General features: G+C 69.0%; 99 protein-coding genes and 1 pseudogene (1 of these 100 running past the window's edge). 42 read left to right on the top strand and 58 right to left on the bottom strand.

What is annotated here, in order from left to right:
* From infB to EGM46_RS03285, 4 genes are all read right to left on the bottom strand, one after another.
* Positions 1-992: the 5' portion of a translation initiation factor IF-2 gene (gene infB, locus EGM46_RS03300; RefSeq protein ID WP_125098745.1), read on the bottom strand. The gene continues 1,741 nt to the left of window position 1, outside the view; the window shows 992 of its 2,733 coding nt (coding positions 1-992); its start codon is at positions 990-992; the stop codon falls past the left edge of the window.
* 74 nt (positions 993-1,066) lie between these two features.
* Complete coding sequence (locus EGM46_RS03295; protein WP_125098744.1) at positions 1,067-1,324, bottom strand: YlxR family protein; 258 nt, start codon at positions 1,322-1,324, stop codon at positions 1,067-1,069.
* Between the two features lie 186 nt (positions 1,325-1,510).
* Complete coding sequence (nusA, locus tag EGM46_RS03290; protein WP_125098743.1) at positions 1,511-2,506, bottom strand: transcription termination factor NusA; 996 nt, start codon at positions 2,504-2,506, stop codon at positions 1,511-1,513.
* A gap of 158 nt (positions 2,507-2,664) precedes the next feature.
* Positions 2,665-4,431 (bottom strand): proline--tRNA ligase, encoded by a 1,767-nt coding sequence (locus EGM46_RS03285; protein WP_125098742.1) that lies wholly within the window; start codon positions 4,429-4,431, stop codon positions 2,665-2,667.
* Positions 4,432-4,495: 64 nt separating this feature from the next.
* Between EGM46_RS03285 and EGM46_RS03280 the strand changes: the two genes are divergently transcribed.
* Positions 4,496-6,058 (top strand): phospholipid carrier-dependent glycosyltransferase, encoded by a 1,563-nt coding sequence (locus EGM46_RS03280; RefSeq protein ID WP_241156151.1) that lies wholly within the window; start codon positions 4,496-4,498, stop codon positions 6,056-6,058.
* Positions 6,059-6,105: 47 nt separating this feature from the next.
* On the opposite strand, the gene EGM46_RS03275 is transcribed toward EGM46_RS03280, so the two are convergent.
* Positions 6,106-6,831, bottom strand: coding sequence for a response regulator (locus tag EGM46_RS03275; protein WP_125098741.1), 726 nt, complete (start codon positions 6,829-6,831; stop codon positions 6,106-6,108).
* Complete coding sequence (locus EGM46_RS03270) at positions 6,828-8,228, bottom strand: ATP-binding protein (RefSeq protein ID WP_125098740.1); 1,401 nt, start codon at positions 8,226-8,228, stop codon at positions 6,828-6,830. The genes EGM46_RS03275 and EGM46_RS03270 overlap by 4 nt, the downstream gene beginning before the upstream one ends.
* 113 nt (positions 8,229-8,341) lie before the next feature.
* Between EGM46_RS03270 and EGM46_RS03265 the strand changes: the two genes are divergently transcribed.
* On the top strand, positions 8,342-10,123 hold the full coding sequence (locus EGM46_RS03265; RefSeq protein ID WP_125098739.1) for a PspC domain-containing protein: 1,782 nt from the start codon (positions 8,342-8,344) through the stop codon (positions 10,121-10,123).
* Entirely contained in the window at positions 10,120-10,518 is a 399-nt protein-coding gene (locus EGM46_RS03260; RefSeq protein ID WP_125098738.1) for a hypothetical protein, read from the top strand. Before EGM46_RS03265 ends, EGM46_RS03260 begins: the two co-directional genes overlap by 4 nt.
* 243 nt (positions 10,519-10,761) lie before the next feature.
* On the opposite strand, the gene EGM46_RS03255 is transcribed toward EGM46_RS03260, so the two are convergent.
* Positions 10,762-12,273 (bottom strand): sensor histidine kinase, encoded by a 1,512-nt coding sequence (locus EGM46_RS03255; protein WP_125098737.1) that lies wholly within the window; start codon positions 12,271-12,273, stop codon positions 10,762-10,764.
* A gap of 204 nt (positions 12,274-12,477) precedes the next feature.
* On the opposite strand from EGM46_RS03255, the gene EGM46_RS03250 reads away from it, so the two are divergent.
* Positions 12,478-12,924: an Rv3235 family protein gene (locus EGM46_RS03250; protein WP_125098736.1), complete on the top strand. Its 447-nt coding sequence runs from the start codon at positions 12,478-12,480 to the stop codon at positions 12,922-12,924.
* 175 nt (positions 12,925-13,099) lie between these two features.
* Here EGM46_RS03250 and rlmB read toward each other — a convergent pair whose 3' ends face one another.
* The 3 genes from rlmB to phoU form a co-directional block, all read right to left on the bottom strand.
* Entirely contained in the window at positions 13,100-14,107 is a 1,008-nt protein-coding gene (rlmB, locus tag EGM46_RS03245) for a 23S rRNA (guanosine(2251)-2'-O)-methyltransferase RlmB (protein ID WP_125098735.1), read from the bottom strand.
* Positions 14,104-15,531 (bottom strand): cysteine--tRNA ligase, encoded by a 1,428-nt coding sequence (gene cysS / locus EGM46_RS03240; RefSeq protein ID WP_125098734.1) that lies wholly within the window; start codon positions 15,529-15,531, stop codon positions 14,104-14,106. The genes rlmB and cysS overlap by 4 nt, the downstream gene beginning before the upstream one ends.
* A gap of 64 nt (positions 15,532-15,595) precedes the next feature.
* Positions 15,596-16,237 (bottom strand): phosphate signaling complex protein PhoU, encoded by a 642-nt coding sequence (gene phoU / locus EGM46_RS03235; RefSeq protein ID WP_125098733.1) that lies wholly within the window; start codon positions 16,235-16,237, stop codon positions 15,596-15,598.
* A gap of 135 nt (positions 16,238-16,372) precedes the next feature.
* On the opposite strand from phoU, the gene EGM46_RS03230 reads away from it, so the two are divergent.
* The 5 genes from EGM46_RS03230 to EGM46_RS03210 all read left to right on the top strand — a co-directional run bounded on the left by EGM46_RS03230 (position 16,373) and on the right by EGM46_RS03210 (position 23,890).
* Positions 16,373-17,647: a sensor histidine kinase gene (locus EGM46_RS03230; protein ID WP_125098732.1), complete on the top strand. Its 1,275-nt coding sequence runs from the start codon at positions 16,373-16,375 to the stop codon at positions 17,645-17,647.
* Positions 17,647-18,339 (top strand): response regulator transcription factor, encoded by a 693-nt coding sequence (locus EGM46_RS03225; RefSeq protein WP_125098731.1) that lies wholly within the window; start codon positions 17,647-17,649, stop codon positions 18,337-18,339. The genes EGM46_RS03230 and EGM46_RS03225 overlap by 1 nt, the downstream gene beginning before the upstream one ends.
* A gap of 124 nt (positions 18,340-18,463) precedes the next feature.
* Entirely contained in the window at positions 18,464-20,629 is a 2,166-nt protein-coding gene (locus EGM46_RS03220) for an adenylate/guanylate cyclase domain-containing protein (protein ID WP_125098730.1), read from the top strand.
* 1 nt (position 20,630) lies between these two features.
* Positions 20,631-22,046 carry a mechanosensitive ion channel domain-containing protein gene (locus EGM46_RS03215; RefSeq protein ID WP_125098729.1) on the top strand — a complete coding sequence of 472 codons (1,416 nt, stop codon included), beginning with the start codon at positions 20,631-20,633 and terminating at the stop codon, positions 22,044-22,046.
* Positions 22,047-22,135: 89 nt separating this feature from the next.
* Positions 22,136-23,890, top strand: coding sequence for a bifunctional 3'-5' exonuclease/DNA polymerase (locus EGM46_RS03210; protein WP_164512798.1), 1,755 nt, complete (start codon positions 22,136-22,138; stop codon positions 23,888-23,890).
* A gap of 73 nt (positions 23,891-23,963) precedes the next feature.
* On the opposite strand, the gene EGM46_RS03205 is transcribed toward EGM46_RS03210, so the two are convergent.
* Positions 23,964-24,500, bottom strand: a complete 537-nt coding sequence (locus tag EGM46_RS03205; protein ID WP_125098728.1) for a DNA modification methylase — start codon at positions 24,498-24,500, stop codon at positions 23,964-23,966.
* 169 nt (positions 24,501-24,669) lie between these two features.
* Here EGM46_RS03205 and EGM46_RS03200 point away from each other — a divergent pair, with 169 nt between their 5' ends.
* Positions 24,670-25,155: a CarD family transcriptional regulator gene (locus EGM46_RS03200; RefSeq protein WP_025134787.1), complete on the top strand. Its 486-nt coding sequence runs from the start codon at positions 24,670-24,672 to the stop codon at positions 25,153-25,155.
* A 76-nt stretch (positions 25,156-25,231) separates the two neighbouring features.
* Positions 25,232-26,469: pseudogene (ispD, locus tag EGM46_RS15175) on the top strand (2-C-methyl-D-erythritol 4-phosphate cytidylyltransferase).
* 202 nt (positions 26,470-26,671) lie between these two features.
* Here the strand turns inward: ispD and purM are convergent.
* The gene (gene purM / locus EGM46_RS03180) at positions 26,672-27,781 is read right to left on the bottom strand and encodes a phosphoribosylformylglycinamidine cyclo-ligase (RefSeq protein ID WP_125098725.1); all 1,110 of its coding nucleotides are present in this window, start codon (positions 27,779-27,781) and stop codon (positions 26,672-26,674) included.
* A 100-nt stretch (positions 27,782-27,881) separates the two neighbouring features.
* Here purM and purF point away from each other — a divergent pair, with 100 nt between their 5' ends.
* Positions 27,882-29,342 carry an amidophosphoribosyltransferase gene (gene purF, locus EGM46_RS03175; protein ID WP_125098724.1) on the top strand — a complete coding sequence of 487 codons (1,461 nt, stop codon included), beginning with the start codon at positions 27,882-27,884 and terminating at the stop codon, positions 29,340-29,342.
* A 92-nt stretch (positions 29,343-29,434) separates the two neighbouring features.
* Here purF and EGM46_RS03170 read toward each other — a convergent pair whose 3' ends face one another.
* From EGM46_RS03170 to EGM46_RS03155, 4 genes are read right to left on the bottom strand one after another with little or no spacing between them, the layout of a single operon-like run.
* Entirely contained in the window at positions 29,435-29,671 is a 237-nt protein-coding gene (locus tag EGM46_RS03170; protein ID WP_431194063.1) for a twin-arginine translocase TatA/TatE family subunit, read from the bottom strand.
* Positions 29,672-29,712: 41 nt separating this feature from the next.
* Complete coding sequence (gene tatA / locus EGM46_RS03165) at positions 29,713-29,919, bottom strand: twin-arginine translocase TatA/TatE family subunit (RefSeq protein ID WP_125098722.1); 207 nt, start codon at positions 29,917-29,919, stop codon at positions 29,713-29,715.
* Between the two features lie 31 nt (positions 29,920-29,950).
* Entirely contained in the window at positions 29,951-30,376 is a 426-nt protein-coding gene (locus EGM46_RS03160; RefSeq protein WP_125098721.1) for a hypothetical protein, read from the bottom strand.
* 35 nt (positions 30,377-30,411) lie between these two features.
* Complete coding sequence (locus EGM46_RS03155) at positions 30,412-30,777, bottom strand: sterol carrier family protein (RefSeq protein ID WP_125098720.1); 366 nt, start codon at positions 30,775-30,777, stop codon at positions 30,412-30,414.
* Positions 30,778-30,846: 69 nt separating this feature from the next.
* Between EGM46_RS03155 and purD the strand changes: the two genes are divergently transcribed.
* Positions 30,847-32,100, top strand: coding sequence for a phosphoribosylamine--glycine ligase (purD, locus tag EGM46_RS03150; RefSeq protein WP_125098719.1), 1,254 nt, complete (start codon positions 30,847-30,849; stop codon positions 32,098-32,100).
* Positions 32,101-32,132: 32 nt separating this feature from the next.
* On the opposite strand, the gene EGM46_RS03145 is transcribed toward purD, so the two are convergent.
* Positions 32,133-32,360 carry a hypothetical protein gene (locus EGM46_RS03145; protein ID WP_125098718.1) on the bottom strand — a complete coding sequence of 76 codons (228 nt, stop codon included), beginning with the start codon at positions 32,358-32,360 and terminating at the stop codon, positions 32,133-32,135.
* A 43-nt stretch (positions 32,361-32,403) separates the two neighbouring features.
* Positions 32,404-33,285: an SRPBCC family protein gene (locus tag EGM46_RS03140; RefSeq protein WP_125098717.1), complete on the bottom strand. Its 882-nt coding sequence runs from the start codon at positions 33,283-33,285 to the stop codon at positions 32,404-32,406.
* Between the two features lie 203 nt (positions 33,286-33,488).
* Between EGM46_RS03140 and EGM46_RS03135 the strand changes: the two genes are divergently transcribed.
* The 3 genes from EGM46_RS03135 (at position 33,489) to purQ (ending at position 35,468) form a co-directional block, all read left to right on the top strand.
* The gene (locus tag EGM46_RS03135) at positions 33,489-34,379 is read left to right on the top strand and encodes a phosphoribosylaminoimidazolesuccinocarboxamide synthase (protein ID WP_241156150.1); all 891 of its coding nucleotides are present in this window, start codon (positions 33,489-33,491) and stop codon (positions 34,377-34,379) included.
* 115 nt (positions 34,380-34,494) lie between these two features.
* A complete protein-coding gene (purS, locus tag EGM46_RS03130; protein ID WP_125098716.1) occupies positions 34,495-34,764 on the top strand; it encodes a phosphoribosylformylglycinamidine synthase subunit PurS in 270 nt (89 codons plus the stop codon).
* A complete protein-coding gene (gene purQ, locus EGM46_RS03125) occupies positions 34,764-35,468 on the top strand; it encodes a phosphoribosylformylglycinamidine synthase subunit PurQ (protein ID WP_125098715.1) in 705 nt (234 codons plus the stop codon). Before purS ends, purQ begins: the two co-directional genes overlap by 1 nt.
* Positions 35,469-35,556: 88 nt before the next feature.
* On the opposite strand, the gene EGM46_RS03120 is transcribed toward purQ, so the two are convergent.
* The 3 genes from EGM46_RS03120 to EGM46_RS03110 form a co-directional block, all read right to left on the bottom strand.
* Entirely contained in the window at positions 35,557-36,657 is a 1,101-nt protein-coding gene (locus EGM46_RS03120; protein WP_125098714.1) for a GNAT family N-acetyltransferase, read from the bottom strand.
* Between the two features lie 9 nt (positions 36,658-36,666).
* Positions 36,667-43,260 carry a CshA/CshB family fibrillar adhesin-related protein gene (locus EGM46_RS03115; RefSeq protein ID WP_125098713.1) on the bottom strand — a complete coding sequence of 2,198 codons (6,594 nt, stop codon included), beginning with the start codon at positions 43,258-43,260 and terminating at the stop codon, positions 36,667-36,669.
* Between the two features lie 284 nt (positions 43,261-43,544).
* A complete protein-coding gene (locus tag EGM46_RS03110; protein ID WP_125098712.1) occupies positions 43,545-44,507 on the bottom strand; it encodes a hypothetical protein in 963 nt (320 codons plus the stop codon).
* Between the two features lie 166 nt (positions 44,508-44,673).
* Between EGM46_RS03110 and purL the strand changes: the two genes are divergently transcribed.
* Together purL and EGM46_RS03100 are read left to right on the top strand one after the other, a co-directional pair.
* Entirely contained in the window at positions 44,674-46,998 is a 2,325-nt protein-coding gene (purL, locus tag EGM46_RS03105) for a phosphoribosylformylglycinamidine synthase subunit PurL (RefSeq protein ID WP_125098711.1), read from the top strand.
* Between the two features lie 222 nt (positions 46,999-47,220).
* Positions 47,221-48,225, top strand: a complete 1,005-nt coding sequence (locus EGM46_RS03100; RefSeq protein WP_125098710.1) for an endonuclease domain-containing protein — start codon at positions 47,221-47,223, stop codon at positions 48,223-48,225.
* A 59-nt stretch (positions 48,226-48,284) separates the two neighbouring features.
* Here EGM46_RS03100 and EGM46_RS03095 read toward each other — a convergent pair whose 3' ends face one another.
* The 7 genes from EGM46_RS03095 to EGM46_RS03065 form a co-directional block, all read right to left on the bottom strand.
* Positions 48,285-49,109, bottom strand: a complete 825-nt coding sequence (locus tag EGM46_RS03095) for a serine hydrolase domain-containing protein (RefSeq protein WP_125098709.1) — start codon at positions 49,107-49,109, stop codon at positions 48,285-48,287.
* Between the two features lie 69 nt (positions 49,110-49,178).
* Positions 49,179-49,940, bottom strand: a complete 762-nt coding sequence (locus tag EGM46_RS03090) for an iron ABC transporter ATP-binding protein (RefSeq protein WP_125098708.1) — start codon at positions 49,938-49,940, stop codon at positions 49,179-49,181.
* Positions 49,937-50,965 (bottom strand): iron chelate uptake ABC transporter family permease subunit, encoded by a 1,029-nt coding sequence (locus EGM46_RS03085; protein ID WP_241156149.1) that lies wholly within the window; start codon positions 50,963-50,965, stop codon positions 49,937-49,939. The genes EGM46_RS03090 and EGM46_RS03085 overlap by 4 nt, the downstream gene beginning before the upstream one ends.
* Positions 50,958-51,917 (bottom strand): ABC transporter permease, encoded by a 960-nt coding sequence (locus EGM46_RS03080; RefSeq protein ID WP_125098706.1) that lies wholly within the window; start codon positions 51,915-51,917, stop codon positions 50,958-50,960. The genes EGM46_RS03085 and EGM46_RS03080 overlap by 8 nt, the downstream gene beginning before the upstream one ends.
* Before the next feature lie 95 nt (positions 51,918-52,012).
* Complete coding sequence (locus EGM46_RS03075; protein ID WP_125098705.1) at positions 52,013-53,017, bottom strand: siderophore ABC transporter substrate-binding protein; 1,005 nt, start codon at positions 53,015-53,017, stop codon at positions 52,013-52,015.
* Positions 53,018-53,232: 215 nt separating this feature from the next.
* Positions 53,233-53,865 (bottom strand): class II aldolase/adducin family protein, encoded by a 633-nt coding sequence (locus tag EGM46_RS03070; RefSeq protein WP_125098704.1) that lies wholly within the window; start codon positions 53,863-53,865, stop codon positions 53,233-53,235.
* Between the two features lie 149 nt (positions 53,866-54,014).
* Positions 54,015-54,731 carry a GntR family transcriptional regulator gene (locus EGM46_RS03065; protein WP_125098703.1) on the bottom strand — a complete coding sequence of 239 codons (717 nt, stop codon included), beginning with the start codon at positions 54,729-54,731 and terminating at the stop codon, positions 54,015-54,017.
* 178 nt (positions 54,732-54,909) lie between these two features.
* Between EGM46_RS03065 and mtnA the strand changes: the two genes are divergently transcribed.
* The 5 genes from mtnA to mtnK all read left to right on the top strand — a co-directional run bounded on the left by mtnA (position 54,910) and on the right by mtnK (position 61,027).
* Complete coding sequence (gene mtnA / locus EGM46_RS03060) at positions 54,910-55,938, top strand: S-methyl-5-thioribose-1-phosphate isomerase (RefSeq protein WP_125098702.1); 1,029 nt, start codon at positions 54,910-54,912, stop codon at positions 55,936-55,938.
* A 44-nt stretch (positions 55,939-55,982) separates the two neighbouring features.
* Positions 55,983-57,080 (top strand): substrate-binding domain-containing protein, encoded by a 1,098-nt coding sequence (locus tag EGM46_RS03055; protein WP_125098701.1) that lies wholly within the window; start codon positions 55,983-55,985, stop codon positions 57,078-57,080.
* A gap of 61 nt (positions 57,081-57,141) precedes the next feature.
* Positions 57,142-58,668, top strand: a complete 1,527-nt coding sequence (locus EGM46_RS03050; protein ID WP_125098700.1) for a sugar ABC transporter ATP-binding protein — start codon at positions 57,142-57,144, stop codon at positions 58,666-58,668.
* 1 nt (position 58,669) lies between these two features.
* Positions 58,670-59,713 (top strand): ABC transporter permease, encoded by a 1,044-nt coding sequence (locus tag EGM46_RS03045; protein WP_125098699.1) that lies wholly within the window; start codon positions 58,670-58,672, stop codon positions 59,711-59,713.
* A gap of 96 nt (positions 59,714-59,809) precedes the next feature.
* Positions 59,810-61,027: an S-methyl-5-thioribose kinase gene (mtnK, locus tag EGM46_RS03040; protein WP_125098698.1), complete on the top strand. Its 1,218-nt coding sequence runs from the start codon at positions 59,810-59,812 to the stop codon at positions 61,025-61,027.
* Positions 61,028-61,102: 75 nt separating this feature from the next.
* Here mtnK and tmk read toward each other — a convergent pair whose 3' ends face one another.
* The 5 genes from tmk to EGM46_RS14945 form a co-directional block, all read right to left on the bottom strand.
* Positions 61,103-61,738: a dTMP kinase gene (tmk, locus tag EGM46_RS03035; RefSeq protein ID WP_125098697.1), complete on the bottom strand. Its 636-nt coding sequence runs from the start codon at positions 61,736-61,738 to the stop codon at positions 61,103-61,105.
* A complete protein-coding gene (gene topA, locus EGM46_RS03030; RefSeq protein WP_125098696.1) occupies positions 61,735-64,569 on the bottom strand; it encodes a type I DNA topoisomerase in 2,835 nt (944 codons plus the stop codon). The genes tmk and topA overlap by 4 nt, the downstream gene beginning before the upstream one ends.
* Before the next feature lie 178 nt (positions 64,570-64,747).
* Positions 64,748-65,530: a M23 family metallopeptidase gene (locus EGM46_RS03025; RefSeq protein WP_125098695.1), complete on the bottom strand. Its 783-nt coding sequence runs from the start codon at positions 65,528-65,530 to the stop codon at positions 64,748-64,750.
* Positions 65,527-65,901 carry a TadE/TadG family type IV pilus assembly protein gene (locus EGM46_RS03020; protein WP_125098694.1) on the bottom strand — a complete coding sequence of 125 codons (375 nt, stop codon included), beginning with the start codon at positions 65,899-65,901 and terminating at the stop codon, positions 65,527-65,529. The genes EGM46_RS03025 and EGM46_RS03020 overlap by 4 nt, the downstream gene beginning before the upstream one ends.
* The gene (locus tag EGM46_RS14945) at positions 65,879-65,977 is read right to left on the bottom strand and encodes a DUF4244 domain-containing protein (protein WP_241156148.1); all 99 of its coding nucleotides are present in this window, start codon (positions 65,975-65,977) and stop codon (positions 65,879-65,881) included. The genes EGM46_RS03020 and EGM46_RS14945 overlap by 23 nt, the downstream gene beginning before the upstream one ends.
* 49 nt (positions 65,978-66,026) lie before the next feature.
* On the opposite strand from EGM46_RS14945, the gene EGM46_RS03010 reads away from it, so the two are divergent.
* Entirely contained in the window at positions 66,027-67,535 is a 1,509-nt protein-coding gene (locus EGM46_RS03010; protein WP_164512797.1) for a recombinase family protein, read from the top strand.
* Between the two features lie 623 nt (positions 67,536-68,158).
* Here EGM46_RS03010 and EGM46_RS03005 read toward each other — a convergent pair.
* Both EGM46_RS03005 and EGM46_RS03000 read right to left on the bottom strand, forming a co-directional pair.
* Positions 68,159-68,863: a transposase gene (locus EGM46_RS03005; RefSeq protein ID WP_241156155.1), complete on the bottom strand. Its 705-nt coding sequence runs from the start codon at positions 68,861-68,863 to the stop codon at positions 68,159-68,161.
* Between the two features lie 92 nt (positions 68,864-68,955).
* A complete protein-coding gene (locus EGM46_RS03000; RefSeq protein ID WP_125098690.1) occupies positions 68,956-69,201 on the bottom strand; it encodes a hypothetical protein in 246 nt (81 codons plus the stop codon).
* A gap of 189 nt (positions 69,202-69,390) precedes the next feature.
* Here EGM46_RS03000 and EGM46_RS02995 point away from each other — a divergent pair, with 189 nt between their 5' ends.
* From EGM46_RS02995 to EGM46_RS14835, 4 genes are read left to right on the top strand one after another with little or no spacing between them, the layout of a single operon-like run.
* A complete protein-coding gene (locus EGM46_RS02995; RefSeq protein WP_125098689.1) occupies positions 69,391-69,939 on the top strand; it encodes an antirestriction protein ArdA in 549 nt (182 codons plus the stop codon).
* A gap of 16 nt (positions 69,940-69,955) precedes the next feature.
* Positions 69,956-70,867, top strand: a complete 912-nt coding sequence (locus tag EGM46_RS02990; protein ID WP_125098688.1) for a hypothetical protein — start codon at positions 69,956-69,958, stop codon at positions 70,865-70,867.
* Positions 70,868-70,922: 55 nt separating this feature from the next.
* On the top strand, positions 70,923-71,240 hold the full coding sequence (locus EGM46_RS02985; RefSeq protein WP_125098687.1) for a hypothetical protein: 318 nt from the start codon (positions 70,923-70,925) through the stop codon (positions 71,238-71,240).
* The gene (locus tag EGM46_RS14835) at positions 71,237-71,602 is read left to right on the top strand and encodes a hypothetical protein (RefSeq protein WP_206427482.1); all 366 of its coding nucleotides are present in this window, start codon (positions 71,237-71,239) and stop codon (positions 71,600-71,602) included. Before EGM46_RS02985 ends, EGM46_RS14835 begins: the two co-directional genes overlap by 4 nt.
* Positions 71,603-71,772: 170 nt before the next feature.
* Here EGM46_RS14835 and EGM46_RS02975 read toward each other — a convergent pair whose 3' ends face one another.
* The 4 genes from EGM46_RS02975 to EGM46_RS02960 all read right to left on the bottom strand — a co-directional run bounded on the left by EGM46_RS02975 (position 71,773) and on the right by EGM46_RS02960 (position 73,645).
* Positions 71,773-71,979 carry a hypothetical protein gene (locus EGM46_RS02975; protein WP_125098686.1) on the bottom strand — a complete coding sequence of 69 codons (207 nt, stop codon included), beginning with the start codon at positions 71,977-71,979 and terminating at the stop codon, positions 71,773-71,775.
* 147 nt (positions 71,980-72,126) lie between these two features.
* Positions 72,127-72,543, bottom strand: coding sequence for a DUF6508 domain-containing protein (locus EGM46_RS02970; RefSeq protein WP_125098685.1), 417 nt, complete (start codon positions 72,541-72,543; stop codon positions 72,127-72,129).
* On the bottom strand, positions 72,540-73,076 hold the full coding sequence (locus EGM46_RS02965) for a DUF1643 domain-containing protein (protein ID WP_125098684.1): 537 nt from the start codon (positions 73,074-73,076) through the stop codon (positions 72,540-72,542). Before EGM46_RS02965 ends, EGM46_RS02970 begins: the two co-directional genes overlap by 4 nt.
* Entirely contained in the window at positions 73,073-73,645 is a 573-nt protein-coding gene (locus EGM46_RS02960) for a recombinase family protein (protein ID WP_125098683.1), read from the bottom strand. The genes EGM46_RS02965 and EGM46_RS02960 overlap by 4 nt, the downstream gene beginning before the upstream one ends.
* 200 nt (positions 73,646-73,845) lie before the next feature.
* Between EGM46_RS02960 and EGM46_RS02955 the strand changes: the two genes are divergently transcribed.
* The 4 genes from EGM46_RS02955 to EGM46_RS02940 are packed head-to-tail and all read left to right on the top strand — an operon-like array spanning position 73,846 to position 76,062.
* A complete protein-coding gene (locus EGM46_RS02955; RefSeq protein ID WP_125098682.1) occupies positions 73,846-74,727 on the top strand; it encodes a DNA-processing protein DprA in 882 nt (293 codons plus the stop codon).
* Positions 74,724-75,134 (top strand): hypothetical protein, encoded by a 411-nt coding sequence (locus EGM46_RS02950; protein ID WP_125098681.1) that lies wholly within the window; start codon positions 74,724-74,726, stop codon positions 75,132-75,134. Before EGM46_RS02955 ends, EGM46_RS02950 begins: the two co-directional genes overlap by 4 nt.
* The gene (locus tag EGM46_RS02945; protein ID WP_125098680.1) at positions 75,131-75,727 is read left to right on the top strand and encodes a DUF4192 family protein; all 597 of its coding nucleotides are present in this window, start codon (positions 75,131-75,133) and stop codon (positions 75,725-75,727) included. The genes EGM46_RS02950 and EGM46_RS02945 overlap by 4 nt, the downstream gene beginning before the upstream one ends.
* A complete protein-coding gene (locus EGM46_RS02940) occupies positions 75,724-76,062 on the top strand; it encodes a hypothetical protein (protein ID WP_125098679.1) in 339 nt (112 codons plus the stop codon). The genes EGM46_RS02945 and EGM46_RS02940 overlap by 4 nt, the downstream gene beginning before the upstream one ends.
* 78 nt (positions 76,063-76,140) lie before the next feature.
* Here the strand turns inward: EGM46_RS02940 and EGM46_RS02935 are convergent, their stop codons facing one another.
* Both EGM46_RS02935 and EGM46_RS02930 read right to left on the bottom strand, forming a co-directional pair.
* Positions 76,141-76,767 carry a hypothetical protein gene (locus EGM46_RS02935; RefSeq protein ID WP_125098678.1) on the bottom strand — a complete coding sequence of 209 codons (627 nt, stop codon included), beginning with the start codon at positions 76,765-76,767 and terminating at the stop codon, positions 76,141-76,143.
* 11 nt (positions 76,768-76,778) lie between these two features.
* The gene (locus tag EGM46_RS02930; protein ID WP_125098677.1) at positions 76,779-77,921 is read right to left on the bottom strand and encodes a hypothetical protein; all 1,143 of its coding nucleotides are present in this window, start codon (positions 77,919-77,921) and stop codon (positions 76,779-76,781) included.
* A 186-nt stretch (positions 77,922-78,107) separates the two neighbouring features.
* On the opposite strand from EGM46_RS02930, the gene EGM46_RS02925 reads away from it, so the two are divergent.
* The 4 genes from EGM46_RS02925 to EGM46_RS02910 are packed head-to-tail and all read left to right on the top strand — an operon-like array spanning position 78,108 to position 84,567.
* Positions 78,108-80,066, top strand: a complete 1,959-nt coding sequence (locus EGM46_RS02925) for a type I restriction-modification system subunit M (protein WP_125098676.1) — start codon at positions 78,108-78,110, stop codon at positions 80,064-80,066.
* Positions 80,059-81,210, top strand: a complete 1,152-nt coding sequence (locus EGM46_RS14830) for a hypothetical protein (protein ID WP_206427481.1) — start codon at positions 80,059-80,061, stop codon at positions 81,208-81,210. Before EGM46_RS02925 ends, EGM46_RS14830 begins: the two co-directional genes overlap by 8 nt.
* Positions 81,210-84,359 (top strand): type I restriction endonuclease subunit R, encoded by a 3,150-nt coding sequence (locus tag EGM46_RS02915; protein ID WP_125098675.1) that lies wholly within the window; start codon positions 81,210-81,212, stop codon positions 84,357-84,359. The genes EGM46_RS14830 and EGM46_RS02915 overlap by 1 nt, the downstream gene beginning before the upstream one ends.
* Positions 84,352-84,567, top strand: a complete 216-nt coding sequence (locus EGM46_RS02910) for a helix-turn-helix transcriptional regulator (protein ID WP_125098674.1) — start codon at positions 84,352-84,354, stop codon at positions 84,565-84,567. Before EGM46_RS02915 ends, EGM46_RS02910 begins: the two co-directional genes overlap by 8 nt.
* Positions 84,568-84,666: 99 nt before the next feature.
* Here the strand turns inward: EGM46_RS02910 and EGM46_RS02905 are convergent, their stop codons facing one another.
* A complete protein-coding gene (locus tag EGM46_RS02905) occupies positions 84,667-84,993 on the bottom strand; it encodes a hypothetical protein (RefSeq protein WP_125098673.1) in 327 nt (108 codons plus the stop codon).
* A 636-nt stretch (positions 84,994-85,629) separates the two neighbouring features.
* Positions 85,630-85,917 (bottom strand): helix-turn-helix domain-containing protein, encoded by a 288-nt coding sequence (locus EGM46_RS02900; RefSeq protein WP_125098672.1) that lies wholly within the window; start codon positions 85,915-85,917, stop codon positions 85,630-85,632.
* A 157-nt stretch (positions 85,918-86,074) separates the two neighbouring features.
* On the opposite strand from EGM46_RS02900, the gene EGM46_RS02895 reads away from it, so the two are divergent.
* The 3 genes from EGM46_RS02895 to EGM46_RS14670 all read left to right on the top strand — a co-directional run bounded on the left by EGM46_RS02895 (position 86,075) and on the right by EGM46_RS14670 (position 89,014).
* Positions 86,075-86,812, top strand: coding sequence for a hypothetical protein (locus tag EGM46_RS02895; RefSeq protein WP_125098671.1), 738 nt, complete (start codon positions 86,075-86,077; stop codon positions 86,810-86,812).
* Between the two features lie 62 nt (positions 86,813-86,874).
* A complete protein-coding gene (locus EGM46_RS02890; RefSeq protein ID WP_125098670.1) occupies positions 86,875-87,804 on the top strand; it encodes a hypothetical protein in 930 nt (309 codons plus the stop codon).
* A 28-nt stretch (positions 87,805-87,832) separates the two neighbouring features.
* Positions 87,833-89,014, top strand: coding sequence for a hypothetical protein (locus EGM46_RS14670; RefSeq protein ID WP_164512796.1), 1,182 nt, complete (start codon positions 87,833-87,835; stop codon positions 89,012-89,014).
* A gap of 104 nt (positions 89,015-89,118) precedes the next feature.
* Here EGM46_RS14670 and EGM46_RS02885 read toward each other — a convergent pair whose 3' ends face one another.
* The 8 genes from EGM46_RS02885 to EGM46_RS02850 all read right to left on the bottom strand — a co-directional run bounded on the left by EGM46_RS02885 (position 89,119) and on the right by EGM46_RS02850 (position 101,143).
* Entirely contained in the window at positions 89,119-91,023 is a 1,905-nt protein-coding gene (locus EGM46_RS02885) for a relaxase/mobilization nuclease domain-containing protein (protein ID WP_164512795.1), read from the bottom strand.
* Between the two features lie 179 nt (positions 91,024-91,202).
* On the bottom strand, positions 91,203-91,865 hold the full coding sequence (gene mobC, locus EGM46_RS02880) for a plasmid mobilization relaxosome protein MobC (RefSeq protein WP_125098668.1): 663 nt from the start codon (positions 91,863-91,865) through the stop codon (positions 91,203-91,205).
* Positions 91,866-94,098: 2,233 nt separating this feature from the next.
* Positions 94,099-94,797, bottom strand: a complete 699-nt coding sequence (locus EGM46_RS02875; protein WP_125098667.1) for a hypothetical protein — start codon at positions 94,795-94,797, stop codon at positions 94,099-94,101.
* Positions 94,794-95,297: a hypothetical protein gene (locus tag EGM46_RS02870; protein WP_125098666.1), complete on the bottom strand. Its 504-nt coding sequence runs from the start codon at positions 95,295-95,297 to the stop codon at positions 94,794-94,796. Before EGM46_RS02870 ends, EGM46_RS02875 begins: the two co-directional genes overlap by 4 nt.
* 2 nt (positions 95,298-95,299) lie before the next feature.
* Positions 95,300-97,759 (bottom strand): DNA primase family protein, encoded by a 2,460-nt coding sequence (locus tag EGM46_RS02865; protein ID WP_125098665.1) that lies wholly within the window; start codon positions 97,757-97,759, stop codon positions 95,300-95,302.
* On the bottom strand, positions 97,752-98,099 hold the full coding sequence (locus EGM46_RS02860) for a helix-turn-helix domain-containing protein (RefSeq protein WP_125098664.1): 348 nt from the start codon (positions 98,097-98,099) through the stop codon (positions 97,752-97,754). The genes EGM46_RS02865 and EGM46_RS02860 overlap by 8 nt, the downstream gene beginning before the upstream one ends.
* A gap of 922 nt (positions 98,100-99,021) precedes the next feature.
* A complete protein-coding gene (locus tag EGM46_RS02855; protein WP_125098663.1) occupies positions 99,022-100,017 on the bottom strand; it encodes a type II secretion system F family protein in 996 nt (331 codons plus the stop codon).
* A complete protein-coding gene (locus EGM46_RS02850; RefSeq protein WP_241156147.1) occupies positions 99,986-101,143 on the bottom strand; it encodes a CpaF family protein in 1,158 nt (385 codons plus the stop codon). The genes EGM46_RS02855 and EGM46_RS02850 overlap by 32 nt, the downstream gene beginning before the upstream one ends.
* Positions 101,144-101,336: 193 nt before the next feature.
* On the opposite strand from EGM46_RS02850, the gene acs reads away from it, so the two are divergent.
* The gene (gene acs, locus EGM46_RS02845; RefSeq protein WP_125098662.1) at positions 101,337-103,328 is read left to right on the top strand and encodes an acetate--CoA ligase; all 1,992 of its coding nucleotides are present in this window, start codon (positions 101,337-101,339) and stop codon (positions 103,326-103,328) included.
* A 170-nt stretch (positions 103,329-103,498) separates the two neighbouring features.
* On the opposite strand, the gene EGM46_RS02840 is transcribed toward acs, so the two are convergent.
* Together EGM46_RS02840 and EGM46_RS02835 are read right to left on the bottom strand one after the other, a co-directional pair.
* Positions 103,499-103,975: a RidA family protein gene (locus EGM46_RS02840; RefSeq protein ID WP_125098661.1), complete on the bottom strand. Its 477-nt coding sequence runs from the start codon at positions 103,973-103,975 to the stop codon at positions 103,499-103,501.
* A gap of 4 nt (positions 103,976-103,979) precedes the next feature.
* Positions 103,980-104,222: a DUF4177 domain-containing protein gene (locus EGM46_RS02835; RefSeq protein WP_241156146.1), complete on the bottom strand. Its 243-nt coding sequence runs from the start codon at positions 104,220-104,222 to the stop codon at positions 103,980-103,982.
* Positions 104,223-104,265: 43 nt separating this feature from the next.
* On the opposite strand from EGM46_RS02835, the gene EGM46_RS02830 reads away from it, so the two are divergent.
* Positions 104,266-106,890, top strand: coding sequence for a transglycosylase domain-containing protein (locus tag EGM46_RS02830; RefSeq protein WP_241156145.1), 2,625 nt, complete (start codon positions 104,266-104,268; stop codon positions 106,888-106,890).
* Positions 106,891-106,895: 5 nt separating this feature from the next.
* Entirely contained in the window at positions 106,896-107,816 is a 921-nt protein-coding gene (locus EGM46_RS02825) for a metallophosphoesterase (RefSeq protein ID WP_125098660.1), read from the top strand.
* A 211-nt stretch (positions 107,817-108,027) separates the two neighbouring features.
* Here the strand turns inward: EGM46_RS02825 and EGM46_RS02820 are convergent, their stop codons facing one another.
* The 5 genes from EGM46_RS02820 to EGM46_RS02800 all read right to left on the bottom strand — a co-directional run.
* Complete coding sequence (locus EGM46_RS02820) at positions 108,028-109,089, bottom strand: aspartate-semialdehyde dehydrogenase (protein ID WP_125098659.1); 1,062 nt, start codon at positions 109,087-109,089, stop codon at positions 108,028-108,030.
* A 33-nt stretch (positions 109,090-109,122) separates the two neighbouring features.
* Positions 109,123-110,400 (bottom strand): aspartate kinase, encoded by a 1,278-nt coding sequence (locus tag EGM46_RS02815; protein WP_125098658.1) that lies wholly within the window; start codon positions 110,398-110,400, stop codon positions 109,123-109,125.
* Positions 110,401-110,609: 209 nt separating this feature from the next.
* Complete coding sequence (gene recR, locus EGM46_RS02810; protein WP_125098657.1) at positions 110,610-111,206, bottom strand: recombination mediator RecR; 597 nt, start codon at positions 111,204-111,206, stop codon at positions 110,610-110,612.
* A gap of 76 nt (positions 111,207-111,282) precedes the next feature.
* Complete coding sequence (locus EGM46_RS02805) at positions 111,283-114,198, bottom strand: DNA polymerase III subunit gamma and tau (RefSeq protein WP_431194062.1); 2,916 nt, start codon at positions 114,196-114,198, stop codon at positions 111,283-111,285.
* Positions 114,199-114,212: 14 nt separating this feature from the next.
* Positions 114,213-115,343, bottom strand: a 1,131-nt coding sequence (locus EGM46_RS02800; protein ID WP_164512794.1) for an acetate/propionate family kinase, incomplete at its 5' end; no start/stop codon positions are given.

The following is a 115,343-nucleotide window of genomic DNA, read 5'->3' as shown; positions in this document are numbered from 1 at the left end:
GTGTTGATCTTGTCGGCGAAGTCCGACAGCGATGCGCCACGGCGCAGACGGATCGCGGTCGACCCGTCGCCGCGGGGAACGCTCACGCCGCCGAGCGACGGCGCCTCGCGCATCTCGAATTCTGCCCGCTTCGCCCGCTTCGACTTGCGTGCCTTGCTCTTGGAGCCACCGCGGCCGAACGCACCAGCGGTGCCAGCGCCACGACCGCCGCGACCGCGGCCGGCGAAGCCGCCGCCGGGACGGGGACCGCCGAAGCCGGTCCCCGGTGCGCCTGCACCACCGGCGCCGCCACCGCCACCCGGGCGGTTGAAGCCGCCGCCACCGGGACGACCGCCGCCGGGGCGACCGGCGCCACCGGGACGACCTGCGCCAGCACCACCGGGTGCGGGGCGCGGCGAGGGACGCGGGATGTTGCCCGGGTTCGGGCGGCCAGCTCCGCCACCGGGGCGAGGCATGCCCTGGTTCGAGCTGAACGGGTTGTTGCCGGGGCGCGGCGGGCGCGGAATGCCCATGCCCTGGCTCGAGGCGAACGGGTTGTTGCCGGGGCGCGGGCCACCGGGCTTCGGAGCGCCGGGCTTGCCAGCGCCCGGGGTCGCCGCAGCGGGCTTCGCACCGGGCTTCGCCGCAGCGGGCTTCGGAGCGGCGGGCTTCTCAGCCGCAGGCTTCTCCGCGGCGGGCTGCTCGGCCGCCGGCTTCGCAGCCTCGGCGGGAGCAGCCGGCTCGGCCTCCTTGCGCGCGGCAGGCTTCGGGCCGGGCCGGGGGCCGGGCTTCTGCGCCGCGGGGCTCTTGGGTGCGGCGGGTGCCGCGGACTCGGCGGGCGTGCCGCCAACGCCATCGGCCGCAAGCGCAGCCTTGACCTTGCGTGCGACCGGGGGCGCGACGCTCGACGAGGACGCCTTGACGAACTCGCCCATTTCCTTCAGCTTGGCCAGAACGACCTTGCTATCAACACCGATCTCCGCAGCGATCTCGTGTACGCGTGGGTTTGCCACTTTTCTCCTGTCTGGGTTCACGCCAGACAGGCGAGAACCAAAATTACTGGACGGGTCTCATCGTGAGCCGCTCATTAGTTGTCCATGAGTGTTTTCAGCCTGTTCTCTAAGGGGCCGGCATCGGGCTTCCCCGATGCTCGCAGCGCGCGGGGAAAAGCCCCGCGCTTCACAGCTTGATCCAGACACTGCACCGTGGGGTGTACCCAGGCGCCCCGCCCGGGGAGTACCGCGCGATCGTCGACGCACAGTCGACCATCGTGCACCACGACCCGAAGCAGTTCCGTGCGTGGTGCGCGTTTCCGACACGCCACACAGGTCCGAACCGCATCCATCTTACCAGCTTCCCGCCTGTTCCTCGCGCTGACGGCGTGCCGTCAGCCGCGGGCAGGCTTTCCCCTCAAGGGTACTGAGTTCCCGTTGATTCCATACCCGCAGGCGGAAACCTCCCCCGCGGGTGTGGGGGCCGCGCGGAGCGCGCGGTGCCGGGGCGTCCCGGCACCGCGCGCACGCACGACGAACTAGTCGTTCATGATCGAGTCGGGCTGGATGTCGATCTTCGCGCCGGTGAGCTTCGCCGCGAGCCGCGCGTTCTGCCCCTCCTTGCCGATGGCGAGCGACAGCTGGAAGTCAGGCACCAGCGCGCGCACCTGCTTGAGCGACTCGTTGAGCATGAACACGTCGGTCACCTTCGCGGGCGACAGCGCGTTCGCGACGAACTTCGGCAGCTCGGGCGAGTAGTCGACGATGTCGATCTTCTCCTCACCGAGCTCGCTCATAACGGCGCGCACGCGGCCGCCCATCTCACCGATGCACGTGCCCTTCGCGTTGATGCCGGCCTGCTTCGCCCGCACGGCGACCTTCGAGCGGTGCCCAGCCTCGCGCGCGAGCGACACGATCTCGACGAGCCCCTCGGCGAGCTCGGGCACCTCCCGCTCGAACAGCTTGCGCACGAGCCCCGGGTGCGTGCGCGACACGACCACCTGCGGGCCCTTCGTGCCCTTCGACACGCTCGTCACGTACACGCGGATGCGCATGCCGTGCGGGTACTTCTCCCCTGGCACCTGCTCCTCGGGGGGCAGGATCGCCTCGAGCTCGCCGAGGTCGACGTGCACCATGCGCGGGTTGGGGCCCTGCTGCACGACGCCCGAAACGACCTGGCCCTCGCGGTCCTTGAACGTGCCGAGGACGGCGTCGTCGCTCAGGTCGCGCAGGCGCTGGTTGATGACCTGCTTCGCGGCGCTCGACGCGACGCGACCGAACTCGTCGGTGGTGATGTACGCCTCACCGATCTGCGCGCCGGCCTCGTCGAGCTCGGGCACGAGCACCGAGATCTCGCCGCTCTTGCGGTCCAGCGTCACGCGCACATCAGACTCGCGCGGCACCGGGAGGTTCTGGTTCTCCGCGTGACGCAGGTACGCGGACTGGATGGCCTGCTCAATAATCTCGACAAGCTCGTCGAACGGAATCTCCTTCTCGCGTTCGATCTGTCGCAGCGTTACCAGCTCGATCTTCACCGTGGCCTCCTTGTATTGAACTGTCTATTCAGATGTCGCCACGGGGCAGCCCGTGGCGGAAGAGACCAGAGTACTCCAGCGCAATGACAACTGCCACCTGCCGGCAACGCTGGTGCGTCGCCGACAGGTGGCAGTTCGCCCGCTCGCGGGGTGCTGGGCTACGCGGAGAAGAGCGCAGGGATCTCGGCGATCGCGATCTTCTCCTTGGTGCCGTCGGCGCGGTTCCACACCTCGGCGAAGCCCTCGGCGGCGTCGCGACCGACGACCACGACGCGGGGCACGCCGAGCAGCTCGGCGTCGCCGAACTTGACGCCCGGCGAGACCTTCGGGCGGTCGTCGAAGAGCACGTCGGCCCCGGCGGACTCGAGGTCCGCCGCGAGCGTCTCCGCGATCTCGAAGACGGCGGCGTCGCGGCCGGTGGCCACGAGGTGCACGTCGAACGGCGCGATCGCCTCGGGCCAGATCAGCCCGCGATCGTCGTGGTGCAGCTCGGCGAGGATGGCCATGATGCGGGTCACGCCGATGCCGTACGACCCCATGGTCACGGTGACGAGCTTGCCGTTCTCGTCGAGCACCTTGAGCCCGAGCGCCTCGGCGTACTTGCGGCCGAGCTGGAACACGTGACCGATCTCCATGCCGCGCGCGGTCTCGATCGGGCCGGATCCATCCGGCGCGGGATCGCCGTCGCGCACCGACGCGATGTCGGCGACACCGTCGGCGCTGAAGTCGCGGCCGGCGACGAGGTGCGCGATGTGCTTTTCGGACTCGTTCGCCCCGGTGATCCACTCGGTTCCAGCGACCACGCGGGGATCGAGCAGGTAGCGCACGCCGGTGGTGCCCTCGGTGCCGAGCACGGCCTGGCCGCCGAGCACGGGCCCGATGTAGCCGCGGACGAGGCCGGGGTGCTTCTCGAAGTCTGCGGCCGTGGCCGGCTCGACGTCGGCGCCGCCGAACACGACCTCGGCGCGCTTCATGTCGGCGTCGCGGTCGCCCGGCATGCCGACGACCACGAGCTCGCGCTCGCCCCCGATCGGCGTGATGGCGAGCACCACGTTCTTCAGGGTGTCTGCGGCCTCCCACTGGCGGCCATCGGCGCGCGGGATCACCGCGTTCGCGTGCGCGACGAGCGTCTCGATGGTGGGCGTGTTCGGGGAATCGAATACGGCGGCTGCCGGCGCGTTCGTGAAGTCGATCGCCGCGGGCACTGGCGTCTCGTACGCCTCGACGTTGGCGGCGTAACCACCGGCCGAGCGCACGAACGTGTCCTCACCGATCGGCGTCGGCAGCAGGAACTCCTCGCTGCGCGAGCCGCCCATCGCGCCGGCGTCGGCCGACACGATGACGTACTCGAGGCCGAGCCGCGTGAAGATGCGCTCGTACGCGTCGCGCTGCTTCTGGTAGCTCTCGGCGAGCCCCTCGTCGGTCACGTCGAAGGAGTAGGCGTCCTTCATCGTGAACTCGCGCCCGCGGAGGAGGCCGGCGCGCGGCCGCGCCTCGTCGCGGTACTTGTCCTGGATCTGGAAGAGCTGCAGCGGCAGGTCCTTGTAGGAGGACACGATGTCCTTCACCATGAGCGTGAAGGCTTCCTCGTGCGTGGGCGCGAGCAAGTGGTCTGCGCCGTGGCGATCCTGCAGGCGGAACATCGTCTCGCCGTACTCGTCCCAGCGGCCGGTCGCCTCGTACGGGTCGCGGGGCAGCAGCGCGGGGAAGTGCACCTCGTGCGCGCCAGCTGCGGCCATCTCCTCGCGGATGATCTGCTCAAGCTTGCCCTTCACGCGCAGCCCGAGCGGCAGCCAGCCGAAGACGCCTGGCGACTGGCGCCGGATGTAGCCCGCCCGCACCAGCAGCTTGTGGCTGGCGACCTCGGCGTCCGCGGGGTCCTCGCGGAGAGTCTTCAGAAAGTAGTTGCTGAGCCGTGTGATCACCCCACCATCGTAGCCCTCTCACCGCGGTCCATCACCCGCGCCGACGAGCGCCTAGGCTGGGGCCATGCGCGCATGGGTGAGATGGCTGGCTCCGATCGCGGTGCTCGCACTCGCGGCGCTGCTCCGGTTCTGGGCGCTCGGCCGCCCGGGCACGCTCGTGTTCGACGAGCTCTACTACGTGCGCGACGCGATCAGCCAGCTCGCCAACGGCTTCCCGACGGTGTGGCCGGACGACGACCCGTCGATGGCCGGGGAGCGCGCGACCGCGTTCACCAGCGACCCGTCGAACGCGGTGCACCCGCCGCTCGGGAAGTGGCTGATCGGGATCGGGATCCTGGTCTTCGGCCCCGAGAGTGGCTGGGGCTGGCGCAGCGCGGCGGCGCTCGCCGGGGTGGCGACCGTCGGCATCGTGATGCGCCTGGGCTGGCTCATGTCGCGGAGCCTCGTCATCGCGTGCCTCGCCGGGCTGCTCCTCGCGATCGACGGCGTGCACGTGGTGCTCAGCCGGGTCGGGCTGCTCGACGGCTTCCTCGCGTGCTTCGTCGCGCTCGGCGCGCTGTTCGTGTGGCGCGATCAGCTCGCGCACGCCGCGCGCCTCGGCGGGGGCGGCGGGGGCGGCGGGGGCGGCGAGGGCAGCGCGGCCCGGATCCCGATCTGGTGGTGGCGGCCGTGGCTCATCGCGGCGGCGGTGGCGTTTGGCGCGGCAGCGGCCGTGAAGTGGTCTGGCCTGTACCCGCTCGCGTGCTTCCTCGTGTTCATCACCGTGCGCGACCTGCTCGCCAGGCTGCGGCTGCGCGAGCCTGGCGCGCTCTGGCGCGCGACGGCGCAGGCCGGCGCAACGGCGCTGATCGCGCTCCCCACTGCGGCCCTCACCTACCTGGCGAGCTGGACGGGCTGGATCGTGACCGCAGGCGGGTACACGCGCGCGCCCGGCGTGCCGTGGCCGGTGTCGCTCCTCACCTACCACCGCGAGATGCTCGCCTGGCACAGCACGCTGAGCGCGCCGCACCCGTACCAGGCGCACCCGCTGAGCTGGCCGCTCGCGCTGCGCCCCACGGGCATGTACGAGCAGCACTGGACGGAGGGCTGCCCGTTCACCGAGTGCGTCGCGGCGGTGTCGCCGCTGCCGAACGCGCTCGTGACGCTCGGCGGGGTTATCGCGCTCGGCGCGCTCGCGTGGTGGGCGGTGCGCGCGCTCTGGCGCGGCCGACAGCTCGGGGCGGTGCCGAGCGCCGCGCCGCAGCCCGCGCTCCCCCTCCCCTTCGCCGTCGCCGCTGGCTTCGTGCTCGTCGGCTACCTCTCGGGGTGGCTGCCCTGGGTCGCAACGGTGAGCCGCTCGGCGGTGTTCCAGTTCTACGCGGTGGTGCTCACCCCGTTCTCAGCGCTCGCGCTCGCGCTCTGCATCGGCGTGCTGTGCCGGATCGGCCCCGGCTTCGCCCCCGGCGCGGGATCCGGGCTGGCGCTTCGCCCGCTCGCCCCCGAGGCGCTGCTCGGGCGCCGCCTCGCCGCCTGCGTGTTCCTCGCGGTCGCGGTCGCGGTGGCACTGTTCTTCTTCCCGATCTGGTCTGGCCAGCCGGTGGCCGAGTGGTTCTGGCGCGCGCACATCTGGCTGCCCGGCTGGAACTAGCGCGGGATCCCGGCTGTGCGGGATCGCGGCCGCGCCGCGCGGGGTCGCTAGAGCAGGCGCCTGGCGAGCGCCCACGCGGTGAGCTCGTGCCGGTTGGAGAGCTGCAGCTTCCGCAGCACTTTCGACACGTGCGTCTCGACGGTCTTCACCGACAGGAACAGCTCTGCGGCGACCTCCTTGTACGCGTACCCGCGCGCGATCATCCGCATCACTTCCTGCTCGCGCGCGGTGAGCCGGTCGAGCTCGTCGTCGGCCGCTGCGGTCTCCCCGCCGCCTGCGCCGAACGCGTCGAGCACGAAGCCGGCGAGCCGCGGGGAGAACACCGCGTCGCCGCCCTGCACGCGCACGGCCGCGGCGGTGACCTCCGCGCCGGAGGCGGTCTTCGTGAGGTACCCGCGCGCGCCAGCGCGGATCACGCTCACGACGTCGTCGGCGGCGTCCGAGACGCTCAGCGCGAGCACGCGCGTCTCCGCCGCGGCGGGCAGCAAGGCGATGCGGCGCAGCACCTCGGCCCCGCCGCCGCCAGCGCCGCCGGGGAGGTGCACGTCGAGCAGCACCACATCGGGCGCGGTGTCCGCGATCACGGTGACCGCCTCATCAACGGTGGCGGCCTCAGCGACCACCTCGAGCTCGGGCCCGAGCTCGGCGCGCAGTCCCGTGCGAAAGATCTGGTGGTCGTCGACGATCACCACGCGGATCGGCGTGCGCGGTTCCGCCGCGGACTCCGCCCCTGATCCCGAACCTGATCCTGTGTCTGCCGCTGACGCGCTCATCGGGGCTCCTCCTGTGCTGTGGTCTGCTGCGCCGCTCCAGTGTCGCCGCTCGCGGCGCGCGGCATCGCGAGGCGCACCGAGGTGCCACCGCCCGGCCCCGGCACGATCCGCGCCGTGCCGCCAGCGCGCTCCATCCGGCCGAGGATCGACTCGCGCACGCCCATCCGGTCGGCCGGCAGCTCACTCGGGTCGAGCCCTGGCCCGCGGTCGGTGACGTCGATCGACACGCGCTCGCCGTTCGACTCGAGGTACACGGTGACGTCCCCGCCCGCGTGCCGTGCGGCGTTCAGCATGGCCTCCCGCGCGGCCGCGATGATCGCCTCCGGCGCGACGCCGGCTGCCCCCACCTCGACCACCTCGAAGCGCACCGCGTGGTGATCCTCCAGCGCGACCGCGTGCGCGCGCAACTCCTCCGCAGCGGCCTCGCGCTCGCGCGGCGGCGCGCCATCGGCCGTGCGGAACAGCCACTCGCGCAGCTCCCGCTCTTGCCCGCGCGCGAGCCGTGCAACCTCGCTGCCCGGGGCGGAGCGCTGCTGGATCAACGCGAGCGTCTGCAGCACGGAGTCGTGGAGGTGCGCGGCGATGTCGGAGCGCTCGGCCTCGCGTGCGCGCGCCGCGCGCTCGGCGATGAGCTCGCGGTTGACGCGCAGCAACCACGGCGCGATCGCGAGCGCGACGCCGGCGAGCACCGCGAACGCCGCGGTGATGACCGTCCACGCGTTCGGCTCGCGCGACGTGATGAAGAACATGAGCACCCCGGCGGCGACGAGCGCGACCGCCCCGAGCACGCGCGGCACCTGGTTGCGGTCGGGCCGATCCCGATCGGCGATCTGCCACCAGGTGAGGCCAACGCCGACGAGCACCGCCATCGTGGGGAGGAGCACCTCGAGGTTGACCTGCACGCCCAGCCGCACGAGCACGAACCCGATCCCGGCAACGAGCAGGCAGCCCCCGAGCAGCAGCTCGGCGATCGGCCACCGGCGCTCGCGCGCGGCCGGCTGGGATGGTGTGGCCGGCTGGGTGTCCGCTGGCTGCGGCGCGGCCGGCTGGGCCTGCGGTGCGAATGGCGTGGTTGGCGTGGTTGCCGGAACGGACGCTGCCGGCGCCGGCCGCGACGTGGAGCCGCGATCCGGCACCGCGGTGTCTGCGGCGAGCGCCTGCGCGCCCGGCTTCGTGAGCGCGCGACGGAGCGGCACGACGGGCTCACTCTCCCCCGCCTTCGGCACCGTCGCCCACAGCCACGCGTAGAGCAGCGCGCCAGCGCCGCCCATCACCGTGAGCGCCACCATCGTCACCCGCACGGCGGTCACCGGCACCCCGAGGTGCGCGGCGAGGCCGGCGCAGACTCCCGCGAGGAAGCGGTCATCGTTCGCGCGAACGAGGGGTGGGCGTGTCATGCTCCCATCCAAGCAGCATCCGGGCCGCCCGTGCGCGTGTGCCGGGGTTCTTCAGGGTCCGATCAGGGTGAACCCCCATAGCGACGCTCACAGGGTTCGCCCAGACTGGAAGCATGAACGATATCCCCTCCTCCGACTCCCCCGGCGGCCAGCCCACGGGCCAGCCGACCGGGCAGCCCACCGGGCCCCAGCCCGGCCAGCCGGCCGACCGCCCATTCGGCAGCGGCTTCTTCGCGTGGATCCGCGGACTCGGCATCGTGCGCGGCAACGAGCGCTGGTTCGCCGGCGTTGCCGGCGGCATCGCGGCACGCGCCGGGATCGACCCGCTCATCGTGCGAGGCCTCCTCGTGGTGCTCGCCATCCTCGGCGGCCCCGGCATCCTGCTCTACCTCCTCGGCTGGCTCCTCCTCCCCGATGTCACGGGACGCATCCACGTGGAGGACATGTTCCGGGGGCGAGCGTCGGCCGGGATCGTCACCGCGGCGGTAGTCATCGCCGCGCTCGTGGTGATTCCGGCGCTGTTCTCCTTCCTCTCCCCGACCGCAGCGCCGTTCAGCGTGTGGGGCTGGGGCGTGTGGAACGCGATGGGCATCCCCGAGTGGCTGCGTGCCACCATCGCCTGGCTGTTCTGGATCGCCATCATCGTTGGCGGCGTGCTCTGGCTCCGCGCCGTGATGCTGAAGCGCGGCAGGGCCGCGGCGGATCGCGGTGCCGGATCGCCGCAGGCGGACGGCGCCTCGGCGGCGGGCGCGGCGTCGGCGGGTGCGGCGGGTGCGGCGCCCGGCGCTTCGGGCGCTTCGGGCGCTCCCGGATCCCCAGCTGATTTTTCCGCGCAGACCCGCGCCTTCGCCGACCGCACCGAGGCCTACGCCCAGCGCGCCTCGGAGCAGGCGAGCGACTGGAGCCAGCGCGCCTCGGAGCAGGCAAGCGACTGGAGCAAGCGCGCCACCGAGCAGGCGACGCGGTGGAGCGACGAGGTCGGCAAGCAGGCCGACGAGTGGAGCGCGCGCTACGCCGAGCACCACGATGCGCACCGCATGGGCGCGGCACAGTCCGTCCTGACGCTCGCGCTCGCGCTGCTCGCGGGCGGCGGTGCCGCGGCGTGGGCGCTCGCTGGCTACTCGGTCGCGCCCACCACCGCATTCATCGTCGGGCTCACGGTCGCCGTCGCGGTGCTCGCGCTGTCGCTCATCGTCGCCGGGATCCGCGGCCGCCAGACCGGTTGGGTCGGCTTCCTCGCGACGTGCGGCGTCATCGCGCTGCTCGTCACCGTGGTGCTCCCCTGGGGCACGCGGTTCCAGCCCTTCGGCACCATGCACATCTCCGGCGCCGAGGCGCCCGCCACCGTGCTCCTCGCCGGCACCAGCGAGGTCGACCTCACCGTGCTCGACGACCGGACCCCCACCGGCGAATCGCTCGAGGTGTGGCAGCTCGCTGGCAACGTCGAGGTCGAGCTGCCGCGATACGCGCCAGCCGTGGTGGAGGTGCGCGTGCTCGCGGGGGCCATCATCGAGGACAGCGACGAGCCGCGCAACGCCGGCGGACCGCTGCTCTCGCGCACGATCACCGCGAACATGCCGACGGCGGGGAGCGCGGGCTTCGAGCGCGCGGCCGCCGAGGCTGCGCACGTCACCGTGACCCTCCTCGCCGGGCGCGTCGAGGTCTCGGGGATCCGGTCCGTCGCCGAGGACAGCGGCGCCGAGGAGCGGCTGCGGATCGAGGAGCAGCAGCGCGAGGCCGGCGCGACGATCGCGCGCGTTGAATCAGAGCTCGAACGCATCGAGTGGGAGTTGACGGAGCCCGGGCTGAGCGCCCGCGACACCGCGCGGCTCGAAGCCGCACGCGACGAGCTGCAGGACCAGCTCAGTGAGCTGAAGACGGAGGTCACCCGATGAACGAGCGCGAGCACACCCCGAACGGGGCGCCCGAGCAGCCGCCCATGTACGTGCCGGAGCGGGCGGCGGCGCCGGCTGTGGAGGCGGAGGTGGAGGCGGCGGCGCAGGCGCCCGAACAGCCGGCCGCGGCGACCTCAGTGCCAACGACCCCGTTCCCGCCGACGCCGCCGGTGCCGCAGGCACCACAGCGACCGGCGTCTCGGCGGCCAGCTCCGCGCACGAGCCCCATTGTGTGGGGCGCGCTCATCCTCGCGTTCTGCGGCTACATCGCGCAGCGCCTGCTGGGCACGGGCGGGATCGATCTGGCGACCTGGGTGGCCACGATCACGATCGGGCTGGGTGTGCTGCTGCTCGGTGTGGGTGCGGCGGTCCTGCTCCGCAACCGGCGGCGCTAGTGCCCCGCGCGGGCGCCCGTGCCCGCTCCGGCGCCCCGGCAACTTGCAGCGAGTCTGATCCGGTTCCGGACACGGAATCGGATCAGACCCGCACTAAGTATGGGTTTGGGGCAGGCCCGGCGACGGCACCGGATCACACCCGCCCCGGGACCGGATCGCACCCACACTAAGTGTGGGTTTGGGGCAGTTCCGGCGACGGGATCGGATCAGACTCACACTTAGTGCGGGTTTGGGGCAGTACCGCTAGGAGCGGACGCGCGGGATCTCGCGGGTCTGCGTGAAGATCCAGTGCAGCGGCACCTCGATCGACACCTTCGTGCCGCCGCCAGCGTCGGGCGCCCACACGATGCTGCCGCCGAGCTCCCCCTCCACCAGGGTGCGCACGATCTGGGTGCCGAGGCCATCACCGACGGTGCCACCGGGGAGCCCGGTGCCCGTGTCGACGACCTCGACCGACAGCCGCTCCTCGGTGCGGTCAGCGCGCACGAATACCGAGCCCTCGCGCCCGGCAAGGCCGTGCTCCACCGCGTTCGTGACGATCTCGGTGAGCGCCAGCGCGAGCGGCGTCGCGTACTCGGAGGGGAGCTCGCCGAACTCGCCCTCCTTGTGGGGGTGCACGGTCGTTCCGTGCAGGCTCGCCACCTCGGCCGCGAGGCCGACCACGCGCTCGAACACCTGATCAAAGTCCACGATCTGCGACAGCCCCGTGGACAGGGTGTCGTGCACGACGGCGATCGCTGCGACGCGGCGCATCGCCTGGCCGAGCACCTCCTTCGCTTCCTCGCTGCGGGCGCGACGCGCCTGCACGCGAAGCAGCGAGGCGACGGTCTGCAGGTTGTTCTTCACGCGGTGGTGAATCTCGCGAATCGTCGCGTCCTTCGTGATGAGCTCCTGCGCCTGCTGACGCAGCTCGGTCACGTCGCGGGTGAGCACGATGCCACCCACACGCTTCCCCTCGCGCACAACCGGGATCGAGCGGAGCGTCACGGTGCGACCGCGCGCGTCGATCTCCACGCGCTTCGCGATCTTTCCCTGCGCGATGAGCGGCAGCGACTCGTTCGTGTCGAACTGCCCCTTCACAATCTCGGCGAGCACCTCGGCGAAGTTCTCGCCCTCGATCTCGTCGCGGTAGCCGAGCGTCGTGAACGTGGTCTGCGTGTTCGGGCTCGCGAACGTCGCCTCACCGTCGAGGTTGATGCGCACCAGGCCGTCGGAAGCCCTCGGGGATCCCTGCTCGCCACCGCGGGTGTTGCCCGGCGCGGGGAAGAGCCCCTCCTGGATCATGTCGAGCAGGTCACCAGCGACCTCGCGGTAGGCCGCGCTGATGCGCGAGGCCGGCTGCGTGTCGGCGACGCTCGTGTGCACCGTGATCACGGCAAACGGGCCGTGCACCACGCCCTTCGCGTCGGTGCGGCTCACTGAATATGCCGTGAGACGCATGGGATTTTCCTCGTACCAGGCGGGTGAGGTCGACGCCGCACGCTCCCCGGTCTCGATCGCCTGGTCGACGAGCCCGCGCCAGTCCGGGCGCAGGAAATCACCGATGACGTCCCGGTAGAACAGCGTGACCGAACCAGCTGGCCGGCTGTGCGCGACGGCGAGGTAGTCCCCGTCGGTCGTCGGCACCCAGAGCACGACATCGCTGAGTGCGAGGTCCGCGAGGAGCTGCAGATCCAGTGTGAGCAGCTCAAGCCAGTCGGTCTCCTCCTCGCTGATGGAGGAGTACTTCGTCGCAAGGTTCCGGAGTGTGGCCACGTCACCAGAGTAGAGCACCTGAGGCGGTTCGAGCGGGGCCACGCGTGCGTGCGGCGCAAACGCCCTGTGCGCGGACACCGTTGACGCACGATAGCACCGACTTTCTAGTGTGGGCTGACGACACGACCGCACTCCCGGCCACACGGGCGACGCCGGGGGAACACCGCGCAGGGCACACATCACGGGAGTCGTGAAAGGACTTCGATGCTGTCCGCCTCAGGCGCTGCCCAGGATCCAGCCACGCCGCTTCCCCCGGCCGACACCGCGCACATCGCCGCCGCGCCCTCGCTGCAGCTCGTGCCAACGGCGGAGCCGCCGCCGCTCTCCCCCGCCGCGGTGCAGCGCATCGCGCTCAGCGCGTTCGAGGTACTCGAGGGCAGCCGCGCCATCGCGCAGCTCGCCGGCGCGGTCTCCCTTGAGGTGGCGCGGCAGCTCCGATTCCTCCGTGCGCTGCGCACGGAGCGTCGCACACTCCACCGCGACGCGCGGCGAATCGTCGCCTCACCGGGCCCACCGCACCTGAGCTCCCCGCGCGAGGGCGTGGTCGATGCCGCGGTCGTGCTGCACACCCCGGGGCGGGCGTACGCGGTCGCGCTGCGGTTCGAGCTGCGCTCGCAGCACTGGCGCGCGACGCATCTCACGGTGCTGTGAGGTGCGCGCCGCTCGGAGCCGGCACGTGGGGCGCGGGCCCCGCACACACAGCGATTCGGCGTATCCCAGCCCGGATACGACAGATGGGCTTGGATACGCCGAATCGCTTGGGATGGCGGACGCGGGCGGGCGGGCACCAGCGGACGCAAACGCCCCCGCAGCCCGCCAGCGCGCCCTACGCCTCCGCGCCGCCGCGCAGGCGCGACACCTCGTAGAGCGCAACGCTCGCCGCGATGCCGGCGTTCAGCGACTCGGTGACCGCGTGGATCGGGATCGACACGATCGCGTCGCACGTCTCGGTGACGAGGCGCGAGAGCCCCTTGCCCTCCGAGCCGATCACGATCACCATCGGGCGATCCGCGAGCTCCAGCCCGGGCAGCATGACGTCGCCGTCGCCGTCGAGGCCCACCACGAAGATGCCCTGCTTCTTGTATTCCTTGAGCGTCTGTGTGAGGTTCGACGCCATCGCGACCGGGATCCGAGCCGCGGCGCCCGCCGACGTCTTCCACGCCGCCGAGTTGAGGCCGGCGGAGCGGCGCTGCGGCACGATGACGCCCTGGCCGCCGAACGCACCTACGGAGCGGATGATCGCGCCCAGGTTGCGGGGATCGGTCACGCCGTCGAGCGCGACGATCAGCGGCGTCTCATCGCGGTCGATGATCTCGTCGAGCATCTCCATCGGGTGCGCGTAGGCCATCGGCGGCACCTTCAGCACGACGCCCTGGTGCACGGTGTCGCGCTCGGTCATGCGGTCCATCTCGGGGCGCATCACCTCGAGCACGGGCACGTTGCGGTTGGTGGCGAGGCGCAGGATCTCGCGCATGCGGTCGTCCATCTCGACGCGCGCGGCGATGTACAGGGTGGAGGCCGGGATCTTCGCGCGCAGCGCCTCGAGTACGGCGTTGCGGCCGGTCACGAGCTCCGACTCGTCCTTCTTGCGTGGCGCACCGGATCCGCGCCCGCGGTCGGTCGACTGGCCGGTGCGCGCGGCGTGGCGCTCCTTCGCCGCGACGAAGCGCTCGCGCGACTTCTTCGCCTTGTACGCCGAGTGGTACTCACGGTCCTCAGCCTTCGGCGTTGGGCCGCGCCCCTCGAGGGCCTGGCGGCCCTGTCCTCCGGAGCCGACGGCCTTGCCGAGCCCCTTCTTCCGGACGGCGCCGGTGCGGCTCTTCTTGTTACTCATGTCAGGCTCCAGCGGGTTCCAGTTGGGGTGTCTTCAAGTGCGATGCCCGCGTGCTGCAGGGTGTCGCGGATGGCGTCGCTCGCGGCGAAATCGCGTGCGGCGCGCGCGTCGGCGCGCTGCGCGATGAACGCGGCAACGAGGGTGTCGAGGGCGGCGTCGGCGTTCGATCCGGATCCGCCAGCTGCCGCACGCCAACTCGGGTCGCGCGGGTTGATGCCGAGCACATCGAGCATGGCGATCGCGTCGGCGAGCCGCGCGCCGGACGCGTCGGTGTCGCCGGCGTCGAGGGCGGTGTTCCCGGCGCGGACCGCGCCGTGGAGCACCGCGAGCGCCTGCGGCACCGCGAAGTCGTCGAGCATCGCCGCCGTGAACTCGGCGGGCAGCTCGGCGGCAGCGGCGGCGTGCAGCCCGGCGGCCTCCGCGCGCTCGAGGAAGCCCTCGATGCGCGAGAACGCCGCTTCCGCCTCGGCGAGCGAGCTCTCCGAGTAGTCGAGCACGGAGCGGTAGTGCGCGGCGCCGAGGTAGTAGCGCAGCACGATCGGCCGGGCCTGGGCGAGCAGATCCGCGGCGAACAGCGAGTTGCCGAGCGACTTCGACATCTTCTGGCCGCCCGTGTTCACGAGGCCGTTGTGCACCCAGTAGCGGGCGAAGCCGTGGCCGGCGGCCGTCGACTGGGCGAGCTCGTTCTCGTGGTGCGGGAAGCGGAGGTCGAGGCCGCCGCCGTGGATGTCGAATTCCTCGCCGAGGTAGCGCTGCGCCATGGCGGAGCACTCGATGTGCCAGCCGGGGCGGCCGCGGCCCCACGGCGACGGCCAGGATGCCGACTCGGGCTCCGTGTCCTTCGAGGCCTTCCAGAGGGCGAAGTCGCGGGGATCCCGCTTGCCGACCGGTTCCGAATCGGCGGCGTCCTCCATCTGGTCGCGGCGCTGCCGCGTGAGCGCGCCGTACTCGGGCCAGCTCGCGGTGTCGAAGTACACGCTCGCGGAGCCGTCGGCGGCGGGGTAGGCGTGCCCGCGTTCGATGAGCCGCTCGATGAGCGCGATCATCTCGGCGATGTTGGCGGTGGCGCGCGGCTCGTAGGTGGGGGCCTGCACCCCGAGCGCGTCATACGCCGCGGTGAACTCGCGCTCAATGCGGTACGCGAGCGCGAACCAGCTCTCGCTGCCACCGGCCTCCTGGCCGATGCGCGCGTTGTCGAGCACCTTGTCGTCGATGTCGGTGACGTTGCGAATCAGCGTGACGTCGTTGCCGGTTGCCGCAAACCAGCGGCGCATCTGGTCGTACACGAGCGCGCTCCGCAGGTGCCCGATGTGGGGCGAGGACTGCACCGTCGGACCACAGACGTAGAGGCCGACCCGTCCCGGTTCGCGGGGCTCGAAGTCGACGACCGCCTGCGCGCGGGAGTCATAGATGCGTTGCTTCACCCCTCAATCCTAACGTCCGCGGCCCGCTCCCCCGAGTGGGAGAAGCGGGCCGCGGAGCAGGCGCTCAGTCGAGCGAGCCGCTGAGGAAGAACTGCATCTGCTTCGCGACGCTCACCGCGTGGTCGCCGAAGCGCTCGTGGTAGCGGCTCGCGAGCGTCGCGTCGACCACACCGGTCGGGTTGTTCGCCAGCTTGTCGCTCAGCACCTTCTCGAACACCTTGGCGTGCAGCTCGTCCAGATCGTCGTCGAGGTCGCGCACCTCGTCGATCACGCGCGGATCCTGCGTGCGGAGCAGCTCCACGAGCTTGGCGGCCATCTCGACATCCAGTGCCGCCATGCGCACGAACGTCTTCGTGAGCCCCTTCGGTACGGCGCTCTCCGGGTAGCGGTAGCGCGCCAGCTGGGCGATGTGCTGCGCGAGATCCGCCATCCGCTCGAGCGACGCGCTCATGCGGAGCGCGCCGACGACGAGGCGCAGATCCGAGGCGACCGGCTGCTGCCTGGCCAGAATGTCGATCGCAAGCTGGTCCAGCTCGGCCGCGCGCTCCTCAATCTCGTCAACGCTGTCGATCACCTGCTCGGCAACCGCAACATCGGAGTTGCCGAACGCGCTCGTCGCGTTCTCGATCGCTTCCTCGACGAGCTCGGCAATCTTCACGAGCCGATCTTGCACCTCGCGCAGTTCCTGCTGAAACACTTCACGCATGCGGTTTCCTCTCTCTTTCGCGCCTCCGGGCACCCTCACCAGTGTGCGGCGCGACCGTGAACCGAGCCGCACGAGGAGGTGAACAACAGCTGAACTCTGCCGGTTCGCCCGACCCTCACCCGTACGATGAGAGACATGGACCCGGCTGTGCTCGTGCTCACCTCAACCGCACTCGGCGTGCTGGTCGGTGTTGGTACCACGCTAGCAATAGTGATGGCCCGCCGCGCGGGAGTGAAGCGCGCCGACGCGGTGCGGCCAGAACTCCCCGAGGTGGCCACCTCAATCCTCGACGAGATCGACACGTTCGCGGTGATTCTCGACTCCTCTCTCGCGCCCGTGTACGCGAACCCCACGGCGCGCGAGGAGCGGCACATCGGCGACGCCGAGCTCGCCGATCCGGAGTTTCTGAGCCGCGTGCGCCGGGTCATGTCGACCGGGATCCCGGACACCCACGAGCCAGACCCCAGCAACCCCGCAGACACCGTGCGGATGCACATCGTTCGCTTCCAGCGCCGCTTCGTGCTCATCCTCGCGGAGGACCAGGGCGAAGAACAGCGCGTGAACGCGATGCGCCGCGACTTCATCGCGAACGTGAGCCACGAGCTCAAGACCCCGATCGCCGCGATCGGGCTGCTCGCGGAGGCCACCCAGCAGGCGGCCGACGAGCCCGAGCTCGTGCGCGATTTCTCGAAGAGCCTCGTCAAGGAGTCGCGCCGCCTCGGCGAGCTCTCGCGCGACATCATCCAACTCTCCGAGGCGCAGTCGGCGCTCCGCCCTGAGGATCGCGAGCCGGTTTCGCTGCGGGATCTCGTGCGTGCCGAGGTGGACTCACACCGTTCGTTCGCCGGGCAGCACGGGGTCGAGCTCGTCGTCACCGATGAGTCGTCGGCCGCTGACGCGTCGATCATGGGACGCCCCACCTCGCTCGCCTCCGCGGTCGCGAATCTCCTCTCGAACGCGATCCGGCACTCCCCAGAGGGTGGCCGCGTCGGCGTCGGCATGAGTTCGGACAAGCAGAGCTTCACCGTCACCGTCACCGACCAGGGCGAGGGCATCGCCGCCGAGCACCTACCGCGCATCTTCGAGCGGTTCTACCGGGTCGACGGCGCGCGCACCCGTGGCGACGGCGGCACGGGCCTCGGCCTGAGCATTGCGCGGCACACGATGCGGGCGCACGGCGGCGACATCGACGTGTGGTCGCAGCCGGGCGTCGGCTCGAGCTTTACCCTCACGTTCCCCGTGCACGACGCGGCGGCACCGGAGAAGGGGGCGAAGCGCATGAAGAAGGCGAAGCGCGCCGCTCGCGCCGCGGCACGCGCAGCCGCCCCAGCTCCCGCCGCAGCCGCCGCGGCTGCCGCTACCGAACCGTCTTCCGCACCGAACTCAGCCTCCCAGAAGGGATCCCGATAGTGGCCCAGCACATCCTGCTCGTCGAGGACGAGGAATCGATCTCACGCCCACTCGCGTTTCTGCTCGAGCGGGAGGGCTACCGCGTCACCGTCGTGAACGACGGCACCACGGCCCTCACCGAGTTCGGCACCGCGCAGCCGGACCTCGTGCTCCTCGATCTGATGCTGCCGAGCCTGCCAGGCACCGAGGTGTGCCGCGCGATTCGGCTCACCTCGCAGGTGCCGATCATCATGCTGACCGCGAAGGACAGCGAGATCGACATCGTCGTCGGGCTTGAGCTCGGCGCCGACGACTACATCACGAAGCCGTACTCGACGCGCGAGCTCCTCGCCCGCGTGCGCGCGGCGCTCCGCCGCACCGGAACGCAGGAGGAGGAGCGGGAGAGCGTTGACGCGTTCGTCCTCGATGAGCACGGCATCCGGCTCGACTCCGAGCGCCACTCGGTGACCGTCCGCGGTGAGGAGATCGCGATGCCGCTTCGCGAGTTCGAGCTGCTCGAGATGCTGATGCGACACTCCGGCCGGGTGCTCACCCGCGGCCAGCTGATCGACCGCGTGTGGGGCAGCAACTACTACGGCGACACGAAGACCCTCGACGTGCACGTGAAGCGAATTCGCGCGCGGATCGAGGAGGAGGCCTCGCAGCCGAAGCTCATCTCCACGGTGCGCGGCGTCGGCTACCGCTTCGGATAGCCGGGATCCCGCCCTGCGTGCTCGCCGGGGTCATGGGTCAAATGACCGATGCGGAGCTCCGCCCAGCGCCCATAAGCTGTGGTGCGGGTGAGCAGTCGAGGCTCACCGTTTTCTTGGGGGATGCATGAGCGACGCGGGTGCCGTCAGTACGAACACCGAGACCACCGGAAGGAGACCGCGCCGCAGACTGGGCGGGCTGAGCATTCAATCGAAACTGCTCGTCATGCTGCTGGGCGTGAGCCTGATCTCCTCCATCGTCGTTGGGGCGATCGGCTTCGTGAACGGCAGGCAATCGCTGCACAGCGCGGCGGTCGACCAGCTCACCACGATCCGTTCGATGCGCGCCACCGAGATCGAGAATGCCGTGCGGGCGTTCCGGCTCGACGCGTCACTGCAGTCGCGCAACCTCAGCGCGCAGACGCTGTCGCGCGAGATGAACGCCGCCTTCGACGACCTCGCGAGCTCCGTCACGATCGACGAGGCCGCCGACGAGCGGCTCGCCGCGTACTACGCCGACGCGTTCATTCCGCAGCTGGAGGCGCGCGCCGACCAGTCGTACGGCGACAGCGCGTTCATCCCCGAATCGACCGCTGGCAAGTATCTGCAGCTGCAGTACACGGTGAAGAACACCGACTTCGACGCCGACTACGACACGCTGCTGCGCACCAACGACACCGGCGACGGCACCCGGTACTCCGCGACGGCGGAGCGCTACGGCGACTACTTCACGCGCCTCATCGATCAGGCGGGGTATGAGGACGCGCTGCTGCTCAACCTCGACGGTGACGTGGTGTTCTCCGCGTTCAAGGGGACGGAGCTCGGCACCAACATCAACACCGGCCCGTACCGTGAGTCGGCGCTCACCGATGAGTATCAGGCCGCCATCGCGACGAACAGCGTCAACACGGTCATGATGACCGACTTCGAACGCTGGATCCCATCGCTCAACGTTCCGGCGCTGTGGGTCGTGTCCCCCGTCGGCAACGACAGCGGGATCACCGGCGCGATCGCATTCCAGGTGTCGATCGACCGCATCAACGATGTGATGACCGGCGATGAGCTCTGGGCCGAGCAGGGGCTCGGGAAGACCGGCGAGGTGTATCTCGTCGGCCGCGACGGGCTGATGCGCAGCAACTCGCGCCGGCTGATCGAGGATCCGGACACCTACGCGCAGCGCGCGATCAACGGCGGCAACTCGCCGGAGACCGCCCAGCGCATCGTCGATGTCGGCGGCACCACCATGCTGCAGCGGGTGAACACGCAGGCCGTCGAGTCCTCGAAGGCCGGGGAATCGGGCGCGATCGTCGGCCGCGACTACATCGGTGGCGAGAGCATCACCGCGTACGCGCCGCTCGAGATCGAGGACGTGGACTGGATGATCGTCGCGCGCATCGACACCGACGAAGCGTTCGCGCCGGTGTCGACGTTCACGCGCAACGTGCTGCTCTCGCTCCTGGGCATCATGGTCGCCGTCTCGCTGCTGTCGCTGGTCCTCGCGCAGGTGTTCACCCGGCCGATCCGTCGCCTCGTCGACGCGACGCACCGCATCGCCGAGGGCGACCTCGACGTGCGCGTCCCCGAGCACTCACGCGACGAGTTCGGCGGGCTGGGCAGCGCGTTCAACGACATGGCGTCGAGCCTGCGCCTCAAGCAGGACCTCCTCGAGGAGCAGCGCGTCGAGAACGAGAAGCTGCTCCACACGCTCATGCCCGAGAGCGTTGCGGCGCGCTACAAGCAGGGCGACGAGACGATCTCGGAGGCGCACGAGAAGGTCTCCGTGGTGTTCGCCGAGCTCGTCGGCTTCGACGAGTACGCGCGCGGCCTCAGCCCCGAGGAGGAGGTCAGCCAGCTGAACGCGCTGATGCGAGGGTTCGACGAGGCAGCTGAGAAGGCGGGAGTCGAGAAGGTGCGCACGCTCCGCGGCGGCTACCTCGTCTCCTCCGGCCTCGTGGTCCCACGCGTGGACAACGTGCGCCGCAGCGTCGAGTTCGCCCGCTCGCTGCTCACCGTCGTCGAGCGGTTCAACGCGCAGAACCGGTCGAGCATCTCGGTGCGCGCCGGTGTCGACACGGGAACGGTGACGAGCGGTCTCGTCGCGCGCACCTCGCTCGCCTACGACCTCTGGGGCGACGCGGTGAGCCTCGCGTACCGCGTGCGCTCGGTCACGGGGGATCCCGGTGTCTACGTCAGCCAGACGGTGTACGAGCGCACGCAGGAGATCTTCGAGTTCACGGAGGCCGGCACCGTCGAGTCGCACGGCAAGACCGAGACCGTCTGGAAGGTCGCCTAGCATGGCCGAGCTCTTCAGCCAGGCCTGGACCTGGTGGGTCATCGCGCTCGCTGTGATCGTGCCGGTGGTGCTCGTCGGCCTCACCGAGCTCATCACGGCGCTGTCGCGCCGAAATCACCCGCTCGCTGGGCCGATGCGGTTGCTGCGCAACTGGGTGATCCCCGCGGGCGCGGTGTTCGCGCTGCTCGGCTTCGCGATGCGATCCCCAGCGGATCTCGTCTGGGTGAGGATCGCCGCGACGGTCTTCGGGTTCCTCGTGATCCTGCTGGTGCTCTCCTCGTTCAACGCTGCGCTCTTCGCCAACGCGAGGCAGGGGTCCTGGCGCGAGCGCATCCCGTCGATCTTCATTGAGATCGGTCGGCTCGCGCTCGTGGTGGTGGGCCTCGCGATCCTCTTCTCCTGGGTGTGGAAGGCGGATGTTGGCGGGCTCTTCGCCGCGCTCGGCGTCACCTCCATCGTGATCGGCCTCGCGCTCCAGAACGCGGTCGGCGGGGTCATCTCGGGCCTGCTGCTCTTGTTCGAGCAGCCGTTCAAGATCGGCGACTGGCTCGACACCGGCAGCGTGCGCGGGCGCGTCGTCGAGGTGAACTGGCGCGCGGTGCACATTGATACCGGATCCGGGATCCAGATCGTGCCGAACTCCACGCTGTCCGGCGCGTCGTTCACGAACCTCAGCGAGCCCGACGGGCCGTACGCGGCAACGACCGCGGTGAAGTTCACCACCGACGATCCGCCGCACGAGGTGATCGCGCTGCTCCGCGACGTGGCGAACGGGCTCCCCCAGCGGCGGCAGGACGAGCCGGTCGCCGTCGAGTACGGCGGCAACGGCGCGTTCGAGGTCACGATCCCCGTCGACGGGCCTGCGGACGCGCAGCGCGCGCAAACGCTGTACCTGTCCTGGCTCTGGTACGCGGCACGCCGGCGCGGCTTCGCCCTCGACGGCGATTCGACCGATCCGATCGCCGAGCCAGAGCGGCTCGAGGCGGCCGTCGAGGCGGTCGCCCCAACGCTGCACCTCCGCGAGGAGGGCCGCGCGCTGCTCCTCGCCACCGCGCGTCTCGTGCGCTACGGCGTCGGCGAGGTGGTGCTCCCCACCGGGGCCATCCCCGATGCCGTGTACATCGTGATCTCGGGGCGCGCCTCGATCGCGCTCGAAGCGGAGGGTGGCCGGCTCGAGTTCACCGCAGCGACGGCGGGGGACCTGCTCGGCCTCACCGCGCTCACGCGCGAGCCCTCGCAGTCCGTCGCGGTGGCCGGCGAGATCCTCACCCTGCTCAGGATCCCGATCGCGACGCTCGACGAGCTGATCGCGAATCGGCCGCGGCTCGCGACGGAGATTGGCGAGTCGCTCGAACTCAAGCGCAAGCTCGCGGCAGAGGCGGCCGCGACGCTGCGGCTCTCCGCCGGGAGGGCATAGTCGGCGTCCCGGTGCCGGCGGGGAGCCGCCGGCACCGGGACCGCGGAGCGCCGGGCGCTCGTGTCGGTGGCTGCCGATAGCCTGATCGCGTGACCACGCAGCCAGTTCCTCCCGTGCCCCAGCGCGCGGCGACGGCGTGGGTGCTCGGCGAGTCCGCAGCAGCGGAGATCACCGCGCTCCCGCTCGATGGCGCGGGTGAGCAGGTAGAGCTCAGCCAGGCAGAGCTCCCCGGTTTCGTCGCCGAGCGCGAGGCCGCAGGCACGGTTCGCTGGGTGTGGAGTGACACGGCGCACTGGTACCCGCGGCTCCTCGCGGCGGGCGTGCGCGTTGCGCGCTGCCACGACCTCCGGCTCTGCCACGCGATCCTGGCGAGATCGGAGCGCGTCCCTGATCCCGCACCGCTGCGCGCGGCGACCGCGTGGGACGTGCCGTTCGTGCCGCCGGAGGCGCCTGCCACCGATCCGGCGGTGCCCACCCTGTTCGATCTCGCCGCGACACCGCCGCCCTCCGCGACCGCGGTGCCGCACGACTGGGAGGCCGCGCGGGCCGAGTGGCTTCGGCAGCGTGATGCCAGCGCGGCGGACGGTGGCCTGCGCATGCTGCTCGCCGCCGAGTCGGCCGGCGCCCTCATCGCGGCCGAGATGAGCGACGCCGGCCTCCCCTGGGACACCTTGGAGCACGAGCGCATCCTCGAAGCGCAGCTGGGCCCGCGGCCACCGCTCCACGTGAAACCGGCGCGCATGCTCGAACTCGCCGAAGCGGTGCGCCTGGCGCTCGGCGACCCGAGCGCCAGCCTCGATTCCCCGCCGAAGCTCGTCCGCGCGCTCCGCCGAGCCGGCATCGACGTCGCATCCACCTCGCAGTGGGAGCTGATGGAGCACGAGCACCCGGCGATCGCGCCGCTGTTGCACTACAAGAAGCTCGCGCGCCTCCTCTCGGCAAACGGCTGGGCGTGGCTCGACGAGTGGGTGCGCGACGGGAGGTACCGGCCGGTGTACGTGCCAGGCGGCGTGCCGACCGGGCGCTGGGCGTCGAGCGGCGGCGGTGCCCTCCAGATCCCCAGGCAGCTCCGCCCCGCGCTCCGCGCCGATCCCGGCTGGCGACTCATCACCGCCGACGTGTCGCAGCTGGAGCCGCGCGTCCTCGCGGCGCACGCCGGGGATCACGCGCTTGCCGCTGCCGCGCGCGGCACCGACCTCTACACCGGCGTGGTGCAGTCCGGCGCCGTTGCTACGCGCGAGGAGGCGAAGTTCGCCATGCTCGGCGCCATGTACGGGGCGACCACCGGCGAGTCCGGCAGGCTCGCGCCGCGCCTTCGCCGCAGCTACCCCACCGCGATGGCCCTCGTCGACCAGGCCGCGGCCACCGGGGAGCGCGGCGGCAGCGTGAGCACGCGCCTCGGGCGCACCTCCCCGCGGCCGGAACCCGAGTGGTTCGACACGCAGGCGCGCGCGAGCCTGCCTGGCGCCACCGGCGCGGACGAGGCGCACGCGCGGCGCTCGGCCCACGAGTTCGGCCGCTTCACCCGCAACTTCGTGGTGCAGGGCACCGCGGCCGAGTGGGCGCTCACCTGGCTCGCGAGCCTCCGCGGTCGCCTGGCCGAGCTGCCCGAGATCACGGACGCCCCGCAGGCGCCGGCATCGGGGCCGCTCTTCGCACGCCGCGCGCACCTGGTGTTCTTCCTCCACGACGAGGTCATCGTGCATGCCCCGCACGAGCAGGCCGAGCGCGCGGCCGGTGCGGTGCGTGCGGCCGCCGACGATGCGGCGCGCCTCCTCTTCCCCGGCGCCCCCATCGACTTCCCACTCGACCTCGCCATCGTCACCCGCGCTTCCGCGAAGTAGCGGCAGTGCGCGGGGGAACGCACGAACGCCCCCGAGGATCACTCCTCGGGGGCGTTCGGCGCGGGCGCTGCGGCTAGTTGCCTGCGGCCTCCGCGTCGTCCTCGGTGGCCACGGCCTCCTGCGCGAAGTCTGCGGGGAGCACGTAGTCGCGGTACTCAGCGAGCGTGCCGTCGAGCACGGGCACCTGGTGCTCAACCTCGGCGGAGCCAGCCTGCTGGAAGTACGCGTCGACCGTCTGGCCGGGGGTCACCCCGGGGAGCGTCACGAGCACCGGGGCTTCCTCGCCCGCCGGGTTGCCGAAGAGCGTGTTGCCGGTCGGCACGGTGAACTCGGCGCGCGCCTGCTGCGTGCCCTCGTTCATGAACGTCACCGCGAGCTCCTGCTCAGCGCCCGTGAGGTTCACGGCACCGAAGACCACGTTGAAGTTCTCGCCGCTCTCGTCAGCGATCAGCATGATGTTGCGCACATCGACACCCTCGACGTTGACGTCGACGCCGTCGCTCGGAGCGTAGGGCTTGAGCGTTCCCTGCGGGGCGATCAGGCTGCATCCGGTCGCGCCCAGGGCGAGGGCCGCCGCGATCGCAATAGACGAGGCAATCCGAATCTTCAAGGTGGTCCTCCGAGCCGTGGGCGAATCTGTGCGTGTGCTCCACTGTACCGGCGCACACAGTCAACTCTCATCATACCCGCCCCCGCGCTGGGGCTGCAGCTTAGGCAAGCCTAACCCCGGAGGTGTGAGGTGTGGTATCCTAGTGGTTGGACTGTAAAGGAGCCACTCGATGCAATTTGAGGTCGGAGAGACCGTCGTCTACCCCCACCACGGCGCAGCCAAGATCATCGAGGTGAAGAAGCGCAAGCTGGGCGGCGAGGAAAAGCTTTTCCTGAAGCTGCAGGTCAACCAGGGCGATCTCACCATTGAGGTTCCCGCCGAGAACTGCGATCTCGTCGGCGTTCGCGACGTGATCGACAAGGAAGGCCTGGAGCGCGTGTTTGAGGTGCTTCGCGCCCCCTTCACCGAGGAGCCGACGAACTGGTCCCGCCGCTACAAGGCCAACCTTGAGAAGCTCGCATCCGGTGACGTGATCAAGGTGTCCGAGGTCGTGCGCGACCTGTGGCGTCGAGATCAGGAGGTTCGCTCGCTCTCCGCGGGAGAGAAGCGCATGCTCGCGAAGGCGCGGCAGATCCTCGTGTCGGAGCTCGCACTCGCGGAGAAGACTGATGAGGAAAAGGCTGGCGCCGTCCTCGATGAGGTGCTCGCTTCCTGAGCATCGGCAACGCCGGAACACAACGCCCCGCACTCGCTGCGGGGCGTTGTGTTTTCGCCACGGGTACGCTGGGACTATGAGCGCGCATCACTCTGACTCTGCGACACACCGACTCCCCACGCTCGGGGTGATCCTGGTGGGTGCCGGCGCCGGCCGCCGGCTCGGCGCCGAGATCCCGAAAGCGTTTGTGGAGCTGCGCGGGCGCACCCTGATCGAGTTCGGCATCAGCGTCGTCACCTCGCTCCCGCACGCGGGACACCTCGTGCTCGTGATCCCCGAGGCGCGCGCACCGCAAACGCTCGAACTCGTTGACACGATCCTGCCGCGCGACTCCGAGTGGAGCGTCTCCGTGGTGGCCGGCGGCCGCGAGCGCCACGAGTCCGTGCGCTTCGGCCTGGAGGCCCTGCCGAGCAGCGTTGAGACGGTGCTCGTGCACGACGCCGCGCGCCCCTTCGCGAGCGCCGAACTGTTCGAGCGCGTCGCCGCCGAGGTTGCGCGCACCGGCGACTCCGTGGTGCCAGCGCTGCCCGTCGCCGACACGCTCAAGCGCGTCGGCAGCGACGGGGTGGTACACGACACCGTCGACCGCGCGCCCCTGGTCGCTGTGCAGACCCCGCAGGGGTTCCCCCGCGAGCTGCTCGCTGCCGCGCACTCGGCCCGCCCGGACGGCGCGGGCGACGCGCTGCCCACCGACGACGCCGAAGTCGTACAGCGCTTCGGCGGGCAGGTGCGCACGGTCCCCGGCGAGCTGCGCGCGCACAAGCTCACCACCCAGGAAGACCTCCCGATCCTCGACTACTTCCTCACCGCGAACGCGCTCGGCCTCGGGGCGGACGCATGATCCGGGTCGGCAACGGCTTCGATGTGCACGCCTACGACAGCTCAGCGCCGCTCTGGCTGGCCGGTCTGGAGTGGCCGGGCGAGCCGGGGCTGTCCGGGCACAGCGACGGCGACGCGGTGTGCCACGCGGTGGTCGACGCACTGCTGTCGGCCGCCGGCCTCGGGGACATCGGCGGCCTGGTCGGCGTCGACGAGCCGGGAACCGAGGGCGCCGCGAGCACCGGCTTCGTGCGGCTCGCGCTCGAGCGGCTCGCGGCGTCCGGCTTCGCGCCGGTGAACGTGAGTGTGCAGATCGTCGGCAACCGGCCGCGGTTCGCCGCGCGCCGGGAGGAGGCGCAGCGCGTCATGAGCGAGCTGGTCGGCGCCCCGGTGTCGCTGTCGGCGACCACCACCGATCGGCTGGGCTTCACGGGCCGCGGCGAGGGCCTCGCGGCGATTGCGACGGCGCTGATCGAGCGGCGCGAGCGCCCCTGAGCCCCGTTCTCGCCCAGCCTCCAGCCATTTAGTGCGAGTTTGATCCGGTTCAGGCGCACCGTACCGGATCAGACTCGAAGCAATCCGGTGAAGCGGAGGGCCGGGCGGCAGGAAGGGGCGGAGCGACCGGAGGCGGAGCGACCGGAGGCGGAGCTCCCGGGACCGGAGCACCCGGAACCGGAGCCCCCGGAGCCCCCGGGCCCTACGCCGCGTAGCCGCCGACGAGGCGCACCGCGCCGCCGTCGACGCCCTTCGCGCCCTGCTCGAAGCCGGCGAAGTCGCGCGCAGCGCTCGAGACGGTGCCGGCCACCCAGGTGTCGAGCCCCTCGGCGGTGAGCGCGGCGGCCACCTGCGGCGCCTGATCAGCCGCCACCACCGCGAACATCCCGACGCCGAGGTTCCAGGCGCCCTCGAGCGACTCGAGCGAGTGCCCGCCGAGCTCGGCGAGGTGGCGGAACACGGGAAGCGGGGACCACGTGGCGCGATCCACCTCGACCCAGGTGCCCTGTGGCAGCACGCGCGCGAGGTTCGCCGCGATGCCGCCACCCGTGACGTGGCTCAGCATGTGGATCGCCCCGTCGAGCGCGGGATCCTCCAGCACGCGCAGCAGCGGCCCGGTGTAGAGCGCGGTGGGCGTGAGGAGCGCCTCGCCGTAGCTCGCGCCGAGCTCCGCGCTGTGGTCGTGGTACCCGATCCCGCGCTCCGCGAGGATGTGGCGCACGAGCGAGAAGCCGTTCGAGTGCAGGCCGGAGGCCGCCATCGCGAGCACCACGTCGCCGTCCTGCACGCGCGAGGGCTGCAGCATCTTGTCGGCCTCAACCACGCCGGTTGCCGCGCCGGCGACGTCGTAGTCGTCCGGGCCGAGCAGGCCGGGGTGCTCGGCGGTCTCGCCACCGACGAGCGCGGTGCCCGTCGCAGAGCAGGCCTCGGCGATGCCGCGCACGATGTCGGCGATGCGCTCGGGAACGAGCTTGCCGCACGCGATGTAGTCGGTCATGAACAGGGGCTTCGCGCCAACGACGACGATGTCGTCGACGACCATCGCGACGAGGTCCTGGCCGATGGTGTCGTGCTTGTCCATCGCCTGCGCGATCGCGACCTTCGTGCCGACACCGTCGGTCGACGAGGCGAGCAGCGGCCGCGTGTACCCGGTGAGGGCGCTCGCGTCGAACATGCCGGCGAAGCCGCCGACGCCTCCGAGCACCTCGGGGCCGTGCGTGCGGGTCACCGCAGACTTCATCAGTTCGACGGCAAGGTCACCCGCCGCGGTATCCACTCCGGACTGGGCATAGATCGACGCGTTTTCGCTCACAGCAGTGAGTCTACCGTGCCTGCAGCGCCGCCCAGGGTGTGGGAGACTAGTCGGGCGCCGGTCTGGCGCACCACCCAGTTCTCAGGGAGCACCACAACGCATGTGCGGCATCGTCGGTATCGTCTCGTCCGAACCCGTCAACCAGCAGATCTACGACAGCCTGACCCTGCTGCAGCACCGCGGCCAGGACTCGACCGGGATCGCGACGCTTGAGGGCGACTTCTTCCACATGGTGAAGGCGAAGGGGCAGGTGCGTGAGGCGTACCGCACCCGCGACATGCGCCGCCTCGCCGGCACGGTGGGCCTCGGCCACGTGCGCTACGCCACCCGCGGCAACGCGGCCCGCGAGGAGGAGGCGCAGCCGTTCTACGTCGGCGCCCCCTACGGCATCATCCTCGTGCACAACGGCAACCTGACGAACACGCGTGAGCTCACCGCCGAGCTCTACAACGTGGATCGCCGCCACCTGAACACGCACTCGGACACCGAGCTGCTCCTCAACGTGCTGGCCAACGAGCTGCAGGCCGGCATCTCCGGCCTCTCCCTCGACGAGGATCAGATTTTCGACGCGGTCTCGCGCGTCCACGAGCGCGTCGAGGGCTCCTACGCCACGATCGCGCTGATCGCCGGCTACGGCCTGCTCGCCTTCCGCGATCCGTTCGGGATCCGCCCGCTGGTGCTCGGCAAGCGCACGGGCGCGACGGGCCGTGACGAGTGGGTCGTCGCCTCGGAGTCGCTCGTGCTCGAGTCGGGCGGCTACGAGATCGTGCGCGACGTCGCACCCGGCGAAGCGATCCTGATCACCCCCGACGGGGCGATGACCTCGCGGCAGTGCGCGCGCAACCCGCGCCTCGTGCCGTGCGCGTTCGAGTACATCTACCTCGCCCGCCCCGACTCGGTGCTGAGCGGGATCTCCGTGTACGACGCCCGCCTGCGTCTCGGCGAGACCCTCGCGGAGCAGGTGGCCCGCGAGATCCCCACCGGCGACATCGACGTCGTGATGCCGATCCCCGATTCGGGCCGACCGAGCGCGATGCAGATGGCGCAGCAGCTGAACATCCCCTACCGCGAGGGCTTCTTCAAGAACCACTACGTCGGCCGCACGTTCATCATGCCCGGTCAGGCGGTGCGCAAGCGGAGCGTGCGCCAGAAGCTGAACGCCATGAGCGTCGAGTTCGCCGGCAAGAACGTGCTCCTCGTCGACGACTCGATCGTGCGCGGCACCACCTCGAAGGAGATCGTGGAGATGGCGCGCGCTGCCGGGGCGCGGAGCGTCACGTTCGCGTCGGCGGCTCCCCCGGTGCTGTTCCCGCACGTCTACGGCATCAACATGCCCACCCGCACCGAGCTCATCGCGCACGACCGCACGAACGAGCAGATCAACGCGGCGCTCGGCAGCGACGCGCTCGTCTACCAGACGGTCGAGGGCATGAACCGCGGGATCCTCGCCGGGCAGTCAGCCGTCACCGAGCTCGAGGCGAGCTGCTTCACGGGCGAGTACGTTGCCGGCAACATCGACGCCGAGTACCTCGCCTGGGTGGAGGCCACGCAGGAGAGCTGATCCGGCACGGAAAACGCCGCGGGCGCTGATCCTCATCGAGTGGGATCAGCGCCCGCGGCGTTTCTGGTGCGTGCGAGACGCGGGATCGGGATCTAGCTGCCCGGCTTCGGCTCGTCCCCGGGTGCCGCCTCGCCGGCTGGCTTCGCGTCGGGCGCGGGCTCGTCAGCTGCGGCGCTCGGCTTCGCGTCCTCTGCGTCACCGTCGGGCCGCACCTCCTTCTTCAGGATGCGCATCGACTGGCCGAGGCTCTTCGCGAGCCCGGGGAGCTTCGGCGCACCGAACAGGAGCAGCACGATGAAGAGGATGATGATGAGCGTTGGGCCGCCCATGTTGCCGATCATAGAATCCAGGTCCCTTTCGCGGCTGCCGGCTAGGAGGCGTCGGTGCTGCGCGGCGTCTTCGCCGCATCGTCAGGCGTCTCGGCCGCGGCCGCGTCGTCGCTGCGCACTTCCTTCTTCAGGATGCGCATCGACTGTCCGAGGCTCTTCGCGAGCCCGGGAAGCTTCGGCGCACCAAACAAGAGCAGGATGACAAAGAGGATGACCAGCATGTGCCAGCCACTGAGGTTGCCCAGCATGTGAATGCTCCGATCGTTCGTGGTGACGCGATTATCGCACGTCGGACTGAATAGCGACCCCGCTGCCGCGAGAACGTCGCGCGATTGCCCCGAGCACGAGCGACAGCAGGGCGCCAACGCCCAGGCCGATCGCCGCGCCGATCACCGCCATGAACCCGATCGCCTGGCCGAGCGTGTAGTCGGCCTTCTCGGCGATGGGGAACACGAGGACGAGCAGCATCGCGATGAGCGCGCCGAGCGCGGCGGTGCCGACGAGGACGCGGCCGTAGCGCACCGAGCGCTGCAGCGTCACCTCCCGCGAGGCCTCGACCACCGTTGGTTCGGCGATCTCGGGCTCGGCAGCTGCAGCGACCTCGGGCTCGGCGGCCACGGGCGCTTCGGCCTCGGGCGCTTCGGGAGCGACAGGCTGCGCGGGATCTTGCTGCGGCTGCGGGGCCGCGGCGTCGGGAGTACTCATGCGTCCATTCTCTCAGGCTGCGACTGGGGATCGGGTCAACCGGCCACGCGCACGAGCGGCAGCAGCCCGGTGAGGTTCGCGCGGGTGCCAGACACCGCGACGCGCGCCGCCGCGAGCGCGTCCTCCCAGGCCAGCTCCCCCGTTGCGAGCGCAAGCCAGGTCTCCGGGTCGGTCTCGATGACGTTGGGCGGGGTGCCGCGCGTGTGCCGCGGCCCCTCGACGCACTGCACGGCGCCGAACGGCGGCACCCGCACCTCCACCGAGTTCCCCGGGGCGCGCTCGGCGAGCTCCTCCAGCAGGTAGCGCACGGCGGTCGCCTGCACGGTGCGCGGTGCGTCGGCCTCGCGCACGGCGGCGAGCGCCGCGCGACCGTCTGCGTCCGAGATCCTGCGCTTTGCCATGCCAGCCAGCCTAGCGTTTCGGTCGCGGCCCGTCGGCGCTGCCCGCGCGCGGGGACTAGGCTTATCGGCGTGAAGATCCTCGTCTTGGGGCCGGGTGCCCGCGAACACGCCATCGTTCTTGCGCTCCTCGCTGAGGACGCCGACCACGAGGTCGTCTGCGCCCCCGGCAACGCCGGGATCGCGGCGAGCGGCGTGGCCACCCCCGAGCTCGCGTACACGGATCCGGCAGCGGTTGCCGCGTTCGTCGCCGAGCGCGGCTTCGACCTCGTCGTGATCGGGCCGGAGGCCCCGCTCGTCGCCGGTGTGGCGAACCCGCTGCGCGCGGCAGGGGTGCCGGTGTTCGGGCCGGATCAGGACGCCGCGCAGCTTGAGGGGTCGAAGGCCTTCGCCAAGCGCGTGATGGACGCCGCCGAGGTGCCGACCGGGCGCGCGGCGCGGGTCGCCTCGGTGGCCGAGGCCGGCGCGGTGCTCGACGAGTTCGGCGCCCCGTACGTGGTGAAGGCCGATGGCCTCGCGGCAGGCAAGGGCGTGCTCGTCACCGAGGACCGCGACGCCGCGATCGCGCACGTCGAGACCTGGGCACCGCACGGCGATGTGCTCGTCGAGGAGTTCCTCGACGGGCAGGAGGTGTCGCTGTTCTTCTTCGCGGATGGTCACGACGTGCTTCCCCTCAGCCCGGCGCAGGACTACAAGCGCATCTTCGACGGCGACGCCGGCCCGAACACGGGCGGCATGGGCGCCTACTCGCCGCTGCCGTGGGTGGCCGACGACTTCGTCGCCGAGATCACTCGCACGGTGGCGTTGCCGACGGTGCGCCAGCTGGAGGCCGAGGGCACCCCGTTCGTCGGACTGCTCTACTGCGGGCTGATCGTCACCGAGAAGGGGGTGCGCGTGATCGAGTTCAACGCGCGCTTCGGTGACCCCGAGACGCAGGTGGTGCTCGCGCGCCTGGAGTCCCCGCTCAGCCAGTACCTCCTCGCGGCAGCGACCGGGCAGCTCGCCGCGCAGCCCGAGCCGCGGTTCTCGGATGAGCCTGCGGTGATCGTTGTGGTGGCGAGCGAGGGATACCCGGGCGAGGTCGTGACGGGCCGCCCCATCACCGGGCTCGACGCGGCGGCAGCGGTGCCCGGCGTGCACCTGGTGCACGCGGCGACCGCGCGCGACGCGGACGGCGGCTGGGTGGCCACCGGCGGCCGCGTGCTCGGTGTGGTCGCGCGCGGGGAGACGTTTGCCGCGGCGCGCGAGCGCGCGTACGAGTCGGTCGGGCTGATCACGCTAGCTGGCGCTCAGCACCGCACGGATATCGCGGCGCGCGTGGCGTAGCGCCCGGTCGCGCATCTCGCGGAGCCGCGGGGTCAGCTGAGCTGGTCCCGCGGCTCTTCGCGTTCTCGGGCGGCGCGGCCGACGCGGCGCCCCACGCGCCAGGCGGCGATCGCCGTTGCGGCGCAGATGGTGAGGGCCACGCCGATGAGCACCAGGTAGCGGGTCTCGGTGCGCGCGCCGGCGTAGGGCAGGCTGTCTGACCAGTCGAGCATGACGCGCACGAAGACGAACGCGACCCCGAGCCCGACGAGCGCGGTCACGCTCGCCGCGCCGATCGCCCCGCGACGGCTGGCGCGGCTGGTGCTAGCGCGCCGGCCCATCCGGCTGGTCGCCGCGGATCAGCGCGTCGAAGTCGAGCTCGGCGGTCGTTGGCTCGTCCTGGTCCTCGTCGTCGGCGCGCTCGGCCTCGACGTTCGGGGCGTCGGCGGCCTCGACCGCTTCGGTGTCGGCACCCTCGGCGGTCTCGACCGCATCGGTGTCGGTAACCTCGACGGCGTCGGCCTCGGCGGCATCCACTGAACCATCGTGCTCGGCGTCGACGGCGTGCGCCGGCTGCGCGTCGTGCTCCGCGGCCAGCTGCGCTGCGACCTCGGGAGTCAGCGGTTCGACCCGGATGGTGTCGTTCAGCTCAACGTCAGCGTCCGCGTCAGCAGCACCCTCCGCCTCGGGCTCAGCCTCGGGCTCGCTTTCAGCCTCGGGCTCGCCCTCGACCGGCTCAGCGGCCGGCGCGGGGGCAGCGACCCGCCCCTCGGCGACCGCGGTCTCGAGCGCCGTGGTGAGATCACGCAGCAGCACCTGCCAGCCGTCCTGCGAGGCCGCCGCGCGCGCCGCAGCCTCCGGGAGCGCGTCGAAGCCAGTCTCGGTCACGGTGATGCCGGTGTCCTCGCCCTGGGTGCGCAGCGTCACGAGCACCGCGGTCTCGCGCTCGTCGCCGGCCTCGCGCCAGCGGAAGCCAACGGCGTGCCCCTCGACCCACACATCGACGGTGCCGCTCGCGTCGCGGCTCACGGACGTCTCACCGGTGTCCTCCGACCAGCGCTCGGAGATCGCACCACCAACGTGCGGTTCGAGCTGCAACTCAGGCCACCACTCCGCGCGCCGCTCGGGCTCGGACAGGTACGCCCACGCGGCAGTCCGCGCCGCCCGCACGCGGCTTCTCGCCACAACCGGCCCGAGTGGGATCATGGTCTTCCTCCGCGTTCGTCGGTGATGGATTCAGGAGCAACGCTCCCCATCTACACATGACCTTAACCGTCGCCCCCGACATCGCGGTGCACCCGGCGCGAATGTCGCGGAAATACGCGGTTCTCGGGAGCTATTTTGCGTACATTCCCGTTCCCGCAGCCGCGCGCGCGAGCCCCGCGGGCGCGAGATGGAAGAATGGGGGCGTGACCGAACTCCCCACACCCCTGCAGCTGCCCGGTTGGACCCACACCTACTCGGGGAAGGTGCGCGACCTGTACGTCCCCACCGACGGCCCGGGGAACGTGCTGCTCGTCGTCGCGAGCAACCGCGTGAGCGCGTTCGATCACGTGCTCGAGCCCCCGATCCCGGGCAAGGGCGAACTGCTCACCGCGCTGTCGAACTGGTGGTTCGAGCAGATCGATCTCCCGAACCACCTGATCGCGCCCGCGCCGGGCATCCCCGAGGTTCCCGCGGAGGTCGCCGGCCGCGCCATGCTGACCCGCCGCCTCGAGATGTACCCGGTGGAGTGCGTGGTGCGCGGGGCGCTCACGGGCTCCGGCTACGCGGAGTACGTCGCGACGGGTGCGGTGTGCGGCATCGAGCTGCCGGCGGGGATCGCCGACGGCGACCTGCTCGACGCCCCGATCTACACGCCGGCGTACAAGGCGCCGCTCGGCGAGCACGACGAGAACATCACGTTCGAGCGCAGCGTCGAGCTGGTGGGCGAGGACGCGGCGACGGCGCTGCGCGACGCCTCGCTCGCGATCTTCACGCGCGCTCGCGAGCTCGCAGCGGCACGCGGCGTGGTCCTCGCCGACACCAAGTTTGAGTTTGGCCGCGATCCCGAGACCGGGGAGCTCGTGCTCGCCGACGAGGTGCTCACGAGCGACTCGTCGCGCTACTGGGACGCGGCGACGTACGAGGATCCCGCGCTCGCCGCGGGGGATCGCCTCGCCTCCTTCGACAAGCAGATCGTGCGCAACTGGCTCGCCGCGAACTGGGATCGCACGGGCACCCCGCCTGCGCTGCCCGCGGAGATCGTGTCGCAGACCCGCGCACGCTATCAGGAGCTCTTCGACCGCATCACGGGCTAGCCCCGACGCCCGACACTCGACGCGCCGCGCGCCAGGTAGACTGGTGCCAGGGAGTGGCCCGTAGACGCGTGCCGCATCACCCACCGACCGTCGAATCGCGAAACCGGAGTCGCCAGTGCCCACGATTGTTGTTGATGTCATGCCCAAGGCCGAGCTGCTCGATCCGCAGGGCAAGGCCACTACCGGCGCGCTGGATCGCCTGGGCCACGGCAAGTTCGAGAACGTGCGCATCGGCAAGCGCTTCGAGTTCACCGTCGCCGGCGAGGTCACCGCAGAGGTGCTCGCCGAGGTCCGTCAGGTCGCCGACGAGATCCTCTCGAACTCGGTGATCGAGGACGTCGTCGCGATCTCGGTCGACGGCGAGCCGGTCGGCGAGGCCCGGTAATGGCGACCCGTATCGGCGTCGTCACGTTCCCCGGCTCACTCGACGATCGTGACGCGCAGCGCGCGATCCGCATCGCCGGCGCCGAGCCTGTCGCGCTGTGGCACGCTGACCACGATCTGCAGGGCGTCGACGCGATCGTGCTGCCAGGCGGTTTCAGCTACGGCGACTACCTGCGCGCCGGCGCGATCGCCGCGATCGCCCCCATCATGACCGAGGTCGTCGCTGCGGCGAACCGCGGGATGCCCGTGCTCGGCATCTGCAACGGTTTCCAGGTGCTCGTCGAGGCGAAGCTGCTGCCTGGCGGTCTGATCCGCAACGCGCACCAGCAGTTCATCCGCCGCGATCAGCGCCTCGTGGTCGAGAACATCGACACCGCCTGGACGCACCTCTTCGCGCAGAACGAGGAAATCGTGATCCCGCTCAAGAACGGTGACGGAGGCTACATCGCCAACGACGAGACGCTGCGGCGGCTCGAGGGCGAGGGCCTCATCGCGTTCCGCTACGCCGAGGTGAACCCCAACGGCTCGCTGAACAACATCGCCGGCCTCAGCAACGAGCGCGGCAACGTGGTCGGCCTCATGCCGCACCCCGAGCACGCGGTCGAGGCCGGGTTCGGCCCGGATATGCCCGACGCGATGCGATCCGGCACTGATGGGCTGCGCTTCTTCGAGGCCGCGATCCAGGCGCTCACCGCGCGCGTCTAGGCACACGCCCCACACCAAAACTGCCGCCAGTTTGATCCGGATCCAGCATTCATACCGGATCAAACTGGCGGCATTTTGTTGGGGAGGATCAGGCCGCGCGCGGCGTCCGAGTAAGCGAGGCCAGCGCGGGATCGATGCCGTACGCGAGCAGGCGGAAGCTCGTCCCGTCGGCGCGCACGATCTCGTGCTCGCGATCCAGTAGGCGCGCGAAGCCCATCCGGTCGTACATCTCGTAGGCGGCGACCATCTCCGTGCTCGTGTTCAGTACCACCTGGTCGACCGCTCGGACGCGGCCGAGCCGCAGCCCGTGGCGCATCATGAGTGAGCCGATGCCGCGCCCGCGGGCCGCGCCGCTCACGCCGAGCAGCCTGAGATCCATCTCGCCGGGGCGCGCGACGTCGCTGAGCACCTCGCCGGGGCGCGGGGTGGTGATCGTGGCGAGCAGCGTGCCCGTCGCGGTGTCCTCCGCCACCCACACGCGGTGCTCGGCCGCGCGCGCTGCGACGTCGGCGATCTCGGCGAGGTACTCGCCTGGCAGCCCCTCGTAGTCGTCGCGGTACGCTGCGAGCACGAGCTCGCTCACCGCCGCGATCTCCGCGTCACGAATCTCGCGCACGCGCACGTCGGGCCGCTCCTGCAGCGGGTAGCTGAAGCTCAGCGAAGCGCCGTAGTTCGCGCCGTCGAGCTGGTGATCGAGCTCGGGCGTGCGCGCGAAGCCGATGCGCGCGTAGAGCCGCGCCGCGGGGTTCTGCACGCCGGTGTCGAGGCGCACCTCGCGCGCGCCCCAGCGCATGGCCTCCTCGATGCCGGCACGCACGAGCGCCTCGCCAACGCCCGCGCCGCGCGCGCTGGGCGCGACGACCACGAGGCGCAGCTCCACCTCGCCCGCCGCCGCGAGCTTCGCGTAGCGGGTGCCGCCGCGCAGCACGGAGACCGCGCCGATCAGCTCGTCACCGCGCGCGGCGACGAGGATCCGGCCGTCGGCGTCGCGGCCAGCCGTGTCCCGCTCGAGCGCCAGCCACTCGGCGTCGTCCGCGAGCTGCGCGCCGTAGGTGCTCTCCGCGTACGCCGCGTGCACGAGCGCCGCCTCCGCGGGGTACTCCCCCTCCGCGATCCCTCGGATCACGAAGTCGGGGGCCGCGGGGGCGGCGTTCGTGTGGTGTTCGGGCGTCAGCTCTGTCTCAGGCACCCGAGTATTTTACTCCTGCGTGGCGATCGCTCCCCCGCGCCGTGCGCGCCGCGCGAGGGCGAGCGTCACGAGCAGGGCTCCGGCCCCGAGCAGTCCGGCCCCGCCGAGCAGCCACGGCAGCGTGCTCGCCCCGCCGGTCTCCGCGAGCGGCGGCTTCGGGATCGGCTTCGTCGGATCCTCGGGGATCACCGGGTTCGCCGTGCACGGCAGCTGCGCGGGATCGCACACCTCCGGCGTCGGATCGCCTGGCTTCACCACGAAGTTGAGGAGCACGCCCTCGCCGTCGGCCGCGCTGGGCAGCACCTCGACCGTGTAGCTCACGGTGGCGCGCTGCTTCGGCGCGAGCTCGCCCGCGATCCGCAGCACGTCGCCGTCGAGCGTCGCGGTGAGCCCCGCCCCGCTCACGGTGGGGCCGGAGATGAGCGCCGCGTCGTCGAGCACCCCGGCGAGGCGGTCCTCGAAGTCGACCGCGCCCGCCGCGGTGCCGAAGTTCTCGAAGCCGAGCGTGTAGCTCAGCTGCTCGCCGGCGGCCACCGCGGTGCCGCTCTCCGGGTCGACCTGCTTCGTCACCTCGATGTCCGGCTTCGTCTCGACCGGGTGCACCGTGCAGTTGGGGGCTGCCGGCTCGCAGACGAGCGGCGGCTCCTCACCGGCCCCGATCACGACGTTGCCGAGCTGGTGCGGCGTCGTGCCCTCGGCCGCCGGTGCGGCCGGCCGCTCCCGGTCGGGCAGCACGCGCACGGTGTAGCTCACCGTAGCGTGTGTGCCAGCGGCGAGCGAGCCGCGCACGTCGATCCTGGCCTCGCCGTTCGCGCCGCGCGCGAGGACCGCCTTCAGCGTCCCATCGCCGTCGATCGCGACGACCGGCTGCGTGATCAGCTCGGCGTCGTCCACCACATCGTTCAGGATGTCGCGGTGCTGCACGGCCGCGCGGTCCGGGCCCCACGCGTCGAACGACAGCGTGTACGTGACCTCGTCACCCTCGCGCACCTCGGTTCCCGAGGCGGGGTCGGCGGACTTCGAGACGTCGAGGCCGGGCATCACGGCGGGGTGGTCGGTGCAGATCACGTCGTCGTCCGGGAAGCAGCCGGGCAGCTCGAGCGACTCGCCCTCCCCGACGAGGTAGTTCGTCACCCGCGCGCCGTGCGGCAGATCCGCGTGCATCCGCATGGTGTACACGACGGTCGCGGTCTGACGAGCGGCGAGCACGCCGCTCACGTCGATGCGTTCATCGGCGGCGTTGAACACCGCCGCGACGCTCGACCCCGCGTCCTGGTTCACCGTGATCTCGCCCTCGAAGTCGGCGGAGGTGAGCACGTCGTGCAGCCCATCCCAGTAGGCAACGGGGCCGGCTGCCGCGCCGTCGTTCGTGAACGTGAGCGTGTAGGTGATCGCCTCGCCGGCGCGCACCCAGCTCTCGCCGCTCTCGGTGACGGCGGACTTCGCCGGCCGGATCGCTGGCAGCGGGGTCTCCGTGCACTCGGGGTCGCCCGGCTCGCACACCTCGGGCGGCTCGGTGACGCCGGGCGGCAGGAGGAAGTTGGCGGCCTGGCTGTTGCCCTGCGCGGCCGCCTCCTTCACGCGCACCGTGTAGGTGACCTTCGCGGTCGCCCCAGCGGCGAGCGTGCCGCCGATCGTGAACGCCTCGTCGGCGATCTCCGTGACCGTCACCGACGGCGTGTCGGAGGCCGGCTGGCTCACCACGGTCGCGTCGTCGAGCACGTCGCTGAGGTCGTCGGTGCGCGCGACGTCGCCGGTGGCGGCGCCCGTGTTCGTGATCGTCACGGTGTAGCTGAGCGTCGACTCGCCCGCCACGATCGGGTCATCCGACGCGGTGACCTCCTTCACGTAGGAGACCTCGGGCACCGGGTTCGTGGTGCACGCCTCGTCGCCCTCCTCGCAGGTGATCGGCGGCTCGGTCACGCCTGGCGCCAGCAGGAAGTTCGCCAGCACGTTGTCGCCGCGCTCCCCGTCAGGGAGCACCTCGACCCGGTAGCGCACGGTCAGGGTCTCCCCCGCCGGCACGGTGCCGCTGATCTGCAGCGCATCGCCGCTCGGGCCGGTCGCGGTGAGCCCGGCGTCGGCCTCCAGCGAGCCGGCGACGAACGCGGCGTCATCGAGCACGCCGCGCAGATCGTCACGGTGGTCGACGGTGGCCGGCGCGGTGCCGGCCGAATTGTCGAACGTGAGGGTGTATCGCAGGGTGTCCCCCGCCGACACGGTCGTGCCCGACTCGGGGTCGACGCCCTTGCGCACCGTGAGGTTCGGCACCGGGTGCACGGTGCACGGTTCGCCTGGCTCGCACACCTCGGGCTTCTCGTCACCGGCGAACAGGAAGTTCGCGAGCGAGTTGTTGCCGCGCTCGCCGTCATCCTTCACGGTGGCCTCATAGCTGACCGTCAGCCGCTCGCCGGCCGGCACGGTGCCGGTGATGGTGATCAGCCCGGCGCTCGGCCCGGCCGCGGTGAGTCCGGCGTCGGCCTGCAGCGAGTCGGCAACGAACGTCGCGTCGTCGAGCACGTCGCTCAGGTCGTCGGTGTGCTCCACCGCGGCGGGGGCCTTGCCCGCGCGGTTGTCGAAGGTGAGCGTGTAGCGCACGGTATCCCCGGCCGCGACCGGCTGACCGCTCGCCGGGTCGGCGGTCTTCGTCACCTCGAGCGCCGGCACCGGGTTCGTGGTGCAGAGCTCCTCCGGCGTGCAGACCGTCGGGGGCTCGGTGCCCTCCGCGAAGAGGAAGTTGACGAGCTCGTTGTCGCCGCGCTCGCCGTCGGCCAGCACCGTCACGACGTAGCGCACGGTGAGCGTCTGCCCGGCCGGCACCGTGCCGGTGACGGTGATCGTCTGCTCCGGCTCGGAGTACACCGCGGTGAGCCCGGCCGGCACCTCAAGCGATGCCGGATCGAACGCCGCGTCGTCGAGCACGCCGCTGAGGTCGTCAACGTACGAGACCGGCGCTGGCGCGCGCCCGCTCGAGTTATTGAACTCGAGCCCGTAGCGCAGCTCGTCGCCCGGCTCCACCGGCGTGGTCGAGCCGACGTCAACGAGCTTCTGCACCACGAGGTCGGGCAGCGGCGCCGGGTGCTCGGTGCACAGCTCGGACTCCGGCGCGCAGGTGGTCGGCGGCTCCGTTCCCGTCGGGAAGAGGAAGTTGCCGAGCGAGTGATCGCCGCGGTCCGCCTCGGGGAGCACCCGCACCCGGTAGGTCACGGTCGCGCTCGCGCCGGGCGCCAGCGTCCCCGTGATCGCGAGTTCGCCGTCGACGATCGCACCGGTAAGTGCCCCGGCCGGGGCGACCATCGGATCCTGGATCAGCTCGGCGTCATCGAGCACGCCGCTGAGATTGTCGGTGTACGCGACGTCGGCCGGCGCGCTGCCGGTGTTCTCGAACTGCAGCGTGTACGTGAGCTCGTCGTCCTCGAACACCTCCGTACCCGTCTCGGGGTTCGCCTGCTTCGTCACCTGCAGATCGGGCTTCGTGCCCGGGTGCACCGTGCAGGGATCGCCCGGCACGCAGGTCTCCGGCGCCTCGTCGCCGGCGAAGAGGAAGTTCGCGAGCTCCGCGCCGTCGGCGACCGGGTCGTTCACGGTGACCTGGTAGCTCACGGTGGCGGTCTCGCCCGCGGCGACCGCGCCGGTGACGCTGATCTTCCCCGAGCCGTCCGGGCCGGTGGCGGTGACGCCAGCGCTCGCCGTGAGCGAGCCGGCCACGAACGTCGCGTCGTCGAGCACGTCGGACAGGTCGTCGGTGTGATCGAGCGGGGCCGGCGCGGTGCCAGCGGTGTTGTCAAAGCTGAGGGAGTAGCTCACGGTCTGCCCGGCGACGACGGGCTCGCCGCTCGCGGGGTCCGCGGACTTCGCAAGCACCAGATTGGGATCCCCAGCCGGGTGCGTGGTGCAGGGGTCCTCGGGGAGGCACTCGCCCGGCGGGGTCGCCCCCTCCTCCAGCAGGAAGTTGCTCAGCACGTCGTCGCCGCGGTCGGCAGGGTCGTTCACCGTCACGGTGTACGTGACCGTCCTGGTCGCGCCAGCCGGCACGAGGCCGGTGATCGTGAGCTTGCCAGAGGCCGGGCCCGCGACGTCGAGCCCGCCGTCATCGGTCACCTCCCCGAACGTCGCGTCGTCGAGCACGCCGGACAGATCGTCATCGTGCGCCACGGTCGCGGCGGCCGCGCCCGCCGAGTTGTCGAAGGTCAGCGAGTACGTGAGCACATCGCCAGCGGATACGAGCGTGCCGCTCTCCGGGTCGGCGCTCTTCGCAATCTGCAGGTCTGGGAGCTTCACGGGGTGCTCGGTGCAGAGCTCGGACCCTGGCTCCGGATCAGTGGCACAGACCGTCGGCGGTTCCTCGTCGCCTGCCACAACAAAGTTCGTCAGCACCGGGGCCGTCTCGCCCTCTGGCACTACGGGGTCGTCGACGCGCACCACATACTCGACGCGGCCGGCGGCGTTGCCGCGCAGCGTACCCGTGACGCTCAGGGTGCTCGCCGCCTCGTCGAACGTCGCGGCGATCGTGTGCGCCTCCGGGTTGCCGGGGTCGGCCGGGTCCGACGCGCCGACGATCCGCAGCGAGTCCGGGAGGAAGGTGCCGTAGCGCAGCACCTCGGCCAGGTGGTCGACGTGGTCGACGGTGGCCTCGGCGGCGCCCCAGTTCTGGAAGTCGAGTCGGTACGTCACGAGCTGCCCGGGGCTCACGGCCTGGCCGTCGCCCGGCAGGGAGGACTTGCGCACCTGGAGGTCGGAGCCGAGCACCTCGTGCGTGGTGCAGCGCGGGTTCGATTCGAGGCAGGTCTCCGGGATCTCCTCGAGCGGGTCTCCGTTGTCGTCAACGTGGATCAGGAAGTTCTGCAGCACATCGCCGGCGGTCTCGCTCGTCACACGCACGGTGTACGAGACGTTGATGATCTTGCCTGGCGCCATCTCCCCACTGAGGGAGATCCTCGCCGGGCTGCCGGCCGGTTCCGTCGCGGCGACGTCCCCGATGTCGCCGTCGGGAGAGGTGATCGAGATCGAGCCAGGCACGAACTCCGCCTTGTCGAGCACGCCGCCGATGAAATCGTCGTAGACGATCTGGCCGGGCACCTGGCCGGTGTTGTGGAACGTGAGGGTGTAGGTGATCTCAGTGCCGTGCACGACAGGGGCGCCCGAGAGCGGGTCCGACTCCTTCACCGCGGTGATGAGCGGCACCCCGAGCGCGTAGTCCTCCACCTCGCCGGCGGATCCCACGCCCGTCGGCACGAGCACGCCGGTCGGGTTCAGCCCGTCCTCGCTCGCCGCGATCCGCAGCCGGAGGTACACCACCGGCCCGTACGCGCCCTCGGCCGGGCCGAGCTCCGCAAGCTGCGGCCAGCTCAGCGTGGCCGTGCCGCCCGCGCACTCGGCGATCTCCGAGCGCTCGGTGTCCGGGTCGAACGATCCGTCGCGGTTCCAGTCCAGCCAGCCGGCGACGAAGCCGGTGGTGCCGTTCGCCCGGCACGCTACCGTGAGCGGATCGCCGTTGTTGAAGCGGTGGCCCTCCTCCGCGCGTGGCAGCTGATCGAGCGGGATCGCGTCCTCGTCGCTCGGTGAGTCCGTCTCGTCGTCGAGCAGCGCGTCCCAGCTGTGGAGGTGCTCGGTCTCCGCGTCCACGTGTGTGCCGAGCGTCAGCGGGGACTCCCCCGGAACACTGAGCTCGAAAGCATCGGAGAACACATCAGTAGCGCCCGTCCCAGGAATGATCGTGCCCTGCCATTCAGGCTGGAAGATCGCACCAGCCGCCCCGAACGACTCGGGTGCATCACCGAAATCGACACTCATCACCATGCCGAGCGCCACGGCGCTGTGCCCGCCGCCCTGCATGGACACGTGCGCAGCCGTGGCCCCCTCCATGAAGCCAACGGCCATCGGACCGTATCCCTCGCTCGTCCAACCGATGCACTCGTACCCCTGCGGGTCAAAGCGAATTCCGCCCTGCGGAGTTGGATTGGCGAGGGTTGTCTCCGTGCAGTCCGCGTTTCGCGCGCGGTCGATGATCCGCCAATTCACCGGGGTGTTCAGCGGCCGCGGATCGACCTGCAGCCACTCACCTGTCTGGCTGCTGCTCGACTCAGCGTCAGCGACGACGAGCCCCTGCAACGGAATTGGCGTCGTGGTTCCGTCTGCAGTCACGTAGCTCGCCGAGCAGTCGAAGTCGAACGAGGCGGCACCGCCGAACTGCGTGTTCGTGATGCCAGTCACCATCGTGTTGAGGGTGCCGGGGCCGCCCTGGTAGTAGAGGCGTGACAATCCATCACCAGCAAAGGATCCCGAGCGGTACGTGCTGATCTCGCCGGACACACCTGAGATCGTGCAGGTGGATACTATTTTGTCCGCGCCGATCTGACGCTCGTTCGTATACCTCTGTCCATCTGCAATCGGCTGCTCCGCTGCTGGGAATGTGAACCAGTCGATCGAGCTGCGATGCTCACCGGTGCCGCCTTCCGCGAAGTCGGCCTGGGCCGGAGCTTCCCCACTGATCCCCGGAAGCGCGACGATCGCGCCCGCAACGACCGCGATTGCGGCAATGAAAGCACCCGATCTTTGGAACCGGGCCAGCCGATTCGTCCGTGCAATATGTCCGAACGCCATGGTTCGCCCCTTCTCGGGGACACGGCAGCCGCGTCCCCTCACCCCAAAACTCACCCAACCTAGTACCACTCATGCTACGCAGTGAGGAGAGATCCGAGTAGAGCTTTCTCGATTCCCACGCGGAACCTGTGCGGCGCCGCCAGCGGCGCTTCGCACGATCGCCACTGAGCGAGGAGGGTTCGCCGCGCTGGGGGAGAACGGGGTGGGGCTACCGATGCCCGGCGGGCAGAGGAGCGGGCGTCACCGAGCCGAATGGCGACGAAGCGTATCGCTGCGCACTCGCGCTAGTGCGGGGGCAGCGGGGAGCCCGGCACGCTGAAGTCGGGCTGACCGTTCGGCAGCGCAGGAATCGGGCGGCCGTCGGCGAAGGTCGGCCAGGGCAGCAGCGGGCCACTCGCGGCCGGCGCGGGCGCAGCCGGCGCCGCCGGCGCGGGGTGCGCGGCGGGCGTGGCCGGGGCGGCCGGGCTCGCCGGCGCTGGCGGGGCCAGGGCGCCGGCAGGCGGCGCGGCGCGATACGGGACGGCGCTCGCGCCGCGATCCGGCACTGCGGTTCGCAGCTTCGCGCGCGCAGCGTCGCGCTCCGGGGCGCCGTAGAACCAGCGCAGCAGCAGCGTGATCGCGAGGCCGAGCGCCGTGAGGATCAGCGTCGCCACCGCGATCTTCCAGTACAGCTCAGGGATCAGCACGTTGAACGTCTCGATCGCGATCGGAGCGGTGAAGAGAATGCCAGCGAGCACCGCGAGCATGCTCGTGATGAACGCGAAGCGGCCGATCGCCTCCGGCTTGCCATCGCTCATGCCGAGCAGCAGCTGGCAGCAGCCGAGCACGAGGCGGGTGACGCCGATCACGACGATGCTCTTCCAGAGCAGCGACCAGCCGAGCAGGAACGGGTCGTACGGCGTCATCCAGGTGACGATGAGCAGCAGCGCGAGGATGTACGAGTTCGCGATCAACGCCACCGGCGCGTACCACTCAGAACGCAGCTCGCGGCGCGTGTCGAGCGCGGTCAGCCCGACGAACACCGCGAACACGAGGAACGTGGCGAAGACGCGCTCGAACTTGCCCTGGAAATCACCGATAAAGAGCAGCGAGATCGAGGCGATCGTGAGCGCAGCGAGCAGCACGATGCTGATCTTCAGGAAAGTGGACAGCGTGCGCGGCTGGCTCCCACCCCCCTGCGCCTCGGGGGCGGTGCCGACGGGATCGGCGGCCGCGGCGCGGTCGGGGGCAGCGTTCGGGGTACTCATGCACCCAGTTTCGCGGTTCCCGCTGAAAAACACCAGAAACGGGCCCGCCGCGTTTGCCGACTACGGCCCGATCCCGAGGCGCGCCCAAACGCCGTAGACTAGCCGGGTGAGCGCTGGCCGCTCCGATCGTAGCCGTACCGCCCCCGAGCCCACGGAGCACATCAGCGTGACTGAACCCACCGCCCCGATCCACCTCCCGGACACCGTCGCAGACGCGATCGCGACGCCCGACAAAGAGCAGCCATACGACGCGCTCGGCCTGAAGGCCGACGAGTACGCGCAGATCCGCGAGATCCTCGGCCGCCGCCCCACATCGGGTGAGCTGGCGATGTACTCCGTCATGTGGTCGGAGCACTGCTCCTACAAGTCGTCGAAAATCTACCTGCGCCAGTTCGGTAAGAAGGTCAACGACAAGATGAAGGAGCGCCTGCTCGTCGGCATGGGCGAGAACGCCGGTGTCATCGACATCGGCGAAGGCTGGGCCGTCACGTTCAAGGTGGAGAGCCACAACCACCCCTCCTACATCGAGCCCTTCCAGGGCGCGGCGACCGGTGTCGGCGGTATCATCCGCGACATCATCTCCATGGGCGCGCGCCCCGTCGCGGTGATGGATCAGCTCCGCTTCGGTGACATCGACGAGCCGGACACCGCCCGCGTGGTGCACGGCGTGGTCTCCGGCATCAGCTCATACGCGAACTGCCTGGGGCTGCCGAACCTCGGCGGCGAGACCGTGTTCGACAAGGTCTACCAGCAGAACCCGCTCGTCAACGCGCTCGGCGTCGGCGTGCTCCGCCACGAGGACCTGCACCTCGCGAACGCTTCCGGCCTCGGCAACAAGGTCGTGCTCTTCGGCGCGCGCACGGGCGGCGACGGCATCGGCGGCGCGTCGATCCTCGCCTCCGACTCGTTCGACGAGGGCGGCCCGACGAAGCGCCCGGCCGTGCAGGTGGGCGACCCGTTCGCCGAGAAGGTGCTCATCGAGTGCTGCCTCGAGCTGTTCCAGGGCGACCTCGTCGAGGGCATCCAGGACCTCGGCGCAGCCGGCATCTCCTGCGCCACCTCCGAGCTCGCGGCCAACGGCGACGGCGGCATGTTCATCGAGCTCGACAGCGTGCTGCTCCGCGATCCCTCGCTGACGGCCGAGGAGATCCTCATGTCGGAGAGCCAGGAGCGCATGATGGCGATCGTGGCCCCCGAGAAGCTCGACGCGTTCCTCGCGGTCACCCAGAAGTGGGACGTCGAGACGAGCGTGCTCGGCGAGGTCACCGACACCGGCCGCCTCGTCATCAACTGGCGCGGCGAGGAGATCGTCAACGTTGATCCCTCGACGGTCGCCGTCGACGGCCCCGTCTACGAGCGCCCCGTCGCGTACCCGAGCTGGATCGACGCGCTGCAGGCCGACTCGGTGAACGCCGCCGGCCTCGCGCGCGACGGCTCCGCCGAGGTGCTGCGCCAGCAGATGATCGACGTCGCGGCGTCGCCCAACCAGGCATCGGTCGACTGGATCACGAACCAGTACGACAAGTACGTGCTCGGCAACACCGCGCTCTCCTTCCCGGACGGCGCAGGCATGATCCGCGTGGATGAGGAGAGCGGGCTCGGCGTCGCGATCTCCACCGACGCGAACGGCCGCTACTGCCAGCTCGACCCGTTCGCCGGCGCGCAGCTCGCGCTCGCCGAAGCGTACCGCAACGTCGCCACCTCCGGCGCCGTTCCCACCGCGGTGACCGACTGCCTGAACTTCGGCAGCCCCGAGAACCCCGAGGTCATGTGGCAGTTCTCGCAGGCCGTCGAGGGCCTGTCCGACGCGTGCCTGGCGCTCGAGGTGCCCGTCACCGGCGGCAACGTCTCCCTCTACAACCAGACGGGCGACACCCCGATCCACCCGACCCCCGTGGTTGGCGTGCTCGGCATCATCGACGACGTTGCGCGGCGCGTGCCGAGCGGCTGGCAGGATCAGGGCGAGCACCTCTACCTGCTGGGCGTCACCCACGACGAGCTCGACGGTTCTGCCTGGGCCGGCACCGTGCACGATCACCTCGGCGGGCGCCCGCCGGTGGCCGATCTCGACGCCGAGCGCCGCCTCGCCGGGCTGCTGCACGCCGCCTCGCAGAACGGCATCCTCTCGGGCGCCGTCGACCTCTCAGAGGGTGGCCTTGCGCAGGCGCTCACCGACGGCGCGCTGCGCTTCGGCGTGGGTGCCCGCGTGTGGCTCGAGGAGATCATCTCGCGCGACGGCGTCGACGCGACGGCGGCCCTCTTCTCGGAGTCGCAGGGCCGCGTGCTCGTCGCGGTGCCCCACGAGGAGGACGTGAAGTTCCGCGGGCTGTGCGAGGGCCGCGGCTACCCGGTGCTGCGCATCGGCGTGACGGATGGCGCTGGCGAGGATGCTGCGATCGAGGTGCAGGATCGCTTCACGCTGCCGCTCGCCGAGCTGGGCGCCGCGTCGCGTGCGACCCTCCCCGAGCGCTTCGGCCCAGTGGTGGGTTAGGAGTACCCCCCTCCCCTCTAACCTCATTTGAAAAGTGGCAAACCGACCCTTCACGCGCGTGAAGGGTCGGTTTGCCACTTTTGGATTGGGGTGGCGGGGGGGCGAAGGGCGGGGCAGGGGGGTGCGGGGGCTTGGCTCGCGCACAGGGGGCTCGCATTGCTTGTTCTCCACAAAAAGGGGATCTGAGGTTCCGGGGCGGTCGCGCTGGCCGATCCTGGAGGCATGCCCCAACCACCCGCCCCGCTCCCCGAGCCCCTCGAGTCTCGACCGTTCTCCGTGCGCGAGGCACGCGCCGCCGGGATGACCGAGCGCGTGCTGAGCCACCACCGGTTCGTGCGTCCCTTCCACGGGGTCCGCGATGTGGCGTGGCTCGGCACCCCGCAGGGGCGCGCCGCGGGCACGCAGCCCGATGACGCGCTCGCGCGTGCCGCTACGCGGGTGCGCCCACGCATTCGGGAGGGGGAGGCACTCAGTCACACCACAGCGCTCCACCTCTGGGGCTGTCCCATTCGCACGTCACCTGCGATCCACCTCACCGCCCCGCTGCCGCACAGCCGCTCGGTGGCCCACGGAGTGGTGGGACACACCCGCACGACGCCGTTTCCCACGCGCGCGCAGCCGGGCACGGGGGCACCGCTGATCGCGCCGTGGCTCGCGCTCTGCCAGTCCGGCGCCCTGCTGCCGTTTCGGGAGCTCGTGGTGGCAGCCGATCACCTGCTCCGCGATCCCGCGGCGCGCGGCGGTCCACCGCTGGCCTCGCTCGCTCGGCTCCGCCGCGCGGCGCTCACCGAGCGCGTTCGCGGAATCGCGGCAGTCAGGATCGCGCTGCGGGTTGCCAGTGTGGGCGCCGAATCGCGTATGGAGTCTCTGCTTCGGCTCATCCTGGTGCGGCACTCGCTCGATCACCACTTTGTGTTGCAGCAGTCGGTGCACGCTCCGGGTGGCGAATGGATCGGACGGTTTGACCTCGTCTGCGCGGCCCGCAAACTCCTCGTGGAGTACGACGGCGACCAGCACCGCACCAGCCGCACCCAGTACGAACGCGACCTCGAACGGCTTGACGCGGCGCGCGAGGCCGGATTTCACGTCCTCCGGTTTCGCGCGAAGCACGTGCTGTTGGATCCCGTGGGCACCGCCGCCCGGGTCGCGGACGCGCTCGGCGTATCGCCCAGCCCGGTGCGGGGGAAACTCGGCGAGCTCCTTGCAGAGGACGGGGTCACCGGATGAACATGCTCATGCACACTCCCGCTCAGCCGCTGCGCTCCGCGCTGGACGCGAGCGCCGGCCTAGCCCTTGGCGGGAGCGAGTTCGCGGAGTACGGCGTCGGAGAAGACCGGCCACGCGGCCGCCGACCACTCGCCGAAATTCCGGTCGGTGAGCGCCACGCACGCCACCTCGGCGACCGGGTCCACCCACAGGAATGTTCCGGCCTGACCGAAGTGCCCGTAGGTCTCCGGGCTGTTCAGGCTCCCCGTCCAGTGCGGGGTCTTGCCGTTGCGGATCTCGAAGCCCAGCCCCCAGTCGTTGTGCTCCTGGCGGCCGAACCCGGGGAGCACGCCGTCGAGACCGGGGAACACCACGTGCGTGGCGAGCGCGATCGTGTCCGGGTGCAGCAGCTGCGGGTTCTGCAGTTCGGCGGCGAAACGGCTGAGGTCGGCAACCGTGGAGACCCCGCCGGCGGCGGGCGGGCCCTCGAGTCGTGTGTGCGTCATCCCCAGCGGTTCGAGGATGCCCTCGCGAAGGTACTCAGCGAAGGGCATTTCCGCCCGCTCGGCGAATACCTCGGCGAGTACGTTGATGCCGCGGTTCGAGTACACGCGCCGCCGTCCGGGACGTGCGCGAAGGATGTCCTCCGAAAAGTCGTACCCCGAGGCGTGCGCGAGCAGGTGCCGCACGGTCGAGCCCTCCGGACCGGCAGGGTCGTCGAGCTCGAGCACGCCCTCTTCCACGCCGAGCAGCACCGCGGCGGCGCTCAGCAGCTTCGTGACCGAGGCGAGCTTGAACTCGCGATGCTGATCGCCGTGCTGGCCGAGAATACGGCCGTCCTGCGCAATGACGGCCGCCGCGGCGTGCTTCACGGGCCAGGTGTCGATCGTGGTGAGACTCTCCATGCGTCAACGGTACCGGGCCAGCGCCCACCTCGCCGCCACGAGCGCGCCGGCCCGCGGGCTTCGCCCCCGCTACGGCCGGTAATAGACCGCGACCCGGCGTCCCGCGTGCTCGAGCACCTCAACCGGAGTCTCGAAGACGCGCTCCAGCACCTCGGGAGTGATGATCTCCTCGGGCGTCCCCGACGCGACCACGCGGCCGTCCGCGAGCGCGACGATGCGGTCGGCATACGCGGCGGCGAAGTTCACGTCGTGGATCACGAGGATCACCGTCTTGCCCAGCGCGTCGGCCGCGGCGCGCACCTGGCCCATCATGCCGACCGCGTGACGCATGTCGAGGCCGGTCAGCGGCTCGTCGAGCAGCACGTAGTCGGTGTCCTGCGCCAGCACCATGGCCACGAACGCGCGCTGCCGCTGACCGCCAGACAGCTCGTCGATGAAGCGCTCCTCCATCCCGGCGAGGTCGAGGAACGCGATCGCCGCGTGGATCGCGCGGTGGTCCGTCTCGGTGAGCCGCCCGGCGGAGTGCGGGAAGCGGCCGAACGTGACGAGCTGTCGCACCGTCAGTCGCGCCATGAAGTGGTTCTCCTGCTTCAGGATCGACACGACCTGCGCGAGCTCGCGGGACTTCGAGGTGCGCACGTCGAGCCCGCCGACCGTCACGCTCCCACTGTCCGCCTCGAGCAGGCGGCCGATGATCGTCAGCATGGTCGACTTCCCCGCACCGTTCGGGCCGATGAGCGCGGTCACGCCACCGCGTTCGATGGTGAGGTCGATGGGGCCGAGCACGCGGCGACCGGCGTACTCCTTCCCCACGTTCGTGAGCTGGATCAACGCAGCCCCTTTCTGAGCAGAACAATGAGGAACAAGAGCCCGCCGATGAACTCGATGATGACGGTCACCAGACCGCCAGCGGAGAACACGTGCTTCAGGATGAAGGTCGCCCCGATGAGGGTCACGAGGCCGATCCCGATGGCGAGCGGCAGCACCTCGGCGTGCGTGTCATTTCGCGCGAACTGGTAAGCGAGCGTTGCGACGAGGAAGCCGTAGAACGTCATGGGACCCACCATCGTGACGGACACGGAGACGAGCACCGCAACGAGGACGAGGATCGTGACGATCTCTCTGCGGTAGTGCACGCCGAGACTCACCGCGGCATCACGTCCGAGCGCGACAACGTCGTAGGTGCGGCGCTTCGCCCAGACGAAGAGCAGGATCCCGACCGCGATCGTGGCAGCGACGGGGAGGTATTCGACGTTGCCCTTCCCGATGCTGCCAAAGAGGCGCGCGCTCAGCACGTCGAACTCGCTCGGCGTGAGCATCCGCTGCATGAACGTCGACACCGACCCGAAGCCGATCCCCAGCACGACGCCAACGAGGAGCAGGAGGTGCAGGTTTGCGTGTTTTCCTGAGAACAGCCAGCCGTAGAGGGCCGTGGCGAAGAGCACCATGAGCCCGCTCTGGGCGAGGATCTTCGGGATCCCCTCCATGCCGGACGCCGCGGTGCCGAAGACGAACACGAGCGCGGTCTGCGTGAGAACGTAGAGCGCGTCGAAGCCCAGGATCGACGGGGTGAGGATACGGTTCGACGTTGCCGTGTGGAACAGCACCGTGGCGACCGACTGGCACACCGCGACGAGGGCGATCGTGCCCAGGGAGGCGAAGCGCGACTGCACGATCACCCAGAAGCCGGAGCTGCCGACCGGGGCCGGATTGCCGTAGCTGAGTACGGCGACGGCGAGCGCGAGCGCGACTGTGTAGACCAGCACGATCGGGATCGCGCGGCGCCAGCGCGGGGCTGCAGGCTCCGGGGCGTCGGGCAGCACTCCAGCCGCGCTGAGTGTGACGATGCTAGCCACGAGCACGCCCCCTCAGGAGGATGGTGATGAACACGACCGTGCCGATGATGCCGAGCACCATCGAGACGGGCACCTCGAACGGCATGCGAATCACTCGGCCGATGATGTCACAGATGATCACGAGCGCCACACCGCCGAGGCACACCCACGGCAGGTTGCTCCGCACGTTGTCACCGCGAATCGTCGCAACGATGTTCGGGACGACGAGCCCGAGGAACGGGAGGAAGCCAACGACAACGACAGTCACACCAGCGGAAACCGCGACGAGCGCGGTGCCCGCGATCACGATCGCGTCGTAGCTCATGCCGACGTTCGTCGCGACGTCGCGGCCAAGGCCAGCGACAGTGATGCGGTCGGCGAGCAGAAACACCAGCAGAGTGACGACCGCGACGATCCACAGCACCTCGTATCGCCCGCGCACCACACCGGTGAAGCTGCCCATGAACCATGTCCCCACCATCTGCAGCAGGTTGAACTGCACGGCGAGGAAGGTGGTGAGCGCGCCAACGACCGCGCCCAGCATGATGCCGATGAGGGGCACGACGAGCGTCGTGCGGATGACTACGCGCCGCAGGATCAGCATGAAGGCCATCGCGCCGACGAACGCGAACGCGCTCGCGATCGCCATGCGCCCGAGCAGCCCGACGCCCGGGGCGATGATCGCCGTGAGCAGGAGGCCGAGGGAGGCCCACTCCGTGGTGCCGGAGGTGGTCGCGTCGACGAAACGGTTCTGCGTGAGCATCTGCATCACCAGCCCGCTCGCCGCCATTGCGGCACCCGCGAGCACGAGCGCGAGCGTTCGGGGCACGCGCGTGATCCAGATCATCTCCGCGCCCATCTCCCCGTCCGAGAGGTCGTAGACCCCGACGAACACGGAGAGCACGAGGAGCGCGAGGACACCGAGCACGGCGAGGATGAGCGGCCACGGGGAGGAGCGGCGGGCCGGCGTCATCTCCTCCGCGCTCGGCGCAGTGGCAACGCGAGAGCGCCCGCTCAGCCGAGCGGGCGCCCCCTGGCCGCGAGAATCCGCGGCGCGATGGTCGGAGATCATGCCGCCGAGAAGGCGTCCGTGATCTCCTCGAAGAGCGCGGTGTACGCCTGAATGTCTTCGGTGAGGTAGAAGTTCGCGTCGAGGTAGATGATGTTGCCGTCCTGCACCGCGGGAACGTTCTTCAGCGCCTCCGAGTCGGCGATGAGCTCAGCCGCGGGGAGCGAGCCCTCTTCGCGGTCCTCCGGAGCGAAGGCGGCGTCGCGGTCGAGCGCAATGATCCACTGCGGGTTCGACGCAGCGATCGCCTCGACGGAGATGTCGTCGCCCTGGTGGTCGCTCGTTGCGCCCTCCACCTCGAGCGCCGGCTCCAGGCCGAGCGCGTCAAACACGGGGCCGACCGAACGACCGACGCCCGGGGCGATGTAGCCGATCTTGCCACCCGAGGTGTTCACCGCCATCACGGTGTCGGTGCCGTTGTAGGCCTCCTTCGCGTCCGCGATCGCGGCGTCGAGCTGCTCGTTCAGCTCCGTTGCCTCGTCCTCCCGGTCGAAGATCTGGCCGAGAATCTCGCTCTCGCGCTTCAGCTCGCTCACCAGGTCCTCGCCCTCGCGCGGGGCGATATCGATGACCGCGGCGTCCGGATTCTGCTTCGCGATCTCTTCGTAGGAGTCACTGAAGCGGTAGCCCGCGATGATGAGGTCGGGCTGCGCGGCGACGATCGTCTCGAGGTTGGGCTCCCGGTGCGAGCCGATGTCTGCAACCGATTCCTCGAGGTAGTTCGGCCAGACCGTCCCCATGATCCCCTTCGGGGCCGCGGCGAGCTCGATGCCCCAGGCATCGAGCGTGGAGAAGACATGGTTGTCGAGTGCGACGACGGTCTTCGGGTTGACCGGGACCTCGACCTCACCGTGGTTGTCGGTGATGGTCACCGTGCCGGACGCTGCCTGGGCGTCGGCCTCTGCGTCCGCGGCGGGCGCGGCCGTCGAGCATGCGGAGAGGAGCAGCGCGGCGCCGAGCGCGAGGGCAGCGGCCGCCGTGGTGCGGGTGGAACGGAATGACACGTCGAATCCTTCGGTTGAACGGACATGGAAACGCGCTGCGGCGAGGCTTCGCGGCAGCGCGTTCACTGTTCGCGGTGCGGGCGCGCCGCCGAACAAGCTCTCTATTCAGCCTATGCTTACATTCATCAGATGTTCAAGTCTTGACGCAGAAAGCCCCGAAGAACGCGGCGTTTTCGCGTGCTCCGGGGCAGGGTTCTGAGTGCTCGATGCGCGGGCTATGCGTGATGCAGATCGGGCATGTGCTCCGCGGGGAACGTCGTGTCGGTATCCCCCAGCTGCCGCGCGAGCACCGTAGCCTTCGCCGCGTCCTCCAGGTTCAGCGCGCGGCGGTACGTCATCTCGATCGTGTCGCCTACCGCGGTGCAGCCGTGATGACGCATCACCACGCAGTCGTGGCTGGCGAGCTCGGCGGCCGCGGTGTCCGCGAGTTCGTCCGAGCCGTTGGGGTAGAACGGCGTGACGCCGATCGACTTCACGTAGAACGCGTGATCGAGCGTGAGGAGACGAATGTCGATCCCCAGGGAGGCGAGCAGCACCGCGTGCTGCGGATGCAGATGGATCACGACGTTGACGTCGGCGCGCGCCTCGTACGCGCGCTGGTGCAGCTTCCACTCGCTCGACGGCTTCGGATTCCCCGAGACCACGGTGCCGTCCAGGCGCATCACCGTGAAGTCGCCCGGGCGCAGCCGATCGAGCCACGTGCCGGAGCCGGTGATGATGAAGTGCTCATCGTCGAGCCGCGCGGACAGGTTGCCACCGCTCGCGAGCACGAGCCCACGGTTCACCGCGTCCGCACCGATGCTCGAGAGTTCGAGGGCGAGGGCTGACCCCTCCTGGGTATTCAACATGGGGTGTTCCTGATCCCTTCCACAGAGCCGTGCCCGGCGCCGCGACCGCGCGACTCACGCCGCACCGATGCGCCATGGGGCGTCAATATTCTTCCCCCGAGCCCGGCAGTTGTCAAACAACTAGCCCCAAGGTTGCTGCCCCGGGAGCCTCACCCGGCGCGCCGAATGGTGAACGCGTACCGCCCCTCGAGGAAGTACGTGCGCGAGTACAGCAGCGCGCGGGCCGAGCGGTCGAAGTGCACCTGATCGAGCAGCACGTAGAGCGCCGACTTCCCCACCGGGGCATCCCAGCCAATCCGGTCCGACTGCACCGCGTGCACCTCTGCCACCCCGTAGTGCGGGTGCAGGTCCCGCTCCTCGCGAAGGTACGTGAACAGCGACCCCTGCACCGATTCGGGATCCTCCCCCTCGGGGAAGACGCCGATCGGCATCAGATCGTAGGAGTACGCCACCACCTCGCCGTCCGCAAGGATCGTGCGGCGCAGCTCGAGCGCACTCGCGTCCCCGGAGACCTCAAGTTTCTCGGCCTCGTCGGGGAGCAGTGGTCGGATCACCCTGCCGCGGTAGATCATGCCGGGCTCCCGCCCCGTATTGCGGATCGACTCGGTGATTGAGTCGAGCCGCTCCAGCCCCGCGGTCACCGCGGGGCGCTCCGCGACGAACGACCCGACGCCGTGCTGCGTGCGCACGAGCGCGACCGTCTCCAGCTCCCGCAGCGCGGCGCGCACGGTCGGGCGCGAGACGCCAAAGCGGGCCGCCAACTGGGCCTCCGTGGGAAGCCGCTCGCCCTCGACGAACTCCTCAGAGCGAATCGCGGCGCGCAGTCCGTCTGCGACGAGCGCCACCCTCGATCCCGGCTTTGCCATGCACGCCTCCATTGCCCGTGGGCGGTCGCGCCCGGATTGCCAGTCCCCCCAGTCTAGGTCATCGCCACACGCGCATATATGTGACCTCACTTGACAAGTTGTCAGTCAACCAATTACGTTTCTCGCGATAGCCCGCGCGGAGTGCGCAGACAACGCCGTCGAAAGGATCGCCATAGCCATGGTTCGCGCAATCGAGTGGATTGATGCCGCAACTGACTCACACATCCGCCTGATCGATCAGACCCGGCTCCCCTCGGAGGAAGTGTTCCTCGAGGTGACCACGGTCGATCTGCTCATCGACGCCATCCAGCGCCTCGCGGTGCGTGGCGCCCCGGCGCTCGGCGCAGCCGGCGGCTACGGCGTCGCGCTCGCCCTCCTGCAGGCAGAGCGCGAGAACTGGAGCGAGGAGCAGCTCAGCACGGCGATCACCACGATCGCCGAGGCGCGCCCCACCGCGGTGAACCTCGCGTGGGGCGCCAACCGCGTCGCTGCGTTCCGCACCGCCGGCTTCGACCGCTGCCTCGCCGAGGCGAACGCGATCGCCGCGGAGGACGAGGCGGCGAACCGCGAGCTCTCGCGCCTCGGCGCCGACTGGCTGCTCGCACGCGTCGGCGACCGGCCACTGCGCGCCGTGACGCACTGCAACACCGGCGCGCTCGCGACCACGGCGTGGGGCACCGCGTACGGGATCCTGCACGAGCTCCACGAGCGCGGCAAGCTGGAGCTCGTCTACGTTGACGAGACCCGCCCGCTGCTGCAGGGCACGCGGCTCACGAGCTGGGAGCTCCACCAGGACGGGATCCCGCACCTCGTCGAGGTCGACGGCGCCGCGTCGAGCACGATCCTGCGCGGCCTGGTTGACTTCGCCGTGATCGGCGCCGACCGCATCACCGCGAACGGCGACACCGCCAACAAGGTGGGATCGGTCGCCCTCGCCCTCGCCTGCGCGCGCAAGGGCATCCCGTTCGTGGTCGCGGCGCCCTACTCGACCGTCGACGCGGCGACGGCGACGGGCGACGAGATCGAGATCGAGGAGCGCGGCGACGACGAGGTGCTCGCGTTCGGCGGCGTACACGTGGCAACGCCAGGCGTGCGCGCGTTCAACCCGGCCTTCGACGTCACCCCGCACGACATCATCTCCGCCATTGTCACCGAGCGCGGTGTCGTCGAGCCTGCCGCAACGGCGCAGCCGCTCTTCGACGCCTAGCCACACTCATTACCCCGCAGCACCCATTCGAAAGGAACGCAACGATGCGTAAGATCACCACCGCTGCCCTCAGCGCAGCGGCCATCCTCACCCTGGGCCTTGCCGGCTGCACGCAGGGCGCCCCCGCGACGTCCGAGGGCTCCTCGGATTCCGGCAAGGTCGCCGAGGCGACCGGCACGGCGCCCGCGCCCTTCGACGCCGAGGGCGTCAAGATCGCGATCGTGCAGCAGTCCGGTCAGGGCGACTACTTCCAGCAGTACCTGAACGGCACGCGTCAGCAGGCCGACGCTCTCGGCGTTGACTTGTCCGTGTTCGACGCGCAGGGCGACAATGCGACGCAGGCCACCCAGCTCGACCAGGCCATCGCCTCCGGCGTCGACGGCATCATCATCCGCCACGGCCTGCCGGACACGCTCTGCGAGGGCGTCAACCAGGCGCTCGACGCCGGAATCGTTGTTGCGATCTACGACGTCGAGATCCAGCAGTGCGCGCCGGAGGCAGTGCAGACTCAGCAGTCTGACGCGCTGATGGCGTCGCTCGTGCTCGACCAGATGGCGGAAGACATCGGGACGGACGTGGAGGTGGGCTACGTCAACTACGACGGGATCGCACCGCTCGACCGCCGTGACGCGGTGTGGCAGGAGTACCTCACGAAGCAGGGCTGGGATCAGAAGTTCAAGACCGGCAACTTCACCAACTCCACCGCAACGGACTCCGCACCGATGATCACCGCTGCGGTGCAGGCCAACTCCGGCGTGCAGGCGATCTACTCGCCGTACGACGAGTTCGCGAAGGGCACGCTGACCGGGCTCGACCAGGTGCCGGGCACCGAGGACATCCTCGTGTACGGCGCGGACATCTCCACCGCCGACATCGAGCTCATGACCGCCGAGGGCAGCCGCTGGGTGGCCACGGGCGCGACCGATCCGAACGCGATCGGGGCTGCCGTGATGCGCACGCTCGCGCTCAAGATGGCCGGCGAGCTCACGACCGACACGGTCGACTTCCCGCCGATCCTCGTGACGCAGAAGATGCTGCGCGAGAACGACATCAAGAACATGGACGATCTCCGCGCCGCTGAGCCGTCGCTCAACATCTCCGAGGTGTCGAGCGCCGACTGGATCCCGGTCGTCTCCTTCTAATTTCCCCGTGGGCGCCGGGGTCACCCCGGCGCCCACGCCTCCTCAAGGAGTTGTTGTCCCCATGCAATCGACGGAAACCGCACCGGCCGCCGCCCTGCGCCTCGTCGGGTTGACCAAGAACTTCGGCGCGAACCGCGTGCTGAAGGGCGTCGACCTCGAACTCGTTCCCGGCACCGTGACCGCCCTGCTCGGCGCGAACGGCGCGGGCAAATCGACACTCATCAAGATCCTGGCCGGCGTGCACGCGCCCACCGCTGGTGAGCTGCTCCTCGACGGCGCGCCCGTCGACTTCGACACCCCGATGTCCGCCGCGCGCGCCGGCGTGCGCACCGTGCACCAGCGCATCGACGACGCGATCGTGCCCGGGCTGAGCGTCGCCGAGAACCTCCTCTTCGAGGAGATCGCGCTCAAGGAGGTGCCGGCGGTCGCGTCGTTGCGCTCGCTCCTCCCGCGCGCGCGAGAGATCGCCGCGACCCTCGACCTCGACTGGGACGACGCGTTCCTGCGCCAGGACGTGCACGAGCTGGGGATCGCGGATTGCCAGATGCTCCTGCTCGCGCGGGCGCTGTCCACGACGCCGCAGGTGCTGATCCTCGACGAACCGACCTCGACGCTCTCGCAGAACGAGGCCGAGCGTTTGTTCGCCCTCGTCACGAAGCTGCGGGATCGCGGCGTCGCGATCCTCTACGTGTCGCACCGGCTGAGCGAGATCAACGCGCTCGCCGACCGGCTGGCGGTCCTCCGCGACGGCCGGATCGTGAACGCGCAGCAGCTGCCGTTCGACCTGCAGGCGGCCGTGCGCTCCATGCTCGGTGAGGGCGTCCTCGCCGACGCCGCCGAGCTCGAAGCGCTGCACGGCACCGGCACCGCGCTCTCGATTCGCGGGCATCGCGTGTTCCCGGAGAGCGCGCCGATCGACCTGGATATCGCCGCGGGCGAGGTCACCGGCATTATCGGCCTCATCGGGGCGGGCAAGACGGAGCTCGCGGAGACCGTGTTCGGCGCGCGAAAGTCCACGAGCGGGGAGATGTCGCTCGGGGATCGGCCGTTCGCGCCGAAGTCACCGAAGGCCGCCATCTCGCAGGGTGTGTACCTCGTGCCGGAGGACCGGGCCGCGCAGGGCATGCTGCCCGGCTGGTCGGTCATGCGCACGCTCTCCCTGCCGTTCCTCACCGACTTCGTGCGCAGCGGCGTCCTCACGCCGGGGAAGGAACGCACGGCGGGCGCTGCGGCGATCGACCGCTTCTCCGTCGTCACGACCGGGCCTGAGCAGTCGGTCGACGCGCTCTCCGGCGGCAACCAGCAAAAGGTCATGGTTGCGCGGTGGATGCAGCGCGCACCCCGCGTGCTACTGCTCGACGAACCGTTCCGCGGCGTCGACATCGGCGCACGGCGCGTCATCTCGCAGCGCGCACGCGAGCAGGCCGCTGACGGCTCGGCCGTCGTCATGATCTGCAGCGACGTCGACGAGGTCCGCGAAATGGCCGACCGGATCATCGTGATGGTCGAGGGACGCATCACACTCGACGCGCGCGCCGCAGACATCAGCAACGAACAGATCATCCAGAGCATGACGGAGGTGGCCTGAGATGGCCGATACATCAGCAATTCCCGCCCCGGTGCGGATCTCGGGCGCCGACCGCGCGCGCGACATTGTCGTCAAGTACGGCTTCATCGCCGTCACCGTCATCGCGTTCGTCTTCTTCGCGATCACTGAACCGGCGTTCGCCACGACGAACTCCATGTTCTCCATGCTGAAGTTCGCCTCGGTGACCGCGATCCTCGGCCTCGGGGTCATGTTCAGCATGATCGTCGGCGGCCTGGACCTGTCCATCGGCTCCGTCGCCGGCCTGAGCGTGCAGCTCGCCGCCATGACCATGGTGTTCTACAACCTCACCGCGGGCATGGCGATCACGTTCGTGCTCATCGCCGGCGTGCTCGTCGGGCTGCTGAACGCGTTCCTCATCGTCGTCTGCAAGATCCCCGACCTGCTCGCAACGCTGGGCATGATGTTCGTGATCCAGGGCGCAAAGATGATCCCCGTGTCGGGCCAGTCGGTGTCCTCCGGAATGACGATGCCCGACGGTACCGCGGCACCCGGCAAGTTCGATCCGGCGTTCCTCCTGATCGACCGCGGCACGGTCGGCCCCGTGCCGATCCCCGTGATCGTGATGCTCGTGCTCGTCACGGCGTGCTGGTTCATCCTCACGAAGACCTCCTGGGGCCGCATCCTCTACGCGATCGGCGCGAACCCCGAGGCCGCACGCCTCTCCGGCATCCGCGTGGGCTTCCACCGGGGCGCCGCGTACGTGGTGTCCTCCGTCTTCGCGTCCGTCGCCGGCATCATCCTCGTCGCACGCATCGGCCAGGGCGATGTGAACGCCGGCGCGTCGAGCCTGCTCGAGGCCGTCGCAGTCGCGCTGGTCGGCACCTCCGTGCTGGGGCTCAACAAGCCGAACGCCTGGGGTACGCTCCTCGGCGCGGTGCTCGTGGTGATCGTGCTCACCGGCATGACGATGATGGGCTTCGAGTACTACTACCAGGACACCGCGAAGGGCCTGGTCGTGATCATCGCGCTCCTCTTCTCCTTCACCCTGTCACGCAAGAAGGCGCGCTACACTCCGGCGACCTAGCGGGTGCGCACGCGCGCGGGCACCGCTGCCCGGCGCGCGTGCGCACCCTCCCCCGCTCCCGAGCTTGCCCGCCCCGGGCTCCCTGAAAGGCACACCATGTCCAACGAGTACACGTTCCTCGACGCAGACAACATCGCTGCGTACCTGCGTTCGCGCCCCGAGACGCACGACCGCATCGACGCGGATCGCATCGCCTCCGTCCGCGAGATCGGCGACGGCAACCTCAACCTGGTCTTCCACGTCGTCGACGCCGACGAGCGCGGGATCATCCTGAAGCAGGCTCTCCCCTACGTCCGCATGGTGGGCGCCGGCTGGCCGATGACCCCCGAGCGGGCCGCACGCGAAGCCGACTCGCTCGCCACCCATCACGCACTCACCCCCGAGCTCGTCGTCGAGGTGATCGCGTACGACCCCGAGCGATACATCATCGTGCTCGAGGACCTCTCCGATCATGCCGTGTGGCGTGACGCGCTGAACCGTTCGGAACGGCACGAGGACGTGGCGAGGCGCCTGGGCGAGTACGTCGCGGCGCTCGCGGTCGGAACGTCGGTGCTCGGGCAGGATCGCCTCGCCGTCGCGGGACGCATCGCCGAGACGCAGAACCCGGAGCTCTGCACCATCACCGAGGATCTCGTGTTCACCGAGCCCGTGTTCGACACGGGCCGCAACGAGGTGCTCCCCGAGAATGCGGCGGACGCTGCTGCACTGGCCGCCGACCCCGCGTTCGCCGCAGCGATGGCCGAGGCGAAGTGGCGCTTCATGACGCAGGCCGAGGCGCTCATCCACGGCGATCTGCACACGGGATCGGTCATGGTGCGCGGCGCGGACGGCGCGGTCGCGGACTCGGTGAAGGTCTTCGACTCGGAGTTCGCGTTCTACGGGCCCATCGCGTTTGACCTCGGCGCGCTGTTCGCGAACTACGCGTTCGCCGCGGCGCGGGCCACCGCCCTCGGTGAGCACGAGCGCGCCGCGTGGGCGCTCGGCCTCGTCACGGAGACCTGGGATGCGTTCGCCGCGTCGTTCACGGCGCGTGCGGCCGAGTGGCACGAGGTGCGGCTCTTCGGCGCGGCGTTCGCCGCGCGTCGCCTGGACCGCATCCGGCGCGAGGCGCTGCTGTTCGCGTCGGCAAAGATGGCCCGCAGGATCGTTGGCGCGGCGAAGGTGCGCGACATCGAGTCGCTTGAGCCGGCACTGCGCGCCCCGGCCGCGCGCTCCGTGCTCGCCGCGGCACGCGCCGTGGCCGCTGGCTGGGACGAGGCGCACGATGTTTCGGTGTTCACCGACCTCGTTGGCGCGGAGATCCTCGCGAAGTAGCACACACGACGACGGCCCGGGCGAATCTCTCGATTCGTCCGGGCCGTTGCCGGTGGTGCGGGGTGTGGCTGACGCTCAGCTGAGCGAGCTGATCCGCTCAACGATGCGCTCGTGCAGCGTGGTGACCGGCGCGGCGGCGTCGAGCACGAGGAAGCGCTGCGGCTCCGCTTCCGCGAGTGCGAGGAAGCCCGCGCGCACCGCAGCGTGGAAGGCTTCGGCCTCCGCCTCGAGCCGATCGCTCACCCCGCCGCGCGCGCGCCGGCGCTCGGCGGCGACCGCCGTGGGGAGGTCGAGGAGTACGGTGAGGTGCGGCCAGAGCCCGCGCACTGCCCACTCGCTGATCCCGCGCACCTCGTCGACGGTGAGCACGCGACCGGCGCCCTGGTACGCGAGCGAGGAGTCGATGTATCGATCCTGTACCACCACCGCGCCGCGGTCGAGCGCTGGCTGCACCACCGTGGCGATGTGTTGGGCGCGGTCTGCCGCGTAGAGCAGGGCTTCGGCGCGCGGGTCGACGGCGCCGATCTCGTCGCCGCCGTGGAGCAGCAATCGGCGGATCTCAGCGCCAAGCGGGGTGCCGCCGGGTTCGCGCGTGCGCACGACCTCGCGGCCGCGTGCCGTGAACCACTCCGCGAGGAGTTCAGCCTGCGTGCTCTTCCCGGCACCGTCACCCCCTTCGAGGGTGACAAACAGTCCGCGTGGCTCGCTCACTCGCCCGCTGCCGCGGCGGCCTCGGCCGCCTTCTTCGCCGCGTTCGCCTTGCGCGTCTCAGCCGCCTTCTTCGCCGCAGCCGACCGTGCCGGGTCCACGGCCTTCTCGCCGCTCGCCGCCGCCGTCTTCTTCGCGGGGGTCTTCTTCGCTGCGGCCTTCTTGGCCGGCGCCTTCTTGGCTGGCGTCTTCTTCTTTGCCGGGCCCTTGGCGCGCTTGATCGCGAGCAGCTCGATGGCGCGCTCGAAGGTGATGTCCTCGACGCTATCGCCGCGCGGGATCGTCGCATTCGTCTCGCCGTCGGTCACGTACGGGCCGAAGCGGCCGTCGCGGACGCGCACCGGCTTGCCGCTCACAGGATCCGCGTCGAACTCCTTGAGCGCGCTCGAGGCCTTGCGGGCGCCGTACTTCGGCTGAGCGAAGAGTTCCTGCGCGCCGGCGAGGTCGATCGCGAAGATCGCGTCCTCGCTGGGCAGCGAGCGCGTGTCAGTACCCTTCTTGAGGTAGGCGCCATAGCGACCGTTTTGCGCGGTGATCTCTGCGCCGGACTCGGGGTCGGTGCCGACGATGCGCGGCAGGTCAAGCAGCGCGGTGGCGGTCTCAAGGTCGACGGTGGCCGGGTCCATACTCTTGAAGAGGGACGCGGTGCGTGGCTTCTGCCCCTTGGGGAGTTCCTCGCCCTCGTCGGGCAGCTCGGTGACGTACGGGCCGAAGCGGCCGTTCTTCGCGACGATGCGCTTGCCGGTCTCCGGGTGGAGGCCAACAACGCGATCCTCGGCCGGCTCAGCGTCGGCGAGCTCGTGCGCCTTCTCCGGGGTCAGCTCGTCCGGCGCGAGCCCATCCGGGATGTTCACCGTGCGCGCCTTGAGCGCGCCGTCCTCTCCGACCTCGCTCTTCTCGTCGAACACCTCGAGGTAGGGGCCGTACTTGCCGTTGCGCAGCGAGATCTCGTCGTCGATGCGGATCGTGTTGATCGCGCGCGCGTCGATCTCACCGAGGTTGTCGACGACGCCGCGCAGGCCGGGGTGCGTGTCGGTGCCGAAGTAGAACTCGCCGAGCCACCTGCTGCGGTCGGTCTCGCCTGCGGCGATGCGGTCGAGGTCGTTCTCCATCTCCGCGGTGAAGTCGTAGTTCACCAGGGCGCTGAAGTGTTCCTCGAGGAGCCGCACCACGGAGAACGCGATCCAGCTCGGGACGAGCGCCTGCCCCTTCTTCGTGACGTAGCCGCGGTCCATGATCGTGCTGATGATCGCGGCGTACGTCGATGGGCGGCCGATGCCGAGCTCTTCGAGCCGCTTCGTGAGGCTGGCCTCGGTGTAGCGGGGCGGCGGGCTGGTCTCGTGTCCCTTGGCTTCGGGCTCGGTGACGGCGAGCTGCTGGCCGGAGCTGAGCTGCGGCAGCGACACGTTCTGCTCGGTGTCGCCGCGCTTCTCGTCGCGGCCCTCCTCGTAGGCGAGGAGGAAGCCGGGGAACGTGATGACGGTGCCGCTCGCGGTGAACTCCACGGTGGTGGGCGCTGAACGATCCGCCTCGGTGACCTGCACGTCGAGGGTCACGGTGTCGGTGGAGCCCTTTGCGTCGGCCATCTGGCTCGCAACGGTACGCTTCCAGATCAACTCGTACAGCGCGTACTCTCCCTGCGTCAGCTTCCCGCGGAGGTCGCTGGGGCGCTGGAACGCGTCACCCGCAGGGCGGATGGCCTCGTGGGCCTCCTGCGCGCCCTTGGCCTTGCCGGTGTACACGCGCGGCTTCTCCGGCAGCGTCTGCGCGCCGTAGAGCTCGGCCGCCTGCGTGCGCGCCGCCTGGATCGCCTGCTTCGAGAGCGTCGGCGAGTCGGTTCGCATATAGGTGATGTAGCCGTTCTCATACAGCGCCTGCGCGAACGACATCGTCTGGCGCGAGCTGTAGCGCAGCTTCCGCGAGGCTTCCTGCTGCAGCGTCGAGGTGGTGAACGGCGCAGCGGGGCGACGAGTGTGCGGCTTGGTCTCAACCGAGCGAACGCTCGCCGGGGTGTCCGCGGTGATCAGTGCGGCGAGCGCCTCGGCGCGAGCCTGCGCGAGCGGCACTGCGCCAGCCTTGGCGGCCTTCTCGGTGAGCGTGCCGTCGTCGCCGAAGTCGCCGCCGGTGGCGAGGCGCTGCCCGTCGAGGCGCACGAGTCGCGCCGCGAACGCGGTGCTGTCCTGCGCGTCTGCCGCCGGGTGGAACGTTGCGGTGAGGTCCCAGTACTCCGCGGCGCGGAACGCCTGTCGTTCCCGCTCGCGGTCGACGACGAGGCGGGTGGCCGCGGACTGCACGCGGCCGGCGGAGAGCTTCGGCGCGACCTTACGCCAGAGTACAGGCGAGATGTCGTAGCCGTAGAGCCGGTCAAGGATGCGGCGGGTTTCCTGCGCGTCGACGAGCGCGGTGTCGAGGTCGCGCGTGTTCTGCTTGGCCTGCTCGATCGCTTCCTGGGTGATCTCGTGGAACACCATTCGCCGCACGGGAACCTTGGGCTTGAGGACTTCCAGGAGGTGCCAGGCGATTGCCTCACCTTCCCGGTCCTCATCGGTTGCGAGCCAAACTTCGTCGGCTCCCTTCAGCGCCCGCTTGAGCTCGGAGACGGTTTTCTTCTTGTTGTCGTTGACGACGTAGTACGGTGCGAAGTCGTTCTCGACGTCGACGGCGAACTTGCCGAACGGGCCCTTCTTCAGCTCGACGGGGAGCTCGGACGGTTCGGCGAGGTCTCGAACATGGCCAACCGACGCGATGACCTCATAGTCGTCGCCCAGGTAGCCGCCGATCGTTTTTGCCTTGGTCGGCGACTCGACGATCACAAGTTTCTTCGTACCCGCCACGGGGTCTCCTTCATTGCTTCGAGTTCAGGACGGAGGGAACCGTCACTGACACTCAGGGGTCTGCTCCGCAACGATACACAGTGTTGCCGAGGAACTCGGCATCGTTCGAGTCAGTGGTGTCTCCTCTCTATTATGGGCCACGTCCTTTCCGCTCCTCTGGGCGCTGCCGCCGCGACGATCACTCGCCCCCGCCCAGCAGCTCGAACGGATTGATGTCCGGGTACGCGTTGCGCTGCGTCGACGCGATCGTGAAGTGGCTGTGTGGACCGGAGGTGCAGCCGCTCATCCCCGCACGCGCAACCGCTTGACCAGCGCGCACTCGCGACCCGGGAGCGATGCCGAGCTCGGCTGAGGAGCCCGGTGCAACATGGTTGTGTGAGCTGTAGCGCGGCTGACCAGCGTCGTCGTGCCGAATGATCACTGTGACGTTGGGTCCCCGCCACCACTCCGGCTGCGCCCGGCACGCCGCAGGCACCGGCCCGCCATCCGGGCCAGCCGCGACGACCGTGCCGGCGCGTGGCGCGAGCAGTGCGCCGCCGAGCGGCACATCGAGGTCGATCGCGAATCCGTCGTGGAGGCCCTGGGTGACGCCCCGCCCCGCGGCTGGCCAGACCCAAGCGGATGACCCCTCCTCACGCTGCGGCCCGGGCGGCGCAGCACGCGCACGCCCGGTGACCGTGCCGAGCCGCGCGGCCAACTCCACCTCCACGCGCGCTTCGCCGAGTCCCGTCTCGACGTCGCAGCGCACGAGACCACCGCCCTGCGCATGCGCGACGGCCTCGGCGAGCTCGCAGGGTGTCGCCGCGACCCAGCCGCTCGTCGCGTCGGCTGCGGCGAGCGCGGCGGCATCCGCGACGGCTGCGGCACGATGCTGCGCTTCGAGGTGATTTGCAGCAGCAAGCACCGGCAGCCCGAGGCACAGCGCGGCCGCAGCGCACGCGAACGCCGCTGGCGCGCTCACGATGCACCTCCCACGAGGGCCGCGCACGATTCGGCGCGGGCCTCGACCGCGCGCAACAGTCCGCCAACGGGGGCGGATCGGAGGACAACGCAGTGCAGCGGCCCACGCTGTTCTCGTTCCACCGTGACGTCGTCCGACAGCTGTGCTTCGACGCTCCGCGCAAGCCGCATGTCGCCCCGCGCCTCGGTGCGGGCGAGCTCGCTCGCCTGGGACACGAGTGTGATCCGGTGCGCGGCGAGCACCGTGCCGCCGATCACCAGCCCCAGGACGGCAACCACGACGGGGAGGACGATGGCGAACTCGGCGGTGACCGCCCCACGTTCCTCGCGAAGCAGCCGCCCGCTGACTCTACTCAGGAGCTCCGAGTGCATTCTCGACCAGCTCGACGAGCATGCCGCGGATTTCGGCCGATTGCATGATGGCGACGAGGAGCCCAGCGAAGGCCACCGCGGCCGCTGTAGCTCTCCAATGACATATTTGAACTAGGATGGATGCCGTGCGCAAAGAATCTGCTTCTGACCAGCTGAAAGTCGTCGTCTACGCCCGTCAGTCGGTGCACGAGGAGCAGGGCATCAAGCAGCAGGTCGACGACTGCCGGGCGGAGGCGAAGCGCCGGGGCTGGCGGATCGTCCACGTGTACGAGGACGACGCCACCAGCGGCTCGAAGGAGCGCGGACCCGGGACCGGCTGGGCCCGAATGCTGAAGGACTTCGACGACGGCGCCTTCGACGCGGTGCTCGTCAACGACACCGACCGCCTCACCCGGAGCCTCGGCGACATCCTCGAGCTGCGGCCGCCCAAGAGGGACATGCGAGTGCTCACGGTGCGCGGCAGCATCGACACCGACGACCCCACGCACGACTTCTCGCTGAAGTTCCTGGTGCTCTTCGCTGAGCGCGAAGTGAAGCAGAAGGCGCAGCGCACCGAGCGCTACGCCGTCGAGCGACGGAAGCTGGGCCACCCCACGGCAGGCCGCACCCCGCACGGCTACAGGTGGGTCCCTGCGATCCAGCGCGACGAGCGCGGCACCCGGTACAGGGTCGACCACGACGAGGCCGCCGATGTGAAGCGCATCTTCGAGGAGTTCCTCGCCGGCGCCAAGCTCGGCCAGATCGCGCGCGACCTGAACACCGATGGCAGGCGCACCCGCGCAGAGGCCCAGTGGGGCGCGAGCACCGTGCGGCGCGTGCTGATGAACCCCCTCTACGCCGCGCTGCTGCCGCCCTCGCAGGAGACGGGCCGCTTCGACATCTCGAGCATCGACCTCGCGGAATGCGCGCCGGGAGCATGGGAGCCGATCATCGACGAGGCGACCGTCGCTGCCACCAGGGGCAGGCTCGTGGGCGTGAAGCCGACGCACAGCGGCACGGCGCGCAGGTGGCTGCTCAGCGGCCTCGCCGTCTGCGCCGTCCCCGGCTGCCGCAGGCCGGTGCGCGCCGCCAGCGGCGAGACCCACCCCACTCCCCGCGTGGACGGCTCGGGCAGGGCGCCCGCCAAGCGCTACCACGCGTACCGCTGCGTCGACGGGCACTTCATGCGCAACGGGGACATCATCGACGAGTTCGTGAAGGAGGTCTGCATCCTCCGCCTCGAGCAGCCCGATGCGAGCGACCTCCTCGTGGCGAAGGAGCAGGGGCCCGACGTCGGGCTGCTCACGTCGCAGCGCATCGCGCTGGAGAAGCGGGAGGAGAGCATCGGCTCGCTCATCGCGCGGGGCAAGATGAGCGCGACCGCCGCGGAGGCCGCCCTCGACGAGCTCGCCGAGGAGCGTCGCGCGGTCATCGACCGGATCGCGAGCGCGGTCCGCGCGGATCCCCTCGCGGACGTCGTGGCCTCCGGGGATGCCCGGGCGTGGTGGGAGCACGCGACCCTGGCGCGCCGCCGGAGCGTCGTCGACGCGCTGATGACCGTGGCGATCCGGAGGGCGGGCCAGGGCAGGCGCATCACCACGCTGGAGGGAGCGGCGGAGACCGTCGGGATCGAGTGGCGGGAGCCTGCTGCCTGACGCGCGCAGCTCAGGCTCCGCCCTCCGGGCTGCGCTCCGGTGCGCGCGGCCCGCGGCTGCGCCGCGTCCGCGCTCGCAACAGGGCAGGGCCGAATGGGTGCGCACCAGGTGACGTGACGACCTGGAGCGGGCCATTACGGAACGCCTTACAAAACGGCGGCTTTTACCGTAATGCTATAAATCCCTGGTCACGCGACGATTCCAGTGAACGCATTACCATTACAGTTCGTTCCACCTTTTATCTATATACGAGATGAAGTACCCCTACTCTCTTCTTCTTCTAATCTTTTGGAAAAACTGTAATGCCGTAATGTTGTAATGTTCAGAGCTCTGACCTGGGGTTTCTTCCATTACGCAAGAATCAGCGAAACGTAAGGAACGTAATGGGCGTAACGCTCCCACCCAGCACGCCTCCCTCCTAGCCTGCCCTGATGCGAGCCGGACTCGGCCGCAGGCCGATGTCCGAGCGGAGCCCCAGGCGCAGGCCGCAGGCCGGAGCGCTGCCGGGCGGAAGGCGCGGCGAGGGCGGAGCCCGAAGGCGGGCCCGGAAGCGCGGGCCGCAGCGCACCCGGCACCGCGACGCTTATTCGAACATATCTTCTGGGTATCTGCTTGAGTGAAGCTCACCAATTCAGGTTCGGATTATGCTCCGGATCGAGGAGGTCATCGAGCGGGTGTGGGTCTGCGTCCACGGCCTGCTGCAACAGTCGGTAGAACAAGAGCCCGCGGTGATCAGCGGCGCGCCGGTTGAACCGGAACGTGAACTCGTCGAGGTAGTACGGCAGATGATGCGGTGAGATCCCGTAATGCAGTGTTCCGGTGAGCCACCGCTTCAAGAGCGACGCGACCAGATGTACGCCCGGCAAGGTTTTCTCTGGTTCGGATGCGTTATACCCAGTCGCATACTCATGTGTGTAGCCCATGTCGGCCAGGCGACGCATCATGCGCGCCCCGTCAGTATGAATTGTGGCGCCTGCGACAACATTGTTCTGCGCGAAGTTCACGAGACCGAACCCCAGCACGCGTTGCAGTGATTGGGCGCTCATCCCGTTCTTTTGCGATGTGATGAACCAGGCCGCCATAAACCATGTCTGCAGTGGAGAACGTGTGCGATGGAAGATTGTGCCCGCGGTCACCGAGGTGCGCCGCTGACACGACCGGCAGATCCTGAGCCCGTCGCCGGCCACCCAATACTCCGCGCCGCGACACCGCGGGCAGGAAAATCCTTCACTCCGGCGCAGTCGTTCGAGGTATCGCAGACAGGCAGCATCGTCTGGAAACCATTGCTGGAGTTCCTGCATCGTGCGGGGGTAGTCCTCCCCGGTCACGGGATACCGCGGATCGGTCATGGCATGAGGATACTTCACTCAAGCAGATACCCAGAACATATCTTCGAATGGATCGCGAGCGTTCCCGGCCCCTATCGCCGCCCGTCGAAAGGGTCGACGATCGCGTGCAGCCCGTGCTCCGGGCAGACGAACGCCACGCGCGCACCGAGGCCCTCTGCGCCCGCCGCCTCCGGCTCGCAGTCGCCACCGCAGGTACTGCAGGTCCGGTAGTCCTCGTTGCCGCTCCCGTCGCCATATTGGACAGTCACATCGTCGGGGATCTCCGCATCGCCCCAGCTGAACTCGGGCACCGCACTGTGCTCGTCGTCTGCGCTCATGCTGACGACCCTACGCCCAGCGCACTGAGTGCTGTCAAGCCTCGGGAGTGGTTGACGAAAGTCAACTGATTCGGGGCTTATGAATAGGCAGAGTCTGCTGCGCGCTTCTCCTTCCGTAGAGCCTGAGCTCTCCTCGCTGGGCCGCTGGCTGCGCCGCGGCCGGGGCATCCCGCAAAGGAAGGGGTTGTCATGACTGCTGCTGCTATGGAGGACCTGACGCCGCGCGTCTGGATCGGCTGCCTGCACTGCTACAACTGCGGCCGCCTCGTCGGCGAGTGGTTCGACGCCGCGGGTGCCGACGGGATCGGCCTCGCCGAGGTCCACGGCGGCCGCTCGCGCGTCCGCGAAGGCTGCGAGGAGCTCTGGGTGATGGATCACGAAAACATCCCCGTCCGCGGCGAGATGAGCCCTCACGACGCTGCTCGCTGGGCGGAGACGATCGAAGAGGCGGACGAGCACCTCCGCCCTGCCCTGTTCGCGTGGGTGCGCTCAGGCTCTTACTCTGCCCAAGGAAGCAGCGACCTGCCCGTCGTGAGCGACTTCGAGGAGCGCTACTGCGGCCACTACGAGAGCTTCCGCGACTACCTCGAGCAGCTCGCGGACGACACGGCCATGTTCGAGGGCATCCCGGATGTGCTACAGTCCTACTTCGATTGGGACCGCTTCGCAGCCGACGAAGCCCATTCTTACGCAATAGAAGACGCGCCTGATGGCGGCGTCTTCATTTTTGCGTACTGATTTGGAGATCCCGACCATGCACTACGCCGACGACCCCGACTACACAGGCGACTGGTGGAACCACCACGACTATGACTGGCCCAATGATGTCTGGGACGCTGCCCGAGCGGTAGAGCTGGCCCGCGAGGCTGGCAGATTCGCCACACAGGCCGACTACGACGCCGCCTACGCCGGAGCGCTGCAGCTCGCTTCGCCCGACCTGCTGCAGCACCGCCTTATCGAGCAGACCGGCTTGCGCGCCCTCGCCTCGCTCACGATCGACGCTGCGCGCCTCGCGGGGCTCCAGCAGCTCTGCCCGCTGCACGCCGTGCTGAACGCCGGCACTGACCCGTACAGCGATGCAGAAGCGTCCGACGATGCGCCCGCTGCGGCTGCGGCTCCTGTTTCCGGCCTGCTGGTGATGTCCCTCTCGCAGGACAGGGCAGCACAGCCTCGGGTGCGCTGGACAAGCCATCACCCCGTCGTCGTCGCGCTGCTGGCAGGCAGCCTCGACGGCGCACTCACGCTGCCCATGCTGGCCCGCGGCGAGGTGTGCATCGCGCTTACCTCGCGGTCGCTCAAGACCATCGTGGAGAGCAGCATCGACCTGCTCGACGGCCTCGAGCGGAAGTGGCGTTGCCTCAGCTCGGTCACGGGTGCTGGAGATGGTGCCAGCAAGCACACGGTGCACGCCGTGCACGGCCCGTGGTCAACAGACCTCTGGCACAGCTCGGCCATGTGGCAGGAGCCTGCCGCCGGCGAGCTGTTCTGGGATGCCGTCGACGACCCGCGGCGTCGCGGCGTCACCACTAAGGCAGCGCACGCCCTCCACCAGGAGCGCCTCCTCGTGGGCAGAGCCCTGGCCGAGCTCGAGCTTCTGCTCGGCATGAGCGCGGACCCGGACCCTGCTGATCCGAGAACCGACCCCGGCGACTACGAACTCGGCTAACCGGCTGCGCTCGCCCATCCGCCATTCACTAGACCAGCCCGGACCAGGAGGCACAATGACCCGCATCTACGCTCAGTCCCCTGCACTGGCGGCGCGCACTCTCGAGGCGATCCAGCTCGAAGCAATGTCTGCACGCATCGAGGCTGTGGCGGACCTCCAGAGCCTCGCAGAGCTCGTCGCGCGCGCACCGGGCCTGCCCGATGCGCTGCGCGCCCTCGTGCTCGTCCAGCAGCAGGTGCACAGCGTGCGCCGAGCCTGCGTAGCCGAGGCCCGGGCAGTGGGCTACGCAGACCACGAGATCGCGGCCGTGCTGCGTCTCAACCTGAACGACTTCCGATCGAGGTTCCCCGAAGAGAATGAGAGGACGCGATGACCGCAGAGTCCAGCGCACGGAGCCACGCCGAGCAGTTCCGCTGGTGGCTCGGCTGCCCCGAGCTCAGCGACGACGAAGCCCGGATGCAGGACCTCCTCGCGCTCCGCAGCGCCGCCGAGGAGCTGATCCGCGAGCAGCGCGACCTGCTCGGCCACTACGACACCGACGCTGAGCTGTTCGGCGAGCAGCCTGACGGCCCGCTCGTGTTCCCGACGGCCGAGAGCCACAGCCCGCTCGCCGTGCTGCTGCCGGCCACCGAGCAGCAGATCGCCGAAGCGCACGCTGCTGCGGCCTCCGCCGCGCACGGCGACAGCAACGACGAGGAGATCGAGCGGCGCAGGTCTACGTTCTCTCGTACCTGATCAGCTTCAGAGAAACCCCTGGTCAGGCGGTGCTTCCTGGCTGTCCGGGCAGTGCTGGCCGCGCCGGCGCGCCGCCGGGGCTGCGCTGCACTGCCGGGACCGATGATCAGTCTGGACTGTTCCGCACGCCTCGCCGAGAGGCGCAGCGGGAGCGGAGCCCCGCCGCCCGCCTACCGCCGCCCCTCGAAGGGATCGACGACGGAGTGCAAGCCGTGCTCCGGGCAGACGAACGCGATCCGGATGCCGCCGCTTGGCCCGTCCTCGCCAATGCCGGTGCTGAACGGCTCGGGCTCGCAGTCGCGGCCGCATGCGCCGTGCCCGCCGGCGGGCACGGCGACAGGCTGGGCACAGGTGCGGATCCTGGGTGCCTCACTCATGCTCCGAGCCTAGGCGCAGCGGGTTCACGGGTGTCATGACCCAGCGCGAGTGGATCCGGCCGCCGCTCCGGCACGCGGGAGCACCCGTTCGAGGATGCAGCTGCCCGGCAGCGACCGGGGCGCGCCGGTCTAGTCGAGCGCGTCTCCTCAGCCCGCCGGTCGAGCTCGGTCCTCTGTGCCGCCCTCCAGCTCGACGGCCCGCCGGAGCGCCTGGAGCACCCTGCCGTCCTTCACGAAGTCGTCGATGGCGCCGTCGCAGAACCTCTCGCTGCGCTGCACCCAGGTGAGGAACGTGGACAGCTGCTCCCGCGTCATTTCCGGGACGCCCAGGTCCCGCACCTCAGCGACGCGGTCTGTGTAGCCATAATCGGTCCCGACCAGCTCCGATGCACCCCACAACGCCTCCATGAGCCGACGGTCGTAGTTGGGATATGCCATCGTGAAGACCCCTGGCTCGGTCTCCCTCGAAGGCGTCCACTCGACGCTGTAGCCGCTCTCAAGCAGCTCGATGCCGGTGCCGATGCGCTGCAGCGCGTCCATCTGATCTCCTGTCCTGTCCGTCATGCGAGGAACTCCTTCGGGCCGAGCATCGGCAGCGGCCGACCCGGCGGGTGCGGGTGCGCTGGGTTGCCGGTCTTCAGGAGCGCATCGAGCGTGTACGCCCTCACGCCCATGCGGCCGAGCAGCGCCAGAACGTCGGGCAGCGCCCGCCTCAGCGTGGCCGATCCGCCCATGTTGCCCCAGGCGCCGAGCACCTCGGTCACTCCCACCAGCCCGAGCACGTGCTCGATGGCCTCGCAGTTCGCAGCGGACAGCCCGGCGTCGTACGGACTGAGCGCCTTCGGCTTGGGCGAGCGCTCCGGGTACAGGTTCAGCATGAGCCAGCCGGAGTGCTCGCGCGTCGAGACGTCGATGACGTGGTTCACCGTGCGGTCGGACTCCGTCTCGCGTGCGTGCGACGGGTTCATGCCGATCACGACGAGCGGCGGCGACCCAGCAGAGCAGCCGCCGATGCGCCCGAGCGCGAAGCGGTGCCCGGCATCCGCCGGGTCCGGGTCCCAGAAGTCGGGCTCCTGGCCTACGGGGTAAGCGATCATGCTCCCTTTCCTGCCCGCTCCACCGCCCGGTAAACCGTGGAACGGGCCACGCCGAACTCCTTCGCGAGCTCCGCCGACGTGTGCTCGCCGGAACGCCACAGCTCCACGAGGTGCTTCTCCTGCGTCTTCGACAGCTTCGGCTGCTTGCCACGCAGCCTGCCCTTCGCCTTCGCGACAGCCATGCCCTCGCGGGTCCGCATCCTGATGAGGTCAGCCTCGAACTCGGCGATCATCGCGAGCACGTTGAACATGAGCTTGCCCATGGGGTCGTTCGGGTCGTAGGCGCTCGCGCCGATGCTCAGCACCACGCCCTTCTCGGCGAGCTCGTCGGCGATGCCGTGCGCGTCGCGGATGGACCGCGCCAGCCGGTCGAGCTTCGTCACCACGAGCACGTCTCCCGCCCGGACGGCGGCCATCGCCTTCTCCAGTCCTGGCCGCGCGCGGTTCGTGCCGGTGAGCCCGGGGTCGACGTGGATGTGCTTCTCGTCGACGCCGAGCGCCTTCAGCGCGTCGACCTGCGCGGTCAGGTCCTGCTCGACGGTGCTCACCCGCGCGTATCCGATCTTCATGCTTCGATCCTACCGTTTACGGGGCCTTCTCCGGGCATTATTTCGGGCGGCTCTTACGAGACATTCAGCCCCAGACTCCGCTGCGCCCGCCCTCCGCTCCGCGACTGTCCCGCAGGCGGATCGGCTTGCGGGCACCGGTTCCGCTGCGGCTCCGGGCAGACCGCACACCGCCTCCCAGTCACCGAAGAGAGAGGACCACCATGACCAACACGAACACCGCCGATCTCCGCGCCCGCATCGCCTGGAGCCTGGTCGCCGAGCCAGGCAGCGAGCCCGCAGCGCTGTTGATCGAGGAGCACGGAGCCGCAGAGGCGCTGCGCCGCGCAAGGGGCTCCGGCATGCGCTGGCGGCAGCAGTGCAGCGAGCGGCAGATCGACGACGTCCTCGCGCTCGCCAGCAAGCACGGCCTCGAGCCGCTCCTGCCAGGCGACGACCGCTGGCCCGCGGGCCTCGCCGAGCTCGGCCACCGGCAGCCGTGGATGCTCTGGACCAAGGGCGACCAGGGCCTCCTCGGGACCACGACCCTCGCCGTCACCGGAGCGCGCGCCTGCACGGGCTACGGCTCACACGCCACCGCCGAGATCGTCGACGGCGTCTCCGAGCAAGGGATAACAGTGCTCGCAGGCGGAGCCTACGGCATCGACGCGGCAGTGCACCGCAGCGCGCTCAGCAACGGGAGGCCCACCGTCACAGTGCTCGCCGGGGGCCTCGACAGGCCGTACCCCGCGGCCCATGCCCAGCTGCTCGAGCGCATCGCGATGAGCGGCCTGGTCGTCTCCGAGATGCCTCCCGGCACGGCACCGACCAGGTGGCGCTTCCTGATGCGCTCGCGCCTCATGGCCGCGCTCGGCGGCGCCCTGCTCGTGACCGAGGCCGGCGCCCGCTCCGGCAGCCTCGCCGCCGCCGGCGAGGCTGCAGACCTGAGCAAGCCCGTCGGAGCCCTCCCAGGACCCGTCACCAGCGCCGCATCCGCAGGCTGCCACCTGCTGATCCGCGACCACGGAGCCAGGCTCGTCACCAGCGCAGCAGACGCGCTCGCGCTCGTCGCATCCGGCAGCAGAACAGAAGGAGCAGCATCATGACCACGCTCACCCCGTACGACACCGGCGAGCGCCTGGAGCCGCAGCCCTGGTCGCTTGACCACGCAGACCGCTACGGCCTCGTGGACCTCGACGACGACGAGTCGAGCACTGTGTTCACGCTCGTCGGCAAGAAGCGAGACGACGGGAGCCCAAGCCATCTGCTGAGCGTCGAGACGTACAGCGAAGACAGCGTCGTGGAGATCGACGGCAACAGGGTGCTCGTCCTGGACGAGGACGCGCTCGCCGGGCTCAGCGCGCTCGTCGAGCTCGCCCAGCGCGGCCGCGAGGACTTCCAGCACCAGGCGGAGACCACCCGCGACTACAGCGAGGAGGACGTGCGCGCAGCCGACGACGCGTGGAGCCTCGCAGAGCAGACCATCAAGAAGATCCGAGGAGCACGGCCATGACCGCAGTATCTTCCACTCCCACCGTCCTCCGAGCCGCCAGCTCTGCTGACTTCCTCGCGGCTCTGCCGCGCCTCACTGGCATGAGCGCGCCCGAGAGCTGCTTCGTCGTCATGTTCGACGGCAAGCGCACGCAGGGCGCAGCCCGCATCGACCTGCCCGAGCGGCTCGAAGAGCAGCTGGGCACCCCCGGCCCCGAACTCGAAGCGTGGATCCGCCAGGTCGCGGAGCTCGCGATCAGGAGCCTCGGCCCCGTGGTCGTGGTGATCGACACTGCGTCACTGCTCACCGAGCAGCCCGCGGCGAGTCCCCACGGCGTGCTGACGGCGATCCTGAACGACGTGCTCCAGGCCGGCGACGTCCCGGTGCGGGACGCGCTCGTCGTCGGCTCAGACGGCTGGGCATCGTTCATGGACGACAGCAGGGACCAGCCGGAGCTGCACTCGCTCGACGAGATCGGTGCGAGCCCGCTGCATGACCCAGAGCATCGTCCACTCCCGGTCCACGAATGGAGAGCAGAGCACCCCGGCCAGACCGCCGAGGGGGCAGAGGTGATCGAAGCCTTCGCGGCGCAGATGAGAGGAAGGCAGCGGTGAGCTGGAGGACGATCAGGGAGCGCGTCACGCTCTCCTTCAACGAGATCGACCTGACGGGCGAGCTCCAGCACGACCCGACGCAGCATGCCCTCGTGATCGTGTTCGACGATGGGGACAGCGAGATGCTCAGCATCGACCTGACCATCTCGGGGTACGTCGCGTTCCCCGGAGAGGTATTCGTGCGCGACTACAGTGAGCACTCTGGTCTCCCGACTGCGCTCGTCGAGGCGAGCGTCTGCGAGGTAGTCGAGGAGATCGTGCTGCCCCCGCACGGCTCGCGCGTGCAGCGCATGCGCGTCATCGAGTGCCCCGAGCACGTGGAGGACCTCAGGTGATCGCACACGCTGGTCCGCTGTTGATGCGATGAGACCCCGAGAGCGAGCGCTGCTGCGCCGCTCTCGGGGTCTTCGTTCTCAGCTGTTCCGTCGTGCGTCCACAGCAGCGGCGCCTTCCCGTCCGCTGGCGGGCTGCCCCGGCGCATCGACCACGTTGCGGACTCGCCAGAAAGGAATGAAGGTATCGGTGTAGAGCTTGTGCAGCCGCCTGACCGAGAGTAAGAAGTACAGCACTACCAGGGCGCTGAGCGCGACCGTCACCGCAGTCGCGAACCGGGACACCACGAAGCCTTCCGCTGGAAGCACAGCTGACACGCCCGCCAACCAGATCGCGTCCATCCCTGCGAGGAGTCCAGCCGCGAGGAGCGTGAGCGCGCTCTCGTCCATCAGCCGTGCAGACTTTCGCTCCAGAACCTTGTTTGGTTTGGCGGAGAGATTGATCCGCAAGGAGAACACGAGCGCGAACGCGGCGATGAACGTGCCGGCCATGAGGCCAAGAGCACCGACGAGTTCGCCGACGGTCTGCATGGTCCACCCGAGCAGGTACGAGATCAGGAATGCAGCCGGCGCGATGATGACCACGATGATTCGGAGGAGGATCTCCGGCCTGCCCGTGGAGGCGTTCGTCAAGAACTTGAACTGATCGCTCAGTAGCGCGAAGACGTTCAGGCGGGAGAGGGTTCCAAACTTGCGCTTCTTCATCATTGCCGCCCTCCCTACACGTCCGACCTAGTAGCCCAATCATCTTCGAGGTTGATCTGATTGGCTTCCGCGAGGCTGTTCACGACTTCTGCAACCTGCTTGACGAAATTATCGTCGTCAGGTCTGACATCACCTAAATCGTATGTAAATCCAGTAGCCATATCAAGCGGTTTGAGACGCTTGCGGCTCTTCCCGTCGACGACTACCTCAGCAGCGTCCAATTCGACAGTCTCGGCAATTTTTGGCCATAGATACGAGGCAAGACTCGCTGCTTCTTCCGCGGGTTTCGGCTTGTCCTCGTCGGCCTTCGCCTTGTTCTTCTTCGTTGGGAGCCAAGGCATGAGTCTCTCTTTGAGGGTTTCTTCCTCGACCGAACCAGCACCGATGGAAAACGTGATCTTCGCTGGAATCGTGGAGCTCTTGCTCGAGTCCGAGCTCGGCAACGACTGGAAGAGGTTGACCTCGCGGATCCGCCCGTCCTTCATCAGGTTCTCGACCGACTCCTCGTCTGCAAGCGCGCCGAAGGTCCGGATCTTGAAGCCGTGCTCGGTCGCTCCTGCGTGGAGCCTGCTCGGGAGGCGACCGCCTGCATGGGACCTCGAGACCACTTCGACCGCGAGCAGGCCATTCTTGCCTTCAGCAGGCGCGACAACGAGGGCACGATAGTGCCGCGTCGTGGCGAGCCTGGTGAGATCCTTGTCCTCCTGCTCCCCATTGGGATCGACCGCGAGTGAGTGATCCCCCACGATCCCGTAGACGGTGTCGAGGAGCACAGCGCCCTGGAAGCGGACAGCCGACTTGACCCGCACGACGGCCAGCTGCTTCTGGCCTTCGTCCTCGGGCACCCCGGAGTCTGGGTCTTCTGCGACGACATCGTCGGAACCGATGGAGACCGACTCCACGATCCTCTCGTTGTCGGCGGACGCGCTGTCGACTGGAGAGCTGTCTGGTGTGGTCGGAGCTTCATCCGGGCTCGGCGCCGAGCCCTGCTCGTCGGGCTGTTCCGCAGGGGGTGCGAAGTCGTCGATCAGCAGGTCGAGGTAATGCGGAGACTCCTGCCCGGAGTTCAGCTTCCCTGGCTTGCCGAAGTCGAGGGCCGTCCGCCCCTTCCCCTTGAACAGCTGGATCTCCAGCAGCTTGAAACCATAGCTTGGCAACGCTCCGCCTTTCTGACTGAGTGAGCGGGCTTTGCTTTCCAATACTGCCAGAGCCCAGTGGCCTCACCAGGGCAAACACGCTTTGGAGTGCAGCGATTACTGACGAACGAGAGCCTTCCAGCTGGACAAAATGTATCAGTTCTGATACATTCATTAGAGGTGAAATCACGAACCCAAGGAGAGCACGTGGCAGAGGCATCGACCGCATCATCGGTCACTTCACGGATCGTATGGGATACCGCAGACAAGTTCTTGCGCAATGTCGTCGAGCCGCAGGAGTACGGCGACTACATCCTTCCATTCACGGTCCTCCGTCGCCTCGAGTGCCTGCTCGCCGACACGAAGGCCGAGGTCGCCGCCTACGTCGAATCGCTCGGCGAGATGCCGCCGCACCTCATCGACATAGCTGTGAAGCAGAAGTTTGGCCTGACCTTCTACAACGTGTCGCCGCTCGACCTGAAGGCCATAGCCTCGGTCGACGACAACGTCGACAAGTCTGTCGAGAGCTACCTCTCCGGCTTCTCACACAACATCGCCGATATCTGGACCTCGTTCGACATGCCCCGGCTCGTGAAGACCCTCGCCGAGGCCAACCGCCTGCACGCGGTCGTGCGGCACTTCTCCACCCTGCCCCTCGGATCGAACCAGATCAGCAACACCGCGATGGGCGAGATCTTCGAGGACGTCATGTACCGCGCCTTCGACAAGAAGGGCAAGGCGGCGGGCGCCTTCTACACCCCGCGTGATGCGATCAAGCTCATGGTCGACGTGCTCTTCGCCGCCGATGAGGACTCGCTCGCGGGCAGCAGCGCGCTCCGCTCGATCTACGATCCGACCGCTGGCTCCGGCGGTATGCTGCTCGTCGCGCAGCAGGCTCTGCGTGACATGAACCCCGATATCAAGGTCACGCTGTTCGGCCAGGAGCTCATGCCTTCGGCCTACGCGCTCGGCAAGGCCGACCTGTTGATCCAGGGCGGGCGCCCCGATGCGATCCGCAAAGGCAACACCCTCCTCCACGACGAGTACGAAGGCCAGTACTTCGACTACGTGCTATCCAACCCTCCGTTTGGAATGGATTGGTCAGAGGATCAAAAGCTAATCATCGAACAGGCTCAGGAGCCCGGTACTCGCTTTAGCCATGGTCTGCCAAGCAAGTCCGACGGGCAGATGCTGTTCCTCGCGCACTGCGCCTCGAAGCTCAGCCCCGCCGGCAAGAACGGTCACGGCGGACGTGCCGCGGTCGTCTCGAACGCCTCGCCTCTGTTCAACAGCGACAAGGGCCCGAATGCAATCCGTCAGTGGCTCTTCGATGAGGACCTCATCGACGCGATCATCGCGCTGCCGACGCAGATGTTCTACGGCACCAGCATCGCGACCTACGTCTGGATCCTTGACACGAACAAGGACGCTGAGCGCAAGGGCAAGATCCAGCTCATCGATGCCAGCGGTTGCTGGACCCCGATGCGCAAGCCCCTCGGTGACAAGCGGCGCGAGATGACAGAGCTCGACCGCAAACCCGTGCTCGAGGCTTACCGTCTATTCGAAGGCGATGAGAAGACCCCTCCCTCTTCGATTTCACAGGTACTCACACCGCAGGACTTCATGTTCCGCGACGTCCCCGTAGTCAAGCAGGTGCGTCTCGCAACCCGCTGCACTGATGAAGCGATCGCAGCTCTCAGCGAACGCCGCGACTTCACCGACGACCACGCAGAGATCGTGCGAGCTTTGGACGGAACGCCCTGGAACGAGATCCCGAAGGCACTGCCAGCTGCTGCGAAGGCTGCTGGACTGAAGGCGCCGACAGGGCTCGTCGACGCTGTTATGGGTGCGACTGCAATGCTCGACGACTCGGCGCCACTCGCTTTCGATCGTAAAGGCAATGCCGTCGTGGACAACGACTGGAAGATCACTGAGCGAGTGCCGATGAGTGAAAGCCTCGCCGAGCACATGCAGCGCGAGGTGCTGCCGTTTACTCCCGAGGCGCAGTGGGACGAGGCGAAGGCGAAAGCTGGCAATGAGATCCCATTCACACGGATCTTCTACGTTCCCGAAGAGCCTCGCCCTCTCGCCGAGATCGACGCCGATGTCCAGCGCATCATGGGTGACCTCGGCGCAATGTTCCAGGCGGTGAAAGCCGATGACTAAGGTGAGCGAGGTTGGCCTTCAATACCTTGTTCAATTTCGAAACGGCCAAGACTACAAACAAGTCGAAGACGAAACTGGTGATGTGCCAGTTTACGGCTCCGGGGGTCAATTTGGCTGGGCTTCAGCCTCCCTCTATGAGGGCGAGTCGGTGCTCTTTGGCAGAAAAGGGACGATCGACCGACCCCTTTATGTCAACGGTAAACTCTGGACTGTTGACACTATGTTCTACACGGAATTGGGCGACCAAGTAGATGGTCGATGGCTTCATTATTGGGCCACCACAATCCCGTTTGGAGTTTATTCAACCGCGACTGCTCTTCCAAGCATGACGAGTTCGGTTCTAGGTCGTATTAAAGCACCGGTTCTGAGCTTGGAAAGTCAACGCGCAATCGCCGACTACCTCGATCGCGAGACGGGCGAGATCGATGAGATGGTCGCCAAGTTGGACGAGCTAGCTGAGACACTTGAAGCTCGATGGGAGGCGAAATCTGCAGCCTATCTCCTGCCCTTCGGAGTACCTGGTGATCCAACGGCGCTCGAAAGCGTTCTTGCGCTCGGGTACAAACGAGTCTTACCGATGAACGCGCTTGTTCAGCAGCGGAAAGAGAAGAATCATGACGAATCTGCTCAGTACCTTTCACTAATGAAAGGCGTGGGTGTCATTCGGTATGAGGACAAAGGGGATGTCGGTAATAAGAAACCCACTGATCTAACTCGGTGCATCAGGGTTCGAACCGGGGACTACGTCCTTAATAGTATGAATTTCTATATTGGTTCATATGGGATCAGCCCTCTTGACGGTGTTTGCAGTTCGGTTTATCTAATCTGCACCCCCCGCAAATCGGTCATTGAACCCAATTTCCTAAAACATCTCTTTGCAAACACTGAGTTGCGACAGCGAATCCAAGATCTCGGTAATGGAATTTTGGAGCATCGTAAGAGCATCCCCTGGGATAGGTTCGCGGCTGTCAAAGTTCCTCTACCGGAGCTTAACGAGCAGCGGAAGATCATTGCGGTGCTCGATGCTAGCCGCTCCGAATTCGACGCCATGCTAGCGAAGGTCGCTGAGCTGAAATCCCTGCTCATCGAGCGCCGCGCCGCGCTCATCACCGACGTGGTGACCGGACGGAAGGAAGTGGCCTGATGAGTCACGCACAGCTCATGGAACGCGAGTTCGAGGACAACCTCTGCGAGGAGCTCTCAAACCGCGGCTGGACCTACGAGGACGAGGGCAGCACCGCCGCCGCGGGCTGGGACGCTGCACTCGCGATGGTGCCGAAGGACGTGCTGCACTGGCTCCGGACGCAGTACCCTGACGAGTACGAGAAGGCGGTTCCTGCGGACCTGGTGAACGGGCAGCGCACCACCGCCGAGAAGAAGCTCCTCGACCACATCGTGAAGGAGCTCTCGAAGTCCACCACGATGAACAAGTCCACCGGTCACCCGATCGGCGGGCTGCTCGGCGTGCTGCGCAGCGGCTTCACCTATGCGCAGGTCGGACGTCCCGCCGCGAAGTTCGGGCCGCTCATGGCCTTCCCGCCGGCGAACCCCAATCTCACCGAGGTCATCGAGCAGGCCGACGCCGTCAGGCTCCGCGTGCTGCGACAGGTGCGGTTCGACACTGCTACGAACGAGAGCATCGACGTCGTCCTCACGGCCAACGGCATCCCGGTGGTCACGATGGAGCTCAAGACCGACAACACGCAGACGGTACAGCACGCCATCCGCCAGTACCGGAACGACCGCGTACCGGGCAGGACCCGTCCGCTGCTCGCTCCTGGCCGTGCGCTCGTGCACTTCGCCGTGTCGAACGACCTCGTCTACATGGCGTCGAAGCTCGAAGGCGAGGACACCGTGTTCCTGCCCTTCAACCAGGGCGACGACGGGCACGAGGGCAACCCTCCCTCGGACACCGGTTCGAGCACCGACTACCTGTGGCGCGAGATCCTCGCGCGCCCGACGTTCATGCGGATCCTCAAGGACTTCGCACTGTTCGAGCCGGCGAAGAAGACGGGAAAGAAGGGCGATGGCCGCCTGATCTTCCCCCGCTTCCACCAGCTCCGTGCAGTCGAGCGGGTCATCCAGGACGTCGAAGCGAAGGGCCCGGGTGGGCGCTACCTCATCTGGCACTCGGCAGGCTCCGGGAAGACCAAGACGATCGCGTGGCTCAGTCACCGCCTCATCCGCCACATGGACACGAAGTCGCAGTCCACGTTCGACTCTGTCATCGTGGTCACGGACCGGACCGTGCTCGACGAGAACATCCGCGATGACATGAACCTCGTGCAGTCGAGCGCGGGCCTCGTCGTCTCCGTGGGAGAGAAGTCCGGTGCGAAGTCGCCGCAGCTCAAGAAGGCGCTGCTCGAGGGCGATCACATCGTCACCTGCACCCTGCAGACCTTCCCCGAGGTGATGAAGCTCATCGAGGACACCGACGAGCTGCGCGGACGCAACTGGGCCGTGGTCGCCGATGAGGCGCACTCGTCGCAGACGGGCTCCACTGCACGCCAGCTCAAGGAGCTGCTCGCCGACGTCGAAGTCGACGATGCCGACGACGGCAGCGGAGAGATCACTGCCGACGAGCTGCTCGCGGCGAAGGACTCGGCGATCGCGCAGGCGAGCAACATCACCTTCATCGCGCTCACCGCTACCCCGAAGGCCAAGACCCTGCGCCTGTTCGGCACTGAGCAGCCGGACGGCACCTGGCGAGCCTTCGACACGTACACCATGGCCCAGGCCATCGAAGAGGGATTCATCCTCGATGTGCTCGAGAACTACTCGACCTACGACATGTTCGTGCACGTCAGGGACAGGCTCACCGGCGAAGAGGAAGAGACCCTCGTCGAGACGGGCCGCGCAGTGGCGGGCATCGTCAAGTACACCCGCCTGCACCCGACCTCGATCGCCCAGAAGGTCCGCGTCGTCGTGGAGCACTTCCGCCGCAACGTCGCGAGCCTGCTGAACGGCTCGGCGCGCGCGATGGTGGTCACCAGCGGTCGGCAGGAAGCATACCTCTGGTCGCAGAAGATGAACGCCTACATCGAGGAACAGGGGTACGAGGGCCTCGGAACGCTCGTCGCCTTCTCCGGCTCTCTCACCGCCGAGGACGGCAGCACCGTCACGGAAGCGAGCCTGAACGGCCGTGGTGACACGGCGAATGCGTTCCGCGAAGAGGACGAGTACAAGGTGCTCATCGTCGCGAACAAGTTCCAGACCGGCTTCGACGAGCCCCGCCTGATGGCGATGTACGTCGACAAGGTGCTATCGGGCATCGCCACGGTCCAGACCCTCTCGCGGCTGAACCGCAACTATCCCGGCAAGACGGCGCCGATGGTCGTCGACTTCCAGAATGCTCCCGAGCGCATCGAAGAAGACTTCAAGATGTACTACTCGGACGCGCACGTCAGCGGCGAGGTCGACCCCAACGCGCTCTACACGCTCGCTGAACGGCTCGACAACGCCGACATCTACACCCAGGACCAGATGAACGACGTCGCGGACGCCTACATCAACGAGAAGGGCGGCGAGGCCATCGCCCGTGCGCTCGGCCCGATCAAGAACCGCTGGGCAGGCTTCCTGCGCCAAGCCGCGCTGAACAAGGACAAGGCGCGCCGCGAAGAGCTCGAGGCGTTCCGCTCGGACGTCATCAACTACCGGAACGCCTGGCAGTTCCTCAGCCAGATCGTCGACTACCAGGACCCCGACCTGCACCGCCGGGCCATCCTCGCGACGCTGCTCTCTCGGAACCTGCACCTTGACGCGGCGAAGTACGACGACAGCTACCTCGAGAGCGTCGAGCTCGTCGGCGTGCAGCTCGTCCCTTCGTCGATCAATGAGGATCATTCGCTCAGCGAGGGCAGCGATGAGGCGATCGAGCTCCCGACGTTCGACGGCGAGCACAAGGGCTCCGCTCCGGCAGCTCGCGGGCCCCTGGAAGAAGCCATCGACCGCGTGAACGAGATGTTCAGCGCGAAGGGCGCCGACCTGGACAGGGGAAGCATCGCGGGCTTCATCACGACCTACTGGGGCTTCCTCGATTCGAACGCCGAGGCCGTGGCCATGGCCAAGCACAACTCGCCGGAGCAGCTGAAGACTTCCGAGGCCTTCAACTCTGCAGTGGGAATCGCGATGTTCCAGGCCTTCCAAGAGGTCGAGGAGATCCGCCAGCACATCTCCGACCCTGAAGTCCTCAAGAAGCTCGCCGAGATCAGCGCGGATTCGCTGCACGCGCAGCATCACGCAGCGCAGGACGCTGACTCGAGGTCCGAGCCTGAGGAGCGTTCTGATGGCTGAGGATCTCCACAACCTCGTGGTGATCGGCGAGGCTGTCCGCGTTGCGAGAGAAGAACGCGGCCTGACTCAGCTGGAGCTGGCCGCGTCTGCCGAGACATCACGGCTGAGCATCATCCGCATCGAGCAGGGCACCCAGGTCAAGACAGGTACTCTTGCCAAGGTCGTGGATGCCCTCGGTCTCGAGATCGGGCTCCATACCAAGGAGTGACCAGGCGTATTGCATAGCCTCGCGCGCGCGAAAAAAGAACCCCGTTCCCGGAGACGCCGCAGTGCGGCTCTCGGGAACGGGGTTCTAGTGTCTCTGGCTCTACGCGACCACTTCGATCAGCGACCTGCCCTCGAGCGGCCGGCCCTCCTTCAGAAGGAGCGCGGTGAGGTTGAGCTCCGCATCGAGGAACGCGCTGAACGTCGTCTCCATCTCGTCGAGCGCCGCTGCGAACTCCTTCGGCGAGGCCGAGTCCGAGTACTGGAGTCGCGCGGCCCGCTCCGCCGTCGCGTTCGAGATGCGGAGCGCGGCCCTGGCCGCCCGTTTGGCCTGCTTGACCGTCCCGACGGTTTCCTTCGGCAGTCTCGCCAGCTCGATCTTGAGCTCGGCCTGGCTGTTGATCATGTTCTTCGGGTCGATGTTCTGCATGGTTGCTCCTTGGAGATTTCTGGTATGAGTACTTCTCACAAGTGCACTCTCGGCAGCGACAGGAAGTCGCTGCCATCGCTGAGCTCAGCTCTGCCCTCCTCGGATGCGATCCGGCTGGGACAGCCGATCGCCACGAGTCAGGTCGTCGCAGCTTCGCTCCGTAAGGGAGGAGCCGAAGTGCTCCGATCAGGTGCTTCTTGCACCCGCCTTCTCGGACGGGCTGAAAGCCCGGCCACGAGCCTGCCCTAACACGGCTCGCTCGCGCGCCCCGAAGGACTCTCCTAGAATCCCGATGGCGACGCCGGCGACGAGCCTCCACGATGGAGGACGACTAGACATTTAGCTCCGCTCCTGAGAAGGATTGCTTGCATCCTCGGCTCTGAAACTGCCTTCACACCCAAACCGGCTGGCCGTGCAACGGGCAGCTGAGGTGGATCCCGGTAGGGGCCGCCTCCAGCAAGCATGCCCCTCGGATGCGCGCAAGTAGCGGAACGAATGATAATGAGTTCGCGCGAGCGGAGCTAAAGTCTAGTACCTAAAAATGTTAAAAATCCGCAAGAACGCCTCAATTTCCCTGAGAAATGGGCATATCGTTAGGCTTCCGTTACTTGCAAGGCCGCAAGCCCCCATTCGGCACTAGTGGTCGGGCTGCTTCGACTCGCGTGCCGCCGGTGCGTCCGGCCTCGGCTCGATGATGGGAACACTGCTCCGAGCCCGCGCCTCGAGCCTGAACGCGAGGCCCAGCTTCTCGGCCACCCCGTCGATCGAGTCGAGCGACAGGTTGTGCTCACCCCTCTCCAGGCCTGCGGCGTACCGGGGCGACAGACTAAGCCGCCGTGCGAGCTCCTCCTGAGTGATCCGCTCGTCGGCGCGGTACTGACGAAGTGCAGCACCGAACTGCCTCCTGAGCTCTAATTCCCCCACGCATCAAGCGTCGCGCCAGGATGCTATCGTGACCAGGTGATTATAGCGACCCGGATGCTATGGCATCCTGTAGGGTTGGACGCGTCGCGCACTGTTCCGCGCGAGTCTGCGAATGCTGTCCGTCCAGGCGGCGAAGTCCCCACAGGAGCCGATGACCATGACCGATGCTCGAACCCAGCTCGAACAGCGGCTGAACCATCTCTACGACGTCCTCACGCGGTTCGACGGGCTCCAGCAGCACCGCGATGCGGTCTGGGCCAGGCACCAGCACCGCTACGTGCCTCACAAGAAGCGCTGGGGCTTCGGCATGGGCGTGCTGGCGTTCTTCGCGATACTGGCGGTCACGATCTTCATCGCAGCATTGACGAGCGACCTCTGGTTCCTCATGACACCGCCGTTCACCGTCGGCGGCGCCTTCCTGCTCGTCTGGCTCGGCAACAGGAAGATCGTCGCGAAGGAGAACGCCAAGCGCGAGGCCAGGAACCAGCAGATCGCGAACGAGATCGCCGCCGAGGTCGCGCCTGAGATCCAGCAGATCGAGGTGCAACTCGCTCAGACCCGCCAGGAGTACCAGGCGAACTTCAGGGGATGGTTCCCGCAGAAGTACCTCAACTCGGCCGATGTCGGCGCGTGCTGGCACATCGTCCACGACCACCGCGCCTCGACGCTCGAGAGCACGCTGAACGTCTACGAGACCGACCTGCACCGGCAGCGGATGGAGAACATGGCCGCCTCCCAGCTCGCGGAGCAGCAGCGCGCCACGAGGGTCGCGCAGACGAACGGCATCATCAACGCCACGATGCAGGGCTTCACGGCGGAGACCATCCGCGCCGAGGGAGCAGCCACCCGAGCAGCGCTGAACAGGCCCGTGAACGTGAACGTGCGCCACAGGTAGCCGTGCCCGCAACCAGCATTCCCTGACCCGTCCGACACTTGAGAACAGGAGTCCCCTACCCAATGAAGCACATGAGAACCGCCCTCGCTGCCGCCGCAGCGCTCGCCCTCGCAGCCTCGCTGGCCGCCTGTTCCGGCGGCGGAGACGCAGCCGGCCCTGGCGGCACTGGCAGCAACCCCGCACTCGACGAGACCTTCGACTGGTCGCGCGCGAGCCACGGCCCCGCGCAGGCCATCGAGTTCGTCCTCCCCGACGAGCTCGTCGCCATCGCGCCGGAGCTCGAGAACCTCACCGCAGTCCCGGTCAGCGCGACCGCTCGCGAGCTCGACTCGGCGAGCATGTGCGCCGTGGACATCGCGTACGACTTCCCCCAGGGGACAGGAGCCCTCGCGGGCCCCGACGTAGCGGACGACGGGGAGATCGCCAGGATGGCCGCTGAGCAGGCCTACGACGCGCTCCAAGCCGCCTACATCGAAGGCATCGAGATGCCGGAGGGCGAGGACGACCCGGACGAGCTGCGCAGCATCGCCGAAGGCCAGGTGCGGGAGTACCTGAAGACGCAGGGCCCGTCCAGCGACGAGCTCGACCAGGCGGTTGACATGCTGATGGCGGATCAGTACGACCGCGTGTTCGAGGAGCACTTCGCCCCTGAGAAGGCAACGCAGTCCGAGCAGCAGGGCCGCACCGACGGCCAGAACGCGTTCGGCGCCGACGCGAAGCCGATCGAGGAGCTCGACGGCAGCGATCCCGAGCGAGGCGAATACTACTCGCCGAGCCTCGAGACCCTGACGATGGTCTGGGACTGCGCCTCCGACCCGCTCGACGCGAGCTCCTACGAGAGCGCCTGGTTCCACATCCGGACCAGCGACGACGATCGCAACCCCTTCGCCACCGCCTACATGACTTCGACCAAGAACGGCGACATCTACATCTTCGACGCCGAGATCCGAGACTACGAGACCGACACCAACGGCGACTGGATCGCCGACTAGGCGCTGCGCGCCCGGTCCCGCACCCGTCATGGACACCACGACCCCGAAGCGCAGGAAGCGCCTGTCCATCGGCATCGTCGCAGGCGTCGCCGCCCTCGCGCTCGCAGGCGCAGGCACCGCGTACGGCATCAATGCCGCCAACGTACGCGCGTACGACGACGCTGCGGCGCGGCACGCCGAGCTGCTCGACAGCGCAGCGCTCGCCGAGGCGCAGCTTCCGCTCGCCCAGCACGGCTACGTCGCCGCGTGGCGGCTCGCCACCGCCGAGGAGGGCAGCGCAGCCAGCCAGGCAGCGCTCGTCGCTGCAGCTGATGACGGAGTCGTCAGCGCAGACGCCAAGGCAGGCCTCGCGCCCCTCGCCAAGGCCATCGAGGCACTGGCTGCCGATGACGCAGCAGCGCCCACCGTCGACGAGATCGAGGCCAGCGAGGCCGTGCAGGAGCTGCTGGACGACGAGGAGACCGACGCCGCAGCATTCGCCCCGGCGGAGGCCACCAGCCGGTTCCCGTTTTCCGACGAGGGCGCGAGCACCGGCTCCGAGGCCCGCGCCGAGGTCGACGCTGCCATCGGTGCAGCGCAGGAACGGCTCGACGGGCTGACCGCGCAGCTCGAAGGCGTCGAGGCGCGCCACGACGCCTTCGACGCTGTGCTCATCGCATCGGCGCCTCAGCTACTCGAGGCCGCAGAGAGCGCCGTGGAGCTCGCTCCCGCTTGGAAGGCCGACCGCAGCAATGCGGACGCCAAGGCGTTCGACGAGGCGCTGGAAGGGCTCCAGGCGGCAATCAAGGGCGGCGCAGCCGACGCGGAGGCCCCGTTCGCGGCGCCGCACACCACGGAGCCCGACGAGCAGGCCCTGCTCGATGCCCAGGAGCTCCTCGCGGCCCTGTCAGACTACGTCGCGCAGGCCAATGCCCTCCAGCGGGCCCACGCTGATGCGGTCGCTGCAGAGGAAGCGGCGGCAGTCGCGGCTGCCGAGGCCGAGGCAGCTTCAGCGCAGCAGCCCGCATACGGCGGCGGCTGGGGCGACGGATCCGGCTGGAACGGCGGCGGCGGTTACTCCGGTGGCGGCGGAGGCGGGAATGGCTCCGGCGGCGGTGGAGACGGCGGCTTCATCGACTACGGCAGCGGCGGAGGCGGAGGCAGCAGCAATCCGCCTCCACCAGGCACCTGCTACAGGGCCGACTCCTCGGGCCCGGAGATCTGCTACTGACCCCCGGAGGCCAGACCCGCGAGCCCCGTCACGACCCGGTGAAGACCTGTCGTGGCGGGGCTCGCTCCTTCGGGAGCAGCCCAGAGCCGAGAAGGCGAGCCTGCTCAGTCCTCGACCAGCGATCCGCCCTCCTCAACCTTCTCAGCCGCCTCGGTCCTCTCCATCTCGAGCCGCGCACTGGCATCGAGCAGATCCTCGTCCTGGGAGTCGACCTCCTGCGTGGTGTCCTCGTAGACGCCCGCCGCGATCTCCGCCCGGAGCCGCGCTGCAGTCTTCCGCAGCCCCCTGTTCCGACTCTCGAGGTCCTCGCGCTCGCCGGGGCCGAGCACGCCCTGGAGCCGCTCGTGCAGCGCCTTCGCGTCCTCGAACGCACTCCTGCCGAGCTGCTTCTTCGCCTCGCGGAGCTCCATCTGCGCGCGAATCTCGGGGAACATCTGCTCGCCGAATGCCTTGAGGAAGCCCGCGCCGATGCCCTTCGGGACATCGCCGTCGTCGATGCGCCGGCCCTCGCGCAGAGCCTCTAGCGCACGCTCCTCGAACGCCGCGAACGCCGTGATGACCGCCTGCCTCTGCTCGCTCTTCGAGACGGCGTCGCGCAGCCTCGATCGGGCTGTCTGCTGTGCCGAGGCGGCCGGAGCGGCAGCGGAGGGCGCATGGCTCGCGGCAGTGCCGTCAGCGGCACCGGCGTCTGGAGCGGCAGCGGCAGACGCCTGCTCGGAGCGGTTTTTGCGCTCGGCATCCACGAGAGCCTCAGCCTGCGCATTCGCTTCCTCGTCTACGAGGCGCTGCGCCTTGCGCTCGACCTCCTCGCGGGCCTGCTGCTCCGCCTCGGCAGCCGCCGCCGCCCGTGCCTCGCGCTCAGCGGCGCGCTCGTCACGCTCCGCCCGCAGCGCTCTGGCCTCTGCCGCCCACCCCTCGCGCATCGCCTTGTCGCGCGCGGCGCGATCCGCCTCCACTGCGTCCTGCTGCGCCTGGGCCTGCGCACTCAGCGCATCGTTCTCGGCGCAGTGAGCCTCGACCGCGTCGAGCATGTAGTCGGAGCCGAGCGTCGAGGCGCGGCGGCGCGCCCTCGTGCCCTCTGCGACGGGCTGGCCGGCCTCGTCGAGCATCACGTACGCGAGCCCTCGTGTGCCTGGCCTGAGCTCCACGTCGACGCGGTGATCCCGGGCGACCTCGACGAACGTGTCGAAGTCGATGCTGCGGGGGTCGTTCATCGACTTCCGCACGCGCTGCTTCAGCACCGCGACGCTGAACGGCTCGGGCTGGCTGAATGCGATGCCCTGCGCCTCGGCCTGCTCGCGGTCGATGAGCCAGTCCTCGTGCTTCTCGGCGGCTCGCTGCTCGCTGACCTCGCGGCGGTCCTTGGCCCGCAGCTTCGCGCTGCCGCCTGCCCTGACCCGCTCCTGCGCATCGGCCATCATCTCGACGAGATCAGCCCGCTGCTGGAAGCCCTCTCGCTCGAGGATCTCGTTGAACCGCAGCGCCATGCCTGCGAGCTCGTAGGAGCCGTCGGCGAGCTTCTTGCGGTACGAGTGCGTCGTCAGCCCTGAGTCGATGGAGCGCCCCGTCTTCTCGTCCACGCTGTTCACCGCGAGGTGGACGTGCAAGCAGCCCCCGGCGCCGTCGTTCTGCAGCACGAGCATCGCCTGCCGCGTCGGGAAGACTTCCTCGACGGTTGCGCGGGCGATCCTCAGCGCGGTGTCCCACGCCTCAGGGTCGTCCGGATCGAGCTCGTCCTGGCCGAACGAGATGATGCCGTGGTAGGCGTGGACATACTCACCCTGCCACGTCTCGGTGCCGGTCCTCTTCCAGAGGCGCCTGACCGTGCGGTTCTTGCCCCACTTCTTGCGGACGTCGCGGAACTGCTGCTCGACGAACCGCGGCATGATGCCGTTCACGCCCTCGGCGACGACGTACCTGTCGCCGTCCTGCTGGCCCTCCTTGAGGTTCAGCAGGTACGTGTTCAGGGCACGCGAGAAGTACGTCGGGGACCACCTGATGTTGACCACGGTGCCCTCCTTCCTCCGCCAAGGGGAGAAAACTCCCTCGATAACCTCGCTGCTGACCTTTTATGAAATGTTCTGAGCCCGGCGGCTCTGCTCGGAGAAAGGTTAGGAGGGTGGGTTTTCCTAACCATCCGCGCCGCTGAGCCACGATTCCTAGAGCGCGCTGCACTCCTCTGATGCCGTCACGATGCGCTCCTCCCGTCGGCAGCGCCTGCCGCAGCCTGGTCCATGCCGTCCTCGCCGCCGTAGATCGCGAGGAACGCCTTGGTCTCGATCGCCTCCAGGTTGTCCTGCATCGCCGCGACCTGCACGAGCGCCTCCGGCAGGAGCGAGACAGCCGCCTGGGCCTCCGCGTCGAGACTGCCTCCCTGCACTGCGATCCTGTTCAGCGCCTTCGCGATCTGATTGAGGTTCGCGCCCATCCCGACGAGCTGCCTGCGGCACACCGTGAGCTCGTCATTCATCGCGAGGAACGCATCGCGCGCCTCGTCGGTCATCCGCTCGTCGCTGGCTGTCCGACGGTGCACGCCGAGCGCGATGTTCACGGTGCTCGCCGCCTCGCCTTCGTCCAGCTTCAGCAGGAGACGGAGCCCCTCGCTGAAACTGACCTTCGACGCGTCGACGCCCTTCGCCCTCGCGATCTCCGATCGCGCTGCCTCCACCGCCGCTTCCTCGGAAGCCGAGAAGCGGACATTACGCTTCGTGCCGAAGCGCTTCGGGCGGCTGCGCGTGATCCGCTTCCGCTTCGCGGCAAGCTCCTCACGCTCCGCACGCCCAGGGGCTCCGGTGCCGTGCCCGTGCTCGGACGCACTCGGCTGCGCCTCGTCCGATCCGATCGCGTCCACGTCTCCTCCACCCCTTCATCAGGCCCCTACCTGGGCACTGCCGTGGCCTCCCTCTCCAAACCGCGGAACATCGCGATTTGGAGCCTCTGGAGACCCCGTCAGTACCCATTTTAGAGGTAGGGCCCTAATGAGGCAAGTACTTTACGATGTACTACACAAAAGCTCCGCTTTCGGTAGTCCATCGCAAGCTACTTGCCGGGCTGCCGCCCTGGACCCGCTGTCGCCCTCGCCGCTGCCGCGGCTCAGCTCCCGACCCGTGGCTCGCTGCCGCTCACCACGGATCGCACGCCACGGGGCCGGATGCTGGTGCGCATCCGTGCCCCGCGACGTGACGCGACGAGCCTTCGCGGACCGTGGTCCGCTCGACTCGCTGCGTTGAGGCCTCCGTGCTCATCACGCGCGCTGCCCGTGGTGAGCCCCTCGTAGCACTGCGCGCCCGTATCGACGCGATGCGTCGTTGCGGCCTTGCAGCAGTCGCACTCCTCTGAGAGGTAGAACACGACTGCTCCGTGCGAGGGCTCTGCGAGCACTCGCCCCTGAGATGAGCTCCGCGCCTGGTCTCGGTGCCGCAAGCAGCAGGCCAGGACCAGAGCGCTGAGCGTGGTGAAAAGAATGCAGGCGCAGCGCAGTTCCGATGACCCGAGGTTCGCAGCACATGGCCGTCCTCGAGCGGGGAGCCGGAGCGGCAGCGCAGGCGACTGCTGCACCCGGCCGAGCAGCGACCGCAGCGGCAGCGGAGGGAGGTGCTCGGTGCTCCGGTCGACGGGCAGGAGCGGCAGCGCAGCCCGATGGAGGCGCCGCGACCGGCATCGCGGAAACCGCGGAGAGGGTGCGCGGTGCCGCGGAGCCTGTCCGCTTCCTGTCCGTTCTGTGGCGATTCTTGTCCGCTCTCTGCCCGTTCTGTGGCCGCTGCTGTCCGAATCATGGCGCAGCCAGGAAAAGGCCTGTCCGTTATCTGTCCGGTTTGTGGGCGATTTGTGGCCTTTTCTGTCCGATTCTTGTCCCGGCCGAAATGAGCGTGTCCGCTTCGTGGGCGTTCTCTGTCCGAATCGTGGCCATCTCTGTCCGGTTCTTGTCCCGACCCGAAAAGGGCCTGTCCGTTCTGTGTCCGCTTCCTGTCCGAATCGTGGCGTTCTCTGGGCGTTCTCTGTCCGCACTCGGCGGCCAGACCCTCTCGATCAGCCGCCGAATGAGGGTCCGAGGACAGAGAACGGACAGATATGGCCAGAAAACGGACAGGCTACTCGAAGGCGATGTCCGAATCGTGGCGATTCTTGTCCGTTCTCTGTCCCGCATTCCGAGGCGATCTCAGGCCTTTGGAGGCGCCGCGACCGGCACCGCGGAGGCCGCCGAGAGGGTGCCCGGTGCCGCGGAGTTTGGCAGCTCTCTGGCAGATCGTGGCATTTCCTCGGCAGGCTTTGGCAGGATCGTGGCAATCGTCGTCAGAATCGTGGCGCAGTCTGAAGAAGGTCTGGCACTTCTCTGCCACTTCGTGGTCGAATCGTGGCAGATTATGGCATTTTCGTCGCACCTCGGCCCGCAGCCCGAGAAGGGTTTGGCAGTTCTCTGGCAGATCGTGGCATTTCTGAGGCAGAGTCTGGCACTTCTGCGGCATGGCCCGAAAAGGGTTTGGCAGCACTCTGCCGCATCATGGCATTTCTCTGGCAGACCTTGGCAGGATCGTGGCACGCCTTCGCGGCCAGGCCCTCTCGAGCACCCGCCGAATGAGAGTCCGAAGCCACGAAAATGCCAGACTTTGCCAAGAAAGTGACACAGCATCCGCAGGCGATGGTCGAATCGTGGCAGAGTCTGGCATTTCTCCGGCACGCTTTTTGAAGCGATTTCGAGCCCTCAGCGTGGCGATACGGGCGCCGAGCCGGAGCGGCAGCGCAGGCGAGCACGACGACCTGCCGGGCGACGACCGCAGCGGTAGCGGAGGGAGGTGCTCGGTGCTGCGGGACCCGGGCGGGAGCGGCAGCGCACGCCCGTCGCTGCGATGACCTCTGCGGCCCGGAGAGCCTGGAGCGGCAGCGGCAGGCTCGGAGGCGGCCGGAGCGGCAGCGCAGGCTCGGAGGCGGCCGGAGCGGCAGCGGCAGGCCGGTGGTGGGATCGGCGGACGTGACGGGGCGCGGCCCCGCATCAGGGTTTGCTGGAGCGGCTCCCAGCGGGCCTCGGCAGCACGAAGCCCCGGACGCGCTTACGCGTGCCCGGGGCTTCGTGGAACTCCTGCTGCCTACTCGCTCGGTACGAGCCCATTCTCGACAGGAGCAGCGGCGCCCTCACCGGTACTACCAACACGGAACACAGCGCCCTTGTCGCGCTTGGCCGGGTCGATGGGCTTCGTCCAGAAGTGGCCGGCATGTTCAGCACTCTGCTCATGCACGGACATGCGATCGCCTACGCGCTCACCGAGCCAGAGCGAGTCGACGTCCCAGACCCCATCATCGAGCTCACGGATGAGATCTGCGAGCTCGAGCGCAAAGCGATAGCGATAGCCGTCCCGCGTAAGCACGCCACGCCGAATCTGTGCGCGCTCCCACTCATCCGCCGACTGCAGACGCAACTCATTGGGATGCGCAGCTTCCACCTCGCCCCACTTCCTGAAGAGCGAGTACATGAACGCCGGCGGCAGGAGGTCCCAGGCGTAGCGCTCTCGGGTAGCCAGCCAAAAGCGGCGCACAGCACTGTGCGCCATGCCGTGCCGGTCGCGCACTGACGCCAAGAGCTGCCGCTTGGACTCGATAGCATCAACACCGTTCTCGATGTCGCTAACGATCATGCGAACCATCTCGAGAGCGGTTCTCTTCTGCCCTTCGATGCCCATCTCTGGCACCTCCTTCATGTAGTGCGGCCCATCGGCCGCCGTGTCCTTCGCCCTCTCGGGCGCCTGCTCGTGGAGCCGCGACGCGTCTCCTCGGGAAATCTCGTTCATGACTCGGCGCTCCATCGCGCATCGTCATGGGGATCGGGCACGCCGTCGTGTGCCGGTGCTGCGACAGGCGCAGCAGCCCGAGCCTTCGCTGCACGGGCCGCGTCGTCGGCGTCGCGGGCGCTCCGGCGCCTGCGCTCGATCGTCGCGTGGACGAACTCCATGCCCTTCTCGCCGATCTGCTCGCTCATCAGGTGCAGCGCCTCCAGCGCCCACTCGGCGCGCAGCTTCTCGCGAGGATCTCGGTCGACCTGCACGGTCTGCTCGATGCCCGCGCCGTCCTTCTTGACCACGCGGGTCTGCGCGCGGGGCGGCTCGGGCTCGATGCCGAGGATCGCGTAGACCTCCTCCGCCAGTCCGCTGCGGGCCTGCAGGGCCTTGGCAGCACGCTTCTCGGCCAGCAGGGCTTCGCGCTCTTCGCGCTCGATCGCTGCGAGCTCGCGCTTCGCCTTCTCCGCTGCAGCCCTCGCGTTAGCCACACGGGTGCTCACGTTCTTCGCCATGGTCAGCTCCTCTCTGCTGCTGCGTCCGCAGCGTCGTCCGTCGAGTCGACGATGTTGAAGCCCCTGGCAGCCAGAGCTTCGAGGTCGTCGACGCTCGCCTCGCGAACCGGGGCCACGTCCTCCTCGTCGCCAGGAGTGCCGGCGGTACAAGCAGTGCGGGGCACGATCCTCACGAGGCCTCGCGCGGTGGCCGGCGGCACTGGTGAGCAGACCTTGCGCCAATCGTTGCTCCCACGGGCACCGGTGTTCATCCACGCTGTCAAGTCGAGGGTCCGGATCAAGGGCTCGGGATCGTCCATGCGATTGCCGACCCAAACCGGGTCCTTCGGCGCATCCCAGTGGCCGCCGCGCTTCGCCTCTTCCTGGACGATGCCCTTCAGCCTCTTCGAGAACTCGCGGGAGCCGAGATTGGTCTGGCCGTAGTACTCACTGCCCTTGAAAGCGCCGTACAGGAAGCTGTTCGGCAGCACGTCCCACACGAACTTGTCGGCGTATTCCTCCCAGAACTGCCGCACCGTGTCATTGTCGACCTTGACCTCCTCGAGGAGCGTGCGACAGCTCATCGGCACGTCGAACTCGGGCGAGTCGGGCGCTCCGCCGAAGGGCGTGTGCAGCGCGTGCCACACGACGTAGCTCAGCACCTCGGGATCTTTGAGAAAGAGCTGCTTGATCTCCTTGAACTCCTTGCCCTCGAAGTTCTTGGGGAACAGCAACCAGATGAATCGCCGATAGAGCGAATCGGTCTTGTCCCTGGTCTTCGCGATGCCGTTCATGCACTGCACGATCGACCCCTGGAAGCGAACCGTCACGACAGGCTTGTGCTTCCTGTTGATCGCGAGGCGATCGCCCGTGATGGCGTTCTTCAGGCGGCCGAGCTTCGGCAGGTACTCGCCGACGTCGTTCTCGTCGACCAGCACCGCGTTCGCGCGCAGCAGCGGCTCGAGCTTGAAGTCATTGCCATCGCCGCCCCACTCGTCCAACGGTATCGACGTGTATCCGTTCGACCCCTCGCCGATGAGGTTCATCATGAGCTCGAGAAGAGTGCCTTTCCCGCTGTTTCCGCTCTCCGAGTAGAAGAAGACGGCCCGACCGAGCGGCAGCCCAGGACGCAGCACCGCGGCGATGACCTGCCAGATGAAGGCCACCACCTCTTGCGCATCGGGCAGCTCAGGGTGGAAGACGTCCAGCAGCCATTCGTCGAACGTCCATACGGTGCCATCAGACAGCATCCGAACCGGTTCCTCGGGCTTGCTCAGCGGGCAGTTCGTCGAGAGCTTCGACATCAGCACGTCGCGCTCAGGGTCGAAGTCACGCAGAGTCTTCGTCACGGTGTCGAAGACTCCGTTCGCGCACGCCACCGAGCGGCCACGGTCCAGAGTGCGCTCCACGCGGTGCTTGCCGCCTGCCGCATTCCAGACGATGCCGCGCGACTTCCCGGAACCGAGCAGCTTGCTCATGCCCTGCTGGCTCAGGTCAGGAGAGATCTCGTGGGCGAGGTTGGCCAAGGCCGACATGTCCTCGACGTAGATGCCTGCGTCGGCGCCCTCCTCGACGTACACCGCGAGCAGGTCCTCGTCCTCGTCCGCGCTCAGCCCAGCGAGCGCGATGCGCTTGATCCGCGCGAACCTGTACATGAGCTCGACGATCTGGCCGGGCACGAGACGGCCCTTCGGCGGTGCGCCATCGACGTATTCGACGATCATCTTCTTCGTCGTGTCGTCCGGCACGAACATGCGCGTCATGAGCGCTTCCTTGGTGCGCTCGATCAGCTTCGCGCCGGCCAGCGCCTTGCTCTCGTACTCCTCGGGGACGAATCCAGCCAGAAAGCTCGCGGTCGCCCACGCGATGCGCACCTCTGCCGACCAGCTCCCTGGGAGGACAGGCCACTCGGTGCCACCAGGGACGACCTTCGACCCTCGCTGCATGATGAAGCGGCCCTGGTCGAGCATCTTCTGCGTCACCTCGAAGTAGCGCAGCTCGGGCACCGGGCCTCCCTGCGGCTGCAGGGCGAGCTTGCCCTGGCTCGGCGGTGCGCCCGTGTTGTGAGCGTCGACGGCCTTCTTCTTGAGTCGCTTCAACTCCTGCGCCCTATCAGCGGGGCTCGCGAAGCCGAAGTCGCCCTGCTGCCACGTCTGGGCAGCGCGCTGCTCGACATCCGCCTCGATCTCGGCTGCGGTCGCCATGGCGCTGTAGCGCGTGACGGGCTGGTCCGTGAGCACCTTGCGCTCGAAGGCGGGCACTGCGGAGCTCAGCTTCTTCTGCGGAGAGGTGACGGGCTTCTTACCGAAGGCAGTCCCTGATGAGGCTCGCTTCTCGTGTTGCGAATCGTTCTCATTAGCGTTAGGCTGGGAGTAGTTCAAAGCTTCAGCACCGAACTCTGCCGCCCCATTAGCCGTGGGGCGGCTTTCTCTTTCGGGCGGACCGCCCGTCTCGGGTGCACGCTGCGGGGTCGTCTCAGGCATGGGCTGCCTCGTTCCCGCCGAGGATCGAGGCGAGCTGCTCGCGCTGGCGCTCGGTCAGCCGCGGCGCGTTCGCGACGATGCGTGCGATCGCGAAGTTGAGCTCGGTCTCGGGTGCAGGCTTTGCCTCGCTGTGGTGGACGACTGCCGGGCTCGCGAAGGCTTCCAGGTCCTCCAGTCGGATCTTGATCCTCCGGCCGGTGCGGACGGCTGGGAGCCTGCCCGCGGCGATCCAGCTGCGGAGGGTCGAGTACGCGCCGTAGCCGGCCGCTTCCGCTTCGTAGAGGGAGAGGTACTGCGGGGTGTCGAGGTTCGGTCGGGTGGTCCTTGCCGTGGACGACATTTGGGGTCTCCTAGTAGTAGACCCCGTCCCGCTAGGACGAGATCGCTACCAGGCCTATCGGCGCCCAGCCCGACAACCATTGTCTGCGGCGATCTTATGCAGCCGGCTCCGTGGCACCGACCGGGCGGCATCGCTGCCGCCGGCACGCTCTCTCCCGCGCGTGCCCTGAATCGTCATCCGGCTTGGGAGGGAGCTCCGGCCGATTCACCCGGCTTTCGCTGGGCTCATCATCTGACTTGTTCATGAGCCTAGTCGCCATTTTGAATCATGTCAAATCGCAGCGCTTGCTGCCCAGATTTCGAATATGCTTTTAGCGCTCAACAACGGCGAGGAGGACAATCGCATATTCCGCCGTGACCGCCCCGCGCTCTTCGTTCCCGAACCGCCGCACCGTGCGCAGGAGGTGTCCTCCCCTCCTGGCTGGAGCTCCGGCGCTGACTCGCCCCGGGCTGCCAGTCACCGCGCGTCGCTCGACTCGCTCCTGGGCGATGTCCGCAGCGGGCGCGGTGGCCACGCGGTCTGGCTCGTCGGGGAGCACGCGCAGCCCGCTCCGTGCGCCACGAACCGGATGGCTGCCCCGCGCAGGCTGCTGGCGCGCCGCCGCGTACGCCGGGTGTGCGCTCCGTGCGCGCGCGCCAGGGGTGGCGACGCCTCTCGGGGAGACGTGCGCAACGCTGCCACGGTGCGCGGGAGCTTCCCGTTCCGCGCCGCCGGTGGCAGGGGTGGGGACCAGGTGAAGTCTGGGGTTCATGGGTCGTCCTCTCTCTCGCACGGCCCGGCGGGTGCCGGTTCGACAAGCTTGCGGGATGCGGCGCAGCAGGAGTGCTCGAGTGCGCCAGGTGTGGAGAAGTGCCTCGCACTGCGGCGAGCGCGCAAGCTGTGGACGAGAGAGCTCCCTCCCGCGAGCGTCTCCTCGCGCCGGCTACACGCCAGCGAGCATCGCGAGAATCACCGGTGCCACACCGATCGCAATGAACGCAGGGAGCACGCAGAGCCCGAGGGGAAGCAGGATCTGCACCCCAAATCGCTCGGCGCCCCGTTCGAGCTCCGCGGCGGCGCGCTCGCGTGCCGCGCGACCCTCCGTGAGCAGCAATGGTCCGAGCGCCGCTCCGGTGTCTTCGGCGCTCGCGACAACGGTGTCGAGCAGTTCGTCCCGGCAGAACCGATCAAGCGGGATCCACTCCGCTCCGACCTCGTCGACCGCGTCGGCGGTGCGCAGCCGCGCGAGCGCGGGCGCAGTACCTCCTCCGAGTGCGACCCACAGCAGCTCGCACTCGAGCCCGGTCACCGCGTCATCGCGCTCGGCGCGGCGCTGAAGCGCACGGGTCCACATCACGCCGGTGCACATGAGCGCGATCCCCACGATGAGGAGCCCGATGCCCGGCCCGCTCATCAGCACGGCGATCGGGTTGAACCCGAGCAGTGCACCCATTCCACTCGCGAGGGCCGGGAGCGCGAGCACCAGGCGCACGGTGGCGCGCGGCCCGGCGTGCAGCACGGCGCGCCGCTCCGCAATCTTCGCGAGCTCGCGGCAGGCTTCGGCGACGCGCTCCAGCACGGGCGCCAGAGGTGCCCCGCTGCGTTCGCTGAGCAGCCAGGCAGCCGCGAGCACGCGCCACGGGGCGCGCGGCCGAGCAGCGAGTGCCGCGGCGACTCCCGTGCCGTCGTCCACGGCGCGCGCGATGTCTGCGGCTGCGACGGCGACGCCCGCCGCGATCGCTGGGCCGCGAGTACGCGGGCCCAGCACGCTGCCAGACGGATCGCCACGAGTCTTCCGACCCTCCGCCGCGAGCGTGCGCCACAGCGCCGCCGCGGGGACACCCCCGCGCAACAGTGCTGCGGCCCGTGCTCCCAGCGCGGCAACAACACTGGTCTCGACGGCCGGGTCACGCCGCTCGCGCACGGCGCCCCCGTTCACCCCGTGTGTCGAGCCCACGGACCGCAAGCGTGCCGCCCGCGCCGATCGCCAGGCGGGCGACGCCCACGACACGGGGGACTCCCCGATCCCGCGCGAGATGCACCACCAGATCAATCGCCGCGACAACCTGTCGCGCCAGCGCCTCGGCGGACAGCCCGGCGAGTGCCCCGAGCGCTTCGAGCCGTGCGGGGACCTCGGCGATGCTGCTCGCGTGCAGCGTCCCAGCGCCCCCATCGTGCCCGGTGTTGAGTGCGGCGAGGAGCGTGGCGAGCTCGGCACCACGGCACTCACCGAGCACGATTCGATCCGGGCGCATACGCAGTGCCTCTCTGAGCAGCGCCGCGAGCGACACTCTTCCCACTCCCTCCGCGCTCTCCGGCCGGGATTCGAGCGAGACCACGTGAGGGTGCTGAAGCCGCAACTCTGCGAGATCCTCAATCGTGATGATGCGCTCTTCGGGCCCCACCAGATCGAGCAGCGCCGCGAGCAGCGTCGTCTTGCCGCTGCCGGTCGCCCCGGTGAGCAGGATGTTCTGACGCTGCCGCACCGCGTGACGCAAGACCTGATCGGTGGCGCCATCGCAGATTCCGCCGCGCACGAGCTCCGCATACTCGGGCCGAGCGATCCTCGGCACTCGGATGGAGACTGCGGCACCCGCAACCGCGATCGGCGGGATCACCGCGTGCACCCGGATCCCATCGCCGAGCCGCACGTCGGCGGATGGGCGGAGTTCATCCAGTTGGCGCCCGCCCGCTGCAATCAGGGAGATCGCGAGGCGATGCACGGCTGCCGGCGCCGCCTGCCATCCTGGAACGGCGCGCGGCCCGGCCCCCTCGTCCAGCCACAGGGTCCCCACTCCGTCCACCACCTGCACCAGGAGATCCCGGAGCCGTGGTCGGTCGAGGAGCGGGAGCAACCCGCCCAACGCCCGCCGCGCCGAGAGCGCGAGCCGGGCCGTGCGCGGCCCCAACGGCTCCTCCACCCACGGAGCCCGAGAGGAAGCTGCCCCGGCGATCGAGGCGGCCGCGGCCACGGAACGTGCGAGCATCGCGGCCGCAGCGGCCGGCGGACCAGCACGCTGCGGCGGGAATTCTCCGCTGTGCCTGGCGAGAGGAAAGTGGGTCATACTGCCAGTCAACGCTGGAATTGCGCGGTCGCGGCGGCGCACCCCAGAATGTGGATTGTTCGGCCGTTTTGGATCCCTCCTTCCGGGTGTGGGCGAGGGTGTCACGGGGGTATACCCTGAGGAAGCATTCAGCGTCCCCTGCGTGCGTGCACCGCACGGGACGGCTTCACACACGACACGGATAAGGGCGTCCATGACTGATCAGCACGGCACTATCGAAAGCCACCCACTGCAGAATGCCGATGGGACCGAAACGTTCCCACCCAGCCCAGCGTTTGCAGCGCAGGCCAACCTCTCAGATTCCTCGGTCTACTGGCGAGCCGCCCAGGATCCCGAGGCGTACTGGGCTGAGCAGGCCGAACAGCTGCGCTGGACTAAGCCGTTCACCGAGATCCTCGACTGGACAAACCCGCCGTTCGCGAAGTGGTTCGCTGATGGCGAGCTCAACGTCGCGGAGAACTGCCTCGATCGTCACGTCGCGGCCGGTCTCGGCGATCGGATCGCGATCCACTTCGAGGGCGAACCGGGCGACACCCGAAGCCTCAGTTACGCAGAGCTCACCAACGAGGTGAAGCGCGCGGCAAACATGCTCACGAGCCTCGGTGTGCAGGCCGGTGATCGCGTCGCCATCTACATGCCAATGATTCCCGAGACGATCATTGCGATGCTCGCCATCGTGCGCCTCGGCGCGGCCCACTCTGTCGTGTTCGGCGGTTTCAGCGCCGACAGCCTGCGCGCGCGCATCGACGACGCGGAAGCCGAACTCGTCATCACCGCAGACGGCGGGTACCGCAAGGGCCGCGCCTCCGCACTCAAGCCCACCGTTGACGATGCGCTCGCCCTGCATGGCGGCGGCAGCACCGTGCAGAAGGTGCTCGTGGTGCAGCGCACCAACAATGAGGTCGTGATGGAGCCTGGCCGCGACCTGTGGTGGCATGAGGAGATCACCGCGTTCGACGGTGAGCACACCCCACAGGGCTTCCCAGCAGAGAACCCCCTGTTCATCCTCTACACGTCCGGCACCACCGGCAAGCCGAAGGGGATCCTGCATACCTCGGGCGGCTACCTCACGCAGGCGAGCACCACGCACCGGAACGTGTTCGACCTCAAGCCGGAGAGCGACGTGTACTGGTGCACCGCCGACATCGGGTGGATCACCGGCCACAGCTACGTCGTCTACGGCCCGCTCGCCAATGGTGCGACGCAGGTCATCTACGAGGGAACCCCGGAGACGCCAGACTGGGGTCGCTGGTGGTCAATCATCCAGAAGTACGGCGTGACGATCTTCTACACGGCGCCGACCGCCATCCGCGCCTGCATGAAGGTGGGCCGTCAGGTTCCTGAGCAGTACGATCTCTCGAGCATTCGCCTGCTCGGCTCGGTCGGCGAACCGATCAACCCCGAAGCCTGGCGTTGGTACCACGAGGTCATCGGCGGCGGGAAGGCCCCCATCGTCGATACCTGGTGGCAGACGGAGACGGGTGCACTGATGATCTCACCGCTGCCCGGCATCACGAGCCTGAAGCCCGGTAGCGCGCAAACCCCGCTCCCCGGAATCTCGGCCGCCGTGCTCAACGAGGCTGGCGAACCTGTCAAGAACGGGCAGGGTGGACTACTGGTCATCCGCCGCCCTTGGCCGTCAATGGTGCGCGGCATCTGGGGCGATCCCCAGCGGTTCGTCGACACGTACTGGTCGAAGTTCGACAATCAGTACTTCGCCGGCGACGGCGCTCGCCTCGACGAGGACGGCGACATCTGGCTGCTCGGCCGCGTTGACGATGTCATGAACGTGTCCGGGCACCGGCTGTCGACCGCGGAGATCGAGTCGGCGCTCGTCGAGCACCACGCGGTTGCCGAATCGGCGGTGGTCGGTGCGGACGACGAGACGACCGGGCAGGCCGTTGTGGCCTTCGTGATCCTGAAGTCGCAGCAGACGATCCTCGACCCCGAGGAGGCCGAGGTCGAGCTGAAGAAGCACGTTGCCGCTCAGATCGGCGCGATCGCGCGGCCGCGTCAGGTGTTCATCGTGAACGAGCTGCCGAAGACCCGATCCGGCAAGATCATGCGACGCCTACTGAAGGACGCGGCAGAAGGCCGCGAGGTGGGCGATACCACGACGCTCGCCGACACGGCTGTGATGCAGACGATCTCGGCGCGCGTGCGCTCCGAGCGCGGCGCGAAGTAGCGCGCGGGTGCCCGGGCTGTGGCCCGGGCACCACTTCAAGCGGAGAAATCAGAAATCTCGGGGCCGATCCAGTGATCGGCCCCGAGATTTCTGATTTCTCCGTGTGATTTGGGGGCGCGGGCGCAGGGCTCAGGCGCAGCGCGCAGAGCTCATGGCGCGCCCCCGTCGAACTAGTCCTCGATCTTGAAGACGAACTCGATCTCCACTGGGGCGTCGAGCGGCAGCACGGCGACGCCGACGGCGGAGCGCACGTGAATGCCCAGGTCACCAAACACGCGGCCGAGGAACACAGAGGCACCGTTCGCGACGGCCGGCTGCCCGGTGAACGCGGGATCCGAGGCGACAAACGCCGTGACCTTCACCACCTGCGAGATCCGGTCGAGCGAGCCGACCACGCCGCGCACCGCGGCGAGCGCGTTGAGCGCACACAGCTGCGCGAGCTCCTCAGCGCGCTCGGGGGACACCAGCCCCTCGCCGACGCCCACCTTGCCGGTCTCGGGCAGTGCACCGTTCACGAACGGCAGCTGGCCGGCCGTGTAGACGTAGTTCCCGTCGCGCAGCGCGGGGACATATGCGGCGACCGCTGCGGCCACCTCGGGGATCTCGAATCCGAGTTCGCTCAGGCGATCTTCAATGACAGACGACATAGTGCTAGGCCTTCTTCCTCTTCAGATATGCGACGTTGCCGCCAGCTGGTCCCTCAATGATCTGGACAAGTTCCCAGCCCTGTCCGCCCCAGTTGTTGAGGATCTGGGCCTCGTTGTGCAGCAGCAGCGGAGTCACGAAGTACTCCCACTGCGTCGTTTCGGTCACGTCACTCACGTTCGGATCTCCCTCGGAAAGCGGCCGGATCGGGTCCGGATCGGTGATGCGCGCGCCGATCGCGAACGCCATCTCGTTCGCGGATTTTCAGCTACGTCGCATACGCTTACATCTTATGACCCGACAGACACCCCAGTCCTCGCGCGTGCGCTCCATGAAGCCGCGCAGTGCGGGCGGAGCCCTCGGAGGCATTCTTGGCGCCGTCGCGATGAGCGCGATCGCCGGAGTGCTCGTCACCGCAGCCGTCACCCCGGTGGTCGCACTGAGCGGCACCGCGGCCAACTCCGCGATCGAGATCTTTGATCGCCTTCCCGCGCACCTCGATCCGGGTCGCCTCGCCGAGCCCTCGACGCTGTGGGCGAAGGACGCAGCCGGCAAGGACCATATGCTCGCGGAGTTCTACGACCAGGATCGTGAGACCGTCGCCTGGGACGAGATCTCGCAGTTCGTGAAGGACGCCGCGGTCGCGGAGGAGGATCCGCGCTTCTACACGCACGGCGGCGTCGACGTCCTGGCGACGGGCCGCGCCGTGCTGCAGAACGCTGCCGGCCAGAACCTCTCGGGCGCCTCGACAATCACGATGCAGTATGTACGCAACGTGCTCATTCAGGACGCGCTCGCGATCCCTGATAAGAAGGAGCAGGACGCCGCCTACAAGGAGGCGATGAAGCAGGACATGGATCGCAAGCTCAAGGAGATGAAGCTCGCGATCAGCATCGAGAAGAAGTTCCCGAAGGACGAGATCTTGCTCGGCTACCTGAACATCGCACTGTACGGCCGCACGATCTACGGCATCGAGTCGGCAGCGCATTACTACTACGGCACCTCGGCCAAGGACGTCACCCTCGCGCAGGCCGCCAGCCTCGTCGCTATCGTGAACAACCCCGGCCACCTGCAGATCGACGTGCCCGAGAACATCCCCGCGAACAAGGAACGGCGCGACAAGATCCTTGGCAGCATGCTGAAGCACGGCAAGATCACGCAGGCCCAGTATGATGAGGCCGTCGCGACCGAGGTGGAGCCGAAGATCACGCCGCGCGTGGCCGGCTGCGTCGTTGCGGAGCAGAATTACGGGCTCGGCCATTTCTGCGACTACGTGCAGCGCTACATCAAGCAGGATCCCAACTTCGGCGATTCGCCTGAGGAGCGCGAGTTCAACTTCAGCCGCGGTGGCTACCAGATCCACACCACGATCGATCTGGACATGCAGCGCGCTGGTGTCGACGCCACGCACGCGACCGTGCCCGCCCAGATGGAGGGCATCAACGTCGGTTCGGCGTCGAGCAGCGTCGAGGTGAACACCGGACGCGTGCTCTCCATGGTGCAGAATCGGCCGTTCAGCAACGACCCGAACGTCCTGGAGAAGAACAAGGACTACACCGCGATCAACTACAACACCGACTACGAGTACGGTGGCTCGAGCGGGTTCCAGGTGGGATCGACGTTCAAGCCGGTGACGCTCGCGCAGTGGATCCAGACCGGGCACTCGGTACGAGACATCGTCAACGTGAACGCGCGAACCGTGCAGGAGAACTCGATCCAGGCGTCCTGCATGCCGGATGGCGTGTACGGCTTCGGCTCGTTCACGTTCCAGAACGACAACAACTTCACGCGCGGCAACCAGTCTGTTCTGACCGCGATCGCGCAGTCGGTCAACGGCGGCCTCGTCTCGATGCAGCAGAAGATGGACCTCTGCGGCACGTTCGACACCGCGAAAAAGCTCGGTCTGCACCGCGCCGCTCCGCAGACGAACGAGGACCTGCCGACGTACGGCACCACCGAGCTCAGCATGGTGCCCTCGAACGTCTACGGCGGCATCGACGAGATGGCGCCTATCACGATGGCTGCGGCGTACGGCGCGTTCTCCGGCAACGGCACCGTCTGCACGCCGGTGCCGATCGATTCGATCACCGGCCCCGACGGCGAGCAGGTGCCCTTCACGAAGAGCAAGTGCTCCGAGGCGCTCTCCCCAGAGGTCGCTGCCGGCGTGGCATACGCGCTCCAGTACACCGTGGAGAACGGTCTCGCGAAGCACGCGCGGTCTGCCAGCGGCGTCCCGCACCTCGCGAAGACCGGCACCACCGACGACATCGTCGACAACTGGACCGTCGGCGCGAGCAGCAAGGTCGCGACCGCCACCTGGGTGGGCAACGCCGGACCGATCCAGTTTGCCGACGGCACCTGGGGCCGCGTCTCGACGCAGCCGTTCGGCGACCTGATGTACGCCGACCAGTACATCTGGCCGCAGATCATGAACGCCGCCGACGCGCGCTACGGCGGCGATCCGTTCCCCGAGCCCTCGGCCACCGCGATCCAGCAGACCATGGTGCAGGTGCCCGACGTCAAGGGCAAGTCCTTCGACGAGGCGGTTGGCATGCTCACGCAGCTCGGCTTCAACGTGGTCGACGGCGGCGAGGTCGACTCCTCCGCTGGCAAGGGCCTCGCGGCTTCCTCCAGCCCGGCGGCGGGCGAGCAGGTGGGTCTCGGCTCCGGCGTGACCGTCTACCGCAGCAACGGCGAGGCCGCAAAGGTGCCCGGCGACCTCGGCGGCAAGAGCGGCGACGACGCGAAGTCCGCGCTCTCGAGCGCCGGCTTCGGCAACGTCGACTTCACCTGTGAGGATGGCGGGAAGCCCGACCCGAAGAAGGACAAGGTGGTCTCCGTGAGCCCCGACGGCGGCTCGGACGCGAAGACGAGCGGCAAAGTCACGCTCACCCTGTCCTGCAAGGCAAAGAACTAGCGCGGATGGCAGGCACCGTCCGGCCGGCTGCGGTCGCTCTCGGAGCGGCCGCAGCCGGGGTGACCCTGTGGGCAACGGTGATTGAGCGTCAGCTCTTCACCGTGCGCCGGCACACGCTGCCGATCCTGCCCACGGGTGCCTCCCCGATCCGGATCCTCCAGCTGTCGGACCTGCACCTCGCCCCGTGGCAGAACCGGAAGATCGACTGGGTGCGCTCCCTCGTCGAGCTCCGCCCGGATCTCGTCGTGCTGACCGGTGACCTGATGGGGCACCTGGAGGCGCGCCACGCGCTCATCCACGCGCTGCGCCCGCTCGCGGAGCAGGCGCCGACCGTCTTCGTGCACGGCTCGAACGACTACTACGGGCCGCGGTTCAAGAACCCGGTCAAGTACCTGCTCGAGCCCAGCCGTCTGAGCACGCGCGTGCCGGACATCGACAACGCCGCGCTCACCGCTGGCCTCAGCGGCATCGGGGCGATCGACCTCAACAACACCGCCGCGCGGTTCGAGGTGCAGGGCACAACGCTCGAGCTGCTCGGGCTCAACGATCCCCACATTCGTTACGACGACGTCGCCGCGATGCGCGAGGCGCACGCCGCCCTGCCGGAAGCGTCCGGCGAGATCGTGCGGCTCGGCGTCGTGCACGCGCCCTACCAGGAGGCGCTGGGCGAGCTGCTGCGGGACGAAACGGCGCTCATCCTCGCCGGGCACACCCACGGCGGCCAGGTGCGCGTCCCCGGCGTCGGCGCGATGACCTCAAACTGCGACCTGCCGCCCGCGCAGGCGCGGGGGCTCAGCGTCTGGCACGACGCGCACCGCGCAGCCTTCCTCAACGTGAGCGCGGGTCTCGGCAACTCGATCTACGCGCCGGTGCGCTTCGCCTGCCGCCCGGAGGCGTCGCTGCTGACGCTGGAGGCCGCCGCGTAGCGTTGTCGCGCGCTTTCGGCGGGCGCGGTGGTGGCCACGTTCTCTTCCCTCAGTGATTCGGCGAAACCAAGCCCGATCCTGCGCAGTGGGCTTGGTTTCGCGGAATCGCGTGCGGTTGCCGCGTGGTCGCCGACGTCGTCAGCACCACCGCACACGCCTGGGGGGCGGGACTCAGTGAGTCCCGCCCCCCAGGCGTGTGCGTGCGGCCGAACTATGCGGCGAGCAACTTCGCCGCGACGAGCTCCGCGATCTGCACCGCGTTCAGCGCTGCGCCCTTCCGGAGGTTGTCATTCGAGATGAAGAGCACGAGGCCACGGCCCTCGGGCGCGGACTGATCCTCACGGATGCGGCCAACGAACGAGGGATCCTGGCCGGCCGCCTCGAGCGGGGTCGGAACGTCGCTCAGCGCGACGCCCGGCGCCGCTGCGAGGACCTCGCGCGCACGGTCGGCGCTGATCGGGTTCGCGAACTCTGCGTTGATCGACAGCGAGTGCCCGGTGAACACGGGAACGCGCACGCAGGTGCCCGCGACGCGCAGCTCGGGCAGGCCGAGGATCTTCCGGCTCTCATTGCGGAGCTTCTTCTCCTCGTCGGTCTCGCCCTCGCCGTCCTCGACGATCGAACCGGCAAGCGGCAGCACGTCGAAGGCGATGGTCTTCGTGTATACCTCGGGGGCGGGGAACTCCACCGCGCTGCCGTCGTGCACCAGCGCCTCAAGCGCGCCGGACTCCACCGCTGCGGTCGCCTGACCTGCGAGTTCCTTCGCGCCGACCAGGCCAGAGCCGGAGACCGCCTGGAAGGTGGTAACGACGAGGCGCTCGAGGCCCGCCTCGGCGTGCAGGGCCTGCATCACGGGCATCGCGGCCATCGTGGTGCAGTTGGGGTTCGCGATGATGCCCTTGGGCGCGTTGTCGATCTCCTGGGGGTTGACCTCGCTCACGATGAGCGGGACCTCTGGATCGAGACGCCACGCGCTCGAGTTATCAATCACGATTGCGCCGGCAGCCGCGAACTCCGGGGCGTAGCGCTTCGACGCCGTGCCGCCAGCGGAAAAGAGCGCGACATCGATCCCGCTCTTGTCTGCGGTGTCAACATCCTCGACGGTGATCTGCTCGCCGCGGAACTCAAGCACGGAGCCGGCGGAGCGGGCGCTCGAGAAGAAGCGCACGGAGGCGATGGGGAAGTCGCGCTCGACGAGCAGGCGACGCATCACTGCGCCCACCTGGCCGGTCGCGCCGACAACTGCGAGGCTGAGCCCCTGCTGATCAGACATGTGTGGTCCTGTTCTGGTGAAGAATTCGGTGGTCTAGCGGCCGGTGCCGGCGTAGACCGTCGCGTCGGTATCGGCGTCAAGCCCGAACGCGGTGTGGAGAACGCGCACGGCCTGATCCATCAGGTCTGCGCGGGTGACGACGGAGATCCGGATCTCGGAGGTGGAGATCATCTCAATGTTGATGCCCGCCTCGAACAACGTGCGGAAGAGCTGCGCGGACACGCCGGTGCTCGTGCGCATGCCGGCGCCCACCACGGCGACCTTGGCAATCTGGTCGTCGTACTGCAGGTTCTCGAACTCGAGCGACTCACGCTCGGCCTCCAGCGCCTCGATCACGCGGCGGCCGTCGCCCACCGGAACGGTGAAGGAGATGTCCGTGCGGTTCGTGTCAGCCGCCGAGACGTTCTGCACGATCATGTCGATGTTCGCGTTCGTCTTCGCGACGATCTCGAAAATCTGCGCAGCCTTGCCTGGGACGTCGGGAACGCCACCGACCGTGACCTTCGCCTCGTCCTTCTCGGCTGCGATACCAGTGATGACCGGCTCTTCCACCTGTTCTCCCTTCGGATGCCCCTTGGCGGGGTCGTAGACGATGGTGCCCGTCTCGTTGCTGAACGAGGAGCGGACGTGCAGTGCGACACCGTGGCGGCGCGCGTACTCGACGGCGCGGAGATGGAGCACCTTTGCGCCGGACGCGGCGAGCTCGAGCATCTCCTCGGCCGTGATCGCGTCGATCTTGCGGGCCTTCGACACCACGCGCGGATCGGTGGTGAACACGCCATCAACGTCGGTGTAGATCTCGCACATGTCGGCGCCGAGTGCTGCCGCGAGCGCGACGGCGGTCGTATCCGAGCCGCCGCGGCCGAGGGTGGTGATGTCGCGCGAGGTGCGGCTGAATCCCTGGAAGCCCGCGACGATGGCGACCGCGCCCTGATCAAGCGCCTCGCGCACGCGGCCGGGGGTGACGTCCACGATCTTCGCGGAGCCGTGCTCCGCCGTGGTGATCATGCCAGCTTGGCTGCCCGTGAAGGAGAGCGCCTCAAGGCCCATGCCCTTAATGGTCATCGCGAGGAGCGCCATGGAGATGCGCTCGCCTGCGGTGAGCAGCATGTCCAGCTCACGGGGCGCGGGGATCGGGGTGCACTCTGCGGCGAGATCGAGCAGCTCATCAGTGGTGTCACCCATGGCGCTGACCGCGACGACCACGTCGTTGCCAGCGCGGCGGGTATCGACAATCCGCTTCGCGACGCGCTTGATGCTCTCCGCATCGGCAACCGACGAGCCCCCGAACTTCTGCACGATCAATGCCACGCGGGTTCCTCCTCAAATGCGAACGCGAGAGTCCAGTCTATCGCGAAGCGTATGTCTGACTGGCTCGCACCCCATTCCAGCCGGAGAAATTGGTTTCCTCGGAGCTATTTCGTGCGTTCGCACCGCTTTTCTCGATTTCTCCGAAGGTTGGGGGGCCTGGCGCCGGGGCCTCAAAGCGCGCGGGACTCACGGGAGGGGCGGGGCGGGCGCTACTCGACGCGGCGGCGGCCCTCGAACGCGCGGCCGAGGGTCACTTCGTCGGCGAACTCGAGGTCGCCGCCGACCGGAAGCCCTGATGCGAGGCGGGACACCGGCACTTCAATGCTCGTGAGGAGGCGTGAGAGGTACGCCGCCGTCGCCTCACCCTCCAGGTTGGGGTCGGTCGCGATGATGACCTCACGGATCTCGGCGTCCCCGACCCGACGCATGAGCGCGGGAATCGCGAGGTCGTCGGGCCCGATCCCGTCGATCGGGCTGATCGCGCCGCCGAGCACGTGGTACACGCCGCGGAACTGGCGGGTGCGCTCGATCGCGACCACGTCCTTCGGCTCCTCGACCACGCAGATGAGGGTGTGGTCGCGGCGCGGATCCCGGCAGATCGAGCATTCCTCCTGCTCGGTGATGTTGCCGCACACCGCGCAGAAGCGCACCTTCTCGCGAACCTCGGTGAGGAGCTCGGCGAGGCGGGTCACATCGAAGTGCTGGGTCTGCAGAATGTGGAAGGCGATGCGCTGCGCCGACTTCGGGCCGATGCCGGGGAGGCGACCGAACTCGTCGATCAGGTCTTGGACGATTCCGTCGTACACGGTGCGTACCTCCTCGGTGTGCGGCGCGGGTGTTCGTGTGTGCTGCGCGGTGTGCGCCGCGCTTCAGTGTAGGGCGTTACTGGCCGGGGAGCGGGCGTTCTTCGACGAAGCGCGCGCCCAGCACCTCGCGCACCACTGCCTCGCCGTAGCGCGTGAACGCTGGCGCGGATCGCCGTTCCTCACCCGCTGGTGCTGCGCCGCCCTGCGGCAATGCCTCGGGCACCGACGGCTGGGGCGGGGCCGCAACGCTCGGCTGCTGGGGCGCGTCGACCGCAGGCGCGGCGGAGTTCGCGGATCGACCGTACGGATCGCCGTATGCGTCCTCGTACTCGTCGCTCGGCGCAGCATCGGCGTCGTCGTAGGGATCGCCGCCCGCGTAGGGGTCGCTCGGGATCGTTGCGCTGGGCTGCGGCTCCGCGCCGGCTGGGCCGGTGGTCGGAGCTGCCGGCGCCGGTGCCACGGTTGCTGCCGGCTCCGCTGACGCTGCCGGCTCCGCGGGTGCCGCGGCGGGCTCAGCTGGCGCTGTGGCTTCCTCCGTTGGTGCTGGGGCCGCGGCCTGCGGCTCGGCTGCCGCCGGGGCGCCGGGAGGTTCGGGGGCTCCGGACGCAGCTGCTCCGGCTGGTACGGAGGCCTCTGCGGGTGCAGCCGGAGCAGCAGCCTCTGCGGGTGCGGCCGGCGCGGCGGCAGTCTCGGGGGCCTCGGGAATGGGGCCGGCCCAGGCAGGGGCGGCCAGCGCGGGACCGAGCCCGTTCAGGCGTGCGGCGGCCCGAGCGACCGGGTCGTGCGCGTCAGGCGTTGCGGCGTGCGGTTGGGGTGCGGGAGATCCCGCTCGATGAGGCTCCTCTGCGTCACTGTCGGCCTGCGGTTCGCGCGCCGTGTTCTGCGCGGCCGGGCCGCTGCCCTGGGCGACTCGGGTCGGCTTGTACTTCACGCTGATGCCGACGGCGGAGAGAATCGTTTCGCGCAGCGGGCCTGCGCCGGCCGACTTGAACGCGGCGAGGTCCGACTCGGAGGCGAGCCCAACGGTGAGAACATCTCCGTCGAGCGCGACGGGAACGACCGGGGAGACCGCGCTCCACGCGTCACGGTCGGCCTCTAGGATCTCCTCGAGCAGCTCCGGCCACAGCTCGACGAGGTCGTCGAAACCGGGAGCTTCCCCGCTGCTGTCTGCGCGGGCACCCTCGGGGAGCTCGGCGTTCGGCTCATTCCCTTGCTGCGCCGCGACCGGCGCGGCCTGCTCAGGCGCTGGCGCGGCCTGCGGCGGCTTCGGTGCCGGCGTCGTGGGCTCGCTGCCGATGCTCTCGATCTGCGCTGCGCTCAGCACGTCGGAGATCGGTCGACCGAAGGACGCGGCACCCGCGTTGGGGTGCGGCGCGGTGTCCTGCACCGCACCGGGCGCGGGCTCGGGCACCGGCGCAGACGCAGGCGCAGAGTCCGACGCGGGAGCCGGTTCAGCGCTCGGCGCCGCATCGGGCGCGGCCGCGGCCTCCGCCGCTGCGGGAGCCGGCGCAGCCGACGTTCCAGCCGTGTCCTCGCGCAGGAACTCGCGAATCGACGCCGCGGTCTGTGCAGCGTTCGGCGCGCTGGGATCGGACCCCTGACCGGACGAGGCGGCCGGCGCAACAGCTGCCGGAGTCGGCGCCGCGGCTGCCGGAGTCGGCGCAGCGGCTGCCGGAGTCGGCGCTGCGGGTGCCGCAGCCGCGCTCCGCGCCGCGGCCACCGCGGACAGCGGGTTCACGGGGGGCGCGGGCGGCTGCGCGGGTGGCTGCACTGGCGCGGCAGCCTGGGCAGCTCCTGCGGCCACCGGAGCCTGCGCTGCCGGCACCTGCGCTGCCTGCACCTGCGCCGCGGGCGCACCGGCGGCCTGCACGAGCACGCGTGCCACCATAAGCTCGAGCTGCAGGCGGGGCGCGGTCGCGCCTGCCATGGAATCGAGTGCCGCGGCCACCACGTCGGCGGTGCGCGAGAGCTCGCCTGGCGCGAAGCGCTGCGCCTGCTCGAACATGCGGGTGAGCTGGTCCTGCGGCACCCCGCGGAACACGGCGGCTGCACCGTCGACCGTGGTGGCGCTCACCACGATGAGGTCGCGCAGGCGCTCCAGCAGGTCCTCCACGAAGCGGCGCGGATCCTGCCCGGTCTGCACCACTCGGTCGGTCGCCTGGAACGCCGCGGCCGGATCGTGCGCACCGAACGCGCTCACGACGTCGTCGAGGAGCTCGGTGTGCGTGAAGCCGAGAAGGCCGGCCGCCCGCTCAGCGGTGACGAGCGCCGTCTCGGAACCGGCGATCAGCTGGTCGAGGATGGAGAGCGTGTCGCGCACGGATCCCCCGCCCGCACGCACCACGAGCGGCAGCACGCCTGGCTCGACCTGCACGCCCTCGCTGTCGCACAGGGACTGCACGTAGTCGATCAGCGTGGCGGGCGCGATGAGCCGGAACGGGTAGTGGTGGGTGCGCGAGCGGATCGTGCCGATCACCTTGTCCGGCTCCGTGGTCGCGAAGACGAACTTCACGTGCGGCGGCGGCTCCTCAACGATCTTGAGCAGCGCGTTGAAGCCGCCGGGCGTCACCATGTGCGCCTCGTCGATGATGAAGATCTTGAAGCGGTCGCGGGCCGGGGCGAACACCGCGCGTTCGCGCAGCTCGCGCGCATCGTCGACACCGCCGTGGCTCGCGGCGTCGATTTCAACAACGTCGAGCGATCCCCCGCCGTCCCGGCTGAGCTCGACGCAGCTCGGGCAGGTCCCGCACGGGGTGTCCGTCGGGCCCTCGGCGCAGTTGAGGCAGCGCGCGAGGATGCGCGCCGAGGTGGTCTTGCCGCAGCCGCGCGGGCCGCTGAACAAATAGGCGTGACCAATGCGCCCGCTGCGGAGCGCGGTCATGAGCGGATCAGTCACCTGGGACTGTCCGATCATCTCGGCGAAGGCTTCGGGCCGGTAACGGCGATAGAGTGCGGCAACCACAATCTCAATGCTACCCGCGCCCACCGACATTCACCCGTGCGGGCTCAGCCCGCCGCGCTCACCAGCCCCCACGTCTGGCGCGCGATCTCCGCCTCCTCGTCGGTGGGCACCACGAGAATCGCGACCCGCGAGTCCGGCGTGCTGATGCGGCGCGGCTCGGACGTGCCGGACGCGGCGGCATTCAGCGCGGGATCGATCCTGATCCCGAACCACTCGAGCCCCGCGCACACGTCAGCGCGGAGCGCCGCGTTGTTCTCCCCGACGCCCGCCGTGAACGAGATCACGTCGGCGCCGCCGAGGGTGGCGAGGTACGCCCCGAGGTAGTGCCGGATCCGGTGCGTGGTGACGTCGATCGCGAGCTGGGCGTCCGCGTCGCCGGCGTCGGCAGCGGCGCGCACGTCGCGGAAGTCGCTGGTGCCGGCGAGGCCGCGCAGGCCCGAGCGCGAGTTGAGGAGCCGGTCGAGCGCGTCGACGTCGTACTCGGCCTCGCGGTTGAGGTGGAACAGGATGGACGGATCCAAATCTCCCGAGCGCGTTCCCATGACCAGCCCCTCGAGCGGGGTGAGCCCCATCGAGGTGTCGACCGAGCGGCCCCGGTCGATCGCGCACATGGAGGCGCCGTTGCCGAGGTGGAGCACGATCTGGGAGAGCTCGTCGAGTGGGCGTTCGAGGAATCGTGCGGCGCGCGCCGACACGTACTGGTGGGAGGTGCCGTGGAAGCCGTAGCGGCGGATGCCGTGCGCCGCGGCCACCTCGCGGTCGATCGCGTAGGTATATGCCGCAGCCGGCATGGTCTGGTGGAACGCCGTATCGAACACCGCGACGTGCGGCACATCGGGGAATGTTGCGCGCGCCGCGACGATCGCCTGGTGGTGCGCCGGGTTGTGGAGCGGGGCGAGCACGCCGAGCTCCAGGATGCGCGCGGCCACCCGATCGTCGATGACGGTGGGGGCGAAGAAGTCGTTGCCGCCCTGCACGACGCGGTGGCCCACCGCGTCGAGCGCGGAGCCGGCAAGCGGCTCACCGGTGCGCGCGAAGGCCCGCTCCATCTGCGCGAAGCCGGCGGTGTGATCCGGGATCGGGAGTTCCTCCTCGAAGGCAGCGTCGCCGGCGCGGTGCTTCACCCGTCCAAGCGGATCGCCGATCCGCTCCACGAGACCGCTCGCGATCCGCTC

The sequence above is a fragment of the Leucobacter chromiireducens genome (assembly GCF_003917135.1).
Taxonomy (GTDB): domain Bacteria; phylum Actinomycetota; class Actinomycetes; order Actinomycetales; family Microbacteriaceae; genus Leucobacter; species Leucobacter chromiireducens_A.
The sequence above is the reverse complement of the archived record's forward strand: the minus strand, read 5'-3'. Positions and strand labels throughout refer to the sequence as shown.

Bases quoted from the DNA above. Each gene is read 5' to 3' on its own strand.
- EGM46_RS02960 (WP_125098683.1), bottom strand. From the start codon at position 73,645: ATGAAGATCGGATACGCGCGGGTGAGCACCGTCGAGCAGGACCTGACC.
- tatA (WP_125098722.1), bottom strand. From the start codon at position 29,919: ATGCTGGGCAACCTCAGTGGCTGGCACATGCTGGTCATCCTCTTTGTC.
- EGM46_RS03250 (WP_125098736.1), top strand. From the start codon at position 12,478: ATGCTGTCCGCCTCAGGCGCTGCCCAGGATCCAGCCACGCCGCTTCCC.
- EGM46_RS03070 (WP_125098704.1), bottom strand. From the start codon at position 53,865: ATGTTGAATACCCAGGAGGGGTCAGCCCTCGCCCTCGAACTCTCGAGC.
- mtnK (WP_125098698.1), top strand. From the start codon at position 59,810: ATGTCCAACGAGTACACGTTCCTCGACGCAGACAACATCGCTGCGTAC.
- EGM46_RS14835 (WP_206427482.1), top strand. From the start codon at position 71,237: ATGACCGCAGAGTCCAGCGCACGGAGCCACGCCGAGCAGTTCCGCTGG.
- EGM46_RS02910 (WP_125098674.1), top strand. From the start codon at position 84,352: ATGGCTGAGGATCTCCACAACCTCGTGGTGATCGGCGAGGCTGTCCGC.
- EGM46_RS02975 (WP_125098686.1), bottom strand. From the start codon at position 71,979: ATGAGTGAGGCACCCAGGATCCGCACCTGTGCCCAGCCTGTCGCCGTG.
- EGM46_RS02890 (WP_125098670.1), top strand. From the start codon at position 86,875: ATGAAGCACATGAGAACCGCCCTCGCTGCCGCCGCAGCGCTCGCCCTC.
- EGM46_RS14830 (WP_206427481.1), top strand. From the start codon at position 80,059: ATGACTAAGGTGAGCGAGGTTGGCCTTCAATACCTTGTTCAATTTCGA.
- EGM46_RS03260 (WP_125098738.1), top strand. From the start codon at position 10,120: ATGAACGAGCGCGAGCACACCCCGAACGGGGCGCCCGAGCAGCCGCCC.
- EGM46_RS03155 (WP_125098720.1), bottom strand. From the start codon at position 30,777: ATGGCAAAGCGCAGGATCTCGGACGCAGACGGTCGCGCGGCGCTCGCC.
- EGM46_RS03055 (WP_125098701.1), top strand. From the start codon at position 55,983: ATGCGTAAGATCACCACCGCTGCCCTCAGCGCAGCGGCCATCCTCACC.
- purQ (WP_125098715.1), top strand. From the start codon at position 34,764: ATGGCGACCCGTATCGGCGTCGTCACGTTCCCCGGCTCACTCGACGAT.
- EGM46_RS02825 (WP_125098660.1), top strand. From the start codon at position 106,896: ATGGCAGGCACCGTCCGGCCGGCTGCGGTCGCTCTCGGAGCGGCCGCA.
- EGM46_RS03050 (WP_125098700.1), top strand. From the start codon at position 57,142: ATGCAATCGACGGAAACCGCACCGGCCGCCGCCCTGCGCCTCGTCGGG.
- EGM46_RS02970 (WP_125098685.1), bottom strand. From the start codon at position 72,543: ATGACGGACAGGACAGGAGATCAGATGGACGCGCTGCAGCGCATCGGC.
- EGM46_RS02915 (WP_125098675.1), top strand. From the start codon at position 81,210: ATGAGTCACGCACAGCTCATGGAACGCGAGTTCGAGGACAACCTCTGC.
- EGM46_RS03170 (WP_431194063.1), bottom strand. From the start codon at position 29,671: ATGGGCGGCCCAACGCTCATCATCATCCTCTTCATCGTGCTGCTCCTG.
- purF (WP_125098724.1), top strand. From the start codon at position 27,882: ATGTGCGGCATCGTCGGTATCGTCTCGTCCGAACCCGTCAACCAGCAG.
- EGM46_RS02955 (WP_125098682.1), top strand. From the start codon at position 73,846: ATGACCAACACGAACACCGCCGATCTCCGCGCCCGCATCGCCTGGAGC.
- EGM46_RS14670 (WP_164512796.1), top strand. From the start codon at position 87,833: ATGGACACCACGACCCCGAAGCGCAGGAAGCGCCTGTCCATCGGCATC.
- EGM46_RS02985 (WP_125098687.1), top strand. From the start codon at position 70,923: ATGACCCGCATCTACGCTCAGTCCCCTGCACTGGCGGCGCGCACTCTC.
- EGM46_RS03265 (WP_125098739.1), top strand. From the start codon at position 8,342: ATGAACGATATCCCCTCCTCCGACTCCCCCGGCGGCCAGCCCACGGGC.
- EGM46_RS03095 (WP_125098709.1), bottom strand. From the start codon at position 49,109: ATGGAGAGTCTCACCACGATCGACACCTGGCCCGTGAAGCACGCCGCG.
- EGM46_RS02990 (WP_125098688.1), top strand. From the start codon at position 69,956: ATGCACTACGCCGACGACCCCGACTACACAGGCGACTGGTGGAACCAC.
- EGM46_RS03280 (WP_241156151.1), top strand. From the start codon at position 4,496: ATGCGCGCATGGGTGAGATGGCTGGCTCCGATCGCGGTGCTCGCACTC.
- EGM46_RS03000 (WP_125098690.1), bottom strand. From the start codon at position 69,201: ATGAGCGCAGACGACGAGCACAGTGCGGTGCCCGAGTTCAGCTGGGGC.
- EGM46_RS02865 (WP_125098665.1), bottom strand. From the start codon at position 97,759: ATGCCTGAGACGACCCCGCAGCGTGCACCCGAGACGGGCGGTCCGCCC.
- EGM46_RS02945 (WP_125098680.1), top strand. From the start codon at position 75,131: ATGACCGCAGTATCTTCCACTCCCACCGTCCTCCGAGCCGCCAGCTCT.
- EGM46_RS03020 (WP_125098694.1), bottom strand. From the start codon at position 65,901: ATGCACTCGGAGCTCCTGAGTAGAGTCAGCGGGCGGCTGCTTCGCGAG.
- EGM46_RS02840 (WP_125098661.1), bottom strand. From the start codon at position 103,975: ATGTCGTCTGTCATTGAAGATCGCCTGAGCGAACTCGGATTCGAGATC.
- EGM46_RS03100 (WP_125098710.1), top strand. From the start codon at position 47,221: ATGCCCCAACCACCCGCCCCGCTCCCCGAGCCCCTCGAGTCTCGACCG.
- EGM46_RS02860 (WP_125098664.1), bottom strand. From the start codon at position 98,099: ATGTCGTCCACGGCAAGGACCACCCGACCGAACCTCGACACCCCGCAG.
- EGM46_RS02835 (WP_241156146.1), bottom strand. From the start codon at position 104,222: ATGGCGTTCGCGATCGGCGCGCGCATCACCGATCCGGACCCGATCCGG.
- EGM46_RS02995 (WP_125098689.1), top strand. From the start codon at position 69,391: ATGACTGCTGCTGCTATGGAGGACCTGACGCCGCGCGTCTGGATCGGC.
- EGM46_RS03160 (WP_125098721.1), bottom strand. From the start codon at position 30,376: ATGAGTACTCCCGACGCCGCGGCCCCGCAGCCGCAGCAAGATCCCGCG.
- EGM46_RS03220 (WP_125098730.1), top strand. From the start codon at position 18,464: ATGAGCGACGCGGGTGCCGTCAGTACGAACACCGAGACCACCGGAAGG.
- EGM46_RS03200 (WP_025134787.1), top strand. From the start codon at position 24,670: ATGCAATTTGAGGTCGGAGAGACCGTCGTCTACCCCCACCACGGCGCA.
- EGM46_RS03045 (WP_125098699.1), top strand. From the start codon at position 58,670: ATGGCCGATACATCAGCAATTCCCGCCCCGGTGCGGATCTCGGGCGCC.
- mtnA (WP_125098702.1), top strand. From the start codon at position 54,910: ATGGTTCGCGCAATCGAGTGGATTGATGCCGCAACTGACTCACACATC.
- EGM46_RS02875 (WP_125098667.1), bottom strand. From the start codon at position 94,797: ATGAACGAGATTTCCCGAGGAGACGCGTCGCGGCTCCACGAGCAGGCG.
- EGM46_RS03295 (WP_125098744.1), bottom strand. From the start codon at position 1,324: ATGGATGCGGTTCGGACCTGTGTGGCGTGTCGGAAACGCGCACCACGC.
- EGM46_RS03230 (WP_125098732.1), top strand. From the start codon at position 16,373: ATGGACCCGGCTGTGCTCGTGCTCACCTCAACCGCACTCGGCGTGCTG.
- EGM46_RS03065 (WP_125098703.1), bottom strand. From the start codon at position 54,731: ATGGCAAAGCCGGGATCGAGGGTGGCGCTCGTCGCAGACGGACTGCGC.
- EGM46_RS02820 (WP_125098659.1), bottom strand. From the start codon at position 109,089: ATGTCTGATCAGCAGGGGCTCAGCCTCGCAGTTGTCGGCGCGACCGGC.
- EGM46_RS02870 (WP_125098666.1), bottom strand. From the start codon at position 95,297: ATGGCGAAGAACGTGAGCACCCGTGTGGCTAACGCGAGGGCTGCAGCG.
- EGM46_RS03115 (WP_125098713.1), bottom strand. From the start codon at position 43,260: ATGGCGTTCGGACATATTGCACGGACGAATCGGCTGGCCCGGTTCCAA.
- EGM46_RS02935 (WP_125098678.1), bottom strand. From the start codon at position 76,767: ATGATGAAGAAGCGCAAGTTTGGAACCCTCTCCCGCCTGAACGTCTTC.
- EGM46_RS02830 (WP_241156145.1), top strand. From the start codon at position 104,266: ATGACCCGACAGACACCCCAGTCCTCGCGCGTGCGCTCCATGAAGCCG.
- EGM46_RS03080 (WP_125098706.1), bottom strand. From the start codon at position 51,917: ATGACGCCGGCCCGCCGCTCCTCCCCGTGGCCGCTCATCCTCGCCGTG.
- EGM46_RS02965 (WP_125098684.1), bottom strand. From the start codon at position 73,076: ATGATCGCTTACCCCGTAGGCCAGGAGCCCGACTTCTGGGACCCGGAC.
- rlmB (WP_125098735.1), bottom strand. From the start codon at position 14,107: ATGAGTAACAAGAAGAGCCGCACCGGCGCCGTCCGGAAGAAGGGGCTC.
- EGM46_RS02895 (WP_125098671.1), top strand. From the start codon at position 86,075: ATGACCGATGCTCGAACCCAGCTCGAACAGCGGCTGAACCATCTCTAC.
- EGM46_RS02950 (WP_125098681.1), top strand. From the start codon at position 74,724: ATGACCACGCTCACCCCGTACGACACCGGCGAGCGCCTGGAGCCGCAG.
- EGM46_RS03270 (WP_125098740.1), bottom strand. From the start codon at position 8,228: ATGACACGCCCACCCCTCGTTCGCGCGAACGATGACCGCTTCCTCGCG.
- acs (WP_125098662.1), top strand. From the start codon at position 101,337: ATGACTGATCAGCACGGCACTATCGAAAGCCACCCACTGCAGAATGCC.
- EGM46_RS02905 (WP_125098673.1), bottom strand. From the start codon at position 84,993: ATGCAGAACATCGACCCGAAGAACATGATCAACAGCCAGGCCGAGCTC.
- EGM46_RS02805 (WP_431194062.1), bottom strand. From the start codon at position 114,198: ATGTCGGTGGGCGCGGGTAGCATTGAGATTGTGGTTGCCGCACTCTAT.
- EGM46_RS03140 (WP_125098717.1), bottom strand. From the start codon at position 33,285: ATGATCCCACTCGGGCCGGTTGTGGCGAGAAGCCGCGTGCGGGCGGCG.
- EGM46_RS02850 (WP_241156147.1), bottom strand. From the start codon at position 101,143: ATGACCCACTTTCCTCTCGCCAGGCACAGCGGAGAATTCCCGCCGCAG.
- EGM46_RS03110 (WP_125098712.1), bottom strand. From the start codon at position 44,507: ATGAGTACCCCGAACGCTGCCCCCGACCGCGCCGCGGCCGCCGATCCC.
- EGM46_RS03275 (WP_125098741.1), bottom strand. From the start codon at position 6,831: ATGAGCGCGTCAGCGGCAGACACAGGATCAGGTTCGGGATCAGGGGCG.
- phoU (WP_125098733.1), bottom strand. From the start codon at position 16,237: ATGCGTGAAGTGTTTCAGCAGGAACTGCGCGAGGTGCAAGATCGGCTC.
- EGM46_RS03215 (WP_125098729.1), top strand. From the start codon at position 20,631: ATGGCCGAGCTCTTCAGCCAGGCCTGGACCTGGTGGGTCATCGCGCTC.